84 protein-coding genes and 1 other RNA gene (2 of these 85 only partly in view) are annotated in these 115,343 nt (G+C 58.7%); 46 read left to right on the top strand and 39 right to left on the bottom strand.

Annotated elements, in window-relative coordinates:
* From CFII68_RS03440 to CFII68_RS03390, 12 genes are all read left to right on the top strand, one after another.
* Window positions 1-1,549 carry the 3' portion of a lactate permease LctP family transporter gene (locus tag CFII68_RS03440; RefSeq protein WP_018612900.1) on the top strand. It extends 146 nt beyond the left edge of the window, so 1,549 of the gene's 1,695 nt are visible here — the last part of the coding sequence; its start codon lies off the left edge, out of view; it ends in the stop codon at window positions 1,547-1,549.
* A gap of 150 nt (window positions 1,550-1,699) precedes the next feature.
* Window positions 1,700-2,524: a (Fe-S)-binding protein gene (locus CFII68_RS03435; protein WP_018612901.1), complete on the top strand. Its 825-nt coding sequence runs from the start codon at window positions 1,700-1,702 to the stop codon at window positions 2,522-2,524.
* The gene (locus CFII68_RS03430) at window positions 2,521-3,978 is read left to right on the top strand and encodes a LutB/LldF family L-lactate oxidation iron-sulfur protein (RefSeq protein ID WP_018612903.1); all 1,458 of its coding nucleotides are present in this window, start codon (window positions 2,521-2,523) and stop codon (window positions 3,976-3,978) included. Before CFII68_RS03435 ends, CFII68_RS03430 begins: the two co-directional genes overlap by 4 nt.
* Window positions 3,975-4,646: a lactate utilization protein gene (locus CFII68_RS03425; RefSeq protein ID WP_018612904.1), complete on the top strand. Its 672-nt coding sequence runs from the start codon at window positions 3,975-3,977 to the stop codon at window positions 4,644-4,646. Before CFII68_RS03430 ends, CFII68_RS03425 begins: the two co-directional genes overlap by 4 nt.
* The gene (locus CFII68_RS03420; RefSeq protein WP_018612907.1) at window positions 4,643-7,510 is read left to right on the top strand and encodes an FAD-binding and (Fe-S)-binding domain-containing protein; all 2,868 of its coding nucleotides are present in this window, start codon (window positions 4,643-4,645) and stop codon (window positions 7,508-7,510) included. Before CFII68_RS03425 ends, CFII68_RS03420 begins: the two co-directional genes overlap by 4 nt.
* Window positions 7,511-7,606: 96 nt before the next feature.
* Window positions 7,607-7,897 carry a hypothetical protein gene (locus tag CFII68_RS03415; protein ID WP_018612910.1) on the top strand — a complete coding sequence of 97 codons (291 nt, stop codon included), beginning with the start codon at window positions 7,607-7,609 and terminating at the stop codon, window positions 7,895-7,897.
* 96 nt (window positions 7,898-7,993) lie between these two features.
* Window positions 7,994-8,389: a transfer-messenger RNA gene (gene ssrA / locus CFII68_RS27220) on the top strand.
* Between the two features lie 187 nt (window positions 8,390-8,576).
* Entirely contained in the window at window positions 8,577-9,833 is a 1,257-nt protein-coding gene (locus CFII68_RS03410; protein ID WP_033062892.1) for an integrase domain-containing protein, read from the top strand.
* A 1,027-nt stretch (window positions 9,834-10,860) separates the two neighbouring features.
* Complete coding sequence (locus tag CFII68_RS03405) at window positions 10,861-12,261, top strand: YfjI family protein (RefSeq protein ID WP_018612913.1); 1,401 nt, start codon at window positions 10,861-10,863, stop codon at window positions 12,259-12,261.
* Complete coding sequence (locus CFII68_RS03400; protein ID WP_018612915.1) at window positions 12,245-12,604, top strand: hypothetical protein; 360 nt, start codon at window positions 12,245-12,247, stop codon at window positions 12,602-12,604. The genes CFII68_RS03405 and CFII68_RS03400 overlap by 17 nt, the downstream gene beginning before the upstream one ends.
* Entirely contained in the window at window positions 12,582-13,562 is a 981-nt protein-coding gene (locus CFII68_RS03395; RefSeq protein WP_018612917.1) for an integrase domain-containing protein, read from the top strand. Before CFII68_RS03400 ends, CFII68_RS03395 begins: the two co-directional genes overlap by 23 nt.
* Entirely contained in the window at window positions 13,559-13,867 is a 309-nt protein-coding gene (locus CFII68_RS03390) for a hypothetical protein (RefSeq protein WP_018612918.1), read from the top strand. Before CFII68_RS03395 ends, CFII68_RS03390 begins: the two co-directional genes overlap by 4 nt.
* A gap of 117 nt (window positions 13,868-13,984) precedes the next feature.
* Here the strand turns inward: CFII68_RS03390 and CFII68_RS03385 are convergent, their stop codons facing one another.
* Entirely contained in the window at window positions 13,985-17,176 is a 3,192-nt protein-coding gene (locus tag CFII68_RS03385; RefSeq protein WP_018612920.1) for a glycosyltransferase, read from the bottom strand.
* A 739-nt stretch (window positions 17,177-17,915) separates the two neighbouring features.
* Between CFII68_RS03385 and CFII68_RS26350 the strand changes: the two genes are divergently transcribed.
* Window positions 17,916-18,935: a phospholipase D family protein gene (locus CFII68_RS26350; RefSeq protein WP_018612922.1), complete on the top strand. Its 1,020-nt coding sequence runs from the start codon at window positions 17,916-17,918 to the stop codon at window positions 18,933-18,935.
* A gap of 96 nt (window positions 18,936-19,031) precedes the next feature.
* Complete coding sequence (locus CFII68_RS03380; RefSeq protein WP_018612924.1) at window positions 19,032-20,021, top strand: SIR2 family protein; 990 nt, start codon at window positions 19,032-19,034, stop codon at window positions 20,019-20,021.
* A gap of 513 nt (window positions 20,022-20,534) precedes the next feature.
* Here CFII68_RS03380 and CFII68_RS03375 read toward each other — a convergent pair.
* The 9 genes from CFII68_RS03375 to CFII68_RS03335 all read right to left on the bottom strand — a co-directional run bounded on the left by CFII68_RS03375 (window position 20,535) and on the right by CFII68_RS03335 (window position 30,031).
* A complete protein-coding gene (locus CFII68_RS03375; protein WP_018612926.1) occupies window positions 20,535-21,629 on the bottom strand; it encodes a hypothetical protein in 1,095 nt (364 codons plus the stop codon).
* A gap of 326 nt (window positions 21,630-21,955) precedes the next feature.
* The gene (locus tag CFII68_RS03370; RefSeq protein ID WP_018612928.1) at window positions 21,956-23,095 is read right to left on the bottom strand and encodes a DUF6575 domain-containing protein; all 1,140 of its coding nucleotides are present in this window, start codon (window positions 23,093-23,095) and stop codon (window positions 21,956-21,958) included.
* A gap of 804 nt (window positions 23,096-23,899) precedes the next feature.
* Window positions 23,900-24,268, bottom strand: a complete 369-nt coding sequence (locus tag CFII68_RS03365) for a RidA family protein (protein ID WP_018612932.1) — start codon at window positions 24,266-24,268, stop codon at window positions 23,900-23,902.
* A 26-nt stretch (window positions 24,269-24,294) separates the two neighbouring features.
* Entirely contained in the window at window positions 24,295-25,527 is a 1,233-nt protein-coding gene (locus tag CFII68_RS03360) for a D-amino acid dehydrogenase (protein ID WP_018612934.1), read from the bottom strand.
* A complete protein-coding gene (locus tag CFII68_RS03355; RefSeq protein ID WP_018612936.1) occupies window positions 25,527-26,954 on the bottom strand; it encodes an amidase in 1,428 nt (475 codons plus the stop codon). Before CFII68_RS03355 ends, CFII68_RS03360 begins: the two co-directional genes overlap by 1 nt.
* A gap of 4 nt (window positions 26,955-26,958) precedes the next feature.
* Window positions 26,959-27,642: an amino acid ABC transporter permease gene (locus tag CFII68_RS03350; RefSeq protein WP_014336532.1), complete on the bottom strand. Its 684-nt coding sequence runs from the start codon at window positions 27,640-27,642 to the stop codon at window positions 26,959-26,961.
* The gene (locus tag CFII68_RS03345) at window positions 27,639-28,295 is read right to left on the bottom strand and encodes an amino acid ABC transporter permease (protein ID WP_018612939.1); all 657 of its coding nucleotides are present in this window, start codon (window positions 28,293-28,295) and stop codon (window positions 27,639-27,641) included. The genes CFII68_RS03350 and CFII68_RS03345 overlap by 4 nt, the downstream gene beginning before the upstream one ends.
* Window positions 28,295-29,083, bottom strand: coding sequence for an amino acid ABC transporter ATP-binding protein (locus tag CFII68_RS03340; RefSeq protein WP_018612941.1), 789 nt, complete (start codon window positions 29,081-29,083; stop codon window positions 28,295-28,297). Before CFII68_RS03340 ends, CFII68_RS03345 begins: the two co-directional genes overlap by 1 nt.
* A 78-nt stretch (window positions 29,084-29,161) precedes the next feature.
* Entirely contained in the window at window positions 29,162-30,031 is an 870-nt protein-coding gene (locus CFII68_RS03335; RefSeq protein ID WP_033062894.1) for an ABC transporter substrate-binding protein, read from the bottom strand.
* Between the two features lie 159 nt (window positions 30,032-30,190).
* Here CFII68_RS03335 and CFII68_RS03330 point away from each other — a divergent pair, with 159 nt between their 5' ends.
* The 10 genes from CFII68_RS03330 to bcsC all read left to right on the top strand — a co-directional run bounded on the left by CFII68_RS03330 (window position 30,191) and on the right by bcsC (window position 45,621).
* Window positions 30,191-31,219: a GlxA family transcriptional regulator gene (locus CFII68_RS03330; RefSeq protein ID WP_033062895.1), complete on the top strand. Its 1,029-nt coding sequence runs from the start codon at window positions 30,191-30,193 to the stop codon at window positions 31,217-31,219.
* Window positions 31,220-31,891: 672 nt separating this feature from the next.
* Window positions 31,892-33,433: a BcsE family c-di-GMP-binding protein gene (locus CFII68_RS03325; RefSeq protein ID WP_018612950.1), complete on the top strand. Its 1,542-nt coding sequence runs from the start codon at window positions 31,892-31,894 to the stop codon at window positions 33,431-33,433.
* Entirely contained in the window at window positions 33,430-33,621 is a 192-nt protein-coding gene (gene bcsF / locus CFII68_RS03320; RefSeq protein ID WP_018612952.1) for a cellulose biosynthesis protein BcsF, read from the top strand. The genes CFII68_RS03325 and bcsF overlap by 4 nt, the downstream gene beginning before the upstream one ends.
* Window positions 33,608-35,236 (top strand): cellulose biosynthesis protein BcsG, encoded by a 1,629-nt coding sequence (gene bcsG, locus CFII68_RS03315; protein WP_018612954.1) that lies wholly within the window; start codon window positions 33,608-33,610, stop codon window positions 35,234-35,236. The genes bcsF and bcsG overlap by 14 nt, the downstream gene beginning before the upstream one ends.
* Window positions 35,206-35,448: a cellulose biosynthesis protein BcsR gene (bcsR, locus tag CFII68_RS03310; protein WP_018612956.1), complete on the top strand. Its 243-nt coding sequence runs from the start codon at window positions 35,206-35,208 to the stop codon at window positions 35,446-35,448. Before bcsG ends, bcsR begins: the two co-directional genes overlap by 31 nt.
* Window positions 35,445-36,167, top strand: a complete 723-nt coding sequence (gene bcsQ, locus CFII68_RS03305) for a cellulose biosynthesis protein BcsQ (protein ID WP_018612957.1) — start codon at window positions 35,445-35,447, stop codon at window positions 36,165-36,167. The genes bcsR and bcsQ overlap by 4 nt, the downstream gene beginning before the upstream one ends.
* The gene (gene bcsA, locus CFII68_RS03300; protein ID WP_018612959.1) at window positions 36,164-38,758 is read left to right on the top strand and encodes a UDP-forming cellulose synthase catalytic subunit; all 2,595 of its coding nucleotides are present in this window, start codon (window positions 36,164-36,166) and stop codon (window positions 38,756-38,758) included. The genes bcsQ and bcsA overlap by 4 nt, the downstream gene beginning before the upstream one ends.
* A complete protein-coding gene (gene bcsB, locus CFII68_RS03295; RefSeq protein WP_018612961.1) occupies window positions 38,755-41,037 on the top strand; it encodes a cellulose biosynthesis cyclic di-GMP-binding regulatory protein BcsB in 2,283 nt (760 codons plus the stop codon). Before bcsA ends, bcsB begins: the two co-directional genes overlap by 4 nt.
* 4 nt (window positions 41,038-41,041) lie before the next feature.
* A complete protein-coding gene (gene bcsZ, locus CFII68_RS03290) occupies window positions 41,042-42,157 on the top strand; it encodes a cellulose synthase complex periplasmic endoglucanase BcsZ (protein WP_018612963.1) in 1,116 nt (371 codons plus the stop codon).
* Window positions 42,145-45,621 carry a cellulose synthase complex outer membrane protein BcsC gene (gene bcsC / locus CFII68_RS03285; RefSeq protein WP_018612965.1) on the top strand — a complete coding sequence of 1,159 codons (3,477 nt, stop codon included), beginning with the start codon at window positions 42,145-42,147 and terminating at the stop codon, window positions 45,619-45,621. Before bcsZ ends, bcsC begins: the two co-directional genes overlap by 13 nt.
* Before the next feature lie 40 nt (window positions 45,622-45,661).
* Here the strand turns inward: bcsC and leuA are convergent, their stop codons facing one another.
* From leuA to CFII68_RS0126225, 5 genes are all read right to left on the bottom strand, one after another.
* Complete coding sequence (gene leuA, locus CFII68_RS03280; RefSeq protein ID WP_018612966.1) at window positions 45,662-47,356, bottom strand: 2-isopropylmalate synthase; 1,695 nt, start codon at window positions 47,354-47,356, stop codon at window positions 45,662-45,664.
* Between the two features lie 226 nt (window positions 47,357-47,582).
* Entirely contained in the window at window positions 47,583-48,518 is a 936-nt protein-coding gene (locus tag CFII68_RS03275) for an AraC family transcriptional regulator (protein WP_018612968.1), read from the bottom strand.
* A 21-nt stretch (window positions 48,519-48,539) separates the two neighbouring features.
* The gene (locus CFII68_RS03270; RefSeq protein ID WP_018612970.1) at window positions 48,540-49,373 is read right to left on the bottom strand and encodes an oxidoreductase; all 834 of its coding nucleotides are present in this window, start codon (window positions 49,371-49,373) and stop codon (window positions 48,540-48,542) included.
* A gap of 270 nt (window positions 49,374-49,643) precedes the next feature.
* Window positions 49,644-50,030 carry a nuclear transport factor 2 family protein gene (locus tag CFII68_RS03265; RefSeq protein ID WP_018612973.1) on the bottom strand — a complete coding sequence of 129 codons (387 nt, stop codon included), beginning with the start codon at window positions 50,028-50,030 and terminating at the stop codon, window positions 49,644-49,646.
* Window positions 50,031-50,080: 50 nt separating this feature from the next.
* The gene (locus CFII68_RS0126225; protein WP_033062897.1) at window positions 50,081-51,250 is read right to left on the bottom strand and encodes an NADH:flavin oxidoreductase/NADH oxidase; all 1,170 of its coding nucleotides are present in this window, start codon (window positions 51,248-51,250) and stop codon (window positions 50,081-50,083) included.
* Window positions 51,251-51,390: 140 nt separating this feature from the next.
* Here CFII68_RS0126225 and CFII68_RS03260 point away from each other — a divergent pair, with 140 nt between their 5' ends.
* Window positions 51,391-52,362, top strand: a complete 972-nt coding sequence (locus tag CFII68_RS03260; RefSeq protein WP_033062906.1) for a LysR family transcriptional regulator — start codon at window positions 51,391-51,393, stop codon at window positions 52,360-52,362.
* A 67-nt stretch (window positions 52,363-52,429) separates the two neighbouring features.
* Here CFII68_RS03260 and CFII68_RS03255 read toward each other — a convergent pair whose 3' ends face one another.
* Both CFII68_RS03255 and CFII68_RS03250 read right to left on the bottom strand, forming a co-directional pair.
* Window positions 52,430-53,911, bottom strand: a complete 1,482-nt coding sequence (locus CFII68_RS03255) for a hypothetical protein (RefSeq protein WP_018612983.1) — start codon at window positions 53,909-53,911, stop codon at window positions 52,430-52,432.
* Between the two features lie 50 nt (window positions 53,912-53,961).
* Window positions 53,962-54,825, bottom strand: coding sequence for an NYN domain-containing protein (locus tag CFII68_RS03250; protein ID WP_003197615.1), 864 nt, complete (start codon window positions 54,823-54,825; stop codon window positions 53,962-53,964).
* Between the two features lie 297 nt (window positions 54,826-55,122).
* Here CFII68_RS03250 and CFII68_RS03245 point away from each other — a divergent pair, with 297 nt between their 5' ends.
* Window positions 55,123-55,395 carry a hypothetical protein gene (locus CFII68_RS03245; protein WP_018612987.1) on the top strand — a complete coding sequence of 91 codons (273 nt, stop codon included), beginning with the start codon at window positions 55,123-55,125 and terminating at the stop codon, window positions 55,393-55,395.
* A gap of 183 nt (window positions 55,396-55,578) precedes the next feature.
* Window positions 55,579-56,940 carry a Fic family protein gene (locus CFII68_RS03240; protein WP_018612989.1) on the top strand — a complete coding sequence of 454 codons (1,362 nt, stop codon included), beginning with the start codon at window positions 55,579-55,581 and terminating at the stop codon, window positions 56,938-56,940.
* 129 nt (window positions 56,941-57,069) lie between these two features.
* On the opposite strand, the gene CFII68_RS03235 is transcribed toward CFII68_RS03240, so the two are convergent.
* The 9 genes from CFII68_RS03235 to CFII68_RS03210 form a co-directional block, all read right to left on the bottom strand.
* Window positions 57,070-57,372, bottom strand: a complete 303-nt coding sequence (locus CFII68_RS03235; RefSeq protein ID WP_018612991.1) for an immunity protein YezG family protein — start codon at window positions 57,370-57,372, stop codon at window positions 57,070-57,072.
* 333 nt (window positions 57,373-57,705) lie between these two features.
* Window positions 57,706-58,740 carry a hypothetical protein gene (locus tag CFII68_RS03230; RefSeq protein ID WP_018612993.1) on the bottom strand — a complete coding sequence of 345 codons (1,035 nt, stop codon included), beginning with the start codon at window positions 58,738-58,740 and terminating at the stop codon, window positions 57,706-57,708.
* 586 nt (window positions 58,741-59,326) lie between these two features.
* Window positions 59,327-59,719: a hypothetical protein gene (locus CFII68_RS27230; RefSeq protein WP_084483747.1), complete on the bottom strand. Its 393-nt coding sequence runs from the start codon at window positions 59,717-59,719 to the stop codon at window positions 59,327-59,329.
* Between the two features lie 366 nt (window positions 59,720-60,085).
* Window positions 60,086-60,544, bottom strand: coding sequence for an SMI1/KNR4 family protein (locus tag CFII68_RS27235; RefSeq protein WP_018612998.1), 459 nt, complete (start codon window positions 60,542-60,544; stop codon window positions 60,086-60,088).
* Between the two features lie 362 nt (window positions 60,545-60,906).
* On the bottom strand, window positions 60,907-61,269 hold the full coding sequence (locus CFII68_RS03225) for a hypothetical protein (protein WP_018613000.1): 363 nt from the start codon (window positions 61,267-61,269) through the stop codon (window positions 60,907-60,909).
* Window positions 61,266-69,002, bottom strand: coding sequence for a DUF637 domain-containing protein (locus CFII68_RS0126230; protein ID WP_018613002.1), 7,737 nt, complete (start codon window positions 69,000-69,002; stop codon window positions 61,266-61,268). The genes CFII68_RS03225 and CFII68_RS0126230 overlap by 4 nt, the downstream gene beginning before the upstream one ends.
* Before the next feature lie 24 nt (window positions 69,003-69,026).
* Complete coding sequence (locus tag CFII68_RS03220) at window positions 69,027-70,733, bottom strand: ShlB/FhaC/HecB family hemolysin secretion/activation protein (protein ID WP_033062898.1); 1,707 nt, start codon at window positions 70,731-70,733, stop codon at window positions 69,027-69,029.
* Window positions 70,734-70,910: 177 nt separating this feature from the next.
* Entirely contained in the window at window positions 70,911-71,810 is a 900-nt protein-coding gene (locus CFII68_RS03215) for a proline iminopeptidase-family hydrolase (protein WP_018613006.1), read from the bottom strand.
* A gap of 90 nt (window positions 71,811-71,900) precedes the next feature.
* Complete coding sequence (locus CFII68_RS03210) at window positions 71,901-72,662, bottom strand: LuxR family transcriptional regulator (RefSeq protein WP_018613008.1); 762 nt, start codon at window positions 72,660-72,662, stop codon at window positions 71,901-71,903.
* 163 nt (window positions 72,663-72,825) lie between these two features.
* Here CFII68_RS03210 and CFII68_RS03205 point away from each other — a divergent pair, with 163 nt between their 5' ends.
* Genes CFII68_RS03205 through CFII68_RS03180 form a run of 6 tightly spaced genes read left to right on the top strand, consistent with a single transcriptional unit; the run spans window position 72,826 to window position 79,012 of the window.
* Window positions 72,826-73,713 (top strand): proline iminopeptidase-family hydrolase, encoded by an 888-nt coding sequence (locus CFII68_RS03205; RefSeq protein WP_018613010.1) that lies wholly within the window; start codon window positions 72,826-72,828, stop codon window positions 73,711-73,713.
* Between the two features lie 3 nt (window positions 73,714-73,716).
* Window positions 73,717-74,664 (top strand): ABC transporter permease, encoded by a 948-nt coding sequence (locus CFII68_RS03200; protein WP_018613012.1) that lies wholly within the window; start codon window positions 73,717-73,719, stop codon window positions 74,662-74,664.
* On the top strand, window positions 74,661-75,518 hold the full coding sequence (locus CFII68_RS03195) for an ABC transporter permease (protein WP_018613014.1): 858 nt from the start codon (window positions 74,661-74,663) through the stop codon (window positions 75,516-75,518). Before CFII68_RS03200 ends, CFII68_RS03195 begins: the two co-directional genes overlap by 4 nt.
* Window positions 75,515-76,501 (top strand): ABC transporter ATP-binding protein, encoded by a 987-nt coding sequence (locus CFII68_RS03190; protein WP_018613016.1) that lies wholly within the window; start codon window positions 75,515-75,517, stop codon window positions 76,499-76,501. The genes CFII68_RS03195 and CFII68_RS03190 overlap by 4 nt, the downstream gene beginning before the upstream one ends.
* On the top strand, window positions 76,498-77,469 hold the full coding sequence (locus CFII68_RS03185; RefSeq protein ID WP_018613018.1) for an ABC transporter ATP-binding protein: 972 nt from the start codon (window positions 76,498-76,500) through the stop codon (window positions 77,467-77,469). The genes CFII68_RS03190 and CFII68_RS03185 overlap by 4 nt, the downstream gene beginning before the upstream one ends.
* 28 nt (window positions 77,470-77,497) lie before the next feature.
* Complete coding sequence (locus CFII68_RS03180) at window positions 77,498-79,012, top strand: ABC transporter substrate-binding protein (RefSeq protein WP_018613020.1); 1,515 nt, start codon at window positions 77,498-77,500, stop codon at window positions 79,010-79,012.
* Between the two features lie 50 nt (window positions 79,013-79,062).
* On the opposite strand, the gene CFII68_RS03175 is transcribed toward CFII68_RS03180, so the two are convergent.
* Window positions 79,063-79,653 (bottom strand): hypothetical protein, encoded by a 591-nt coding sequence (locus tag CFII68_RS03175; RefSeq protein WP_018613022.1) that lies wholly within the window; start codon window positions 79,651-79,653, stop codon window positions 79,063-79,065.
* A 370-nt stretch (window positions 79,654-80,023) separates the two neighbouring features.
* On the opposite strand from CFII68_RS03175, the gene katG reads away from it, so the two are divergent.
* The gene (katG, locus tag CFII68_RS03170) at window positions 80,024-82,288 is read left to right on the top strand and encodes a catalase/peroxidase HPI (protein ID WP_018613024.1); all 2,265 of its coding nucleotides are present in this window, start codon (window positions 80,024-80,026) and stop codon (window positions 82,286-82,288) included.
* Window positions 82,289-82,385: 97 nt separating this feature from the next.
* Here katG and CFII68_RS03165 read toward each other — a convergent pair whose 3' ends face one another.
* A complete protein-coding gene (locus tag CFII68_RS03165; protein WP_018613026.1) occupies window positions 82,386-83,219 on the bottom strand; it encodes a phosphatase PAP2 family protein in 834 nt (277 codons plus the stop codon).
* Window positions 83,220-83,227: 8 nt separating this feature from the next.
* Window positions 83,228-83,935, bottom strand: coding sequence for a histidine phosphatase family protein (locus CFII68_RS03160; protein ID WP_018613028.1), 708 nt, complete (start codon window positions 83,933-83,935; stop codon window positions 83,228-83,230).
* Window positions 83,936-84,236: 301 nt separating this feature from the next.
* Here CFII68_RS03160 and CFII68_RS03155 point away from each other — a divergent pair, with 301 nt between their 5' ends.
* From CFII68_RS03155 to CFII68_RS03135, 5 genes are all read left to right on the top strand, one after another.
* The gene (locus CFII68_RS03155; RefSeq protein WP_018613030.1) at window positions 84,237-86,156 is read left to right on the top strand and encodes a methyl-accepting chemotaxis protein; all 1,920 of its coding nucleotides are present in this window, start codon (window positions 84,237-84,239) and stop codon (window positions 86,154-86,156) included.
* Window positions 86,157-86,392: 236 nt separating this feature from the next.
* Window positions 86,393-88,927: a Tc toxin subunit A gene (locus CFII68_RS03150; RefSeq protein WP_018613032.1), complete on the top strand. Its 2,535-nt coding sequence runs from the start codon at window positions 86,393-86,395 to the stop codon at window positions 88,925-88,927.
* A 30-nt stretch (window positions 88,928-88,957) separates the two neighbouring features.
* Window positions 88,958-92,761 (top strand): neuraminidase-like domain-containing protein, encoded by a 3,804-nt coding sequence (locus CFII68_RS03145; RefSeq protein WP_018613034.1) that lies wholly within the window; start codon window positions 88,958-88,960, stop codon window positions 92,759-92,761.
* A complete protein-coding gene (locus tag CFII68_RS03140; protein ID WP_018613035.1) occupies window positions 92,758-97,224 on the top strand; it encodes a SpvB/TcaC N-terminal domain-containing protein in 4,467 nt (1,488 codons plus the stop codon). The genes CFII68_RS03145 and CFII68_RS03140 overlap by 4 nt, the downstream gene beginning before the upstream one ends.
* Window positions 97,221-100,022 (top strand): RHS repeat domain-containing protein, encoded by a 2,802-nt coding sequence (locus CFII68_RS03135; RefSeq protein ID WP_018613037.1) that lies wholly within the window; start codon window positions 97,221-97,223, stop codon window positions 100,020-100,022. Before CFII68_RS03140 ends, CFII68_RS03135 begins: the two co-directional genes overlap by 4 nt.
* Window positions 100,023-100,122: 100 nt before the next feature.
* Here the strand turns inward: CFII68_RS03135 and CFII68_RS03130 are convergent, their stop codons facing one another.
* The 6 genes from CFII68_RS03130 to CFII68_RS03105 all read right to left on the bottom strand — a co-directional run bounded on the left by CFII68_RS03130 (window position 100,123) and on the right by CFII68_RS03105 (window position 105,072).
* Window positions 100,123-100,545, bottom strand: coding sequence for a type II toxin-antitoxin system VapC family toxin (locus tag CFII68_RS03130; RefSeq protein WP_018613039.1), 423 nt, complete (start codon window positions 100,543-100,545; stop codon window positions 100,123-100,125).
* Window positions 100,542-100,787 (bottom strand): hypothetical protein, encoded by a 246-nt coding sequence (locus CFII68_RS03125; RefSeq protein ID WP_018613040.1) that lies wholly within the window; start codon window positions 100,785-100,787, stop codon window positions 100,542-100,544. Before CFII68_RS03125 ends, CFII68_RS03130 begins: the two co-directional genes overlap by 4 nt.
* A gap of 80 nt (window positions 100,788-100,867) precedes the next feature.
* Window positions 100,868-101,236 (bottom strand): glyoxalase superfamily protein, encoded by a 369-nt coding sequence (locus CFII68_RS03120; RefSeq protein ID WP_018613042.1) that lies wholly within the window; start codon window positions 101,234-101,236, stop codon window positions 100,868-100,870.
* A 124-nt stretch (window positions 101,237-101,360) separates the two neighbouring features.
* Window positions 101,361-102,833 (bottom strand): amidohydrolase family protein, encoded by a 1,473-nt coding sequence (locus CFII68_RS03115; protein WP_018613044.1) that lies wholly within the window; start codon window positions 102,831-102,833, stop codon window positions 101,361-101,363.
* Window position 102,834: 1 nt separating this feature from the next.
* The gene (locus CFII68_RS03110) at window positions 102,835-103,695 is read right to left on the bottom strand and encodes a MurR/RpiR family transcriptional regulator (RefSeq protein ID WP_018613046.1); all 861 of its coding nucleotides are present in this window, start codon (window positions 103,693-103,695) and stop codon (window positions 102,835-102,837) included.
* 27 nt (window positions 103,696-103,722) lie between these two features.
* Window positions 103,723-105,072: a gluconate:H+ symporter gene (locus tag CFII68_RS03105; RefSeq protein WP_018613047.1), complete on the bottom strand. Its 1,350-nt coding sequence runs from the start codon at window positions 105,070-105,072 to the stop codon at window positions 103,723-103,725.
* A 367-nt stretch (window positions 105,073-105,439) separates the two neighbouring features.
* Here CFII68_RS03105 and CFII68_RS03100 point away from each other — a divergent pair, with 367 nt between their 5' ends.
* Entirely contained in the window at window positions 105,440-106,885 is a 1,446-nt protein-coding gene (locus CFII68_RS03100; protein WP_018613049.1) for a SulP family inorganic anion transporter, read from the top strand.
* A gap of 62 nt (window positions 106,886-106,947) precedes the next feature.
* On the opposite strand, the gene CFII68_RS03095 is transcribed toward CFII68_RS03100, so the two are convergent.
* Window positions 106,948-107,859 carry a LysR family transcriptional regulator gene (locus CFII68_RS03095; RefSeq protein WP_018613051.1) on the bottom strand — a complete coding sequence of 304 codons (912 nt, stop codon included), beginning with the start codon at window positions 107,857-107,859 and terminating at the stop codon, window positions 106,948-106,950.
* 195 nt (window positions 107,860-108,054) lie between these two features.
* Window positions 108,055-108,645: an NAD(P)H-dependent oxidoreductase gene (locus CFII68_RS03090; RefSeq protein ID WP_018613052.1), complete on the bottom strand. Its 591-nt coding sequence runs from the start codon at window positions 108,643-108,645 to the stop codon at window positions 108,055-108,057.
* Here CFII68_RS03090 and CFII68_RS27595 point away from each other — a divergent pair.
* Window positions 108,644-108,790, top strand: a complete 147-nt coding sequence (locus CFII68_RS27595) for a hypothetical protein (protein WP_018613054.1) — start codon at window positions 108,644-108,646, stop codon at window positions 108,788-108,790. The genes CFII68_RS03090 and CFII68_RS27595 overlap by 2 nt on opposite strands.
* Window positions 108,791-108,845: 55 nt before the next feature.
* Window positions 108,846-109,160, top strand: a complete 315-nt coding sequence (locus CFII68_RS03085; RefSeq protein ID WP_018613056.1) for a putative quinol monooxygenase — start codon at window positions 108,846-108,848, stop codon at window positions 109,158-109,160.
* Here the strand turns inward: CFII68_RS03085 and CFII68_RS03080 are convergent.
* Window positions 109,150-109,914: a sulfite exporter TauE/SafE family protein gene (locus CFII68_RS03080; RefSeq protein ID WP_018613059.1), complete on the bottom strand. Its 765-nt coding sequence runs from the start codon at window positions 109,912-109,914 to the stop codon at window positions 109,150-109,152. The genes CFII68_RS03085 and CFII68_RS03080 overlap by 11 nt on opposite strands.
* Before the next feature lie 213 nt (window positions 109,915-110,127).
* Between CFII68_RS03080 and CFII68_RS03075 the strand changes: the two genes are divergently transcribed.
* Both CFII68_RS03075 and CFII68_RS03070 read left to right on the top strand, forming a co-directional pair.
* On the top strand, window positions 110,128-111,009 hold the full coding sequence (locus CFII68_RS03075) for a LysR substrate-binding domain-containing protein (protein WP_018613061.1): 882 nt from the start codon (window positions 110,128-110,130) through the stop codon (window positions 111,007-111,009).
* Between the two features lie 97 nt (window positions 111,010-111,106).
* Window positions 111,107-111,451 (top strand): cupin domain-containing protein, encoded by a 345-nt coding sequence (locus CFII68_RS03070; RefSeq protein ID WP_003197542.1) that lies wholly within the window; start codon window positions 111,107-111,109, stop codon window positions 111,449-111,451.
* Between the two features lie 217 nt (window positions 111,452-111,668).
* On the opposite strand, the gene CFII68_RS03065 is transcribed toward CFII68_RS03070, so the two are convergent.
* Window positions 111,669-113,285, bottom strand: a complete 1,617-nt coding sequence (locus CFII68_RS03065) for a PvdJ/PvdD/PvdP-like protein (protein WP_074849746.1) — start codon at window positions 113,283-113,285, stop codon at window positions 111,669-111,671.
* Window positions 113,286-113,611: 326 nt separating this feature from the next.
* On the opposite strand from CFII68_RS03065, the gene pvdM reads away from it, so the two are divergent.
* On the top strand, window positions 113,612-114,982 hold the full coding sequence (gene pvdM / locus CFII68_RS03060) for a pyoverdine-tailoring dipeptidase-like protein PvdM (RefSeq protein ID WP_018613065.1): 1,371 nt from the start codon (window positions 113,612-113,614) through the stop codon (window positions 114,980-114,982).
* Window positions 114,979-115,343, top strand: partial view of an aminotransferase class V-fold PLP-dependent enzyme gene (locus CFII68_RS03055; RefSeq protein WP_018613068.1) — the start only. 916 nt of this gene lie beyond the right edge of the window; the window shows 365 of its 1,281 coding nt (coding positions 1-365); the start codon lies at window positions 114,979-114,981; the stop codon falls past the right edge of the window. The genes pvdM and CFII68_RS03055 overlap by 4 nt, the downstream gene beginning before the upstream one ends.

Genomic DNA, 115,343 nt, shown 5'->3' on the forward strand with positions numbered 1-115,343 from the left:
GGCGATTGCCGTGGCGATCTTCGCGTTCCAGATGCCGGCAGACATGGCCTTTGCCGCCGCCGGCTATGGCTTTGCCTATGGCCTGTGGCCCATCGCCTGGATCATCGTCGCCGCCGTATTCCTCTACAAACTGACGGTCAAGAGCGGCCAGTTCGAGGTGATTCGCAGCTCGGTGCTGTCGATTACCGATGACCAGCGTCTGCAAGTGCTGCTGATCGGCTTCTGCTTCGGCGCATTCCTGGAAGGTGCCGCCGGTTTCGGCGCACCGGTGGCGATTACTGCCGCCCTGCTGGTCGGCCTGGGCTTCAACCCCCTGTACGCCGCCGGCCTGTGCCTGATCGCCAACACCGCCCCAGTGGCGTTCGGCGCGCTGGGCATTCCGATTATCGTGGCCGGCCAGGTCACCGGAATCGACGCCTTCAAGATCGGCGCCATGACCGGCCGCCAATTGCCCTTGCTGTCGTTGTTCGTGCCGTTCTGGCTGGTGTTCATGATGGACGGCCTGCGCGGTGTGCGGGAAACCTGGCCAGCTGCACTGGTGGCAGGTTTGAGCTTCGCCATCACCCAATACTTCACGTCCAACTTCATCGGCCCGGAACTGCCGGACATCACCTCGGCCCTGGCCAGCCTGGTTTCCCTGACGTTGTTCCTGAAAGTCTGGCAACCCAAGCGCACCGCAGGCGCCCAGATTGCCGGCGCCACTTCCAGCGCAGCCATCACCGCCAGCGCCGGCGGCTTCGGCCAGCCTCGTAGCACCGTGGCCTCGCCCTACAGCCTGGGGGAAATCATCAAGGCCTGGTCGCCGTTCCTGATTCTTACCGTGCTGGTGACGATCTGGACCCTCAAGCCGTTCAAGGCGATGTTCGCCGCTGGCGGCTCGATGTACGGCTGGGTGTTCAACTTCGCCATCCCGCATCTGGACCAGATGGTGATCAAGGTCGCGCCAATCGTCGTCAACCCGACGGCGATTCCGGCCGTGTTCAAGCTTGACCCGATTTCCGCCACCGGCACGGCGATTTTCTTCTCGGCACTGATCTCGATGCTGGTGCTCAAGATCAACATTAAAACTGGTCTTACCACTTTAAAAGAGACCTTCTACGAACTGCGCTGGCCCATTCTTTCCATTGGCATGGTGCTGGCGTTCGCCTTCGTCACCAATTTCTCCGGCATGTCCTCGACCATGGCCCTGGTCCTGGCGGGCACGGGCGCGGCGTTCCCGTTCTTCTCGCCATTCCTTGGTTGGCTGGGCGTGTTCCTGACCGGTTCCGATACCTCGTCCAACGCGCTGTTCGGCTCGCTGCAAGCCACCACCGCGCATCAGATCGGCGTCAACGACACCCTGCTGGTGGCGGCCAACACCAGCGGCGGCGTGACCGGCAAAATGATTTCGCCGCAATCGATCGCAGTGGCCTGCGCCGCGACCGGGCTGGTGGGCAAAGAATCGGATCTGTTCCGTTTCACCCTCAAACACAGCCTATTCTTTGCAACGATTGTCGGCCTGATCACGTTGGCCCAGGCCTACTGGTTTACCGGCATGCTGGTTCATTAAGTCCTACACGTAATACTGGAAAAACCGACGCCGAACCGTGATTCGGCGTCTGCTATTCACAACCGGGTCTGCAAGGCTGCTGAAAGATTTCCTGGCTATATTCAGCAGCCTCAGCGGACGGATAACCGGGACCACCCGGAGACACGCCTGATGAGCGAGCTTTTTTACAACGCCGTGCCGAACGCGACCCGTGTCGCCCCGCCATTGCCCGAACCTCGGCAGTACCCCAGCGAAAAACCGCAACGGGTCTACCTGTTCGGCACTTGCGTGGTGGACCTGTTCTATCCCGAAGCTGGGATGGATGCGATTCATCTGCTGGAGCGCGAAGGAATCCGGGTGGACTACCCGCAAGGGCAAAGTTGCTGCGGCCAACCGGCCTACACCTCGGGCTACACCGAGCAGGCGCGGACGGTGGCACGGGCGCAGTTGGCCCTGTTTGCCGAAGACTATCCGGTGGTCGTGCCCTCGGGCTCCTGCGCCGGCATGCTGCGCGAGCATTACGCCGACCTGTTCAAGGACGAGCCGCAAACCCTCAAGCAGGTCCAGGCCCTGGCGGCCCGGACCTATGAGCTGGCTGAATTCCTGCTGTTTGTCTGCAAGGTGCAGTTGAATGACAGCGGTGAGCCAGTGAAGGTCGCGCTGCACACGTCCTGCTCGGCACGGCGTGAAATGAACACCCACCTGCACGGCCGCGCGTTGTTGGCGCAGTTGCGCAATGTGGAGCGAGTCGAACACAGCCACGAAAGCGAATGCTGTGGTTTTGGTGGGACGTTCAGCGTTCGCATGCCGGATATTTCCGGCGCGATGGTGGCCGACAAGACCCGAGCGCTGAAGGAATCCGGCGCGCACAAGGTCATCAGCGCCGATTGTGGCTGCCTGATGAACATCAACGGCGCACTGGAAAAACAGCAGGAGGCGCTACGCGGCCAGCACCTGGCGAGCTTCCTCTGGCAGCGTAGCGGAGGTGTCGCATGAGCACGCCGACGCTGATTCCGACCGTTGAGGTGCAGGAAGATTTTCGCGCCCGAGCCCACAAGGCCCTGGGCGACACGCAACTGCGAAACAACTTTCGCAGCGCGATGGATTCACTGATGACCAAACGGGCAACGTCCTTCAGCGATGCCCACGAAAGAGAACACCTGCGTGTGCTGGGCAATGCCGTCCGCGCCCGTGCGTTATCGAAGCTGCCCGACCTGCTCGAGCAACTTGAAAGCAACCTGACCCGCAACGGTGTGAACGTGCACTGGGCGGAAACGGTGGACGAAGCCAACGGCATCGTCCTCTCGATCATCCGCGCTCACGAGGCGCGGCAAGTGATCAAGGGCAAATCGATGGTCAGCGAAGAGATGGAGATGAACCATTTCCTCGAGGCTCGGGACATTGAATGTCTTGAGTCCGACATGGGGGAATACATCGTCCAGCTCGACCACGAGAAGCCTTCACACATCATTATGCCGGCGATCCACAAGAATGCCGGTCAGGTCGCGTCCTTGTTCCACGACAAACTCGGCGTGGAGTACACCAAGGACGTTGACCAACTCATTCAGATCGGTCGCAAGGTATTGCGGCAGAAATTTTTCGAGGCCGACATCGGCGTCTCCGGCGTCAACTTCGCCGTCGCCGAAACCGGCACGCTGCTGCTGGTGGAAAACGAAGGCAACGGGCGGATGTCCACCACCGTGCCGCCGGTGCACATTGCCGTGACCGGCATCGAAAAAGTCGTCGAGAACCTGCGCGACGTCGTGCCACTGCTGTCGCTGCTGACCCGTTCGGCCCTCGGCCAGCCCATCACCACCTACGTCAACATGATCTCCGGCCCGCGCAAGGCCGACGAACTGGACGGCCCCCAGGAAGTCCACCTGGTCCTGCTCGACAACGGTCGCAGCCAGGCGTTTGCCGACAGCGAACTGCGCCAGACCCTGAACTGCATTCGCTGCGGCGCGTGTATGAATCATTGCCCGGTCTATACACGAATCGGCGGTCATGCCTACGGCGAGGTTTACCCGGGACCCATCGGAAAAATCATCACGCCGCACATGGTCGGCCTGGCCAAGGTGCCGGACCACCCGAGCGCGTCTTCACTGTGCGGTGCCTGCGGTGAAGTGTGTCCGGTGAAGATTCCGATTCCGGCTTTGCTCCGGCGGCTGCGGGAAGAAAACGTCAAGGCGCCGGACAGCCCCCATCAGGTGATGCGCGGCCAGGGCAGCAAATACTCGCCCAAGGAACGCTTCATCTGGAATGCCTGGGCTCGGCTCAACAGTTCGCCACGGTTGTATCGGCTGTTCGGGTTCCTCGCCACGCGCCTGCGCGCCCTGACGCCCAACAACATCGGCCCATGGACCCAGAACCACAGCGCCCCCAAACCCGCCGCCCGCTCATTGCATGACCTGGCCCGCGAACACCTGAACCAGCAGGGAGACCGCCGATGAGCGCCAAGGACAATATCCTCGCCAAGCTGCGTAAAAGCCTGACCGGCGCCACGCCCGTTGCCGACAACTTCGACGTCGAGCTGGTGACGCAAACCTATCGCTATGCGCCCGAGGAGCGTATCCCGCAATTGCGCAAGCTGATGGAGGCGGTGCACACCGAAATCCATCTGACGTCCGACGAAGGCTGGCCGGCCCTGCTCGCGCAATTGCTGCGCGACCGTCAATTGCCGAGCCTGCTCATCGCCCCGACCACCGCGCACGGGGAAAAAATCACACAGTTCTGGGCGAACCATCCGGACCTGCCAACCCTCAAGGCCTACGACCGCCCGGTAGAAGAGTGGAAGGCCGAGTTGTTCAACGACACCCCCGCCAGCCTCACCGGAACCCTTGGCGCCATCGCCGCCACCGGCAGCCTGATTCTCTGGCCAACCCGGGAAGAGCCGCGACTGATGAGCCTGGTGCCACCGGTGCATTTCGCCCTGCTCAAGGCCAGCGAGATCCGTGACAACTTCTATGAAGTGCAGCAGGAATTCGAGTGGGCCCAAGGCATGCCCACCAACGCCCTGCTGGTATCGGGCCCGTCGAAAACCGCCGACATCGAGCAAATCCTGGCCTATGGCGCTCATGGTCCGAAGGATCTGGTGGTTTTGATTCTGGAGGACCAATGACCCTTCCGGCCCCTTTCCTACACGACGTCCAACAACTGATCCCGCAGAAACGCCGTTTCGACGATCCGCTGTCGACCTTGGCCTTCGGCACCGACGCCAGTTTCTACCGGTTGATTCCGAAACTGGTGGTGCGCGTCGAATCCGAAGATGAAGTGATTGCGCTGCTGAAACTGGCCCAACGCGACCAGGTCCCGGTCACGTTCCGCGCCGCCGGCACCAGCCTGTCCGGGCAAGCCATCAGCGACTCGGTGCTGATTGTGCTGGGGGATAACTGGAACGGGCGCGAGGTTCGCGAGCAAGGCCTGCAGATTCGTTTGCAGCCCGGCGTGATCGGCGCCCAGGCCAACGCCTGGCTGGCGCCGTTCGGGCGCAAGATCGGCCCAGATCCGGCGTCGATCAATGCCTGCAAAATCGGCGGCATCGTCGCCAACAACGCCAGCGGCATGTGCTGCGGCACGGCGCAGAACACCTATCACACCCTGGCCGGCATCCGCCTGGTGCTGGCCGATGGCACGCGCCTGGATACCGAAGACGACAGCAGCGTGGCGGCTTTTCGTACGAGCCATGGCGAACTGCTGGAACGCCTGGCGACTTTGGGCCGCGAGACCCGCGCCAACACTGAACTGGCTGCGCGAATCCGGCATAAATACCGTCTGAAAAATACCACCGGCCTGTCACTCAATGCCCTGGTGGATTTCGATGAGCCTGTGGATATCTTGAGCCACCTGCTGGTCGGCTCCGAAGGCACCCTCGGCTTCATCAGCGCGGTGACCTACAACACCGTTATCGACCATCCGAACAAGGCTTCGGCCCTGATTGTGTTCCCCGATGTGGAGACCTGCTGCAACGCCGTCACCGTGCTGAAAAGCCAGCCAGTCTCGGCCGTGGAGCTGCTGGATCGCCGCAGCCTGCGCTCGGTGCAGGACAAACCGGGCATGCCGGATTTCGTACAGCATCTGTCGACCAATGCCTGCGCCTTGCTGATCGAATCCCGCGCCGCTTCCTCGTCCTTACTGCAAGAACAACTGGCCCGGATCATGGCCTCCCTGGCCGGTTTCCCGGTGGAAAAACAGGTCGACTTTACCGAAGACCCGCGGGAAAACGCCCGGCTCTGGGCGATCCGCAAAGACACCTTTCCAGCCGTCGGGGCAGTACGCAAAACCGGAACCACGGTAATCATCGAAGACGTGACCTTTCCGGTGGAACAACTGGCCATTGGCGTGAACCGCCTGATCGAGCTGTTCGACAAACATCACTACGACGAAGCGATCCTTTTCGGACACGCGCTGGAAGGCAATCTGCACTTTGTCTTCACCCAAGGCTTCAACAACCCTGAAGAAGTCGCACGCTACCAGGCGTTCATGGACGACGTGGCGCAGTTGGTGGCAGTGGAATTCGGCGGCTCGCTGAAAGCCGAACACGGCACCGGACGCAACATGGCGCCGTTCGTCGAACTGGAATGGGGCAGTGACGCCTATCAGTTGATGTGGCAGCTCAAACGCCTGCTCGATCCCAACGGCATCCTCAACCCGGACGTGGTGCTCAGCGAAGACCCGCAGATCCACCTCAAGCACCTCAAACCGCTGCCGGCCGCCGATGAAATTGTGGATAAGTGCATCGAGTGCGGTTTTTGCGAGCCGGTGTGCCCGTCCAAGGACCTGACCTTGAGCCCGCGCCAGCGCATCGTGATCTGGCGGGATATCCAAGCCAAAAAACGCGCCGGCACGGACACCACCGAACTGGAACGTGCCTACCAATACCAGGGCATCGATACCTGCGCCGCCACGGGCCTGTGTGCACAACGTTGCCCGGTAGGCATCAATACCGGCGAGCTGGTGAAAAAACTGCGCAGCCGTGACGCGACGAAGACGAAAACCGCCAACTGGATTGAAGGAAATTTCGCCACCACATTGCAAGGCGCGCGCTTCGTCCTGCACGTCGCCAACGGTGCGCGCATGCTGCTGGGCGCGCCTCGCCTGGCGAGACTGTCGGCCTCATTGACGCGCCTGTCCAAGGGCCAGGTGCCACAGTGGACCAACGCCATGCCCCAGCCGGAAAAGGCCATCCGTTTCAGCCCCGCCGTGTCGGACGAACGTCCGAGAGTCGTGTACCTGGCGGCATGCGTGTCGCGGGTCATGGGCCCGGCAGCAGCGGACAAGGAGCAGATGTCGCTGTACGACAAGACCCGCAGCCTGCTGGAAAAGGCCGGTTATCAGGTGGTCTTTCCAGACAATGTGGACAGCCTCTGCTGCGGCCAACCCTTTGCGTCCAAAGGCTACACGGAACAGGCCGAGCATAAACGCCAGGAACTGATCGGCGCCTTGCTGCACGCCAGTCGCGGCGGGCTCGACCCAATCTACTGTGACACCAGCCCCTGCACATTGCGGCTGGTCCAGGACCTTGGCGACGTGCGCCTGGACCTGTATGACCCGGTGCGCTTCATCCGCACCCATCTGATGGATCGTCTCGACTTCACCCCCCAAGAAGCGCCCATCGCCGTGCACGTCACGTGCAGCACGCAGCACCTTGGCGAAAGCCAGGCGCTGATCGACCTGGCGCGCCAGTGCAGTAAAAACGTGGTCATCCCCGAAGGCATCCATTGTTGCGGTTTCGCCGGCGACAAGGGCTTCTCCACGCCAGAGCTCAATGCCCACTCGCTGCGCTCACTGAAGGACGCGGTACAGCATTGCAACGAAGGGATTTCCACCAGCCGCACCTGTGAGATCGGTCTTACCCAACACGGCGCAATTGACTACCACGGGCTGGTGTATCTGGTAGACCGTGTCACCCGTCCCAAACCCGCCAACGGTGAGGGCCCGACGATGGGACTCGAAGAAAAATCGAATTCCTGCGCGTCGCTGTAGTCACTTGAATAGGCCCGGCTGCGCTGGGCCATCCACCGACTCGGCCTGGCCGCGACTGTCCAGCGGCACCGAGACCCTACGTTCAAGGAGATACACATGAAGCGCACCGCACTTGCTGGCTTGTTCATTTCCGCTGCGATGTTGGCCTCTCCGGTGTTTGCAAATAGCCAGGCAGACCTTTGCCAGATCAATCTGCAAAAAATCAGGGATGCGAAAGTCAGCACCGAGCAGATGAGCGAAAGCATGAAAACCGATATCGACGCCACCGTCGGGCAGGCAACGGCCGAACAAGCCAAAGGCACCGAGGAAGGCAGCAAGAATTGCATCTCGCTGACCACCCAAGCTCTTCAGAAATTGCAGAACAACACCAAAGGCGATCAGCAGTAATGTCGCGTGCGGCCAACCTTCGGGTTGGCCTCAGACGCGGATTGGCGTACACTGCAAATGCCTGCCACTCCTCCAGCTTCATGGAGTGACAGGTTCGGGGCCGTTTAGGATTCGACGCCGGTTGCGAAACTTTAGGTGCATGCCGAGTTGGTAACAGAACTCGTAAATCCACTGTTGCAACTTCTATAGTTGCCAATGACGAAAACTACGGCCAGGAATTCGCTATCGCTGCGTAAGCAGCCTTAGACCTGAGCTTCTGGTACCTTCGGGTCCAGCAATCATTAGGGGATGTCCGTAAACCCAAAGTGATTGTCATATAGAACGGAATCGCCGTGCAGTACGTTGTGGACGAATCGGCTAAAACTTACACAACTCGCCCAAAGCACCCTGCCCGTCGGGTCGCTGAGGGTTAACTTAATAGACACGGCTACGCATGTAGTACCGACAGCGGAGTACTGGCGGACGGGGGTTCAAATCCCCCCGGCTCCACCACTTCATCATCTAAAGACGTCCACGGACGTCTTTTTTTGTGCCTTAAAACCAGCAAAATCAAGGGTTTAAGCGCTACTGGGCGCTGGAGAGGTTTTTTGAGTTCCAGCCGTTTGGGTATTCCAAATGGTATTCCAAGCCATCCGGTGCTATTTTTTGGAATACCAAAACGGTGTCAGAGGTAGCTCTCATGCCCGCTCCAGCCCTTCGCCTTTCCGACCGCCAGCTCAAGGCAGTCAAGGCAAAAGACAAGGATTACGTCCTCAGCGATGGTGACGGCCTTCAGCTCCGAGTCAGGAGCAATGGCTCGATGCTGTGGAACTTCAACTACCGCGAGCCGGTAACCAAAAATCGTATCAATATGGGGCTGGGCACATACCCAGAGCTCTCGCTAGCGAACGCCAGGAAGAAAGTGGTGGAAGCACGCGAGCTGCTTGCACAAGGCATTGATCCCAAGGTGCAACGCAATGCACAGGACGAAGCCAAACGAGCGGAGACGGAACATACGTTCGAGAACGTGGCCACCGCCTGGTTCGAGCTGAAGAAGGACGCCGTCACGCCGGCGTACGCCGAAGACATTTGGCGATCGCTCACGCTGCATGTATTTCCAGACCTGAAAACAACGCCGCTCTCGAAAATTACCGCCCCGATGGTCATCGAACTGCTTCGCCCAATCGAGGCCAAAGGCAGCCTCGAGACAGTGAAGCGATTGAGCCAACGGCTCAACGAGATCATGACCTACGGGGTGAACTCCGGGTTGATTTTCGCTAACCCCCTCAGTGGCATTCGGGCGGTATTCAAGAAACCCAAGAAACAGAACATGGCCGCGCTACGACCCGATGAGCTTTCCGAGCTCATGATCGAAATCGCGAACGCCAGCATCAAGCGGATCACCCGCTGCCTGATCGAATGGCAACTGCACACTATGACCCGTCCTGCCGAAGCGGCTACCGCCCGATGGGTAGACATCGACTTTGACAAACGCATCTGGACCATCCCGCCGGAGCGCATGAAAAAGCGTCGCCCGCATACCATCCCGCTGACCGAACAGGCACTCGCGTTACTGGAGGCGCTCAAGCCCCACAGTGGTCACAGGGAATACGTGTTCCCGGCAGATAGAAATCCGCGCACCCACGCCAATAGCCAGACCGCCAACATGGCGTTGAAACGCATGGGCTTCCAGGACCGCTTGGTCAGCCACGGCATGCGCTCCATGGCCAGCACCATCCTGAACGAGCATGGCTGGGATCCGGAGCTGATCGAAGTCGCGCTGGCGCATGTCGACAAGGATGAAGTCCGAAGCGCTTACAACCGAGCTGACTACATCGAACGCCGGCGTCCGATGATGGCCTGGTGGAGTGAGCACATCCAGAAAGCGGCCACTGGCAACCTGTCGGCATCTGCGATCAATCAAACCAGGGACCACAACAACGTGCCGATACGGTGAGCGCTCACCGGACGCCGCCAGTAACCGAGAATGACTCCCCAGATGGAGTGATGGTTGATTTGGCGACAGCGGCGACACCGGCGACAACCCGCGTAATACCTGGCCTGCTGCATGGCGACAGAAGTGGCGACTGTCGCCGTTACAAGTCTCGCTCGTGGGGCTTTCTCGGCCAAGCCCACGCGAGCGGGAAGGCTCCGCATTCCCACTCGCATGGGCTCACATTAAAAACCGACGAACGACCACCCGGCCATGGAAAACCACCGGTTTCCAAGGTCTTCCACCGTTACCGATTGGCGCAACAACCGCCCCCAAAATACGGTTGACCGCGAGCAGAACGAGCGCTAAACCAGAACCGTACCAGCGCTGTCCTCGACAGCACCCAGGTAGCCAGAACCTTTGAGGCTACGCCACATCATGGTGGTTCACCCCAAGTGCGATTAGCGTCCGGCGGCTCGCACAGTCACAGCGATGTGATGGATGCCACTTCTTCCAGAATGCCCACTGCGGCAACTCATGCCCCCTCCTGGCTGCTCTGCAGCAACTTATCCGCTTGGCTATTCTTGCGCCAACCTTTTGCCCGTCTCTTTGCCCCCTAAAGAGACGGGCGCATATCACACTTCTGCAGCCCTGATCGCACGGGCCTTTGCGGCTTTCCCCCTCGTGACAATCGGCGTGACAAACACCGAATGCTCACTCGCCACAGCGATGCCGATGATGGTGCCGCAGCCCATGAAATGGACTGCACCTGACTGACAGTCAGGCATGCCCCAGTCATCGCATCACTGCCTTCACCCGACTCAGGATCTCGCGATACCGGTCTCGTCAGCCAGTGCAGCCTCCACCCGCCCACCGCTATCGGTGTTCAGGAGGCCAGATCATGAGATGCCCAAGCTCCCGGTCGTAAAGAGCCGCCAGTCCCGCGTTAGTGGACAACCCTCACAGGTCGCAGGGGCCTTGATCCCTGATAACACTCAACAACCGTGGCGGGATGAGTGAGGACGAAGTCGATAATCTCAGGAGAATTGTGATGCAACAGTGCGAAGCGTTCGAGCCACCACAACCATTGCTGGAATACCAGCAGGCGCCACTGCCCTACCCGGTCGAAGCATTGGGGGATCTGTTGAGCCCTGCGGTCGAGCGACTGGCCCAGGTGATCGGCGTGCCCTGCGCAATGGCGGCACAATCGGTGCTGGCCAGCGCAGCCCTGGTGAGTCAGGGTCATGCCAATGTCGAACTCGATGGCCGAACCTATCCATTGTCCCTCTACCTACTGACGGTGGCGTCCTCGGGTGATCGCAAAAGCGCGGTGGATCATTTGGCACTGAAGGCGGCGCGCGACTGGGAACGACAGCAGTGGACCCTTTATGCGGAAAAGCTCAAAGCCTATCGCGCCGCTACCAGCATCATGGCCAAACCCAAAACCTCAACGGAGCGTGCAGAGGCGAAAGGCGGTGAGCTGTCCGAGCCCGTACCGCCGAGACTGATCATTGCCGAGCCCACCATTGAGGCCCTGGTCAAAAGTCTGTGCAATGGCTTGCCCAGCATGGGCTTGTTCAATGATGAAGGTGGCCAGTTCTTGGGCAGCAGCACCATGAGCAAAGAGAATCTGCTCAAGGCGATCACCACCTTGTCGACACTGTGGGATGGCAGCCCGATCGACCGGGCGCGCTCCATGGCCGGAGAAAGCCTGCGCGCCTATGACCGCCGCCTCAGCCTGCACCTGATGCTGCAACCCTACCTGGCCAACCAGCTGTTCAAAGACCCGGTGATCAATGGCCAAGGCATCCTGGGCCGTTGCCTGATCAGTTGGCCCGAGCGCCTGGCCGGCCAGCGACTCTACAAGGCGATCGACCTGACCCGAGATGCCAAAGTCCAGCGCTACCAACAGCGGATCACCGCCCTGCTGCAACAGCCCTGGTCGCTTCACCAGGATGGCTCACTCAATCCCGCCACGCTGGAACTGACAGCCCGTGCCCGTCGGGCCTGGATTGATATTCACGACACCATCGAGTGCCAGTCTGGCGAGTTCGGCGAGCTGGCCGGCGTCCAGCCTGTCGCGAGCAAGGCCGCGGCGAATGTACTGCGTATCGCAGGCGTGCTGGCCATGGTTGAAGAGGCTAGTGCCTTGGACGAAGCACACATCCAGCGCGCCTCCACGCTGATGGATTACTACCTGGCCGAGATTCAGCGCTTGACCGAACAAGAGCCGGTCAATAGCCGACGCGAGGAAGCGGATCGGCTGCTGCGCTGGCTGGTACAGAAAGGCTGGACCCACTTCACCGTCCGTGACGTCAATCGCAACGGTCCTCGTTTTGCCCGCAAGAGCGCTGACCATACCGCTTCTTTATTCGTCGAGCTGATCACTCATAGCTGGCTGAACAGCCGCGATGGAAGAACCTTCGAGGTCCGCCATGTTTCGCCTCAATGACGCGGTGCGCCGCTACCAAGCGCAACATCAACCACAACCTGAATCACGGCGTGTCGCCGCCGCTGTCGCCACCCTGTCGCCACGCGCCAGGCCAGAAACGACACGGGTTGTCGCCACTGTCGCCGCTGTCGCCACACCCCCCATGGAGCCTGCCAACCTCGCCCTGCTGATCGAGCAACTGCGCGAAGAAGGGGCACTGCTGCAACACCAGGAGAACGCCCTCCTGATCCGCCCGACACACTGGCAGCAAGTCGACAGGCTCAGCCCCCACTGGAAAGCCGTGCTGCTCTTTCTGCAAACAAACGAAAACGGTGATGACAATGGCACTGGTCGGTCGGCGTGATGGTCGCAACTTTGGCTACGGTCGTCAGCTGAGCTACGCTGGCCCACAAGCGCTCAAGGATCTGTTTGCCGGTGGCCACTTCGCCACGGTCAAAGCGCATAGTGATCGCTGGCAAGCGTTCGTGCGTTGGTGTCGGTCAGAGGACGGCCCCGGTTACAACGATGCGCGCCAGATCGATCGAAGGACACTGCAAGACTACGCCGCTTACCTGCGCCAGCAGATCCAGCAAGGTGAACTCTGCATTGCTACCGCACAGAACCGCCTGAGCAGCGTTAATCGCACCCTCGCCGCGCTGCGCGGTGATCAGAACCTGAGGATCGCCAGCCCAAGTCAGGCGTTGGGACAGAAGCGTTCGACCGTACGCACCCGCGCGCCAGATGGGCAAGACCACCAACAGGTGCGGCGAGTGATTGAGGCGCTTGGCGAACAGCAACACGAGCGGGTGGCAACGATTGTCCTTTTGGCCCGAACAACCGGCATGCGCCTGCGCGAAGCGATCCTGGCTGACCTGCCACGACTGCAACGCGAAGCCGAACACTTAGGCCGCATCAACATCCAGGACGGCACCAAAGGCGGCCGTTCAGGGGCATCAGCGCCGCGATGGGTTGTGGCTAATGAAGAGGTGAAGGCGGCGCTGCAGTTGGCTCGTCATGCGTCGCCGCCCCATAGCCGCAACTTGCTGGCCCGAGACGAAAGCTACGCCGCGTTCCTGCAACAGACCGTGCTCCCCGCACGCAACATGCTGCATGAACAAGGGCTGAAGGGTTTCCATGAACTGCGAGCGGCCTACGCCTGCGAGCGTTACGAACAGCTCACGGGCCACGCCGCCCCGGTCAACGGCGGCCATTGCTATCGCATTGACCGCGACCTTGATCAGCAGGCGCGCCAACAGATCAGCGTTGAGCTCGGGCATAACCGGATCGATGTGGTTTCGGCCTACATTGGAGGTCGAGCGTGACCAAGCCCTTTGATATGACGCTGTTCCTGAGCGGTGTACTGACCGGCTCGAAGGCCACTCAGCGACGCCACCTTCGCCAGGCCCGAATCATGCAAGCGACCATTCAACAGCGATGGCAGCGAGACAATCCCTGGACCTGGCGGCTCAAGCATGTGCGCTGGTTTCTCACTCAGCACCTGAAAGATCACTCCGACGCCACCCGGTATTACTATCGACTCACCGCTCTGCTGATCTGGAAGCGATTGGGCAACAGCCAAAGATTGCCTATGGGCCAAACGAATAATACTGATCAGCCTTTGCCTTGAGACACTGCGCCCGGTCGGCTTGTCTGCGGCCCAAAGCGGACCTTCGCCCAGTCCGTTTTGGGTCACTGTTGTCAGAGCAAAGCTATCTGCTCTGAACAGGAATCTTGCCAGTGAGGGTCAGAGGCCAGCCCCAGCGAAAAGCGCAGAAAGCAATTCTGCTGATGCGGCCTCCCAAGTATGGCCGTCCATTATTTTTTGCAGATCGACTGTCCGCTTAAAAGCCGCGTTGCGATCTCGGAGTACGAAATCAAGCGCTTTGCACCACTCGTCGGCAGATTCTTCGCAGTCGTCCACCGTTCTTACAACGTACTGCTGAAATTGACTTGCGCTCGTGATCTTAGTCTTGAGAAATTCCGCAAAGCCACTTTTATTGCTAACTAGGATTGGCGTTCCGACTTGAAGAGCTTCCAGCGACACCAGGCCGAAACCTTCTCGCCGAGATGGCATGAGTAGAACCGATGCACGCCGTAGATCCTGCTCAATGGCATCGACGTCTGCAGAATACTCTTTGACACGGATGGAGAGATCGCTCGGATAGACAAGCTTCCGAAGCGTATCTCTTAGACTCGTCCCCGTCCCCAAGGGAGCGCCCCGGACAACGAGCTCAGGCGGGGACTCGAACTCGGACCCTGAATCCAATAGTTTGGCCATGGCTAGTGCGGCAATATCCAGTCCCTTCAGCTCCATATCCTCGGCTCGGCCTAAGACTAGGCAGAGAATGCCCGGAGGGGGACTCCTAGAAACGATATCGTGTAAGCCTGGGGTATATTGGTGCAGTTTCGGGGACGGTTCGAGGGCGGCTAACAGATTGCCGCACTCCAGATGAAGGCGCGGTCCAACGGCCGCAACTAAGTCTGCCTCTTTACAGAGATTTAGCTCAATTGCTTCACGTTGCTCTGCCGTCTGGGCTGCATCCTCCTTCCCCTTGTACCACTCGATTTCGCCAGGAGCCATATGAACGAAATGTACTCGCTTAGCGTCCGGAAATGAGTCTTCCTGCTGAACCTTAGCCGCATATCCTGTGATACGACCATGTCCCACTACAACATCAGGAACAAAATCATCCAACGGCAGCTTACGCATCAAACCACTGAAAGCATCTGCGCCTGTCACCCTTGATGCCGCCTTAAGTCGAACATTCTTGCGACCGGCAGCCTCCACCTCACTTGGTTGGGCTTCAGGTACGATACAAATAACTTCGTGCCCTAGATTCGCCAATGAAGTGCAGAGTTCTCTATTGAACGTGGAAAGTCCCCCCTGCTTTGCAGTCCACTCCGTAGCCATCACTAGAATTCGCTTATTCGAATATTCTTTCTCAGCTGCAGAACTTACAGAGCCATTCTCCCGCGCATGCAGGGTCGGTTCAATCCTCTGAGCTTGGCGTCCCAGCGGGGGAGTCGCCTTATTCGCCGGGATAGTCTTTTGTAGCTCCCAGATCGCCTCCAAATCAACACCATCGAAGGTTTGATTGGCAATTGCTTGATGCAGTAGATCATTGGCATCCGGGACTCGATCTTCTTTGAGGAACGCTTGAGTCAGCCCTCGGTAGAGCCAAATTAAGTTGTGCTTCGCAGGGACTCGTCGGATGCCTTCTTGCAATAATCCGATCGCCATTTCCGCTCTGTCCTGTTCCATGTACAGATCAGCAGCTTTTGCGTATAGGTTCGCAACATTTTTCTCGGCCGGAACATTGAGTATTCCTTCCTGCAGTAAAATCAGTGCATCTGATGATCTGTTGTCGCTCGCGAGAAGTGCTGCTCCGTAGTGATATAGAGAAAATCTTTTGTCTTGCATTGGAACGGAGTCCAGAGCTTTGTAAATGGTATCAATCGCCCTTGGCTTATCGCCACTTTGCTCTAGAAGTTGCGCCAACAGCACCCAGTTATCTGCGGGAGCCCTGCGACCAGATGTCGATATACGCGCGTGCGTGATCGCGCTCTGAAGATCACCCGTTTTATTACGGGCCCGCAAACACCTAGCCATGTAATAGTGCAAGCCACCCGGAGCGTCATTTTCGAGTAAAATAGTGAGTATTCCGATGCGTTCATTTAGAACATCCGGATGCCCCGGAACGGGCGAAAAACTGGACATTTCCGCGAGGGCAACATCCATCATTTGGACGAGCAATTGCCTTAATTCTTCGTTCCGGCCTGCGTGGTAAAGATGATAACGAGCCTCAGCAAATGAGTTAACAAGGCGAGAATTGAAACCACTTACATCGCGAGATTTTAGAGGTCTAACGTAATACTCGGCTGCTCGCGCGTGCGCCTGCTTAAAGTCGGACTCATGATCTTTGAGGTGCGCGAGCCCGATTTCCCGTACGACTGCTTGAACGGAGTACCAACCTGCAACATGCTTCAAGAGGAAGTGAGCCACAAGCGCGTGAGCCAACTGCCTACTCTCCTCACGCTTTCCGTCGCACAGCAATTGGAACACAGCTTGCTCAAAGTTCTTCCTGTGCACACTGAGCAGCAACAGTCGCCTGTAGTGTTCAGGGCTCAGCCTTAAAATAGAGCGCTCTAGTAAATCCTTTTCTAGCTTAAGCAAAAAACCACGGGAGACGCTGCGGTCTTCTACAGACCAGAATCCAGGGTGGCGACCGATTACGTCATCCAACGACTCAAAGGCAAGCGTTGAAACCAGTGTTTCGATGGCTCTCGGATTTCTTCCTAACGCTTGGACGAGGTCTGTCTTACGTTCGCCTTCGACGGCGTCAGGGATTTTTGCATCCGACAGGCGATCCTCAAGTAGTCCGACGGCGTCATCGACCTCCAGTTCGTCAAGCTTCTTGATTGGTATATCAGTCGACCAGCGTCCTTGCTCCAGTAAACGGTCACTCAGCAGCAGCAGCCGGCCTTGGTGTCCACGAATAGATCCTATTGAAGACAAAACCGCTGCGACCTCTTCGATTGGCTCTCCGGTGTCGTTCTTGAAAAGTCGCTGAATGTCATCAATGACGATGAGCACCTTATTCCGAAGCGCACGATCAAGCGCGCGGGGAAGGTTCATTTCGCGACCTGTCAGCAGAGCCGCTTCCATATCGGGCAGATGGCAATGACTGCTTAAGTTGGCAGCTAGGTCAATGAAGAGATCAGTCAGCGAAGGATCGGGCCGACTCGTAACCTCTTCGAAACAGGTTAAAAATGTGCCCTCCCTCTTGGCGACTTCGCACAAATCGGCGGCAAGCGCAGTCTTTCCGACTCCTGGAGATCCTTGGATGAAGCATATGGGTGGGCCTTCGCTAAGCCAGTGTGTCGCCAGCCAGTCAAGTAGCTGTTGTCGCTGCGCCCCGAAAACCTTCTTATGCATTTACCACTCCGATCCTTGTTCCGTAGCAGTGTCCAAGTGCCACATCATAACCGGAGACCGCACAGCTTCGCACTCGGATCTACGCCGTTAGGACGGATGCATCCCCCCAACGAAATTGCAGCCCTTCAGCACCGAGAGCCTGTGATTGTCCAGAACCAGAGCAAGGCAACCGCATCGCAAGTCCATTCAGCGCATGAGCGCTGCTTTCCCACCATCTGCAGCCAGCTTAATGCGCTGTTGGGAGCCGCCGACATGGCGAACGATAGATGATTAGCGAGAGCAGACTCGCATAATGTCATCGGGCAGGCATTCCTAGCTTGGCTGACTAATAGCCTGCGAAGGTCCGCTTAGGTCGACTACGGCCTGCCACCAACGACGGCAGCTGATAGGCAACCCTCCAGGCTTGCTTGCCCGCCTTCATCTATCTCAGCGTGGATATTCTCTTGCGGATGAACCTGCTCGAAAAACACCGCAGCAATGGCAAAAAACAACCCAAGCCGGTTAGTCGTGGCAGGCCGAAAACGGCCCAAAAGCGGTCATTTTAGAGAACGCCACCGTTCGAGCTGCCCAGCGTTTTTTTAAGCTGCCTTCACCCTCGTAACAACCAGCCGTCGTCGCCCAGGCAGCGAACATACCTGAACACGACGAAGGGACCCTGTATCGCTTTCCATCGCGGATCATCACAGCTCCCTCACCTTCAGATAAGCTGGTAGGTTCTAAATCTTCTCCGGGGCAACTGATGTTCCTGTCGTCAAAAAAATACCTAGAACAATTTCGCAGCCTGATCGAAAGCAGCGGGGATTTATCAATAGCGGTTGCTTTCTGGGGCGAAGGTGCTCAAACGCTTATTGCCAAAGCATGGAAGGGCCGGTCCTTGCGAATAATTTGCAACCTTGGTAGTGGCGGGACCAACCCACAGGTCATCCGTGAGCTGATCGAGCTAGCCAAGGAAAAGCCCGGCATTCGGATCCTGACGCTGGACAACCTCCATGCAAAGGTCGCGATTAGTGAAACTGCCGCAATAGTGGGGTCTGCCAATCTATCTGTGAATGGATTGGGCTTTGAAGGAGTGGAATGTGCAGGTTGGCATGAAGCCGGAATGCTGGTCCACGAGCAATCACAATTGACACAGATGCAGGAATGGTTTGAGCACCTGTGGCAGCAAGGTGCGGCCGTATCAGAAGATCGTTTGATCAAAGCTCATATTCAGTGGGTAAAGAACCGTACAAGCCGCCCGTTCAGTGTCAACAAGCTCTTAGATGCACCCTCCAACACTTTAAAAAATCGAAACATATACATTGCAATCTATCGACTGGAAGCAAGCGACCAAGCCAAAGCCGAAGCCGTCCAAGCAGAGAAAGACGCAAGACGATCAGATCTTCCCAATGTGCGGAATACCAAGCTGGACTTCTTTGAAGACTGGCCTGACGACAGCGAGGAGCCATTACCTATCGATGCTCCGATCATTGCTATGCGCTATGGTCCCACCAAGCGTCTGACAAGCGTGAGTGCTTGGGTACGTATCCCTCAGCTCGACAGGACCTTCGTAAGTACTGAAAGAGCAAGCACTGTGCCGTTAACCATGACAGGGCAGCTGAAACGGGTGTCGGGTATGACCTTCTCGAAGGAAGACGGCCCAGTCTTGGCAAAACGGCTCAAACCTTGGGTTGATGAGTTGTTCCTCGGGGCCGAGCCGGGCACAGCCCGATGCATTCCTTTGGACAACTTCATTGAGTGGGAGGCAGACCAGATTGGCTAGTGATACTGACTGTTGTTCTCGGGATATCCAATCCTATGACGGAAACAACCCGCTGTGCACCACTGCCCTCTGATTCCCAAATCATATTGGAAACCTATGCATAGTCTTCTTCTTGGAAACGGTATCAACCGCGTAGCATTGCAGAGAGGCTGGAACGAAATACTGCGGGAATTGGCGACGACATTTGGTGGCATAGACTTGGTGCCACATATTGAATCTAAACCCCTGTCCATGTTTATCGAGGAGCTATGCGCCCGCTCCTCAATGCCATTCCAGAAAGCGGAGCATACGGTAAAGGTTGAGTTCGCTAAATTACTCAAACAGATCGAGTCGGTCGAAGCTCACAAGAGGATCTGTGGTCAATTCAACGTGATCATGACCACGAATTATGACTTCACGATCGAGGAGGCATTTGCGGGGCCACTTCACTCACCTACGTTTCTTGCTCCCGAATCGAGATACAGCCTCTTTCGCCGGCACACCGCTGGCAAGAAGGAAATTTGGCATGTTCATGGCGATGTAGCCCGGCCAGGTTCAATGGTGCTGGGCTTCGATCACTACGCTGGATACCTGCAAAAGATCCGCAACTATGTGACGGATTCGGTCGAGCTCAAAGGTCACCCCCATGGGCGTGTCGGTAGCCCGGTGAAAAACGGAATTCTCGAATTCACGGAGAACCGTAGCATCTACTCCTGGGTGGATTATTTTTTACGCGACCACATCCACATTGTCGGGCTTGGTTTGGACTTTACGGAGATCGATCTTTGGTGGCTATTGCTGCACAAACGGCGGCGGCGGCACCAGACAGGGCAGGTTTTTTACTACCACGTATCGCTCGATAGGGAGGCAGATGAAACACCCGTCACGTCGCTGCTGCGGTCGTTGAATGTAAAGGTGGTACCAGTGGTCGCGGGAAACTATCACGACTGCTACCTCCAAGCCGCAGACCTCATAGAAAAGAAGATCGCATCCTTGCCAGAACTGTACCCTACTCCACCACGGCTCGATGAAAGCTTGCACTGTGGGTCGCAAATCTATAAGTCGCCCGCCAAGCAGAGGGCGTTTAAGTTTCCGAGGCAGAAATAGTGTTCAGAGCAACGGATGAAGCAGCATGATGAATACGGAAATGCTTAGCTGGGCGGCCACTAGTGGACTGCTTGTTTAATTAATCTATCTATTTAAATTGTTTCGTCGCCTGTTTCTGGGCGATTTAGATTAATAAACTACCCGTACAGGTCAGTAGCAAAGAACAATAGACTCAGTTTCATCAAGACTCCTTTCCGCTACAGAATCCTGCTGTTTTCTTCGGCAGCTGAGAATAAGCAAGCTAGCCCGGAATAACACCCTTGACCAAGAGTTGCCAATGGCGAGAGGCAATTATCGGCCAGACATTGGCTAAGTGAGTTTATTATATACACAATGAAGCTGCTGCTGTCGCGGCACTGAATTAGTATGTGTCGGAGACAATTGATGACCAAGGCTAGCCGTGTAACCGGAGAGTAATGCTATACCCAGCCACCAGGCTGGGGGTAGAGAAGCGCTACCTCGGAGAAAGCACGTTGATCACTATCAGCTTAACCCCGAGCGAGCGTGTATGTATTAGACATGGTTAATCTCCGGGAAGACCCCTGACGACCAGTCAAATTTTATTAGATGCCCCCCAAAGAAAACACCTGACGCATTCCAGTGATTGTTAGGCGACAAGAGAAACTGAAGCACATATGAATCCCAAAACTCCTCAACGGTATTGACATTATCATTGAACGCCATACCACCAAGCGTAACTAAGCGGTCACACAAAAAATCCGCTACTTTCGCGTACCAATCCGCCTTTAGAGGCTCGATGGTGTCAGATGTGAAATCGGTACCGCCTTCATGAAAAATTTCACAGCGGTATCGATACATTTCCCCTATTGCGTCCTTCCAATTCTTCGCATCAGGATTCGAATTAATTGCGAGAAAATTTCGTAAAATTTCATTTTCATTAATTTTCTTTGAGTAGTATTTTCCTGGAACTCCAATGAGAATTGGAAAGCGCTTCCCTGCGCCGGTGCCGTCCTTCTCATTCGGTGGCAGCATTGCTTCCAAACCAATCCACGAGAAAGCGAACCTATGGGAAATGTTGGCTGTCTGCTGCGACTCCCTATCCCAAGACATGCATTTACTTAAAGCTTTACCTAAAGGCGTAAGCTTACCTGCAATGTGATCGTGGAGGAATTTATCCCAGTAGCTGATGCCCGGGTCAAACCGGAGGCCGGGCCCCATGGCCGTATTTCTAGTCTTTAATGAGCACCATTTTCCGTGCTCGAATATCGCACCAACGGCCACACCGTCTCTTCTATGCCAGTTTATAAGTCGCGCTCGCGCCATGGCAATTTTTTTGTTAAACACAGAAAGCGCCAAGTCAGCCACCATCAATCCGACTTTTATACCGTTCTCCGTTACATCCTTCATCGGAATTAAAAGTACTTTTATAAAACCTAAAGTTAGAGGAGTAGGATCAGTAACACCAAACTCATGAAAAGACTCTTCAACTGCGGAGAAAAGCTCAGAGGTGCCAGAACCGGGATTTTTTTGATCTTGGATAAGGTACATATCGGGCCCCAAGCCAAGGCCGATAGGAGGTACGGAGAGCACGCCGGTGACAGCGAATGCGACCCATTTTTCAGATCTATTTATATCAATCTTAAGCATTTACCAATCTTCCATACGGTTAATGACTGCTGTCGGTAATCTACCCTGAGCGCGTTCATTTCGGGAAGATCAATTGCGATAGACCTGGTCGCTGGCTTTATTCGTAAGCGCCCTCGCCGCGAACTAGCCGCCAAACCATAGGTCCGAGTCGGTGGCCGCAGAAGCCACTCACCGTCCGTACTTGGTCGATAGCCGCCCTTTGTGACCAGCAACAATGTGCCATAAAGCGGTCATTTCAATCGATACGATGGGAACTGACAGAACCAAAAGCTCGCTAAATGCGAGCTTTTTGATACTATCACTTTGAACTTCGCCAAACTGCGTAGTTAGTCCTTCGGACTCGAAGGGGCGAATGACACCAAGCTTAGTTTCTTCACCTCGCGACCAGTGCCAAGAACCATTTCAATTTTCTCTTCACAGCGGAAGATGTACCTGTTGCTGAGTACAATTCCCGCCAAATTAATCTCTGAACCCTCCTTGACGCTGCCACTATGAGCAATGCCATCGACAAGAATTTTCCAGGTTTTGGCAGTAACATCTGCTGAGTCGACTATTCCGACGAGGTCAACTCTCTCCAAGCTCAGATCTTCGCGATAACGGCATCTCTGAATGATATTTTGAGCAGTTGCCACACGAATCCGGCCCTGACTTGAGCTATTCATGCCTGGGGTAGACCATCGGTTGGTTAGCTGACAGTCATTCTCAGAAATAAAGTTTAGTAACCCGATTAAAGAAGAGGCAGTGTGGCCTTTTACTGACTGTAGAAATTTAACCGCCTGATCAGTATCAGCTGCGACGTCTAGAAAATCATTCAATTTGGCAAATGCTGCTATCAAAGCCTTGTTTTCGCCGAGCATATCGCACGCTTCAGCGCTCCGGACTTGAACTGTAAATGATCCATGACAAAACCCAAATACGTGTGACTCAGAGGGATCCTCCCCTTTAGGTATTGGCCTTCCGGCAAACTTAGCAGTAAATCTTGCCAGATTTCTCAAAACACTTTCGTAAATAGCAAGAAACTCCGATAGTTTGCGAGTCCTGATGCGAGGCTCGCTCACGGACTCGGGCATCGATAGCGAAGCGTAAGCAACCGTTGAGTTCAGCTCTTGGGCCTTATTTAACACCTCGTCATCATGGTGAAAAATCAGCCCTTCATCGGGCAGAAGGGACATCGGAACTACCCTTAACTCTGCACCAACCAATTCGAACGGCTGTGTTAGATCAGAAGGTTTCGCGTTGTAAAACTCACTAATCTCAGGATGCTCATAGATAGCTCTCAGGTCGATCTTGGCGCTACACAAATCTGCCGCTCGACGCTCAGAAACAGGAACGCACAAGAATGTCGGCTCGTGATCAATGATCTCGGAAACCATGCAAACGTAACGAACTCCGATCGCGTCGCGAGCAATGAAAACCTGCGGGTAATCATATTCGAGCAATATGTGCATAAGCTGTATAGCTTTCATGCGACATCCTCTATTGCCCTGGCCACTTCAAATCCCGCTGATCTCCACCACGAATAATGGCTGGAACCGCTTGTTTTCATCGCTGCACCGTCGCACGAATCTAGAGTGATCCGTACAATTTTCTTATGACGATGAGCAGCCAGTTTCAAGACGCCGCCTAGGTCTTCTGAATTTTGGAAGACTGATATGGCTCGAGCTTGACACTCGGGGACGCTGAATTTTTTGTGTGGGGTGAGGTGTCTATGAGAAAGAAAATCTACATCCGAAGGCGATTCGCCCTCGCATAGACGGTAGCACACGAAGCCTCTTGGGATGAAAGCCTCTGCTGGCGGGCACTGTTCAGGCAGCTCCTCGTACCACTTGTTACTAACGTCCATGTCACAACGCCCCATCTATAAAGGCTTTATGCTATCCCGAAACTGCGCCTCAGTCACTGCTGACTCTCCCCCCATCACTCCCAGCGATTCCTGCTCCCAGGTGTCGAGCATGCGCACGCCTCATTCATCACCCGACAGTGAATGCCGATTTCTGCCTGTCGCCACCGGCAGCTATGGCCAGTTCACTGCCAATCATGGTTACGAAGCGTGCTGATCAGATCGAATGCAAGTGGGTGGTCAAGGGGAGTGCAGTATTCCAGTTGGTATTCCAACTAAAAATAAAACCCAATATTAATCTTATCAATCAATATGTTACTGAACGGATTCAAATTACCCCGGCCCACCAAATAAGCTAAACAAATCAGGCACTTAGCGATTATCGCAAGTGCCTTTTTTGTGCCCGAAAGAATGAGTCGCCCCGCCCCTCTCAAACACCAGAAGCAGATCTCACTGCTACAACCATAATCTCCACCAGCACCTCAGGCCGCGCCAGACGTGCCTGAACAGTGGCCCGTGCCGGAGCACTGTCCGCTGGCAGCCAGGCGTCCCACACCGAATTCATCAGCGCGAAATCACGATCAATATCCTTGAGCCAGATCTGTGCGCTCAAAAGCTGGCCCTTGTCGCTGCCCGCCAGCGACAACAAGGCTTCGATCTTGGCCAGTACCTGCTGCGTCTGTTCTTCAATGCCAACCTGCAGATCAGTGGGCACTTGGCCGGAGAGGTAAAGCAGGTCGCCGTGACTGACCACTCCGGACATCCGCACGCTGCTCTGAAAACGTTGAATCGTTGCCATCGGGTTTACTCCCTGAATTGAGAACGTTAAGGCGCTGCGCTACCGATCAACCGGACCAGACGCTGGGCACTACCAAATGCCAAGGTCATGCCCAGCGCACCCTGGCCGCTATTGACGTACAGGTTGTCACAACCACTGACCGCCAGAATCGGCCGCCCGGTGGGGGTCGCCGGACGCCAACCGGTCCAGGGCTGACAATCATCGGTGTTCCACCCCGAACCGAACAATGCCTGCGTCGAGGCTTTCAGTTGTTCGATACGCTTAACGGGAATCGACGCGTCCAACCCACACAACTCGACCATCCCTGCGACGCGTAAGCGATCACCGATCCGGGCGAACACTGTTTTACGCCGCATGTCAGTGACGCTGACCGTCGGTGCATTCATCGAATCAGTGATCGGCAACGTAATGCTGTACCCCTTGAGCGGGTAGACCGGCATGCGCACACCGAACGCTGATAATAGCCCCGCACTGTAAGCACCAGCCGCCAGCACGACCGCCTGCGTTCCTAAAAGCGCTGGGCCTTCGATGGCGTGGTGGATCTCCAACGCGGTGATGCGCCCGCGTTCACGTCGGAAAGCGGCAACCTCACTGTCGAACAGAAAACGCACACCCTGCTTGCTCAATAATCTCGCAAGCTCCTGACAAAGCTTGCGCCCATCGACCGCGCATTCGCTGTCGGTATGGATCGCGCCGTGAAACGCCTTTTTATAGCCCTCAAGTGCAGGCTCGATCGACAAGGCTTCGGCGGGGCTGACGATTTTTTGTTGCTTGGCGCCTTGGGCGGCCTGGAATTTCACCTGATCGCCGGCCTTGCGCAGGCTTTCAGCATCGGGGTAGAGAACCAGTTTTCCGGTACGGGCGAAATCGCACTGCACCTTTTCCTGACTGATGAAGGCGTCCAGCGCCAGCCGACTTTCCTGCGCCAGTTCCAGCAGCTCGACAGTGGTCTGGCGCGAAATGGACGTACGGCAGGCCGCGAGAAACGCCACACACCAGCGCCATTGTTCCACGCTCCATTGCGGCGAAAACTTCAGCGGTCCGTTGCGCGCCAACAGCATTTTCGGAATGCCCGGCAACAGAGAGGGATCAGCCAGCGGTTGCACATAGCTGTAACTCAATTGCGCTCCATTGGCAGCGCTGGCTCCCATGCCTGCCTCCCCCGCACGATCGATGACGGTGACGTTATGACCGGCCTTGTGTAAAAACCAGGCACTGCTCAAGCCAACGATTCCAGCGCCGACGACACAGATTTCCATTACGCCACCACCCTGTCCGAGAGGTCCCAACCCACAGGCCGTCGTTGGTGCCAATCACTGACTTGCTGGTAAGCGTGGGCGATCCGCAGGGCCAATGGTTCGGCGAAAGCACGCCCGACGATCTGCATCGAGACCGGCATACGTTGTTCGTCGAAGCCCACCGGCAGCGCCACTGAACAGAGATTGAGCAGGTTGGCGAAACGGCCGAGCAAGGCCAGCGGCGTACCGTACTCATCGACCTGATTCAACGGCACACTGCCAATGGCGTTGGTCGGGAATGCACAAGCATCGACATTGGACATGGCCTCGTCCATGGCTTGACGGGCAACACGTCGCTGGTTGTGCAAATCGATATAAGCCGCCGCGTCGATGGCGCGCCCGCTCAGCACCCGACGCTGCACATGAGGATCGAAGCGCAGATCATCGCGCTCGAACAGGCTACCAAGGCTGGCGTAGCCTTCGGCACTCATGAGGCCACCGGCGACACGCATGCACTGCTCCAGCGAAGTCGGTAGCGGCTGTTCGACCAGATGCATGCCCAGTGCGGCCAATTGCTCAAGCCCCTGGTCATAGGCTGCCAATACGCCAGGCGCGATGTGTACGCGTTCGGCCTGTGGCAGCACCCAGATGCGCAGTCCGGCCACCGGAAGATTCAAGCCTGCCGCGGCGCTGAACACTGGTGACTTGGCCGAGACCGGATCCAGCGGGTCCGGCCCCAGCAGCGCGTCAAGCATCCACGCGGCGTCTTCGACGGTGTGGGTAATCGGCCCCACCGAATCCAGCGATGGACACAATTCAATCAAACCGTGACGGCTAATCAACCCACGCGTGGTTTTCAAGCCAACCAGACCACACATACCCGCGGGAATTCGCACCGAGCCACCGGTGTCGGTGCCCAATGCCGCGCTTGCCAACCCGCCGGCCACCGCCACCGCCGAACCGCTGCTGGAACCACCAGGAGCACGATGCACGTCGGCGTCCCATGGGTTCCACGGCGTGCCCATCACGGCATTTGTGCCCCACCCCCCAAAAGCGAATTCAACGGTGTGGGTCTTGCCCATGATGATCGCCCCAGCGCGCTCCAGTCGCTGGACTGCCGTGGCGGTGAGCCGCGAGATACGCGGCTCCTGCGCCAGCGAACCACCGGTTATGGCCTTGCCGTCGATCTCGAACAAATCCTTGATCGCAATTGGAATGCCATGCAATGGCCCCAGGTTGACACCGGCAGCCCGCTGCCGATCGGCCGCGATGGCGGCACCAAGCGCGCGCTGGGGATAGGCCTCGACATAAGCATTGAGTTGACCGTTGAAGCGCTCGATCCGCTCCAGTTGCGCGCAAACCAGGGACTCGCTCGTGAGCGTTCCGGACTCCAGCGCTTGCCGCAACTGGCCAATGCTGTGGGAAGCGGTTCGATCCTTGATGTTCATGTGTTCAACCTCGAATGGTTTTGCGTCCGCGAGAAAATCGTACTTCCAGCACTCGCGATAACAGAGAAAGAGGGAAAGCGATGACGAAATAGAACAACCCCACCAGCAGGAAAATATGCATTGGCAAAAAGGATTCGGACGCGATGGCCCGGGCCGCCAGCATCAACTCATCGGTGGCGATCAGGGCGCACAGGGAGCTGTCCTTCAGAATCGACACGTAGGCATTGAGCAACGGCGGCAACATGCCGCGAATGGCTTGCGGAAAGATCACGGCGGTGAAGGCTTGCAATGGCGTCAGGCCGGTGGCGATGGCCGCCTCACGCTGGCCTCGATGCAAGGAGTCCAGTCCACCGCGCAGGATTTCCGCGACGTAGGCCGAGCCCTGCAAGCCCAGACCGATGGCGCCGGCCCAGTAACCCGATAGCGTCAGTCCGAGGCTGGGCAAGGTGAAATACAGTGCCAGCAGCAACGCCAGGAGCGGCACCGCACGCATCCCCTGGATGAAGAACACCGCCAGACGCTTGAGCAGTACGCTGGGACTTTTCATCGCCCAGGCCAGTAACGCGCCCAACAGCGCCGCCAGGGCGAAGCCTGTCAGGGACAGCTCGGCGCTGACCCGTGCGCCGAGTAGCAGGCGCGCGATCCAGTCGCTCCAGTATTCCGGGTATTGCTGGAAAAAACTGATCATCGCGCCGCCCCCAGATGACGTTCAAGTCGGATGAAGCCCACGCCAATTGGCAGGATCATCGCCGCATAGATGCACATCACCGCCAGATAAATCAGCGAGGTCTGGAACGTGGATGTCACCAGATTGCGTGCCAGGAACATGATTTCCGGCACGGCAATGGCCGAGGCGATGGACGTGTCCTTGATCAGTTGGGTGACGTAGTTGGCATAGGCCGGCAACGCAACGCGCAGGGCCTGGGGCAAGAGGATGTAGCGCAGAATTTGCAGACGGTGCAGGCCGATGGCCTGCCCGGCTTCATGCTGGCCGACGTGCAGCGATTGCAGGCCAACTCGGAAAGTATCGGCCAACACGGCGCTGCCTACCAGACTCAAACCGACGATGGCCGCCAGCCACGCGGGCAGATTGATTCCCAGATAGGACAGCCCAAAGTAGATCAGAAACAGATGCGCCAGCGCAGGCACATTGCGCATCCATTCGATGAAACAGGCGATGGCTCCGTGTACCAGTCGCGATCGGCTGAACGTCAGTAAAACCGCCAGCACCAGACCGCCCGCGCTGGCCAGCACCAAGGTGCAGAGGGCGATTTCCAGCGCGTTCATTGCGCCTTTCAACAGCAAGGGCAGCAGCCCGAGGAAAGTTTCCAGATTCGCCATCAAGCGCTCTCCACAGCCATGCGCCCAAGAAAACTGCGGGTACGTTCGTGACAAGGGTTGTCGATCACTTGCGCCGACGGCCCCTGTTCGACAATGCGCCCGCCGTCCATGAAGATCACCCGATCCGCCACATCGCGGGCAAACCTCACTTCGTGGGTGACCATGATCATGCTGCGGCCCTCTTCCGCCAGCTCGCGAATCACGGCCAACACTTCGCCGACCAACTCGGGATCCAACGCCGAGGTCGGTTCATCAAACAGAATCACTTTCGGTTGCTGGGCCAAAGCCCGGGCGATGGCGACCCGCTGCTGCTGACCACCCGACAATTGCTCGGGATAAGACTCGGCCTTGTGCCGCAGATGGACTTTTTCCAACATCGCGTCGGCCAACTCATACGCCTGCTTGCGCGGCATGCCTTGGGCCTTGATGGGACCGAGCGCGACGTTATCGCGCACGTTCAAGTGCGGCCAGAGATAGAACAACTGGAACACCATGGCGATCTCGCGGCGCTGCGCAGCCATCTCCCGGTCACTCATCAGGCGCAAACGCTGACCGTCCTTGACCTGCCCGATCAGCTCGTTCCCCAGCCAGATCTCGCCACTGGTCGGTTTTTCCAGGTAATTGATGCAACGCAGGCAGGTGGACTTTCCAGATCCGCTTGGGCCAATCAGCGACAGGGTCTCACCGGGCTTCAACTCCAGGCTGATGCCCTTGAGCACTTCCAGATCGCCATAGTTCTTGTGTAATTCGTGCACGCGCAGCAACGCGGCGTCAGACGGGCTCGACATCTTGGCTAACCTCTTTTTGTTATAGGCATGGCGATGAGTCGGTGCATCCGCAGGAGTCCGCCCCATCGCCGCACACACTTATTTGCAGCCGGGCAGCGTCCAGTCCGCCGGGCGGTCGACGCCCAGGCGCAGGTCCTTGCCTTCGGGCATGAACCAGACATCCTGAGTCAGGCCGTAGCGAGCACCGATCTTGCGCATCTCACAGTTTTTCCAGAGCGTCTGAATCTGTGCGTTGACCGCCGTCACCAGTTCCGGACTGGCCTTGTTGAAGCCGAACACCACCTGACCCAAGCCAGTCAGCAGTGGGAAATTCGGATCGTTGTCGACGAAGGCGTTGAAATGCAGGTGCCATTGCTCATTGCGGGAAATGGCGTATTGCATGACCGGTGGGTCGCCGATCACCGCATCGATGCGTCCGGCGAGCAGATCGCGAACGGCCGCATCGGACGTGTCGTACAGGGCGACTTGCAGGCCATCGATCTTGCGCATCTCAGGGATGAACGAAAAACCGGTGATGGTGCCGACTTTTTTGCCTTGCAGATCCTTGAGGCTGTTCCAGTTGGTCTTGTCTGTCTGAGTGATACCGTTCTTGAAGTAGTGGATCGGGTCGCTCAAGGCCATGATTTTCGAGCGTTGTTCGGTCCAGCCCATGGTGCCTGCCATGACATCCACGCGCTTGGACTGCACCGAGGCAATCGTCCCTGACCACTCCATTAATGCCGGTTTGACCTTAAGGCCCAGTTTTTCAGAAATTTGTTGAAGGATTTCACCGTCATAGCCGACCATCCGACTATCTTGATACCCTGTTCCTGGCATATCACCACTGAAGGCGATGGTCAGGCTTCCCGGCGCTACTGTCTCCAATGCGAACACCGGTGCCGCAGCCAGCACGGACACCATAAAACCGGCACAAATAGCGGAAAAACGCTGAACTTTGGACGTCTTCATCGGATGCTCCTCGATCGTTTTTTATGGTGGCAGCAGAACGTTTCGCATCGGCCCATCGTAGTGGGAGCGGCGGTATAACTTGTTGGATGCTTTGCACGAATGATTGAACATTTGCGACATTCTGGCGGCACAGAGCCTGTGGCCCCCCAGGAAAGCCTCGTGGCCGGGCTCGATCATGGGCAGGCGCGTCATCCACCCATGCGCCGCGGCACCGCCGAGTTGTCTATTGGCATCATGTTGTGGCCACGCTTCCCCTTGCTGTCGCTGTCAGGGCTGACCGATGCGTTGCGGCATGCCGCCGATACGGGTGATCAAAGCCGCCCCATCCGCTGCCAATGGAAAGTACTCGGCACGCCCGGGCAAAGAGTCATTTCCAGTAGCGGACTGGACGTACCGATCGACAGTGAACTCGCTGACCCGGAGCGTTTCGACTACATCGTGGTGATTGGTGGATTGCTCGATTCCATCGAGGCGGTGCCGAAAACCTATCCCGCGTTCCTCCACCAGGCCGCGGCCGCACAGGTGCCGTTGATCGGCCTGTGCACCGGCAGCTTCGTGCTCGCGCAACATGGCCTGATGGAGGGGCGAACGGCGTGTGTCCACGCCTACCATGGCGACGACTGGAAGCACCGCTTTCCCACGTTGCGCTTTGTCATCAACAGGGACTTTCTGATCGACGGGGACCGGATTACCTGCGCGGGCGGTGTTTCAGTCATCGAGTTGGCGCTTCATCTGATCGGCCTGCATTGCGGGCCGGATCGTGCGGGCAAAGTTGTGCATCAGATGACGGTGGCAAAGAACACGTCCAACAGTTTCGTCGACCGACGCAAGGCGCTCGGATACGCCAGTTCATCCAATCGTCGATTGCACGAAGCCGTGATGTTGATGGAAAAACACATGGCCCACCCCCTGGATATCGAGGCCATTGCGCATCTGGTCGGCACCAGTAAACGGCAATTGGAGCGCCTGTTTGTCGCTGAAACCAACAACAGCCCAGCCCAGTTCTACCGCCAGGTCCGACTCAGGTTCGGCAGATGGCTGCTGGTGAGTTCCGATCGCCAGATCGGCGAGATCGCCTTTGAATGTGGCTTCGCGGATGCGCCGCATTTTATTCGGCACTTTCAGAGCATGTTCGGCATGTCGCCAGGGAAATTACGCAAGGCCCTGATGCAACAAGATGGGAAATAACGCGGCAAGTAATCGACACCGACGTAGACCTCGCCTTGGCGACCCAGGAATAAAAAGACCACGGTGGCAGTGAACAGCGTGAACGTCGCCAGCAGGTGCAACAAGGTGTTGAACCCGGCGGTATAGGCCGAGCGCCGTATCGTCAGCGGGATTTGGCTGGTGTCGATGCTCGACGGTCACAGCGAAGATCAGGGCAGTTCTGGGCATTGTGGCCGTCCAGTCGCCATCTTTCACCGAAAATCCGCGTATCAATCAGCGTGTTGAAATTAGGCTGCCTGGCCAAATCGCCAATAAAATGGCGAAACAATCACCTCGACCGTTTATGCTCAATATTTGAGCTAATTTATTACAATTTATTGACACTATCAGTCCGACGTCATCACAATTGCGCGCCATCACCGAGGCATAAGAGAGTCTGGCAATGGTGATCGGCGGAGAATGCGATGTTTCGTCCTCTTCCAGCCGCTCGATACTGTTTTGAAAGCTCGCGTCCTGAACATCATGGGGGCTGCTTGGCAGTGCAACATCCTATTCATGCTGACAAAGTCTGACACTGAGCCCGGCTCGGAGAGCTTGTGCTAGTCGTCAGAAACGTGACGCATTTGAAAAACTGTAACGCCAGGGAAGGTGCTGATCGCGCCGCATCCGATTTAAAGGAAAAGGGAGTTTCATTTGAGTCAGGTCACCTTAGACATCCGCCATCTGCGCGATGAGCAGATATTGTTACGTGACGGCGGGCTCTATTGGGTGGCAGTGGATCAGGCGAGCGACTCTGCCGCGCTGGCGGTCCAGTGCCTGGCAGCGATGCCGGCCCATGCGCAAGGGATGTTAGTGTGCTGCGGACATTCAAGTCAGGACCTGGCCCAGGAACTGGCGGCCGATACCGGTCCTGGTCAGCTGAAGCTGTTTGACATCAACAAAGACGACATTGGCCTGACCCTCAAATCGCTGGTCGGCGAGCTGACCCGCGCTGCTCCGGTTGCCGGCACTACCATTGTGTTGATGCTGCCGGGGAGCGCATGGCAGGACGACGTCGCGCCGCAGCTGCGGCATTGCTGTCTGTCCCTGAGGCAATGGCTGGGCGCACGCCAATGCTCCCTGTTGGTGATCAGCCATGGCCAGACACCTCAACTGCATGACGGTTTGTTGCGGCTCAACGATACGATCTCCGGGCTCGCTCAGCTCTATCGCCGTGATGGTGGTATTCGCTATCAATTGCACTACTGGCGCAGCGAACTGGGCGTGTGCAGCGGGCAGGAGTTCGAGCTCGAGTTGCTGGTGGACGGTTTTGCGCTGTCGGTCAATGAGCAGGCCAATGTGCAAGTGCCTCATACCGACGACCAGCGGATCTACCTGACCCAGCGTTCTGTGCTTGAAGGCTCGCCGCCGTTGTCGGATCAGTGGAGGCTGTTCGAGAGCCGCGAGGACTTGCTCCAGCAAGCCAGTCACGCGCGTGCTGCCAGTATCATCGTGGCCATCGACAGCAACCTGCACGTCGAAGCGTTGGCTCGTCAGATTCACGCCCTGCGCGAGCGCTGCGGTATCGCACTGAAGATCATCATCCGCGAGATGGAGCCCTGCCTGCGTTATCGGGACGAGCGTTTGCTGGTGTCCTGCGGTGCCAACATCACCGTGCCCTATGGGACGACGCTGGCGCACTTCTTCAGCATCATCGACAGAGCCCAGGGCCAGACCTGGCGCCAGAGCCGCACCACCAACTTCCAGTCTCTGTTCGAACGTCTGCGGCCGCCCCCCGAGCGCGGTCTGTTAACGCCCCAGGAATTCATCGGCATGGTGGAGCGCGTCTATAACGGCGCCTCTGGAGAAATCAGCCACCAACTGCTCAAGCTGATGCCGCGCGGTGGTCTGGAAATCGAGCAGTACTTTAGTCAAATCGGCTTGCGTCGTTTTGGTGACGTCGCCTGCGTGGTCAATGGTGCCTTTTATCTGTTCCTGTTTGGCTGTCGCGCGGACGGACTGGAACCGGCATTGGGGAATATCTGTCGGCTCGCCTGGCGCGATCTTTTCAGCAGTTTCCAGATTCTCCAAAGCGTTGAAGCGTTGCCGCGCGAGGACTTCCTTGCGGCGCCCTTGCAGCCTCCCACGTTCGCTCTGGCAGAAGAACGCACAGCCAGTAGCGCCGCCGAAGCTGCCGGCCGTGTTGCCTATTCGCCTCGACGCACCACACTGCCCATTACGGACCCTTGTTCATGAGTTATTCCCAGCTGATCCAGGTGATTGGCCTCAGCAGCCTGCTGACCCTGGCACTGATCGTGGTACTGATCAGGTTCGGTCGCCATTTTCTATCTGTCGTGCAGGGTCTCTTGCCCCCGCGTTACCTGAAGTCCCGTGGTGTGCGTCGTCGTGCCCCAGCCCAGAGCGAGCCCAATGAGCCAGTTTGAAGTCATTAACCCGGCGTCAGTGCGCGTCTGGCCGGGCCTGGGCCCCTGGAATCTGTATTTCATCCTCAAGTTCGTATTGCTGTGGGCGGGTTACCTGAACTTGCAGGTATTGCCCAACCTGGTATTCGCGGCGGCGTTGCTGCTGCCGTTGCCGCATCGTTATCTGCGTATCCTGCGCACAGTCATCGCGATCCCCGTGGGTGTTGCGTTGTTTTACCAGGACACCTGGCTGCCGCCCTTCAGCCGCCTGCTGAGCCAACCAGGCGTGCTGGATTTCAGCGGTGCATACATCGTCGAACTGATGGGTCGCTTCATTGACTGGAACCTGTGTGCGCTGCTGGCGCTGTTGGTGGTGGTCTACGCCTTCGTCCGGCACTGGCTGCGCCTGACCACTCTGAGTGTGCTGGGTTTAGCCTGGCTGGCCAGCGCGAATGTGCTAGCCCTGAGCCCCAGCAACGAGCCGGTCGCGGCGGCGGCCAGTGGCGCTGCCATTGCAGCGGTGAGCACGGCCCCCCCGGACAGCGCGACACTGGAAGCCTACCTGCAGAAGTTCTATAGCACCGAGGCTGGACGGCAGGTGGAGTTCAAGCCTGCGACCTCTGCAGCGCAGCCTTTCGACCTGTTGCTGATCAATATCTGCTCCATGGCCTGGGATGACCTGGAAACCGTGGGGCTGCGTGATAACACGCTGTTCCAGCAGATGGACGTTATTTTCGACAACTTCAACTCGGCCACTTCCTACAGCGGCCCGGCGGCGATCCGCCTGTTGCGCGCCAGTTGTGGACAGGTTCCGCACAAGCAGCTCTATGGCACCGCCCCGGAGCAGTGCAGGTTGATGGACGACCTGAGCAAGCTGGGCTTTTCCAGCGAAGTCATGCTCAACCACACGGGGCAGTTCGAAGGCTTCCTTGACGAAGTCCGCGCCCAAGGGGCATTGCCGAGTCCCGCGATCAGTACCAGCAAATTACCGCGTGCCTTGGTGGGTTTCGACGGTTCACCGATCCTGAGCGATGCCCAGGTACTGGACGCCTGGTGGAAGCACCGCGAAGCAGAAAAGAACGATCGCGTGGCGCTGTTCTACAACACCACCACACTGCATGACGGCAACCGTGTGCTGACCGCTGATGGCGGCACCAGCAGCAGCGATTACAAACAGCTGGCCCAAGGGCTGATCGATGACCTCAATGGCTTCATCAAACAACTGGAACTCAGTGGCCGTCGGGTAGTGGTGGTGATCGTGCCGGAGCATGGTGCGGCGCTGCATGGCGACCGTATGCAGATCGCCGGCATGCGCGAGATCCCGAGCCAGGCCATTACCCTCGTGCCGGTCGGCATCAAGTTGGTGGGCATGGGGCATAACCCCGGTTCTGCCCCCCTGCACATCACCGATCCGAGCAGTTTCCTGGCCCTGTCGGAAATCATCAGCCGCTTGTATAGCGCCCAGCCCCAGGGGGATGGCCAGGGGCTCAACTGGTCGGCCCTGCTGAGCAATCTGCCGCAGACAGCGGCGGTCTCCGAAAACGCTGGCACGGTGGTCGTTGACTACGCCGGGAAACCTTACATACGAATCAAGGAGAAAGCAGAATGGCTGCCTTACCCACAGCGCTTCAAGTGAAAGCCAGGGTGCAGTCGCGTGCGGATCGTGCCGATGACATCGCCCGCCTGAAACTGACGCTTGAGCTGCCCGAACTGGACTACGTGGACACCTCCGCACAGATCGAGTTGCAAAAGGCCCTGCATCGCTGGCCGCTGCTGGCAGAGATGGAACGCCAGCAGCCGGCGGCCCTGCCGATGATACGTGAGTGCGGACTGGAGATGCTGTCGTGACCGCACTGAGCCTGCGTGGTCTGCGCGGCGGTGTCGGCACCAGCTCGCTGCTGGCGGCCACAGGCTATGCATTGCATAGCCTGGGCGAGCGCGTGCTGCTGGTCGACATGTGCCCGGAAAACCTGCTTCGCCTGCACTTCAGTGTCAGCTTCGGCGAGCGCGGTGGCTGGGCGCGCGCCATGATCGAAGGTAAGGGCTGGAACACCCAGGCCTGGACCGTGGAACCGGGATTGAGCGTGTTGCCTTACGGCCGGCTGAAACGGGAAGAGCAGGACCACATCGAACAGCGCCTGCTAAACGAGCCGAATCTATGGCGCCGCCGACAGGCCACCCTTGCCGAACACTTTGACTGGATTCTGTTCGATGTGCCCTTGCGACTGCCCGGTCATGCTTGTGTCGGACCCTGTGCGTTGCGCCTGCAGATTGTCGAGGCGGATGCTGCCTGTCACGTGCTGTTGCAGCAGGAGGAAGACCCCCGCGAGCATCTGCTGATCAACCGCTTCGACCCGGTCAGCCAATTGCAGCGCGACCTGCTGCTGATCTGGCGCAAACAATATGGTGCCCGCCTGCTGCCTCTCAACGTGCATCAGGATGAAGCGATGCGCGAAGCCCAGGCGTTCAAGATGCCGGTGGGGGCTTATGCCCAGGCCAGTCTGGTTGCCCAGGATGTGCTGAGCCTGGCCACCTGGTGCCTGACCCAACGCATGGGGACGGCATGATCGCTCGCATTTTCCCTTACGCTCACCTGCGTCGGCGCTATGACCGTACTCCGCCAGTTGCGTTGCTGCTGGCGACAATGAACGCCCTGGCATGGCTGTTGTTGCGTCTGGAGTCACCGAGCTGGCGCGCAGTGCTCAATCAGCCAAAGCGCTGGTATCCACAACTGAGCAACAAGGCGCCGAGCCTGGGCGATCCGTTGCGCTATGCGGTACAAAGCCTCTGGCTACTGCTGGTTCGCCCGGCCAGGCCGCGGGTGTGGACGCTGTCGACCCCTGCCTGGCTCAAACGCGTCGGAGCGCTGTACCTGCGGCAGTGGACGCGGATTGGCAAGGTGCTGGAAGCGTTGCCCCAGCGCGCCGAGTCCAGCCAGCACATTCGTCAGAGCAGCCATTGGTGGAAAGGCCTGGACCGTCACAGCCAACGATTGATCAACGCGGCCATCGGTGTCGTCGCCTTCGTTTTTACGTTGCTGTGCATCACCGAGCCCTTCGGTTACGTCTCCCAGTTGGTATTCGTCTTGCTGCTGTGGGGCTTGGCCCTGCTGGTGCGGCGGGTTCCGGGCCGCTTTGCGACGTTGTTGATGGTAGTACTGTCGACCATCGTCTCGTGCCGTTACCTGTGGTGGCGCTACACCTCGACCCTGAACTGGAACCAGCCCCTGGACCTGATATGCGGGATGATCCTGCTGGTGGCCGAAACTTATTCCTGGGTAGTGCTGATCCTGGGGTACATCCAGACGTGCTGGCCCTTGGGCCGAAAACCGGCGCCGCTGCCGCGCGACACGCGCCTGTGGCCGAGCGTCGACCTGTTGATCCCGACCTACAACGAAGACCTGTCGATCGTGCGAGGTACGGTGTACGCGGCCATGGGCATCGACTGGCCGGCCGACAAACTGAACATCTACATTCTCGATGACGGCAAACGCGAGAGTTTCCGCCAGTTCGCCGCCGAAGTGGGGGTGGGCTACATCACTCGCAGCGACAATCGTCATGCCAAGGCCGGTAACCTCAACCACGCGCTGAAGCAACTGAACGGCGAACTGGTCGCCATTTTCGACTGTGACCATATACCTGTGCGCTCTTTCCTGCAGATGACCACCGGGGGCTTTTTGCGTGATCCGAAACTCGCGCTGGTGCAGACCCCGCACCATTTCCTGTCACCGGACCCCTTCGAGCGAAACCTCAATGTATTCCGCGAGCACCCCAACGAGGGCGAGTTGTTCTACGGGTTGATTCAGGACGGCAACGACATGTGGAACGCGGCGTTTTTCTGCGGCTCGTGCGCGGTGCTGCGGCGCTCCGCGCTGGATGCGATTGGCGGCTTTGCCGTCGAGACGGTTACCGAAGACGCCCACACGGCGCTACGCCTGCACCGCAACGGCTGGAACTCGGCCTATATCAAATTGCCGCAAGCGGCTGGCCTGGCGACCGAAAGCCTGTCAGCGCATATCGGCCAGCGCATTCGCTGGGCCCGTGGCATGGCGCAGATCTTCCGCACCGACAACCCCTTGCTCGGAAAAGGCCTGACCCTCTTCCAGCGCATCTGTTACGCCAACGCGATGATGCACTTCTTGGCCGGCCTGCCGCGCTTGGTGTTTCTGATGGCGCCGCTCGCGTTTTTGTTCCTGCATGCCTACATCATCTACGCCCCGGCGCTGATGATCCTGCTGTACGTGCTACCACACATGATCCACGCAAGCCTCACCAACTCGCGGCTGCAGGGCGACTATCGTCGGACTTTCTGGGGGGAGGTGTACGAGACCGTCCTGGCTTGGTACATCGCGCGCCCTACCACCGTGGCACTGTTTAACCCCAGCAAAGGCAAGTTCAATGTCACCGCCAAGGGCGGCCTGATGGAGCAGAACCAGTTTGACTGGAAAATCGCCCAGCCGTACCTGCTACTGGCGTTGCTGAACATTACCGGCCTGGGTTTTGCCGTCTGGCGCCTGATCTGCGGCCCCCGCGACGAGATTGTCACCGTTGCGGTGAGTATTCTCTGGGTGATCTACAACCTGCTGATCATCGGGGGCGCCATGGCGGTCGCCGCTGAAGTACGCCAGGTTCGCCAGACCCACCGGGTATACGTCAAGTTGCCCGCTGCAGTGCGCCTTGAGAATGGTCACTGTTATCCAGGCATGTTGCAGGACTATTGCGACGGTGGCGCAGGCATCCAGCTCGACACCCCACAGTCGCTGGCGGTGGGTGGGAGCATCTCGCTGATGATGCAGCGCGGCACCCGTGAATTCGTGTTCCCGGGCTACATCAGCCGCAGCCACAAGCACTTCATCGGTATCAGCTTCACCGGCCTCAATGCACAACAGAATGTCGACTTTGTGCAGTGCACGTTTGCCCGCGCCGACGCGTGGCTCAACTGGGGCGAGAAATTCACCCCGGATCGCCCGCTGCACAGTTTTGTGGACGTTCTCAAACTGGGCGGTACCGGTTACTACCGCCTCTACGAATACCTGCCTGCCTGGATCCGCCGCATCGCCGGCCCGCCGTTGCGAATATCGCGCTGGCTGGCCAGTTTTCTGCCGCGCATGCCGGCAGTTGCCCCAACTCTCAACTCTCGATCAGTGAGCGCACCATGAGCCGCTACTTCAGCAAAACCCTTGTTGCCAGTCTGGCGCTCCTGGCCACCGTTTGTGCCCAGGCCGCCACCGCACTAGCGCCGGCCGCGCCAGCCGCGGTCAGCAACGTACCAAGCTGGAACACCGCGTACAGCTTCGAACAGCTGGGCCGTCCCGCCGACAGCCTATTGCTGGGCATCCACAATAGCGACCAGATCGAGTTCAGCCTGCGTCGTGATCGTATTGCCAGTGACGCGAAACTGCAGCTGGAGTACACGCCGTCGCCTTCGCTGCAGCCACAGATCTCGCATTTACGTGTGTATCTCAACGACGTGCTGATGAGCGTTGTACCGATCGAAAAGGACCAATTGGGTAAGAGGGTCAACCAATCGGTAGCCCTGGACCCGCGACTGATTTCGGACTTCAACCGCGTACGCTTGGAGTTCGTCGGCCACTACACCGATGTCTGCGAAGATCCGGCCAACAGCACGCTATGGCTGAACGTTGCGCGCAGCAGCCAGATCCAATTGCAGGAGCAGGCACTCACACTCAAGAACGACCTGGCCTATTTTCCGATGCCTTTCTTCGACACTCGGGGCCAGGACAAGCCGGTCCTGAATGTGGTCTTGGCCGATGCGCCGACCTTGGGCGAGCAGCGTGCAGCCGGAATCCTGGTGTCCTATTTCGGCAGTCTGGCCGCTTGGCGTGGTGCGCAGTTCCCGGTTCTGTTCGACCAGCTGCCGCCCGCTGATGAACACCATCGCGCCAAGTCGGCCATTGTCTTTGCCACCAACGATCATCGTCCGTCCTTTCTGGCTGACACAGACAAGTTCCCGGCCGTGGATGCCCCCGTTGTACAGATGATCGACAACCCGCAGGATCCCTACAGCAAAGTGTTGCTGGTATTGGGTCGCAATGAAGATGACCTGGCTGTAGCGGCCCGCGCCCTGGCCTTGGGCGCAGGCGCGTTCCGAGGCTCGAGCGTAACGGTCAACAAGGTCGAGCAGCTCAAGCCTCGGGTGCCTTATGACGCGCCGAACTGGATGCGCACGGACCGCTCGGTACGTTTCGCCGAGTTGATCAAGTACCCCGAGCAGCTTCAGGCCAACGGGCTGCAGCCACGGCCCATCACGGTGGACGTGAATCTGCCGCCTGACCTGTTCGTCTGGCGTAACCAAGGGATTGGGCTGCAAACCAAGTTCCGTTACACACCACCGTCGGTCAACGACGAATCGCGCTTGAGCATCAGCCTGAACAACCAGTTCATCACCAGCCTGGCGCTGCAAAGCAAGACCGACAGCCGTCTGGAGGAGCTGCGCCTGGCGGTGTTGTCCAACGAGTCGGCTAACCACAGCGACAAGTTGCTGGTGCCAGCGCTGAAGATTGGCGACCGTAACACCCTGCGTTTCGACTTCAACTTCGCCAGCACCTTTGGCAGTGCCCAGCGCGACCGTTGCCAGACTTCACTGCCGGTGAACAACCAGGCCGTGATTGATGAAGAGTCGACCATCGACCTGTCTGGTTACTATCACTACATCGCCATGCCCGACCTGCGCGCCCTTGCCCGAAGCGGTTTTCCATACAGCCGTATGGCTGACCTGTCGCAAACCCTGGTGATGGTGCCGACCCACAGCAGTGCTGTGCAACTGAGTACGGTGTTCGAGACCATCGCCGGAATCTCTGCGCGCTCAGGCCTGCCAGCGTTTGGCCTGCGGCTGTCGGACAACTGGGACGACGCCAAGGCGGATGTCGATCTGCTGGTGTTCGGCGCCATGGCGCCGGGCGTGGGCGATGGTGCCGATGCCAATCTGGTGCTGGACAAGACGCGTGCCTGGCTACTCAAACCGTCCCACGAACAGAGCGGCAAGTCGACCCGCGCCGGTCAGTTCAGCGATGAACGCGACCTGGGTGCCAACCGCATCGACGTCAGCGCCCAGGCACCGATCGCCGCCATCGTTGGCTTGCAGTCGCCGTATCACCCACAGCGCAGCATCGTGGCCTTGCTGGCGAGCGATGACGCCGATTACCAACTGCTGCGCGACACCCTGGGCGACGTGGGAAAAATGGACGCCGTTGCCGGTTCCGTGGCGCTGATCCGCAGCAGTGGCGTAGATAGCAGTTGGGTGGGCCAGCAGTACTTCGTCGGCCACCTTCCGTGGTGGCTGCTGCTCTGGTACCAATTGTCCGAGCACCCGATCCTGCTAGCGGTCATGGCCACCATCAGTGTGCTGCTGACGGCATTCCTGCTGTGGCGCGCACTCCGTTGGGCTGCCCGTCGTCGCCTGGCTGGTCAGGAGTAGTCGGGTGAAAGCTTTCTTCGCGCTGGCCTTGGCCGCGTTGATCGTAGCGCCTGGCTTTGCCGGTGCTACTGAATGCGCTTGGCCGGCCTGGCAGAATTTTCGTCAGGCGATGCTCAGCTCGGACGGACGGGTCATTGACCACTCCTCGGAGCAGTTGATCTCCACGTCCGAAGGACAGAGCTACGGGCTGTTTTTCGCGCTGCTGGGCAATGACCGCGATAGCTTCGCCAAAGTGCTGCGCTGGACTCAGGACAACCTGGCCGGCGGAGACCTTAACCGGCAGCTTCCGGCATGGCAGTGGGGCCGCGACAACGCTGGCCGCTGGCAGGTACTGGATAGCAACAACGCCACCGATGCCGACTTGTGGATCGCCTATAGCCTGCTGGAAGCCGGGCGTCTGTGGCACCAACCGGATTACCTGGCCTTGGGCCGCAGCCTGCTCTGGCGCAGTGCGGCACAAAGCCTGCGCAAGCTACCAGGCCTGGGCCTGATGCTGTTGCCCGGCGACTCCGGATTCGAAAACGCCGAGGGTTGGCGCCTGAATGCCAGCTATCTGCCGCCGCAATTGCTGGCACGCTTCGCCCTCGAAGCACCGATCTGGGCGGAGCTGGCCAGCAACACCGAGCGTCTGCTGATCGAAAGTTCACCCAAGGGCCTGGTACCCGACTGGCAACTGTGGAAACCCGGGCAGGGTTGGGCCGTGGACAGTCAGAAAGGCAGCGTTGGTAGCTATGACGCCATTCGTGTCTACCTCTGGCTGGGCATGCTGGACAAGGATACCCCCGGGCGCACCCGGTTGATCGAACACTTCAAACCCATGCTGGACCTGACTGCGCGGCGGGGCCACGTTCCGGAAAAAGTCGACACACTCACCGGTCTTGACAATGGCGCCGGCCCGGTTGGTTTCAGTGCTGCATTGCTGCCCTTGCTGGCTGCCAGCCCGGACAGCGTGGCGGCCCTCAAGACCCAACGCCAACGCCTGCAACAACAGCCGCCCTTGGCAGATGCCTATTACAACCAATCGCTGATGCTGTTCGGGCAGGGCTGGGACCAACAACGTTATCGCTTCGATAAGAACGGACGCCTCGTGCCAAACTGGATTGCCGCATGCAAAAAATGATCGGTTTCGGGCTGCTGCTGAGCAGCGTTTATGGGGTCGCCCTGGGCGAGCCTCTCAGCCCGCCCGACCAGCAGCAATGGCTGCTGGAGCAGGTCCGCATTGGTGAGGCGCTGTACCGCGAAGACCTGGTCCATGACTCGCTGGCTCGTCTGGAGCTGATCGCCCCGGACAATGCGCAGGTGAAAGTTGTCGAAGTCCGCCAGGCACTGCTGCAAAAAAATCAACCGGAAGCCGAACGCCTGGTCGCCCAACTGCGCCAACAGGCGCCAGGTACGGCGGCCCTGCGTCAGGCCGAGAGCTTGCTGAAAATGCACGGTGCCGACGGTCAACGGGCCCTGCAGGAGGCGCGCCTGCTGGCCGTCGCCGGCCGCTTTGAAGACGCTATCAAGGCCTATCGACAGTTGTTCGGCGATGACATGCCGGACTTTGCCACGGCTCTGGAATATCTGAATGTGCGTAGCGGCATCAAGGCCGAGCGCCCTGTCGTGATCGAGCAGTTGCGCGAACTGGACCGGCAGTACCCCGGCAATGCCTCGCTGCGCCAAACCTTGGCCGGCCTGCTGTTTGCCGAAAAGCGTGATCCTGAGGCGCTGGACGTCCTGCATCAATTGGCTGGCGATCCGAACGCCAGCGACAACGCTGCCGAGCGCGAATACAACTATTGGCTCGAACAACCGGTAGGGCCCGAAACCGCGCAGGGCTGGCGTGTGTTTCTGAAGCTCTATCCCAATACCAGCTTGCGCCCTGACGCGACTAAACAGTTGCAAGAGCAGGAGCAATACCTGGCTGATCCGGCCTGGCAGGCCGGAGTCAAAGGCAAGGCATTGCTTGAGGCCGGCAACCACGTCGGCGCTGAAGCCAGTTTGCGTCGGGCGATCAAGCGTTACCCGCAAGACTCAAGCCTGCTCGGCTCGCTGGGTGTTTCGCTGATGCGCCAGAACAGGCACGAAGCGGCATACCACGCTTTCATCAAAGCCTCGTCCATCGAGCAGGACACCTTCTGGATGACCAAATGGCAGGATCTCAAGGCCGCCAACCATCAGTGGATGCTGCTGCAAAAGGGTGATGAAGCCCTTGAGCGAAAGGATTATCCCGTTGCAAAAAAATGGTACCGGCAGGCGAACCAAGCCAAGCCAAACGACCCTGCGCCGCTGATCGGCTTGTCCTACGTTGCCCAGGGCGAATCCGATGACATCACCGCAGAAGCCTTGCTGGTGCGCGCGCGCAAGCTCGATCCGAGCAATGCAAGCACGGTGCGTGCGATGGTCCGCCTGTACCAGTCGCAATCACCGGAAAAGGCCGAGCACTACCTCGACAGCCTGACGCCCAAAGAACAGCGAGAGTTCCAAAGCGTGCGTCGGGAACTGACGCTGGATCGCCTCAATGCGCAGGCCGATGGCGCTACCCGGCGCAGCGATTGGGCGCAGGTGACGGTAGCCTTGAGCAAGGCTCGCGTGCTGGACCCGGACAATCCCTGGTTGGTGTACCGCTTGGCCAATGCCCAACGCGAACGTGGTCTCAATGCCGAGGCCGATCAAAGCTTCCACTGGCTGTTACAACGTCGCGGCCAGAACGCCGACGCGCGCTATGCCCACGGCCTGTTTCTGGCCAATGCCGAGCGTGACGGCGATGCCATGGGCACGCTGCAACAGATCCCCCGTGCCGCCTGGAGCGACAACATGAACGCGCTGTGGGCTCGTCTGCAGCGTCGCCAGTTGCTCGCGAAGGCCCGAGCGCTACGCGACGGCGGCCATGAGGCCCAGGCCGAAGCGCTGCTGATGCGCGCGCCGACCACTGACGACTACCTGACCCTGGCCGACTGGGCGCAGCAGCGCGGCGACCTGGTACAGGCCGAAAGCCGCTATCGCAAGGTGCTGACCAGCGTGCCGAAAAATACCGAGGCCCAACTCGGCCTGAGCGAAGTGCTGATCGCCAGCGGTCAACCGAACGCCGCCAAGGTCAGTCTTATGGCCGTGTCGGCGCCGGTACCGGCGGATGTGTCGTTTCAGCGCCGGCTGGCCAATGCCTGGGCGTCGCTGGGCGACAAGACGCGTGCGAACGCGCTGTTCGCGCAGTTGCTCAAGACCCCGCAAAGTGATCCGTTGGTCTATCGGGATGCGGCGCGTCTGCTGTCCCGGGAAGAGCCGCAGCGGGCCCTGGATGACTATGCGCGCAGCATGGGCGCGGCAAGGATGATCGAACCGCCACAGGCCCAACCGCGCGACAACCGCGCCATGACCTTGGCCAGCCGTGCCAGCGACAGCGATGACTGGTTGAAGCGCAGCATCCGCAGCGACGTCGACGAGCTGTACCAAAAGCAGAATCCGACGGTGAACCTGTACCACGACCTCGCCTGGCGCACCGACAACAGTTCCTCGGGGGTCTCGGACCTGACCACCCAAACCACCATCCTGCGCATCGACGCACCGGTGGCGCAAGGGCAGGGCTTTGTCCAGGCTGAAGACATAAATCTGGATGTCAGCAATTTTTCCAGCAGCGACCGGTTCGGTTTGTGCGCGGTGGTGGTGAATGGCTGCACCAGCGCTTCGCAGAGCGTGCGCGGCACCCAGCTGGGCATGGGCTGGCACGATGATCGATGGGCCTTCGACCTTGGCCATACGCCACAAGAATTCACCGTGTCGAACTGGGTGGGCGGTGTCACCTACAGCGGCGACTGGAGCAGCCTGGACTACCGCCTCACGGCATCGCGACGCCCCCTGACCAACTCACTGGTGTCGTATGCCGGTGCGGTCGATCCGGTCACCGGAACCCAGTGGGGCGGCGTCACCGCCAACGGCTTCACCTTGGGCCTGAGCCATGACCGAGGCGCCAAGGATGGCGTGTGGGCAAGCCTGAGCAGTCATTGGTTAGTGGGGCAGAACGTTGAGAACAACCAACGGCGCACAGCCATGGGCGGTTACTACTATCGCCTGGTGGAACGTGCCGACGAACGTCTGCGCACTGGCCTGACCCTGATGTACATGGGCTTCGACAAGGACTTGAGCGAAGACACACTCGGCCAGGGCGGCTACTACAGCCCACAGCAGTACTACTCGGTCAGCGTGCCGGTGAACTACGCCTGGCGTAACGCTGACTGGTCGGCCCTGCTCGAAAGCTCAGTGGGTTGGTCGTTCGCGAAAATCGACGGCTCTGATTTCTACCCCAAAGACAATCGCGAAGCTGATCTGCAGAGCCTGCTGGCGCAATCGAACAAGACGCTGGTGGACAACCCGTCCCTGACCAAGAGTGGCAGTAGCAGCAACGGCTACAATTTACGTGTCCAGGGCCTCGTGGAGCGTCGCCTTTCCGATAACCTGGTCCTGGGCGCCGGCATCACCTGGCAGCACAGCGAAGGCTACGCCCCGAGTCGGGCCTTGCTTTACTTGCGCTACACATTTGACCCTTGGCAAGGCAACCTGCCGCTACCGGTGGAGCCGATCTCGCCTTATGCGGATATGCGCTAGAGCGCCACAGCAGCGGCGCCGGGCTGTACACGCAACCCTGTCAGCAAGGCACCGCAGCGCGCATCACGCTGAGCAGCCCCAGGCGCGATGCGTGATTGACGGCGCTTGTCACCGCCTTGAGCGACGCCAGCAAACTACTGCCGTCGCGCGCGGCACCGAATAGCAGCCGGTTATTCACCCGAATCTCGACATAGGCCAGTGCTTCGGCCTGAGCCCCATCGCGAGCAGCGTGCTCATGATAATCGGCGATATCGAAGTGAACGCCACGCTGGGCAAATGCATCGACCAGCGCCGCCAGCGGACCGTTGCCCTCACCGCTGAGGTCGAACTGGGTGCCGCCCATGTCGAGCACGCCCTCCAGGTAAGTCACAGCGCCTTCGCTGACCAATTTAGGCGGCAACAACGTGTAGGGCTTGCCCTCCTCCAGATAATGCCGGGTAAAGCACGCAAGGATCATCTCGCTACTGATCTCCTGGCCCGACCCATCCGCCTCTTGCTGGACCAGGTTGCTGAACTCCATCTGCAACCGGCGCGGCATCACGACCCCATGCTGTTCCAGCAGATAGGCCACGCCGCCTTTGCCGGATTGGCTATTGACGCGAATGACCGCCTCATAACTGCGCCCCATATCCGCCGGATCAATAGGCAGATAAGGCACTTCCCAGAAGCCATCGGGGTTGGCCTGGCGCACGGCAAAGCCTTTCTTGATCGCGTCCTGATGCGACCCTGAAAAGGCCGTGAACACCAGCTCGCCCGCGTAAGGATGGCGAGGATGCGTGGGCAGCTGATTACAGTATTCCACCTCGCGCTGGACGTGGAGGATGTCCGAGAAATCCAGCTGCGGATCGATACCGCTGGTGTAGAGATTCATGGCCAGGGTGAGGATATCGACATTGCCGGTTCGCTCGCCGTTACCGAACAGCGTGCCCTCGACCCGTTCGGCACCGGCCAGGCAGGCTTGCTCGGCGGTGGAAACCCCAGTGCCCCGGTCATTGTGCGGATGGACGCTGATGATCACGCTGTCACGACGGCTGAAATGCCGGCAAAACCATTCGATCTGATCGGCGAAGACATTGGCCGTGGAGACTTCGACGGTCGTCGGCAGGTTCAGGATCATCTTGTTGGAAGGCGTTGGTGCGAAGACGTCCGTCACCGCCTCGCAGACTTGCAATGCAAAATCCAACTCGGTGAAACAAAAGGTCTCGGGGGAATACTGGAAGGTCCACTGCGTCTCGGGATTGTTGTCCATGTGCTGTTTGATTTCGCGAGTGGCCTGGGTGGCAATCTCGATGCACCCGGCGCGGTCAACACCGAATACCACGTCTCGAAACACCGGTGCGGTCGCGTTGTACACATGCACGATAGCGCGGGGAGCACCCTTCAATGCCTCAAACGTGCGCTCGATGAGATGGCTGCGGGCTTGAGTCATGACCTGAATCGTCACGTCATCGGGAATCGCCCCCGTTTCGATAAGTTCGCGCACGTAATCAAAGTCGGTCTGCGAAGCGGCTGGAAAGCCTACTTCGATTTCCTTGAAACCGACCTTGACCAACAGGTCGAAGAAACGACGCTTGCGCTCGGCATTCATCGGCTCGATCAAGGCCTGATTGCCATCGCGCATATCGACGCTGCACCAGCTAGGCGCAACGGACTGGACCTGGCCGGGCCATGTGCGGTCCGGCAGATCCACGGTGGTGAAATGTCGATATTTGCTGGAAGGATCCTTCAGCATCATGGCGTTTATCCTTTTTGATACGTCCATAGGTGGGCCGGTTCGGCATCTGACGCCACCGAACATTGGATCCAATCATAAATGAACATAACTTGAGGCAAATTGCGTAGTCACATCAACAGAATGAGAAAACAACAATAAATAACCAATAAGATTTAATACTGCGGTTACTTATGCTCAATCTATAAATTTTTGAACAATTTCATCCCCGGCAGGATCCAGCCCACCGCTAATGCGACGAAACATAAACAGACGGCTCAGCAGGCGCCGGCAACGCATAAGTCGCCTTCATCCATTCAATCTCCGCCTGAGGTGTTCGCCCGAACATCCGCTTGAACTCGCGGCTGAATTGCGAGGCGCTTTCGTAGCCGACGTTGAACGCCGCCGTCGAGGCGCTCATGGTGCTGCGCAGCATCAGTAATCGCGCCTGGTGCAGGCGTGTCGATTTCAAGTACTGCATGGGCGTGGAGTCCGTCACGCTGCGAAAGTGCAGGTGAAAGTTGGGGATGCTCATGTTGGCTTCGTGGGCGAGCGTTTCGACGTCCAGGTGCTCGTGGTAGCAGCTGTGGATCTTGCGGATCGCCCGGGTGATCTTGCCGAAGTGCCCCTGGCGACTGAGCGCGGCGCGCATCGAGCCGCCCTGCTCGCCGGTCAGGATCCGGTAGTAGATTTCCCGTACCAGTGACGGCCCGAGTATTTGCGCTTCGCCCGGGCGACTCATGGCTTCCAGCAAACGCAGCGTCGAGCTGCGCAGCAAATCGTCCATGGGCGAGGCGTACATACCTTTGGGTTGGGCATCGCTGGGGCCGAGGGTCTCGTCCACTTGCAGCATCAACTCGCTGGCCAGTTGTAAGTCGAGGCGCATGTAGACCGCCAGCATGGGCTCAGCTTCGGTGGCGTCGGTCTCCATGGTGAACGGAACCGGGACAGACACCACCAGGTAGTGCTGGGCGTCATACACGTAGACGTCCTCACCCAGATAACCGCGCTTGCGCCCCTGGCACAGGATCACGATACCGGGCTCATACAACACCGGCGTGCGCGTCAGCGGCCGGTTCGAACGCAGAAAACGGATGTCCTCCAGCGCGCTGAGGTTGTAGCCCTCGACCGGCGCAAGCTGTTCCATCAACTGCACCATGCGCGAGGTGATTGAGGCCTGAGTCATTGATGCCCCTTTGCTGGCCGCTCAACCGTCGGTCGAACGGGTCAGCGCTTCCCATTGATCGATCTCACTGGTCGCACGACTGAGTTTGTCGCGCACCAGGTTCAGTGCATCGCTGCCCAACAACACATGCGCAGGAGGCGTCGGGCTGGCAATGATCTGCAACATCGCTTGCGCCGCTTTCCGAGGATCGCCCAGTTGCTTGCCGCTTTTTTCCACGCGCGCTTTACGTATCGGATCGAAACTGGCGTCGTAGTCGGCAATGCTCCGTGCCGTACGCTGCATCGAACGCCCCGCCCAGTCGGTGCGAAACGAACCAGGCGCCACCGCGGTCACGAAGATGTTGAACGGTAGCAGCTCCTTGCTCAGCGTATCGGAGAGGCCTTCGAGGGCAAACTTGCTCGCGCAGTAATAGGAAATGCCCGGCATGGTAATCGTGCCGCCCATGGAGGTGATATTGAGAATATGACCGGCACGGCGCTGGCGAAAATACGGCACGAAGGCCTTGGTCACCGCCACCGCGCCAAACACGTTGACGTCGAACTGGCGACGCATCTCCTCCAGCGGCGATTCTTCGAAAATGCCTTCATGGCCGTAGCCGGCATTGTTGACCAGGACATCGACCGGGCCGTAAGTGGTTTCTATCTCCGCCACCGCGCTATCGACTCGATCGAACTCGGTGACATCCAGGATCACGCCATGGGCACGCTCCGTGGAGAGCGCTTCGAAGGCCTGCAACGCCGCCTCACTGCGCACGGTGCCGATGACACGGTGGCCCGCTGCAAGTGCTTCTTGCGCCAGGGCGTTGCCCAGGCCACTGCTCACGCCGGTGATGAAGAGGTTTTTTCTGTTGTGCATGGTGAACTCCAATGGATAAACAGGAGGCCATGGTAACGATCGAAAAATGACCCACCTATGCCGGTTTGCCTTGGGGCATTGCCTATTCCTATCAGCGCGTCAGATGCCCGGACCTGTCACGTGGGCTGGCAATCTGGCCAAGCGGTCCCAACCTTCCGTGGAAAAAAGGACAGACTAGCGTTTGCATCGATGAAACCACATACAAAACGTGGTCTGTCCCGGTTCCCTTGCCGCTGGAAACCCGAGCGCGAGGATCCAGCAGCCTTAGTGTCAGGGTGTGACGTGGGTGTGGTAGATCTTGCTGACCACGGTCCACTTGCCCTCGATCTTCAGCAGGTTGAAGAAGTCGGTGAAGGAGAAGCCCGAGACGTCGTTGGTGTCGATGCGTGCACTGGCGGCGGTGCTCACGATATCGATGCTGACGAATACACTCTGAGCTTCGGGTGACGGGCGAAAAGGCGGGTTGTCTATAGCATCAAACAGCCCTTGGATCGGACCGCCAACCAACTTGCCCTCGACATCGACGCCGAAGATGGTCGCCTGCTCGCTGAAAGCGGGTTTCATGATGCCGCTTTTTGCCTGTTTGCAGCCTTCGTTGTATTTGTTCAGTACCTCGACGATGGCTTGATAGTCGTGCACGTAGGTAGGCTTGCTCATGTTTCACTCCTGGTCGTTGTAAGTACCAGCCGCTTTGGCCGGCATGGGAATCAATTCATGCGGCCACTCGCCGCGGCGTCAACCGTTGGGGCCCATGGGCCCAATTGGAGAAGTTTGCTTTCGCGATGGTCGAGCCACCAGCCGACCTGAACATTCCAGTTGGCATACGAGGCCCCTGGGCTAACGGCCCCTAGCGTCTGTTGTGCGTGCAATGGAAAGTGTGGATTGCGCAGAGCTGCATGGCCAAGCGCTACCAAGTCGGCCTGGCCAGACGCGATCACCGCTTCGGCTTGCCACGGATCGTTGATGAGTCCCACGGCCATGGTGCCGATTTTTGCCTCGCGACGAATCTGCGCGGCGAACGGCACCTGGAATCCATAGCCGTTGGGGTATTCGTAGACGCCGAAGCCACCGGACGAGCAATCAACGACGTCGACGCCGATCTTCTTCAACGCCGCGGCCAAAGCGACACTGTCGTCGATTGTCCAACCGCTGCTGCTGCCATCGACTGCCGATAAGCGTACGAACAGCGGCTTGTCCTGCGGCCAGACCTCACGCACCTCGCGAGCGATCTCCAGAGGCAGGCGAATGCGGTTCTCGAAGCCGCCACCGTATTCATCGGTGCGGTCGTTGGTCAGCGGTGACAAGAACGCGTTAAGCAGGAAGCCATGTGCGTAGTGCAGCTCCAGCACATCGAAACCTGCCCGCAAGGCGCGTCGTGCCGACGCGACAAAATCTGAACGTACTTTGGCGATGCCGTTTGCATCCAACGCGTCAGGCACCAGCCAGCCCTCAGCGGCTGGGCGTGCGCTCGGTGACACCACTACCCAAGGGTGTTCTCCGCGTGCTGCATCGCGTTCATCCAGTGGACCGTTCCCTTCAAAGGCTCGTTGGATGCTGGCTTTAGGTCCAGCATGTCCAATCTGAATTCCGGGCGTTGCGCCATAGGCCTTGGCAAAAGCGGTGATGCGTGACAGGCCTTGTATATGAGCGTCATCACACAGGCCCAGATCGCCGTGTGTGATCCGTCCTTCGGGAGAGACCGCCGTAGCCTCGACCATCAGCAGGCCGAAGCCACCGAGAGCGAAACGTCCGTAGTGGACGGCGTGGTAATCGCTGGCATGACCCTCTGTCGCCGTGTACTGACACATCGGACTAAGGACGAAGCGGTTGCGCAGGGTGACGCCGCGTAAAGTCAACGGTTCAAAAATCTTGCTCATTGTTCTGCTCTGGAATGATGGGCCGAGTAACCGGATTGAAGAACAGCTTTGCGCTGTCGCGATCCGTGATGAAGTTACTTGCTGTAACCAGTATGGAGATCGGCAATAATGACGTGAATGATCACAAGTGGACATACAGTATGAGCAATAAGATCATAATCGAGCAGCCACCTCTCGCTGAACGCATAGAGGGCGCGATCCCTCCTCCACAGGTGCATCTTCCAGGTCTTTTAACCTTCGAGGCCGTTGCCAGGCATTTGAACTTCGCTCGCGCCGCCGCGGAAATGGGCATCACGCCAACTGCGGCATCACGCACGATCAAGAATGTGGAAGCGCAACTGAATGTGCGACTGTTCAATCGCACAACACGTAGTGTCAGTTTGACTGAGGCTGGCGCGTCATTGAACGCAGCATTAGCACCTGCGCTTGCTCAGATCAGAAATTCCTTGTCACAAGCATTACTCGCGGCAGATCAACCGTCGGGCACCGTACGCGTTAATTCTTCATACGTTGCGTACCGTATCCTGATTGAGCCGCACCTGGCTTCGTTCCTTGAAAAATTCCCGCTGATCAATGTCGAGATATCACTGGACAATCAACTTAGCGATATCGTCAACGCCGGATTTGATATCGGCATACGGATGGGGAAAAAAGTACAAAATGACATGATCGCCGTGCAGCTGGGGCCATTACAAAAACGAATCGTGGTGGCGGTGCCGGATTATTTCCGCGAGAGAAGTGAACCGCAAACCATCGATGACTTGCTAAACCACAACTGCATTCGCCAGCGCTATTCCGTTGGCGGCAGGCTGTACGAGTGGAAGTTTGAAGATCAAGGTCAAATGGTTCAAGTCGACGTTCAAGGACGCTTTATCTTCGACGAAATGAGATCTGTCCTTGATGCTGCAATACAAGGCCACGGCATTGCATTCGTTCTGGAAGACTTTGCGAAACAAGAGCTGGCAAACGGCATGTTGCGGCAGATATTGAGACAGCACAGCGTACTGGACGATGCTTTTCATCTCTATTATCCACACCGCAAGTACATGCCCGGAAAGTTGCGTGCGTTCGTAGACTTTATGCGTGCTGCCAATAAAACGGACAACACTTGATTTAATGGTTCTCCTTGCTGCAACGAAAGAGATTGGCCCCTGGGCACAGCCTATTCCTATCAGCGCGTCAGATGCCCGGACCTGTCACGTGGGCTGGCAACCTGGCCAAGCGATCCCAACCGTTTGCATCGATCCCAGCGCAGTTGGGCAACCACAGTGTTTGCAGCGGCAGTTGCTCCAACACGGGCACCACGGCCGACGTGATCCGCGATTCCCCTGGATCCGCCCCAAGCGTCAGGTCCCGCAGCGGCATGCCGGCAAGATGGGCCACCCCGGCGTCAGTCAGCCAAGGGCTGTCATACAAACCCAGGCGCTGCAGGGGCAGCCCCCGCAAACAAGCCAGGTCGGCATCGCGCAGGTTCAGGCCGCTTATTTCAAGTTGCTCCAGCGGTAGTTCCAACTCGGTGAGCTTGCGCAAAACCTTACCGTCGACGCCCTGGCAAAAGCTCAGATTGAGCCGCTTAAGTGGCAGGCCAGCCAGTTGTTTCAGCTCCTTCCAAGTGATGTCGTTCAAGGACAGCTCCAGGGACTCCAACGCCAACCCGCGCAGATCACTCAACGTACTGGCGCAGACGCCCTGCACATCGGAGAGTCCCAATCGCTTGAGCGGAAACTCGTGCAGCACGTCGAGCCGCTCGATCACTTGGCGTAGGCACTTGAGGTCCAGCTCCATGAGCGGCATTCCCTCCAGCACTTCAAGATCGTCTTCGCAGATGAACGCAGATTGGAGCGAAAGCTTTTCCAGGGGCAGCCCCCTAATCGCCTGCAGCACGTTCTCGCTTGCATAACAGTCATCCAGACTCAACGAGCGCAACCCCGTCAGCTCGCCAAGCCAGGACGGATCGTCGAGGATCGCGCCGCTGCCACTGAGGGACAACTGTTCGAGGGGATGACTTGCCAAGTGCGCCATGCCACGGGACGTCAGCTCGCCCACGCGTTGCAAGGTCAGGGAGCGCAGCTTGAGGCGCGACAGTGCGCGAAGGCCCTCGTCGGTCATCTCATCGCAACGGTTCAACGACAGTTCCTGCAACGGGCTGTCGCTCAGTTGACGGAGGAAACTGTCATCGAAGTCCTCGCCGTAGGTTTGCAACTTCAGCCGACGCAAGCGTGCGGGCGACGGGAGGCAATTGGCGTTATCGTCGCGGGAAAAATTACTGACCGCCAAGGTTTCGAGAGCATTGGCGGGCAAACGTTGCCATGTCTCCGGGCCGCAGATAAACCTCGGACTGTTGAGCACCAACGTGCGCAAGGGCAGCCCGGCCAGGGCGTCACACCACTGCGGCTCGGCGTCGTTCAACTCCAGATGGTCGACCGGCAGGCCATGCAGTTGCGACAGCCATGGCCCGGGGCGATTTGCATGGGCGGTGGTGTTCAGTTGCGCCATTACCACCTTAGCCGCCGGATCGCCCAGGCCCGCCGCGACGCGTAAACCTTCCAGTGACGCCTCCCCGCTGTCGAGCAGATCGCGATAGAGCGAAGCGCGTCCGGCGATGTCATCGGGGTTGGCGGCGAGTTGGGTGATAAGAGCGTTGCGGTTGGGGGTTGCCACGGTTTACTAGTCCGAATTGAGCGGGCGCAGGGTGTGCTGCGAAACGGGGTTCATCTGCCTGTTGTTTGTGGGTGCACAGCGCCCTGAGATATCAATCCAGGATCAGGCTCCAGATCACCAGCAACGGCAATCTCAACATTCTCATATAGCTGCGCCGCACTCTTCGTCCGAGCATCCCACCAGTCGGGCCGAGTGGTAACCGATTGGCCGGTGACATCTCTAATGAGACGGACGATATCGAAAGAGCGAAGGCCATCTACGTGCTCGCTTAAGCTCCCAGTCGTATTGGCCCACATCGGATCAAGTACGAAATCGATTCCCTTCATCCTCGCCAGTTTCGCAGCCGGCACAAAATCTGAATCACCAGCGACCAAAACGATGACATCAGTGAGCTTTTCAAGGGCGAGAGTCGTGATGTCCATGCCTAACTTGGTATCGACAGTCTTCTGTTCGACTTTGTAATGGAAATCGTCATTCGTGAGCTCTGCCCAGACCTTCTCACCACGCAACAGGGCCTTAAGGGAATGAGAATTGAGTTGCCAGTCACCGCTTTTGGCCAGTTCGCCCAGTCGAAGCGCCGTTTTTCGGCTCGATCGAAGCTGATCGTGAAGGTCTCTTCGCAATCTATAGGGAGGATGAGCCTTGAAATCCATATGCCCTGCAGATTTATGACCGTCAGGGATTATGGGTAATCGAACCTGATTGGAGGGGGGCGGGCAGTCGTAGTAGTAGATTCGATAAAGCTCGCGACTCGCTGAGCGTTCGTCTTCGATGTGAAGCTTCACGAGCTTTTTTATGATTTGGGATATCTGGTCGGCGGATAACAGCAGTTCCTTGCTGAAATATTTGCGGCCGAAAAACATAACCCTCTGGAAGAAAAATCCTCCATCAATGAGAACGGCGGTTCGCTTCACTGGCTTTTCCTTGGGCAAAAAAAAGCCCAGGACTGCTGGGCAGGTTCTAACAATTGCCTGCGCGCTGTACTGAGCTGCTGGGCGAAAATCTATTCGCCTATGCGGCCTATGTCAAGGTCGAAAGTGACGCAGAAAAATACAACCACTGATGTGCCAAAAATCCTACATGAAGCTCGGAAAGTGACGTCTTGTAGCGCTCGGACAGAGGGGGCTATAGTCCCTCGTCGTTCCAATGGCGACTCGGGTTTGGCGACCCGGCAACGAGGTAGCTCCTTTCAACTGAATGAGGTCCTACCGATGAACCGATACATGCCCATCACCGGCGTCGACTGCACCCCCGCTACCCTGCTGATCGACACCGAAGCCCCGCTTGATGTCCTCTTCGAAACCGCTGACTACCGCATCCGCACCGTGACTCAACTGCTGGAAAACATCGCGTTCCGCTCGGAGATCAGTTCCGACACGCTGGTGCTTTCCGACTTTTGCAAAATGCTGACGATCGCGCTGCGCGACGGGTGTGATGTGATGGATGTGATTGGCAGGCGATTGCGGGCGCAGGCGGCGGAGTAAGTGAAGACGGGCGACTATGGCCATAACGTAGCCCCCACCGTCGGGAGCAACTACATCTATCTACTCCGATGAGCTGTGGCGCAGTTCGTCAAGAACTGCGCCACATTTTCAATCCAAAATGGCGCGATTCTGAGAACTGCGCCATAATCGCGCCAAATCTTCTCTAACAGCGCCAACATAACCATGCCTTCGACCACCGACATACTGAACAGTATCCTGGCATCCAGGAGCGGGGCGAGCCTCTCAGAGCTTTTGACCAAGCACCCGGAAATCGCCCGGCGAACGGCGCAGCGCATCCTTGCAAACCTGGTCGAAAGCAGCCAAATCACTGCACAGGGAGAAGGCAGGGCACGACGTTATTTCGCAATAGAACACCAGGCCGAAACCCACGCCCTGAATACTGACACCGATGCCTTCCCTGCCTTCATTCCATTATCTGCAGACAGCCGGGACATACTCGCCTATATCAACCAGCCCACAGAAGCGCGCAAGCCGGTGGGCTACCAGCGTGACTTTCTGGACGCCTATCGTCCTAACGAGACAGGGTACTTACCTGAGTCGTTGCGGCGCCAATTGCACAGGATGGGCAAAACCGCAGATGCGACGGAGCCAGCAGGCACTTATAGCCGGGCGGTCCTGAATCGCTTGTTGATTGATCTGTCGTGGGCATCAAGCCATCTGGAAGGGAACACCTACTCACGGCTCGACACACGACAACTCATTGAGCAAGGTAAGGCAGCACAGGGCAAGGCCGCTATAGAAACGCAGATGATCTTGAACCATAAGACAGCTATCGAGCTTTTGGTCGAGAACATCGAGAGTGCCGAGTTCAACCGCTACACATTGATGAACCTGCATAGCGCCTTGGCCGAAAACCTGCTGCCCAACCCAGCAGACGAGGGCCGAATTCGCCAGCACGCCGTCGACATCGGGAAAAGTACCTATCGCCCGCTCTCAACGCCACAGCAAATTGAAGATGCAATGGACGTCCTGCTTGGCAAAGCCAATCAGATCGCTGATCCGTTCGAGCAGTCTTTCTTCATGATGGTGCACCTGCCCTATTTGCAGCCTTTTGCCGACATCAATAAACGCACCTCCCGACTGGCAGCGAATCTCCCTTTGTTCCGGGCCAACCTTTGTCCGCTGACCTTTCTGGATGTACCGGAGCAGGCGTACAGCCGAGCCACATTGGGTGTGTACGAAATGACCCGTGTAGAGCTGCTTCGCGACCTGTATATCTGGGCCTACGAACGCTCAACACAGGAATATCTGGCAATCAAGCAAGACCTTGCGGAGCCGGACCCTTTACGCCTGGCATGGCGAGACGTCATCAAGAAGACCATTCGGGAAATCATCACTCACCCAGAACTTGACCCATTGTCATGTATTCAACGCTCGGTAGCGGAATATGTTTCGGAAAGAGAGCAGCCGGAGGTGCAAGCACTGATCATCGAAGAACTCCGTCGCCTGCACGAAGGGGTGCTCGCGCGCTACGGGTTACGACCATCGGAGTTCATGTCCTGGAAGTCGCTCCATGGCCACTGATGGATGATCACTGCGCAAAAATGGGGACACCCATTTATTTATCAACGTACAAACCAACAGACCTGCTCACCTCATAAAATAAATCTGTCCCCTTTCGATCCCTTTTTGCTGGTATCGTGTATTTAAGCGTCAGTAATTAAATTTTGTTTTCACCTCACCCTCACGGCGATAGGATATTGCGAAAGAAAGCCATTCCTCACCTCGCGCCTTGCCCTCTGCCCTCAACTCCTTTATTAGCCTATACAGCTTGGCACTATTAAAATCTGTATCAGCATCGGTTATTTCAATGCCATTTTTCTCAACAGTCAGCACCGACTCCATGTACCCTTCACCCACCTCAACCTCATAACAGAAATAGTCATAACCAAAAACTATTCCAGATTCAATCAAAGAAAATATCTCCTTCACAATTTCTAAATCTTTAGTAACCATTACTCATCTCTGGAATTTTGCCAGCTTCATTTTCAAAGGATACCGTTCGACTTTTACCATCGACAGTATAGGTCAACTCCATAGTACCCGGCCTTTTCGAATCTGGATTTTCACGCTTAAATTTTATAATTGTTGGCCCTATAGTTTTCGACGGATCACTCAAGGTGAAAAAGGGGACGAATTTATTTAATAGCTGAGCAAGCAAATAAATCCGCCCCCTTTTTCCTATATGAATTACTACTCCTTAGGTATATAGATACAGAATTAGCAATGAAGATAAACGAAATATTATGGAGGAGCACATCCTCATATAAACGCATCTCAAATCTTAAGTCAGAAACTGAAACGATCCTCAAATACTGTCTGCTCCCCTATTCTGACGACACATTGCCGTGCCACCTCGACGGGTACTACCTTGCCAAAAACCGGCATCATGGCCTTGTAGAACACCTTGTCACAGGCTTCATCTTTACTAAACGGTTGGGCTCTGCCCTCAGCGTCCGCAGTAATGTGGCAGCCCGCTACTAAATCAGCTGGCAGGTCTTTAAAGGCGACAGGCTTTTGAGTAGTGCCCGCCTGCGCCTCGATCATTTCATTGCAACCACCGGTTACGGCCCCTTCCTTAACGGTTTTTACGAAAGCAACGCGCTCGTAATCGGTACCGCTGAAAACAGTCTGGTCGTTGACGCTAACGCGATACTGCGAAGGCTGGAGCATGATGGACTTGATGCAAAACTGTGTTGTGACCGGCTGATTATTCACCGAGTCCGTTGCCGACTTGCAGCCCGGGACTGCGTTGGCGAAGCCACCGTTTTGCGCGCTACCTACGACAGGAATACGCTCCTGAGGCTGCGTGATGTCATAGGCGTTCAGTTCACAGCCCCCACCCACAAACTGGAGTTCCACCAGATAAACCTTGCCTTTCTCCGGCGTGAAAATGGTGCTGATCGGACCGCAACGATAACCGCGGTTGATACTTTCGCCAGTGGCGTAACCCGATACCTCGAATGGCTGATCGGGATCAGCTTGCACTTCCAACTGAGGAAAATGCTTCAAGGTCGCGCTGTGGGCCGTTTCGTTGAGCTTGGCAATCCAGCCGAACACTTTGCCGCGACCGGAATCCACCACTGTCCCCTGCACATCCATACGCCGGTCTGGGTCCGTCGCTCGCCTGATTGCAAATTCCACAGGGACGACATTGCCCGTCGCTTTCATGATCACCTTGGCGTGCTGGGCGTCTACGGTCACTTTGTTTTGGTGCAGTTGGATGCCGTCGTTGAGCACGGTGGGGGAAGAGTCTCTGACGTTGGATTTACAGCCTGGCAACGTCAGGATCAGGCTCAACATTAGTAGTGATGCTTTCTTCATGAGTAACTCCAAGTACATCCTAAAAAATTATAGATCTGGAGAAAAGTGGACAGTTTTTTTAAAACCGAGAGAATTCAATAAACTCGCCCCTCAGCACCTTATAAAATAAATCCGTCCCCTTTTTCCTTTTTCTCTCACTCCCCCCGCCCGGAGATAAAAGACTTAACGTAGTCCCAACGAGTAACAACCCAGTACAATGCAAATATCCATGACAGAGGGAACCCGAGCCAAATAAAAACCCAACTTGAATCAGTCTGAAACAACAGTGAAATTAACACTGCAACTATCATCGCAAGAAAAGTACTCACCCCCCACACGATAGCCAACAATGAAAAAGCCAGCACCACCACACTAATAAATCTGTTTCCTCTCATTGGAACGCAGCACAATTAAAGTAGCAATTGAAAAAATGGACAGATTTATTTATCAACGTACAAACCAACTGGCCTGCTCACCTCATAAAATAAATCTGTCCCCTTTCGATCCCTCCATTAAAAAAAGGGCAGATCTATTTATAAACCGAGAGAAGCAATGAGCCTGCCTCCTCAGCGCCTCACAAAATAAACTTGCCCTCTTTTTTCCTCCTCTATGAAACCCCTATAACAAAGTCGTGAATAATTCGTCTATCTGAATCATTTTTTGCAGAACGATTTAACACTGGAACTAAATAATAGAGTAATAATTCGCGCCTAGCCGTATCTTCCGGCAAGGCATTCTTAACACAGCCGACCATCGAAGCTACGGACATAATAGATGCGAAGGCCTCGTATCCCCGATAACCTGAAAAAGGCAGCTTTTTAAAAAAATAACTTGCCAAGCGCTGCTGTTCAGCTTTTTTCCAAGACCGATGCGGCAGAAGCAATATTGCCTCGCCCCATTCATCAGAATCTACTGGGTATGTATCAATCAACCAGTCGGCAGCTTGATCGGAGCTCATTTTTACAAGCTGTTTACAAAGTGCCATCTGTCGCGCGTTCATACCAAGCCTATTTAGGGTTAAACAAGTTTTTTGGCAAGCCAGAATTATCTTTCAAAGAAGCAGGAGGCTTGTAATGCCCCGAGCTGTCATCCCACTTCTTTATAGTGCCACGTTCTGGCCCTTCATTATTCCCGAAGCGAATAGATCCAGCATACTTAACTTCCTCACCACCGCTAAGCCCAAGATGAGTTGAAAACCCTTCATTAGTGTTCAGAAGGAAAGGGGACAGATTTATTTAAGTACTTAGCAAAAAAATAAATCCGCCCCCTTTTTCTCGATAAGTAGGGCTAATTACGTCAGGTATATTCTGGCCTGTCGCTTTTGGACCTAGCCTTTCTCAACCATTTTTAAACGCATAATCATTATTCAACTGAAAGAAATTATTCTTTTTTCTAAGAAATCGATAAAGTTTTTCGCATACAAACTAGAAGCTTGATTAGAAAGATCAAGCCTATAAACAGGATACTCCCCATCATTAAGACCATCGTCCGTGGCAAAATAAAATGATTCCCCTGCACCCGGCGGTTCACAGATAAATAGCCTCTCTTTCCCACACAACCCATTTCGACCGTTAACGATTGACATATAAACGATATCACCACCCCTTACACTATCAAAATCCATTTCGTAGATACTATAAATCTCCTCCCCAGATATTTCCCCGCCAGAATAACACTTCAGCCACCATTTATAGCTATCAGGCAACTTCAACCCAAGACGAGTTTCAGCTTTATAAATCCACTCATCAGCAATCCCGTCACCATAATCAGCAAACTCAACGAAATCCGACTCTTTAATAAGATTAATTATTCTCGAGTAATCCACGTCTAATTACTCCCCGCTCCGAGCCCGCAACTTCCAAAAAGGAAAGGGGACAGATCTATTTACAAACCGAGCAAAACCAACAAATCTGCCCTCTGCGTTTCAAAAAATAAACCTGTCCCCTTTTTGCTGGCGCATACGGTGCTGTTGATGTCGGACGATTTGGCGCCTACGATTCACTCGGGCTGTGTCCTTGCTTGATCGGTGTGTGTTCGCAACTATCACCGTAGACCAAGGCCAGCCTTTTTTTCATTTTTTGCAGGTGTATCAGCTAGTTAGCCGTTAAGTAAGAGCCATTCAAATCTGTCCCCTTTTTACTCTTGCTTCACCAGACGGCAAGCCGCTCGCAGGTCCTTTTGCACAAACTAACTCATGCTGTAGTACTGATAAATGTCCGCATCGGGCCAAAACTCGTCATATGCAGTCAATACACTTCGCAGAGCCTCACTACGAGGATCTTGTGAAGGATTCATCTTTGAAATCACAAATTCTTTAATTTCGGGCCATTGAAGCTCTCGCATGCAAAATGCCACAGCCTCGAATGGTGAGTTATTAGACATTAATATCAGTTTAAATCCACCTACAAAATCATCCTTATATTCTGGATTACTTTTCACAAACTCTAAAATATTCAACAAAGACATTTCATAGGAAATCTCTAACTCTTCACCAAAAGCAGCCATAGCCACATCGCAAAGCATGTCAAATTGCTTAATTACGTCACTCATTTCGGCACCCACGCACCTGTTCTCGGATTGTTCGGGCTTGGAACCCAGACTTTTTCTATGTATTTACCTGCCACATCAAACCCTTTTTGAGAAAATGCATTTTCTGCTGCGGCCTGAGCAGCGTGGCCAGAGGGCTCATAGTGCCCAGAGGTATTATCAATATATTTAACTTTCCCGCTCAAAACCTTCACCTCTCCCGCCGCAATAACGGGTTTGCCATTTGCAAGGTCAATATGGCCACCACCCACATCGTTAAATTTTCGTCCGATTACTAACTGGCCATCCTCAAGAACAACATAGTTATATTTTCCTGCACCTTGGGCCAATTTTGTATCTGAGATAAGAGTTGGAACACCTGTTGGGTGATCAGGGAATTGATTTGGAAAACTAGGCGCCGCTTGAGCTTTTACAGAACCTGCAGTCGCTTTTGCCCCGCTTAGAAGCTCATCTGCTGTACCACCCAGATTAGGAGTAGCGCCACCTTTCAAAGCAGAGGAGAGTTCTCCGGATAGTGCCTTACCCCCAACGTGCGCGGCTAGCAGTTCTGCCAGCGACTGAGCAGCCTTATAGCCGAGATCCCCGGTCGGGCTCGCTTCTCCGGGATACTGAGCAGGATCAAATGAAGCGAGAACTCGCTCACCCTCTGCTGAGATATAAGGGGCATTGGTCTGGTCGAAAGATTCAGCTGCGCTTGCAAACGCGATAGTTCCCATCGATCCCAAGGCGAATGGTGCCGCGCAACCTACAACGCTTACGCAGGCAGGGGCGGAGCCGACCATACCAATATATGAGAGCGTGCCCGCTCCCGCCTCCATGGCCGCACTCCCCGTCCACCCTAGGTCGTTAATTAACTCATCATGAGCACTGAGGGTGTCGTCTATCCGATCTCCAACGCCATAATCAAACTGTCCTGTGCTTTTAAGTAACGCGAGTTCCTCAGTAAACCCTTGCCCTAGCGTTTCCAGTTTCACGAGGTCATCGTAGCGTTTATCACTTGACGGAACGGACTTACTGCAGTGGGTCAATGCACATGCAGCTGCATTGAGGCGGGCCTTGTTATCGGGGTTGCGTCGACGTTGCTCATCCAATGCAACGGTTTGCATTTCATGCAATGAATGGTTGTACTGCGTAGCGTTCCTCGCCACCCAGGCACCTTTCTCTAGCTTGCTGGCATCTCCATCCGCCTGCGAAGCCGCCGCAAGCAACCCAACCATCTGGGAGCTCATGCTCAGCAGGTTTTGATCACCTTTAACCAGATCGTAGAGATGCCCAACTAGCGCCTCGTTAGCCCCCGCTGCCAAGGCGCCGATTTTGAAATCACCGCCAGTAGCTTCGGCGAGAAGCCCGCCCACCATTGCTTGAATCACAATTTTCTGTGGCGTACCGGTGGCGAACACACCCTTCGTGTAGTCGCCCACCGCGTTGAAGCTTGCTGCCGCCAAGGTGTTGAACAGCGCGCTTTTCAACGCATCGCTGGCACTGCCACCCTGCCCGAGCGCCTTGCTCAGCAACATGGAGGTTCCGTTCTGCAACGCTTGATTGGCGGCAAATTGACCGACGCCGCTCCAAGTGCTCAGTGAGCTCGTCGTGCTTACGTTGTCGATTGCCGTATTCGTTTCAGTGCCAGTCCACCCATCAAAATATGCAGCCGTCAGCCCTGCTGTAACGCCAGCGATGGCATACCCCTTCATGGCATCTGAAGAAGTCACGTCCTTGAACACGGCGCCAAGATTGCCGCGATTATTGACAACGCTGACGGTCGCGTTAGTTGCAGCTCCCGCTGCAACGGCGCCTGCCGCGGCTGAAATACCAGCAGCCGTCTCCGCCGTAATTGTACCGGCGGCAACCATCCCTCCAGTCGCGGTTCCCATTGCGCCTGCCGCTAACGGTCCAACGACCGCTGCCATCACAATCGCAATGATGATCTGCGAAGCCGGCCCCAAGCCGGAGTTGCTGTACTTGAAGCTGTCGTGGATCTCTTTGACTTGACGCCAGTCCACATCACCGCGTTTTTCCGCGTCCTTGAGCCATGCCAATTGCGGATCAGCCTTGACCATCGCATCGATGGATTGGCTGACGGTTTGCTGATTGACCTGGTTGATATCGATCTTCAAACCGTTGACGGCTTTGATCGCAACACTGCCCTCTGCAATAAACTGGCTTTGACGCAAGGTTTCGTCGGTCTTGCCCTTACCCTTGGACGAGACCCAGAACGCGTTGTTGTCAGTCTTCTCGTGGCTCTCCTGATGTAGATCCTTCACGCCTTCGAAGGTAATGGAACCGCTACTGTCCAGCGTGATGTCCTTGCCGCTCTGCAGTTTCGCCACCTGATACAGCTGGTCGCCGCCGCTGACCAATCGCAGGTCGCCCCCGGTAGTGATTTCACTGCCGATGTTTTTCACATCGGTCACTTCATCCCGCTGAGTCTTCTTACTCCCCCAACCACCTTTCTTCTTCATGTCATACAGCGAATAGTCGCGGTTCTGCGCAGCCAGCAGCTCAAGCTTGCCACCCGCCACGAAGTAGGCCTGGTTTGCAGCGTTGACCTTGCTGGCGATCATCGCCAAATCCTGCCCCGCGCTCATTACAACGTTGCGCCCCGCATTAACCGTCGAGGCCACCTGACTGACGTGGTCCTCTTGGCGGGTGACCTTCTTGCTCTTGCCGTAGGAATGCTGCTCATCCGCCGCCGAGGCGAAGGTCAAGTTTCCTTGGGCGGCCATGGCAACGTCGCGCTTGGCATCGATCTGAGTGCCGACAACGGTGAGGTTGCGACCAGCGTTGACGGTCAGGTCGCGGCCGCTGTCGAGGCTGGAGCCGTATTGCTTGATGTCTTGGTCGCGATGCCTGCCGCGAGTGCCGCTGGTGATGCGTTCGGCGGCGATGAGATTGACATCGCGCGTGGCGTTTAGGGTGGTGTCGGCGCCACTTTTCAGCACGCCGCCGACGCTGTTGATGTCACGCCCTGCACTGATGATCAGGTTGTTGCCGGCTTCGATACGTGCGGCGCTGTCGATGAAGTCGGTGCGTTCGCTGCGGTAGCCGCTGTCGCTTTCGTGGGTGGTAACGGTACGCTCGTTAGTCACGTCGCCAGTCAGAGCAACAACACTGACATCCCGCCCAGCAATAACCCCACCCGCCCTGTTAGTCAGGTTATTACTCGCCAACGCATCCAGCCGACCACCCGCTTCCATCAACCCACTGTTGACCAAGCTGTCGCCCGCCGTCGCCCTCAGGTTGCTGGACGCACGCAAGGTGCCCGCATTGTTCAGGTTCTTACCCGCAATCAGGCTGACGTCTGAGCCCTGAATCAGCGCACCATTCGGCGCCAGACGATGGTTGGCCTGGGCCAGATAAAGCACCGGCACCAGCACCTGTTGATTATTCACCGTCCGGTTTTCCATCCAGACGATGTCATGGGTCAGGGCCGCAACCTGTTCGGCGGTCAAGCTGACGCCCAGGGACAGGTTGAGACTGTCCTTGCTGGCGATGGCGTTGTTCATCAGGTACTTGAACATGCCGTCGTCGGAGTTCTGGCCGTCGAGGAAGCGTTGGCCGGTGCGGGCGATCACCGCCTGTTGGATCAAGCGTTGTTCGTAGAAGCCGTCGCCCAGGCGCTTGGCGGCGGTGTCCGGGTCGTAGCCCAGGTTTGTCAGCAGGTAATCGGAGCTCATGAACCGGCGCATGTCGGTCAGCGCCGGGTTGGTCTCGATCAGGTATTTTTGCGGGTTGGCCTGGAACGAACGGTCCGGCAGGCCACGCACTTGCGTCAGGCCCGTGCTCTGGGTCGGCGTGGTGGAGCCGTCGCCGCTCATGCGGAACAGGCCGTTTTGCCCGGTGGGCAAGTCAAACCCCGGCAAGGACAGCGGATCGACTTGTTGCTGGGTCAGGCTCGGGGGTAGCTGCCGATTGACGCTGATGCGGGTCGAGAAGGCGTTGTCGGCCTGGGTGTCGGTGCGCGGGCCGGCGCCAACGTAGTTGTAGCCGCCACGCACGACGCCGCTGTTGAGGTCGCCCTGGGTTGGAATGTCGACGCCACCACCGGCCTGGATAATCGCGGCATAGGTTTGGCTGTCGGTGGTGGTTGTCTGAGTACGGAACTGCGGCAACTCATGGTCCGTTCTGCCGATAAATCGGCTCATCGCCGCTTCAAGACCGCTCAGGTCATTGGCGTCGTAGCCTGGGCTCTGCAACCAGTATTTGTTGGTGAAGTTATTGGCGGCGGTGCGCCAGCTACCCGGACGGCGCGTGCGTTGGGACCTGAAGGTGCGCGAGGTTTCAATCTCGCCGGGCTCGATGCCGATGTTGTTCAAGCTGACGAGGTTGGCGGTCAATGCACCGCCGACGCCGATGCTGCTGCTCCGGTTGGTCAGCGTGTCGCCCTGGATATTCAGGTTGCCGCCGGTGGTGATGCTGGAGGCAGCGCTGGCCGCGGTGACTTCGAACTTGTCGCGCTGGACGATCTGCCAGACGTGGTTTTCCTTGCCACCGCTGCAATCACCGGCGTTGACCCCTTCGATGCAGGCCACTTCCCTGATCGAGGCGGTGTAAATGCCTGCATCGTTAGTGGTCAAGACCTCGCGGACGTTGTCGATCGTGCTGGCCGCCAGGCGCATGCTGCCGCCGCTTTGCAGCGTGCCGGAGCTGTTGAGGATGCGGCCGGCACGCGTGCCGAGGCCGTCGCGATCGATGCTCAGATCACCCAGGCTGTAGATATCGGCATAGCGGTTGGTCAGGCTATTGACGCGCAGGCTGGTATTGCCGCCGCTGAAGATCAAACCGTGCTCGTTGAGCAGGTCGCCGGTCGATACGCCGAGCGCGCCGGCACTGCCCAACGTGCCGTAGTTGTTGATCGTGGCGGCCGTGACGCTCAGGTCCGCCGCCGAGGTCAGCCGACCGTAGCTGTTGAGGACGCCATCGACCACGACGGTTGTGTTGCCACCGCCAGCGATACTGCCATTTTGCTCCAGACTGATCAGCGCGGCCTTGAGGCCCAAGGTACCGAGACTGCTCAAGCGACCGTTGCCTGTATAGGCGCCGGTCAGTTGCAGGTCGATCGCCCCATCGCTGCCGATCAGGCCGTCGACGCGCCAGTTGCTGCCGCGGCCTTCCATGCTATTGGCGCTGAGCAACTGGCCGGTGGCCGTCTGGGTCAGCTGATCGACATGAACCACCAGATGGCCGGCCTGGATCGCGGTGCTGTTGGTCCAGCGGTCAGCGGTCACAGTCAGGTCACCGTAGGTCACCAGTTGCCCACCCGCCTGGCCCAGGTTGGCCTGGCTGATGCCAAACAGGCCCAGGCCGGTGTGCAGCAGCTTGCCACCCACGTTCTGGACGCTGCCGGTGTTGAAGCCCACATCATTACTGGCGGTTTCCAGGGTGCCGTCGTTGTTATCGAACAGGCCACCGATCTTGAACACCGTGGTGCTGTTCTGGCCCAGGGTGCGCAGTTGGCCTTTCTGGTTGCTCAAGCTGGCGGCCAGAATGTCCAGGCTGTCCTGGCTTTCGATGATGCCGGCGTTGTTGTTCAGCGCACCCGAAAGGTCAAAGTCGATACCACTGGCGCTGACCTGCCCGCCGCCGCTGTTGTCCATGTCCCGGCCAGTGATCCAGACCTTGCCCGTGGCGTATATCCCGCCGTTGCGATTGTTGATATCCGCCGTCGCGTTGGTGACCACGACATCGCCGGCTTGCGCAGCGATGCGTCCGCCGTCGTTGAACAGCCCAGCCAAGGCTCGGATGTTGAGTCCTTGAGCCTGGATCGTGCCGCCCTGGCGGTTCACGTCATAGCCATTTTTCAGCACGCCGGTGGTGCGCGCCTCCAGCGCGGCCTTGACGCTGGACAGCACGCCGCCACGGTTGTCCAGGTTGGTGGCGAAGACACTCAGCTTGGCGTCCTTGGCGATGATGCTGCCGCCCTGGTTATCGATGTCGCCGGATACATCCACGGTGACCAGGCCCTCGCCTTGCAGCGTGCCCTTGGCGTTATTCAGACTGGCAGCATCGAGCTCGACCTCGGCAGCACGGCTGGCGAGCAGGCCTTTTTCGGCGTTGTTGACCGCGCCGGTGGCGCTGACCAGCAGCTTGCCATTGGCGGCGACGGTGCCTTTGTTGCTGTTGTCCAGGCTGGCGGTGCGCACGGTCATGACGCCTTGGCTGGATAGCTCGCCACCCCGGTTATTGATCGCGCCGGTGTTAGTGATGTCGAGGTTCTTGCCGGCCATGACCAGGCCGGTCAGGTTGTCCAGGCTGTCGAGGACCAGGGTCGCGCTGTTCAGGCTCGACAGTTCACCTGCATTGTTTTCCAGATGGCCCAGGTTGGCCGTCAGCAGGCCCTGGCTATTGATCAGGCCGCCCTGGCTGTTGAGGACTTGATCGGCGCTCAGGTGCAGTTCGGTGTTACCCAGGATCCGGCCTTTATTGCGGTTATCCACAACGTTGCCGGTGACGGTGGTCTTGCCCTGCCCACTGAGCGTGCCGCCCTGGTTGTTCAGCGCTGCGGTAGTCGTGATATTCAGGTCGCGACTGGCGATGACGGTTTTGCCGGCGTTGTTCAACTGCTTGGCGGTGAGGGTGACATCACCCGTGGTATTGCGGCTGTTATCGGCGTTGACCCCGGCTTCGATAATGCCGTTGTTGCTCAGTGTGCCACCGCTGTCCAGATGAACGTTGTCGCGGGCTACCAGGTTGCTCTGGCTGGTCAGGTCGCCCTGGGTCTTCACGTCCAGGCGGCTACCGGCGTACACCTGGCCACGGGTTTCCAGGCTTTTGGCGTCGATGACGATGGCGCCGGCAGCAGCCGTCTGCGCCATGCTCAAATGACCATTGGCATCCAGCTGAATATCCCCCCCACTGGCAACCATCTTGCCGTCCAGCTTCACACCAACCCCGGCCTCGGTGCCCACCAGCTTGATCGCGCCGGCGTACATACCACCCAACGCCGACGAGTCGATAGCCAGTTCTGGTTTCGCACTGCCGTCATCGGCACGGGCAGTGGCGTTCAGGGTATTGGCGTTGACGTCATTGCGCCCAGCCACGATGGTCAGGTTCTTGGCCTGGATCTCGGCATTGATCTTGGCGCTGCGAGTGATGATTTCGAAGCGGTCGACGTTGTTCGCGTTCAGGCCCGCGCCTTCAATCGCAACGCTGCCCTGGTCCACCTGATAGCGGCCCACCTGGCCGTTTTCGATGATCGGCTTGCCCGTGGTCAGGGTCGCCTTCGGGGTATTGATAAACCCGCAGCCATTGCAGGTGATGCCGTAGGGGTTGGCGACGATGACGTGGGCCGACTGCCCCGCCACTTCGGTGTAGCCGCGCAACTGGCTGGGGTTGCCGCCGTTGACTTCGTTGAGGATGACTTTCGCGGCGGTGCCCTTGAGGTTCGGGTTGCCAAGGATGATCCCGCCCAGTTGGGTGGACTGGGCGGGTTTGGTGGCGTTGTTGAGGATCACGCCGTTACTGCCGACGTTGTAGTCCTTGAACCGGTTGTGGGACAGGCCGCTGCCGTTGGGCTTGGCGATGTTGACCACCGGCACGCCGTTGCCGGCCTTGCCGAGGCTGGTGCCTGGCGCGCTGACCACGATGCCGTCCGCCTGGGCCCACATCGGCTGCCAGAACATGACGTTTGCCAATAGGAACGCCAGGCCACGCTTGGGCATGCCCCAGAAGGCGTCGCGGGTTTGCAGGGCAGTGGAAGGCTGGCGGGCCAGGAAGGCGTATTGGCGGTCGTCCATGATCAGGTCTCGTTGCAGCAGAAATTAGATAGATACATCCACGCGGAAGTAGATCGGCGCTTCGCGCTCGGTCAGGGCATCCGGACGTTCCAGGGAGTGGGCGAAGGTCACGCTGGCGCTCAGGTGCTCACCGCGGGCGAACAACTCCAACGAGTTGCTCGACATGCGCCCGTGCTCGCTACCGTTGTAGCGATTGCCACGAATCACGCCCTGGTCATAACCGAGGCTGGTGCCGTATTCAGCGAACACCGGGCGCATCCACTCCAGTGTCACCGGACGACTCCAGCGCAAGTCGTTGCGCCAGTAGCCGCCGCTGTCGCCGGACAATGTCTGGTCCTTGTAGCCACGAATCGACGACAGGCCGCCCAGGCTCATGCGCTGCGAGCTGAACAACGCATCCTCGCTGCGCTGGCCGGTCATCAGGCTGCTGAAGCTGAAGGATTCGCCACCCAGTTCAAAGGGTTGCAGGTAGCTGAGGGTGGCGGTGTATTTGCGATAGCGCGCATCCGGCAGCCCGGGGCCAGGGTCGTCATCGCCCTGGGCATCGAGGGCGCCGATGCCCTCTTGCATGCCCAGGTCGAGGTTGACGAAGGCATTGCCAACCCGCCGTCCATGGTTGATGCCGAACTGCGCCTCGCTGATGCGATTGCTACTCCCGGCGATCTTGCTGTCTGAGACGAAGTTGTTGGTACGCAGATAGGCCAGGCCGGTGTTGAGTGAGGTCTTGCTCACCGCGTCGCGATGGACCACCCGCTCCAGGAGCACTTGATGGTTCTGGCTATCGCCGCTCTGCTTGAAATTGAAGCCGTTGGCCTGGCCCAGCGTGCGGTACTCACTTTGGCTGTAGGTGTAACTCAGGTTCCACCAGCCAAACGGCAGGTTGTAATAGAGCATGGCGTTGCGCGAGGTTTTCTGGTGATCGCTGACGGCATCGTGGCCGCCGCGCAAGGCCAGTTGGTCAGCCAGGCCCAGGGGACTGTCCCAGTCCAGGGAGGCGCCCCATTGCTGCTCGCCGGTGCTTTTTTGGCCGTCGTTATGCCGTGACAGGCCGGCGCGCCAAGGTTTTTGCGGGGTGTTATTGACCAACACTTCACTGCCGCCGATGTTCTGTCCCGGCGTCAGTTCCATTCGGGCACTGTTGGACGGCAAACGGTTCAGTTGATCGACCATCTGCTCGATCTCACGCAGGTTGAGCAGCTCACCCGGCTTGCCAGGAAAGCTCATTGCCAGTTCCCGCTCGGAGAGGCCGCTGCCTTCGGCACCTTTCAGGCCTTCCAGGCGACCCTCGACGACCAGCACTTGCAGGTGACCGCTGGACAGGTCCTGTTGCGGCAAGTAGGCGCGACTGGTGACCAGGCCCTTTTCCAAGTAGTAATCGGTGATGACCTTGAGCAACTGGTTAAGCTGCGGCACGCCCAAGCATTGGTTGAGGAAGGGCTTGAGCAGGCGCTGGCGCTCGCCCTCGGACAAGGCATCGGCGCCCTTGAGCTCGATGGTCTTGATCGGGAAACAACGGGTATCGACAGGTGCCGTGGGCTGGGCCGGCTTCGCTTCCTTGCCGGGCAGGTCCTTGAGCTCTTCAAGGCGTCGGCGCTGCTCTTGGAGCAGGCGATCCTGACGCTCACGGATCAGGTCCGTATCGCCGGGGGTTGGCGCGGCGACAGCAATGTTCATCGCCAGAAAACACAGCGACGCAACGACTAGCCTAGTCCCTAAGGCAAATACGGACATGTTCGATCCCTCGATACAGAAATGACAGCAGGCATGCACAGCAATGCTGCGCACACCAGACCCTGCATATCGCTTTCGGTTCAAGAGAGCGGGAAATTTCCACTCAAAAAAGAGACGCGTCTCACAGGACGCGTCGAAAAACACAACACAAAACGACGGCTCGGATTGCGCAGATGCCTACAAACACTCATCCAGGAAACTCACCACCGTTCCCATGCAAGCCATCCGCTCCTCGACATGGGGCATATGGCTGGAGTGTTCGAACAACGCCCAGCGAATGTCGGGAACATGATCCACATAGGGTTTGACCACCAACGGCGTCGCTTCATCGTATCGGCCTGAAACCAGCAGGGTCGGCACCTTGATCCGAGGCAAGCGATCGGTGATGGACCAGTCCTTCATGCTGCCGATCACATGGAATTCGGTGGGGCCATTCATGGCGTGATAAACCGTAGGATCGGCATCGATCTGGGCAAAGGTACGGGCGACGTCATCGGGCCAGGGCGTGACACGGCAGACATGACGGTCGTAGAAAACCCGAGCGGCCTCCAAATACTCGGTAGACGTCAAGGTTCCAGCCCGCTCGTGCTTGAGCAGTGTTTGCTGCACCTCAATGGGTAGAAGCTGGCGCAAGCGATTGACTTCAAGGAGCCAGGTGGACATGTCCGCCGGGGAGTTGGCGATAATCAACGCGCGCAAGCCCGCCGGCTGGAGCACCGCATGTTCGCTGGCCAACATGCCGCCCCAGGATTGCCCCAACAGTGCATAGTTGTCGCCAATGCCCAGATGATCCAGCAGGTTCTCCAACTCATCGAGAAAGAGCGCCACGTTCCAGAACGAGGGGTCTTTTTCCGGAAGATGAGTGGAACGCCCATTGCCCAGTTGGTCGTAATGAATCACCGGATAGCCACTGTTGGCAACATCCTTGAAAGCATCGACATAATCGTGTGTACAGCCCGGGCCGCCATGCAGGATCAGCAGCGGCGTACGGCCACTGCTGAAATCGCCAGTGATGCGATACCAGGTCTGATACGGACCAAAAGGCGCAAAGCCTTCGTGCGTTACGGGAAAATCCATTTCGTGCCGCTCCCTAGGAATCCTGCGGCACACGATACCGGGGACTGGCCGGCGGAATAACTAGAGGAACAGATAGGTTTTTGCCCGATTTCAGCTATCGAGCAACCGATAATGCACCGCCCTGACCACGGCCTGGACCCGATTCCTGGCGCCGAGCTTGTGCATTGCAGACGTCAGGTGGAGGGTGATGGTGGCCAAGGAGCGATTCAGTTGCCTGGCGATGTCCGCCGCCGTCAACCCGTCAGCGGCCAATCTCAAGCACTCACGCTCGCGTTTGGTCAGGCGAACCGGGCATGCGCGGGCTTCCTTGCCGAGCAGCGGAAAAGCCGCCTCTTGCAGGGCATGGGAAATCAGGCTGAAGTCGCCCAGGGTTTGCCGGACATCCTGCAGGGTGCTCCCCTTCGTATCGGCGCGCAGCCCGGTCAATGTCGCAAAGCCACCTTTGGGCAAATGCATCGGCACCGTCACGCCACAGGTCATGCGCGAGTCCTGCAGGTAGCTCACGACCGGCGCATGACTCTGGCCGATGAACGGCTGCAGCACCGTGTCGGCCTCCGGTCGATAGGACCAGACAAAAGGAGATATGGTATTGATTGCCAGATGCTGGACAGGGTCGATCTGGTAATAACCTTCTTCACACCAGAGCGAGTGCCAATCACGGGGGGTATTGCGCACCTTCAGCACAGTCGGGGTGATCAGTGCCCCATCATGATCCAGCGGCACCGGACTGTAGTCGTACACCAAGGCTTCAAAGCCTAACGCCTGGACCATCCGCAAGGTGTTGTCCATCTGTTCGTCCAGGCTCCTGCCAGACAAAAGACGGGTATTGAAGTCAGACAGCTTGGCCTGCATCCATTCAGCTCCCTTATTAATTTCAATCCTGAAATCGTGCAAGTAGAATGCCACGCCTGAGCGAGGGAGTGCCAGATCAAACCTATAAGAATTGCTAGCTTATGGGCGCATAGCTTCCTCGGTAAGGTTTAGCCAACGGGCGCACCTGAGCAGGAGAGCAACGATGTGGCGTGAGATCGAGCCAGACCAGCGGTACGACGTGGAAGTCGATGGTCATCGTCTGGTGGCCTATGGCTTTGGCGACGGCGACGAAGTGCTGTTGTGCCTCAATGGCGGCCCGGGATTGCCTTGCGATTATCTGCGTGACAGCCATGGCTGGCTCAAGGAAAAGGGCTTGCGGGTCATCGCTTTCGATCAGTTGGGTACCGGTGCCTCGGCCAGGCCGACTGATGAATCCCTGTGGGACATCACCCGTTATGTGGCGGAGGTAGAGACCGTCCGCCAAGCCCTCGACCTGGGCAAAGTGCACCTGCTGGGGCACTCCTGGGGTGGCTGGCTGGCGATCGAGTACGCCATTCATCACCCCCAAGCGCTGAAAACCCTGATCCTGGAAAATACCGTCGGCGATATCCCTCACCTGTCCCTGGAGCTCGAGCGTCTGCGGGCTGCCCTGGGCAGTGAGACCGTCGCGATGATGCAGCGCCATGAAGCCTTGGGCACCCTGGATCATCCGCAATACCAGGCGGCCATCACCCTGCTCAACTATCGCCATGTCTGCCGTCTGGACGAGTGGCCAGCGCCGGTGACACGTTCCCTGGGCGACTGGAACATGGGGCCCTACATGACCATGCAGGGCCCCAACGAATTTCTCTATACCGGCAATCTCAAGGACTGGAATCGCATCGAGCAGATGGCCGGCTTCGAAATGCCTGTGCTGATCACCACCGGTCAACATGATGAACTGACGCCCGCCTGTGCTATGCGCATGAAAATGGCGCTCAAGGATGTACAACTGAATGTGTTCCCCAACAGCAGCCACATGCCGTTCTACGAAGAGCCCCACGCCTACTTCCCAGTCCTGCTGGATTTTCTGCACCGCCATCGGAACTAGCCCATGAACCTGGCGCGCTACCGTTTCATACTGTCGCGCCCGCTACAGCTATTGCCGGTGCTGTTTGGCATCAGCATGATCACCTTTGTGCTCGTGCGCTCAATCCCCGGGGACCCCGCCCGGGCGCTGCTGGGCTCGCGCAGCACGCCGGAGGCGCTGATCAGGATTCGTGCCCAGTACGGTCTCGACCAGCCGTTGTGGATGCAGTACTTCTACTTTCTCAAGAACCTGCTCAAAGGCGATCTCGGCCAATCGCTGCTCTACAAAGTCGATGCCTTGAAGCTGATCAGTACCCGCATTGAACCAACCCTGTTCCTGGTGCTCGGCAGCGTACTGCTGGCGCTGCTGATCGCCGTGCCACTGGCAACGGTGGCGGCGCGCAACAAGGGCGGTTGGCAGGATCATCTGATTCGCCTGTTCACCACGGCAGGGCTCGGCATGCCGGCGTTTTGGCTAGGCATCATGTTGATCCTGCTGCTCAGTGTGCAGTTGGGGCTGTTCCCGGTCTCAGGCTATGGACGTACAGGGTGGGACAAACTGCATCACATGGTTTTGCCGTGCCTGACCATTGCCTTGGCACTTTCCGCCGTGCTGGTGCGCAATCTGCGCGCCAGCATGCTCATGGAGCTACAAGCCGATCATGCCACCGCCGCACGGGCCCGGGGCTTGTCCGAGCGGGCGATATTTCGTCGGCATGTGCTGCCCAACTCCCTGGTACCGGCGATCAACCTGCTGGCGGTAAATATCGGCTGGTTGATCAGCGGCACAGTGGTCATCGAAAGTCTGTTTGCCATTCCCGGCATCGGCCAATTGTTGGTACGCGGCATCTTTACCCGCGACTACATGGTGGTCCAAGGCGTGGCCATGGTGCTGGCCCTCGCCACCGTCACGGTCAATTTCCTCGCCGATGTGCTGACCGTGATGATTGATCCGCGGGTGAACATGCGATGAGCGGCCAGACCCTCAATCCCGCCTGGCGTCTTGCGCTGCGTTTGGGCTTGCGCAACCGTCGCCTGGCCACCGTGCTGGGCCTGGCGATTCTGTTTGGCTGGCTGTTGCTCGCACTCTTCGCACCCTGGGTCGCACCCTTCGATCCGATTGCCCAGAACACCGATATCCGCCTGCTGGGGCCGAGCCTGGCCCATCCGTTCGGCACGGATAATTTCGGTCGCGACGTTCTTTCCCGAGTGATCTGGGGCGCACGCATCGACTTGCAGATTTCCGTGATCGGGGTGGTTTTCCCGTTCTTGATCGGCACTTGCGTCGGCGCCTTGGCCGGCTATATCGGTGGCCGGTTCGACACGATCTGCATGCGCCTGATCGATATTATTCTGGCCTTCCCCTTCCTGGTGCTGATGTTGGCAATCATGGCCATCCTCGGCCCCGGCCTGGGCAGCTTTTATATCGCGATGGCCCTGGTGGGTTGGGTGTCCTATGCACGGCTGATCCGTTCGCAGATCCTGGTGCTCAAGCAAAGCGATTTCGCCCTGGCGGCGAAAAGCCTGGGCTTCGGTCATGGACGCATTCTGTTTCGGCACCTGTTGCCCAATGCCATGTTCGGTTCGATCGTGTTTTCCATGTCCGACGCGGTGCTGGTACTGCTCAATGGGGCGGCGGTCAGCTACCTCGGCCTGGGGGTTCAGCCACCCACCGCCGAGTGGGGCACGATGGTCGCCGAGGGCCAGAGTTTTATCACCAACGCCTGGTGGATCTGCACCTTCCCGGGACTGGCGATCGTCACCCTGGCCATGGGCTTCAGTCTGCTGGCCGACGGTGTCGCCGAGCACCTCGGAGAACGCCCATGAGCACACCGGTGTTGCACGTCGAGGACCTCAGCGTGATCGCTGGCCACGGTGAGGGCGAAGTCACGCTGGTGGATCGCGTGTCATTTGACCTGGCCGAAGGTGAAATCCTCGGTCTGGTGGGTGAAAGCGGCTCAGGCAAGACGATGGCCTGCCGGGCCTTGATGCGCTTGCTGCCCTCTGCAAACCTGCGGGTCCAGGGCAAGGCCGTGCGCCTTGCCGGTGAGGACCTGCTGTCGCTGGACGAAGCCGACATGCGGGGCATACGGGGTCGGCGGCTGGGGATGATTTTTCAGAATCCCGGCAGTCATCTTGACCCGTTGATGCGTATCGGCGAACAGATCGGCGAGGGCATACGCCTGCATCAGGGGGCGTCCAAACGTGAAGCACGGGCGAAGGCCATTGATGTGTTACGCCAGGTGGGCATTCCCGATCCGCTAACGCGCGTCGACAGTTATCCCCATGAGTTTTCCGGTGGCATGCGTCAACGCGCGATGATCGCCGTGGCCTTGGGTTGCAACCCCCAGGTGCTGATCGCCGATGAGCCGACCACCGCCCTGGATGTCACCGTACAGGCACAGATCCTGCGCCTGCTCCTGGATTTGCGCGACCAGCGTGGGCTGTCGATCATCATGATCACCCACGACCTGGGGGTCGTCGCCCAGACCTGTGATTCCATCGCGGTGATGTACGCCGGTCGGCTCTGCGAGCACGGCAACAAGCTTGATCTGCTGGCTCACCCACGACATCCCTATACGGCGGCCCTGATCGACTGCCAACCGGCGACCAGTGCCGGCCATGCCCTGCTCAAGACCATCGCCGGCCAGCCTCCTCTGCTGGATGCGCTGCCCACCGGTTGCCGCTTCAACCCACGCTGCCTTCAGCAGGGCAGCCAGTGCACGCGGCTGTTGCCACAGATGCAAGTCACGACAGAGGCACACCGAGTGGCCTGCCATTACCCGCTGCCGGTGGGAGCCTCGTCATGACCCTGTTGCACGTGAAAGATCTGCAGGTGCGCTTCGCCGCCCCTGGCAGGGGTCCGTTCGGGATCAACAGGCAATGGGTGAAAGCCGTCAATGGTGTGTCGCTGAGTCTGGCCACCGGGGAGGTGCTTGGGTTGGTGGGTGAGTCGGGCAGTGGCAAGAGCACCCTGGGTCGGGCCCTCTTGCGCCTCACGGAGGTCAGCGCCGGACAAATCCTGTTCGATGGCGTGGATATGGCTCAAGGCAAGCGGATCGACATCGAGCGACTGCGCCACGAAACCGCGATGATTTTCCAGGATCCCTATACCGCCCTCAATCCGCGAATGAGCATCGGCGACACCCTGGCTGAAGTGCTGCGAGTGCGCTGTGCGATCCCTGCATCACTGATTCGCCAGCGGGTCGATGAATTGCTGACCCTGGTCGGCCTGCGGCCAGAGCTGGCCAACCGCAAGCCGGGTTCGTTGAGTGGCGGTCAATGCCAACGTGTGGGGATCGCTCGGGCACTGGCCATCGAGCCACGGTTGATCATCGCCGATGAATGCGTGGCCGCGCTGGACGTTTCCATCCAGGGACAGATCATCAACCTGCTGCTGGAGCTGCGACAGCGCATGAACCTGGCGATTCTGTTCATTGCCCACGACCTGGCGATCGTTCGGCGGCTATGCGATCGGGTCGCCGTGATGTACCTCGGCGAGATCGTCGAGCAAGGCCCCACGGAGGCCGTGTTCAGCAGCCCGCGGCATCCTTATACCGTCGCGCTGATCCAATCCATTCCACACATCGACCCGACTCGACCGTTGCTGAGCGCCCCCCTGCCTGGCGAGCCACCCAGCCCCCTGAACCTTCCATCCGGCTGCGCTTTTCACCCGCGCTGCCGGTATGCACAACCCATCTGCGCGAAAACGCCGCCCCCCATCCATGACATCAATGGACATCGTTATAGCTGTGTGCTCGGAGAGCCATTGCTCTAAAAAACATTCATCAATAGGGAGTTTGACCATGCGATCGAAACATTTGAAGTTGCTGACCGCCGCGACGTTGACCGTTTGCACACTGGCAGCCGGTGTCGCCCAGGCGGCAGGCGTGCTGACCATCGGTTGCCGTGAAGAAAGTACGACGTTCGACCCGATCAAAAGCGCGCAGAACCGTGATAACTGGGTGTTCTCCAATGTCTACGACGTATTGGTGCGCGTCGACAACACCGGTACCAAGCTGGTGCCGGGGCTGGCCGAAAGCTGGCAGGTTTCCGACGATGGCCTGACTTACACCTTCAAACTACGCTCGGCCAAGTTCTCCGACGGCTCACCGATTACCGCCAGCGATGCAGCGTTCAGTCTGTTGCGCATTCGCGACAACAAAGGGTCCCTGTGGAGCGACTCCTACAAGATTATCGACAAGGCCCAAGCACCCGACCCGCAGACACTGGTGGTGACACTCACGAGCCCTTCAGTGCCCTTCCTCGCGCAGCTGGCGTTGCCCAACGTCTCCATCCTGTCGCAAAAGGCCATGGAAAAAATGGGTGAGGAAGCCTATGCCCAGGACCCCGTTGCCTCTGGCGCCTTTATCGTCAAGGAGTGGCTACGCGGTGATCGCGTGGTGCTGGAGAAGAACCCCAACTTCTGGCAAGCCGACAAGGTGAGCCTGGATGGCGTGGAATGGATCTCCATCCCGGATGACAATACGCGGATGTTGAAGGTACAGGCCGGGGAACTGGATTCGGCGATCTTCGTGCCCTTCTCGCGCGTCGAAACCCTGAAGAAAGACCCCAACCTGGTCGTACACATGGATCCCTCCACCCGCGAGGATCATCTGCTGATCAACCATGCGCACGGACTGCTGGGCAAGCCTGAAGTACGCCAGGCCCTGGACCTTGCGATCAACAAAAAATCCCTGGTCGATACTGTGACGTTCGGCCATGGCCAGGTGGCTTATTCCTACATTCCTAAAGGCGCGCTTTATCACAATGCCGATAATCTGCAGCGCCCGTACGACCCGGAAAAAGCCAGGAAAATGCTGGCGGATGCAGGCGCTTCAGGCCTGAAGCTCAACTATGTGGTCAATGCGGGCAATGAAGCCGACGAGCAGATCGCCGTGCTGGTCCAGCAACAGCTCGCAGCAGTCGGCGTGACAGCCACCTTGCAGAAAGTCGACCCAACCCAGAGTTGGCAAATGCTGATCGACGGCGATTACGATCTGTCCGTGATGTACTGGACCAACGACATCCTCGACCCGGACCAGAAGACCACCTTCGTGCTGGGACATGACACCAACATGAATTACATGACCCGCTACAAGAACGACAAGGTCAAGGATCTGGTCGCGGCGGCGCGGGTAGAAGTGGACCCGACCAAGCGCAAGCAGATGTATACCGACCTTCAGGCGATTGCCAAGCAGGACGTCAACTGGATCGATCTCTACTACAGCCCCTACATCAATATTTCGCGCAAGAACATCGAGCACTTCCAACAAAACCCACTGGGACGCTTCTCTCTTGAGGAAACGGTGAAGCGCTAGCGAGTAGTGGCTTTTATCCGAGTCGGATAAGGCCAGTGGCAACGCCTTGATCACGAATCGAGGCTTGCCACTTGATGGCCAAGCAACATCGGCCACTCCCCGGTCATCTCGCACAGCAGCGCTGTGACAGCATTGCCCTCAACCGTGCCGTGCTCTTGCAGAAAGCCCGCCACGGCGCTGACAGCCGGCCAGTAACGGTGCACCAGGCAACTGCAACGAGTGATGGCCTGGGATTGGGCATCGAGCAGTTTGCGCGGTGGTAGCAGGCTGATCAATTCCTGCCCCCGGTCCAGGTCACCCCGACCACTGCCCCTGATCAGCCGATCGGATCGGCGGTGCCGGTAGACTGCTTCGGCCACCGGCCCCGCGAAGCAATGGAGCAGGTCCCGCTCAATGGCATCGACCATCGAGGGCAAGTATTCAGCGATCCCCGGGGCTTCGAAGGCCGGACGCGCGACAAGGTAGTCAGCTTCCACCAACCCTTCTGCGTATTGCGGGTTGCCGCGCAGGTCGAACAGAGGTCCCGTGCAGGCTTCAGCCTTGGTACGCACGGTGATGCGTTTTATCGGTTGGCCGTTCCACCAAAAGGCCAGGGCATGACCCGCTTCGTGGAAGGCCGTGCTGCGCGGGCATTTGTTCATTATTGGGTCCGTCACGGCAGGCGCTGTTCATATCATCTGCCTCACTGCGGGGCCCCGGTAAAAGATTATCCCTATCGACCGTTAATACTGCGCCTATTAGCTATCTGGCAAAGGGGGACTAGCCTGAATTCAGGCTGGTGTAATCCGGCCCGTGAAACCTGACAAAGAGATACGAAGCGTTCAGAAACGTACTGGGCTTGCCGTGGGCCACCGAATGGGTAACCAGACCTCTCGTGTGTTGCCGTGTGGCCGCACACGATCAGTTGAGCGAACTGTGAGCCCTGCGCCCTGAGTCATTTATTTCGCCTGTCGCTATTCGAAGCCCGGCCGGGCTCGATAGCTGGATGAATACGACCAAAGGTAGCTTCTCATGGGAAACGAATCGAAATGCCCGTTCAATCACGCCGCTGGCGGTGGTACGACGAACCGCGACTGGTGGCCGAACCAGCTGAATCTGAAGATCCTGCACCAGCACTCCTCGCTGTCCGATCCCATGGGCGAGGATTTCAACTATGCCCAAGCGTTCAAGCGCCTGGACTTCCAGGCCTTGAAACAAGACCTGAATGCACTGATGACCGACTCGCAAGACTGGTGGCCGGCAGACTTCGGCCACTATGGTCCGCTGTTTGTCCGCATGGCCTGGCACAGCGCAGGCACCTACCGCACCGGTGACGGGCGCGGTGGGGCGGGTTCCGGCCAGCAGCGGTTTGCACCGCTCAACAGTTGGCCAGACAACGTCAGCCTCGACAAGGCACGTCGGCTGCTGTGGCCGATCAAGCAGAAGTATGGTCGCAATATTTCCTGGGCTGACCTGATCGTCCTCACCGGCAACGTCGCGCTGGAGTCCATGGGCTTCAAGACCTTCGGTTTTTCCGGAGGCCGCGCCGATGTCTGGGAGCCGGATGAAGACGTCTACTGGGGGTCGGAAAACAAATGGCTGGGGGGCGATGTTCGCTACGGCAAGCCCGACAAAGCCGCCATGCAAGATCCTGGCGAAGGCCAATTGGTGGCCGAGCCTGGCAACGAAGAAAGTCGCACTGACGAGGGCCGCAACCTGGAAAACCCGCTGGCCGCCGTGCAGATGGGGCTGATCTACGTCAACCCGGAAGGCCCCGAGGGCCAGCCGGACCCGGTCGCCGCCGGGGTGGACATCCGCGAAACCTTCGCCCGCATGGCGATGAACGACGAGGAAACCGTGGCATTGATTGCTGGCGGCCACGCCTTCGGCAAGACCCACGGCGCAGGCCCTGCGGACAACGTCGGTGCCGAGCCCGAAGCCGCTGGCCTGGAGCTGCAAGGCCTGGGCTGGAAGAGCACCTTCGGCACCGGTAAAGGCGCCGACACCATCACCAGTGGCCTGGAAGTCACCTGGACCACCACCCCCACCCGCTGGAGCAATAACTACCTGGAGAACCTGTTCGGCTTCGAGTGGGAACTGACCAAGAGCCCGGCAGGTGCGCACCAATGGACGCCGAAAAACGCTGCAGGCGCGGGCATCATCCCCGATGCCCATGACCCGTCCAAACGGCGCAACCCAACGATGCTGACCACCGACCTGGCTCTGCGCTTCGACCCGATCTACGAAAAAATCTCCCGGCGCTTCCTGGCCAACCCCGACCAGTTGTCCGACGCCTTCGCCCGCGCCTGGTTCAAGCTGATCCACCGCGACATGGGCCCGCTCTCACGCTACCTCGGCCCGGAACTGCCCAACGAAGAACTGCTGTGGCAAGACCCTATCCCGGCGGTCGACCATCCGCTGGTCAACGACAGCGACATCGCCGCCCTCAAAGGCAAGCTACTGGCCTCGGGCCTGTCGGTTTCACAGCTTGTGTCTACGGCGTGGGCCGCGGCTTCCACCTTCCGTGGTTCCGACAAACGCGGCGGCGCCAACGGTGGCCGCCTGCGCCTGGCCCCACAAAAGGATTGGGCAGCCAACCAGCCAGAGCAACTGGCCAAGGTGCTGGCGACCCTCGAAGGGGTCCGGAATGAGTTCAACGCCGCCCAGTCCGGCGGCAAAAAAATCTCCCTGGCAGACCTGGTCGTGCTGGCCGGCAGCGCCGGTATTGAACAAGCCGCGAAAAATGCCGGGCTCAGCGTGACGGTACCGTTCGCGCCGGGACGCATGGACGCGAGCCAGGAGCAGACGGACGTCGAGTCGTTCGGTTTTCTCGAGCCCATCGCCGATGGCTTTCGCAACTACCTCAAGGGCCGGTACCGCGTGTCCGCCGAGGCACTGCTGATCGACAAGGCCCAACTGCTGACCCTCAGCGCCCCACAAATGACGGCGCTGATCGGCGGTCTGCGGGTGCTGGACACCAACGCCGGCCACACCGCGCACGGTGTCTTTACCCAACGGCCCGGGACGTTGACCAATGACTTCTTCGTCAACCTGCTCGACATGGGCGTGGAATGGAAAGCCCTTTCCGATACCCAGGAAACCTTCGAGGCCCGCGACCGCAAGACCGGCCAGGTCAAATGGACCGGCACCCGTGTCGACCTGGTCTTCGGCTCCAACGCCCAGCTACGGGCCTTGGCCGAAGTCTATGCCAGCCCGGATGCCCAGGAGCAGTTCGTCAAGGACTTCATCGCGGCATGGGTCAAGGTGATGAACCTGGATCGGTTTGATCTCAGGTGAGAAGAACCCGCGGGCATGAGGTCGTGCAAGAAGGCGACCTCATGAACTTTTCTTCACCCCACGCCCCCGCGTGATTGGGTACAGTCGCCTCGCTCATTCAAGAAACTAAGGTTTTAGCCCGCTCTCCCAGCGGGCTTTTTTTTGCCTGGCATTCAGGTTGCTCCAAAGCCGCCCGCCCATAAAACAGCAACGCCATCAGCCAACAACTCAACCAGACAAAAATCCCCGCCCAGAACGTGTGGGACATGTAATGCCAGCCCTGCAGGACCCGCGTCGTGCCGTAGACAAACCCCAAGGCCAGCGCCCCGTGCATCAAGGCTTTCGAATGACGCCAGCGGTAGCGGCGAGCGACGAAATACAACGCCAGCATCGTAAAGCCGCCGGACGCATGACCGCCGGGCCAGCAGCGACCGTCACCGGCGACTTTCAGCAGGTCGAAATTCTGGAACCATTCCTTGTGCTCGATCTTGCCGGCGTATTGGGTGGTTTCCACCGGGCAGTACACGCTGGTGTGGCCCTTGAGGTAATGGATCACCCCGCTGCTGAGGGAAAAGGCGAAGACCACGTAGAGAAAGTCGCGCCGATGCTTGTGGGCAAAACGCAACGGCGCGGCCAACCGGGTTTTCTCCAACAGGCGAAGCAATCCGGGGCGCTTTTGCGGCTTGAAGATCGGCCAGACAAACGACAACAGCGCCCCGATAATCGCCGCCTCGCCGGTCCAGTTCGGGATGATCCTGGCCCACTTATGGGTGATTTTCTCGAACAGCCGCACGTGCTCCAACGCAAAGACCTGGTGCAGCGGGTCGTAGAATAAATTGCTGAAGGCGATGTCGATGCGAGTCATGTCGAACAGCAAAAACACCACCACGGCGCAGACCAGGGGAATTCCAAGATTGAGCCCGTAGAAACGGGCGCGAGCAGACATCAGCATGGGCGGTCCTAATCGTGGGAAAGGTTACTGAAAGCCGCCGAACGCCAGTCAGAGGCTTCGATAAAACCGAGCAACTGCGGTGCTTGTGGCTGGGCGGTGGAGACGAACAGCGAAGCGCCGTAGCCAAACGTCGAGGTGGGCCGCTGGAGCGCGATTTCCAATGCCTGCATGCATTCGCTGTGGGTGACCAGGATCAGGTTGCGCCCGGCGACTTTGTGGGCCAGGGCATTGCGCAGCAGGTCATGGCGGCAATTGATCAGCCAGTCGTCGCCAGCACTCACCTTGTTGAACATGTAGCCCGCCGTCTGGGCCGCACGGACCAGAGGGCTGTTGTAGAGGTCGGCGTTGTCCAGGCCCAGTTGCTCGAACCGCGCCCCCAACCCCACCGCAACGGCACGGGCCCGGTCAGTGATGCCTTCGCGATCATTCAGGCACGCGGCCTTGGCGTGATCGCAGCGCTCGACATGACGCACCAGCACGATCATCTCGCCCTTGGCCCAGCCATCGGCCAAGGCCCGGGCGCCGGCAACATTGCCATGGGCCAGGTCCGGTATCGCCGCCGGGCTGAGCAGCCAGAGGGTCAATGGAATGACCAGCAGCGCCGAAGCCAGCACGACCACAGCGTTTTGGTAACGGGCAAAGCGGCGCGTATCGATCGAGCGCCTCAGGCCGAAAAGGCTCAGTCTCAGTTCCACATCAAGCCGCCCCGACGGCATCCACCCAGTCATTCGATGGCGCGACAGTAGAGAGGCTGACGTAGGCAGGCAGTGAAAGCGATGTGAAAAAAAACTTGGTGTGGGAGCAAAGCTTGCTCGCGAAACAGACACCTCGATTCTGTGGCAGACCGCATCGCCTTCATCGCGGGCAAGCCTTGCTCCCACAGATACTCGGAAAAAAACTTTCAGATCCAGGACCAGCGGCCGATACAGCCCTGTTACATGCTCTTGCTGGCTCTTAACAACAACAATCTTCCAGCGTACCGACGATCAAGCAGCACAACGTTCCTGGAGGAATTTGATGAACAGCTGGTTTGGCAACATTAGCGTCAACATGAAATTGGGCCTGGGCTTCGGTCTGGTGCTGGTACTGACCTGCCTGCTGGCCCTGACCAGTTGGACCAGCCTGGGCGGGCTGATCGACCGTAGCAACTGGATGAGCGACATCACCCAGCTCAACGCCGGCCTGACCAAGCTTCGGGTCACGCGCCTGCAATACATGCTGACCAACGGTGACGAGACCGCCGCCCAAAACGTGCAGACCACTCTCGATAGTTTTGTGACACAACAGAACGCCCTGCTCAGCAGCTTCAAGAGCCCGGAAAACGTCAAGTTGCTCAAGGAGCAGAGCGCAGTCATCAGCGCCTACCAGGTGTCCCTGAACAAAATGCGCAGCGCCTACCGCACGGGCAACACCGCCCGCGATGCCATGGGTGCGAACGCCGAGATCGCCTACAAGCTGATCGAGACCCTGGATTCGGACGTGCGGAAAATGGCCCCCGGCGATGAGCGTTTCGCCCAGTTCCAGGCCATCACCCAGGCCAAGCAGGACTTCATGCTGGCCCGCTATGAAGTGCGCGGCTACACCGCCAATAGCAATGCCGACACCGAACGCAAGGCCGTCACCCAGCTGGACGCCGCCATCGCGTCGCTCAAGCCGCTGAACGAGCACTTCTCCAGCACCCGCCAGGATGAACTGCGCCAACTGGAAAACGCCCTCACCCAATACCGCAGCGCCGTGCAGGCCTTCAAGCTGGCCACCGCCGACGCGGTACAGGCACGCAAGGAAATGACTGAACAGGGCGCGTCAATCGTGACGTTGAGCGAGCAGCTGTACCAGATCCAACTCGACCGCCGCGACGCCGAAAGCGCCGAGGCCCGCACCCTGCAACTGATCAGCACCCTGCTGGCGTTGCTGGTCGGCGTCATTGCCGCCGTGATCATCACGCGCCAGATCACCGGCCCGCTGCGCGAAACCCTGGCCGTGGTCGAACGCATTGCCAGTGGCGACCTGTCGCACACGGTCATCGTCACTCGCCGCGATGAACTGGGCGTGCTGCAACAAGGCATCGCGCGCATGGGCGTAACCCTGCGCGACCTGATCAGCGGCATCCGTGACGGCGTGACCCAGATCGCCAGCGCCGCCGAAGAACTGTCCGCCGTGACCGAGCAGACCAGCGCCGGGGTCAACAGCCAGAAAATCGAGACCGATCAGGTCGCGACCGCCATGCACGAAATGACCGCAACGGTGCAGGAAGTCGCGCGCAACGCCGAAGAAGCCTCCCAGGCCGCGGCCGCCGCCGACGGCGAAGCCCGTGCCGGTGACAAGGTGGTCAGCGAAGCCATCGCCCAGATCGAGCGCCTGGCCAGCGAAGTGGCGCGCTCCACCGACGCCATGACCGTGCTGCAACAGGAAAGCGACAAGATCGGCAGCGTCATGGACGTGATCAAGGCCGTGGCCGAGCAGACCAACCTGCTGGCGCTCAACGCGGCGATCGAAGCGGCACGCGCCGGTGAAGCCGGACGTGGTTTTGCCGTGGTGGCCGACGAAGTCCGTGGCCTGGCCCAGCGCACGCAGAAATCCACCGAAGAAATCGAAGGCCTGGTGGCCGGCCTGCAGAACGGTACCCAGCAAGTGGCGGCCGTGATGAACAACAGCCGCAACCTCACCGACAGCAGCGTGGCCCTGACCCGCAAGGCCGGCGCGTCACTGGGGAACATCACCCGCACGGTGTCGAACATCCAGTCGATGAACCAGCAGATCGCCGCGGCCGCCGAGCAGCAAAGCGCCGTGGCCGAGGAAATCAGCCGCAGCATCATCAACGTGCGCGACGTGTCCGAACAGACCGCCGCCGCCAGCGAAGAAACCGCCGCCTCCAGCGTCGAACTGGCACGGTTGGGGAATCAGTTGCAGATGATGGTCAGCCACTTCCGCGTCTAACGCCCTACGCACTGTGGGAGCGAGCTTGCTCGCGAAGGCGGTGGTTCAGTCAACTTCAATGCTGACTGATCCGACGCCATCGCGAGCAAGCTCGCACACAGGGTTTGCATCAGCGCAGCCCCACGAATCGCTCTTTCGTACACATCTCCCGCCCACGTCCTACCGTCTTTTTTTGCGTACTGCTGTACGGTTTTCTCCTGACAAGAACATTCCGTTCGAACAGGAGAGGCACCTACATGGACGCAGACAACGGCTCTCTGTTGCACACGCTCGTTGCCTCGCCAATTGGCGAGGACGCTGCAAAAACCGATTTCAAGACCGCCCTGCAGCGAATGGGGCTGACATCGGTATTCGACATCCTGCGCCTGGGCAAGACGCAGTTCGCCCAGGCGCTCGCCAGGCACTGCGATGCAGATGCCGGACAGGCCTACGACAATGCGTCGAGCCACGCTCGACAGATCAGCCGCTTGTACCTGGAGCATCAACTCTGCTCCAGCGACACCAAGCCCCGTGTGCGACGCAGCCTGGGCTCAGACCCGACATCCGGGCCGATCAGCTATCAAGCACTGTTCCAGGAAAACTGGGATCAGTTTTGCAAGGACGGTGACATCGCCGCGATCGACTCGCCCGTGGCCTACCTGCGTGCGCTGTACCTGTTTGCCAGGCAGTTGGAAAACAGCTCCACCCACGCCCGCAAGATCCCCCTGGAGAAACGTCGACCGGACCTCGACACGCTGATGCTCGACCCACACAGTGCCTTGGTTGCACGCCCGATGCTCAACATCGTCAACGACACGTTGCGCAGCCATATCGAGGCCGGTCTCGATGACGGCACAACCGTCCATCAGGCCTTGGCCGACGCACACTATCCCTTTTCACTGCCCTATGATCTTCACCATCACCAATGCCTGCTTGGCTTGGGCGCAGGTAAACCCGCCCTGGGTGAAGTCAATTATCGGATCAGCCTGAAACTGCCGTTTTGCCAGGACGGCTCAACGTATGGACACGTTTCGCAATCGCCTGTCGAGGCGCAAAAACTGCTTTCAGGGCTCAGTCCGGCGCAGCAGGCACTCTTGCTCGCACCGCTCGCCTCGGGTTCCGATTTCGAGGCCTTGAAAAAAGCCTACGGCACTGAACATGTCGGGCGCCTGCGTGATTTCACATTCTTCAAGGAGCGCACCGGGCTGACAACGGAACAGGTCGAGCAGCTACTGGGACATGGCAGATACAGGCCTCGCTCCTCGACCCATATCCCGCCCTCAACTCGTAACCGCCAGAGTCCTACTTACATCAATGGTCCCGACACTTCATCCCCCGCCCTGGTGCTTGAAACCCAAACGACCCGGCAAGGGTTCAGTCACAAGTCCTACGAGCGCTTCGACCGCATGCAGCGAATGGTCCGATTGCAGCAATGGACCGGCATTCCCTTTGCCGAACTGGATACGCTGATCGTCAATGCCCTGCATTCGGAAGGCAACACCGCAATGACGCTCAGCACTAATACCTTGCGGGCGCTTGGGGTCTATCAGTACATGAAGCGGCGCCATGGCATCACCCCTGAGGAGTTTGCCTCGCTGTTGTACGACATGCCGACCGGCGCTTGCGCAGAACGGGTTCCGTTGTTTGACCAGGTATTCAATCGCACCCGCTTGCTCGAACGCCCTGCGTGGAAGCAGGCGACGGACCTCGATACCACAGACCTCAAAACACTCAGCTATCTCGGTGCGGGTCTGGGGCTTGCTCTCATAGAAGACGCGCTGTTGCTGCTTGTGAAACAGACTAAAAAGTACCTGCCGCTGAAAAACGATTTGCCGACGATCTCTTCGCTCTACCGCCAGGCCCGTATCGCACGGATGTTTGGCCTGTCGCCTCTTGAGTGCACGGAACTGGCTCGGCTACTGGGTGGGGATACGTTCTGCCGGGCATTGGTGACGGGAGCACTGGACACCACGCACCCCGACATTCTCGACGTATTGATGGCGATGGATTGGGCGGCGGACTGGCTCAAGCAAAACCATCTCGATGTGCTGCAGTGGTGTCGCCTGTTCGAGACTGTCGGGCCCGATTTGCCGTTGAATCAGAAACTGGAAGAGCGATTAGCCGTACTGCGAGAGCACGCCCAGTCCAGCAGCGACTATCAACGCCTGGTAGAAGCACTGCTGCACGATACGGCTGACGTGTCCGCCGAATCGTGTAGCAGCGTGATGAAAATGGCCGGCACGAATGCCACAGACATGGTCGAGGCCATCATCGCCACTGTCGGCAAAACTCCGCCATTGCTGGCACACGTGCTTCGTACCGCGCAAGCCTGCCAGAAATTGCATCTGGGCAGCAGCACGCTACAGGTGTTAATGGACCATCCCACGTGGTTAGCCTCGAACAGTTCAGGGACGCTTACACCTCAAACGCTGTATTTGCTCGAACGGTTCAATCATTGCGCGCGCCATCAGGCGCAGTCAGAAGAAAACCTGTTGCATTACTTGCAGCTCGCCAACCAAGACCTACCGCAACATTCAGCAGGGGCAGTCAACGGCCTGCTGGCCCACCTGCTGGGCTGGAGCACCGAGCAAGTGAGCTGCCTGACAGCGCTGCTGACGCCCAAACGCGCCACCACGATGCAAGCCGTGGATTGGGTCATGCGTTGCCAGGCGTGTTGCTTGAGCACGGGCCTGTCGGCAAGCCAACTGCTCATGGCCGCCACACTCAATAACGACAGCCTGACGCAGGACTGGAAAATCGTCGGTGAAGGGCTGATCGCTGCGTGCCATTGAGGTGAACATTTTTTTATTCAAGGATTGAATATGACCGTTGCCATGAAGAAGCAGCTGGATGAAAGCCTGCGCGATGCGCAGTTGGCGTTCTACCTGGACAAAGTCGTGCCCGACAATGGCCTGACCGGGACGGCTCGGCTCAAGACGGCCCAGGACCTCTACGAATATTGGCTGCTGGACGTGCTGGTCAGCCAGGATGTGCCCACCACGCCTGTGGCGTGCGCCATTGCCAGTCTTCAGCAATACATCAACCGTATCCTGATGAATATGGAGCCCGGCTACGATCGGGCAAGCATCACGCCGGAGCACCTGCAAACGTGGCGCAACGAGATGCATCAATACGCTATCTGGGCGGCTCATCAAAAGCTGCTTTATTTTCCCGCAAGTTATCTGGACCCCATCCTGAGGAACAACAAGAGCGACAATTTCCAGCAGTTGGAAAACGCCCTCAACCAGAACCGGATCCAGGCCGACGCCGTTCAATCGGCGGTCATGGCCTACCTGACCCGATTCGAAGAAATGGCCAACCTGAATATTCTCAACGGCTACATCGATGGCGAGGACTTCGCCAACAGCACCTACTATTTCATTGCCAAGTCACGCACCGAAAACACCTACTTCTGGCGCTCGTTGGACATGGGGCAACGTCCGGTCGCCGACACGCCCCCTCTACCACCCGCTACCGCGTCCAAACTCGACGGGCCGGCTCCGTTCGCCTGGTCGGATTGGGAAAAAGCCGATGTGCCTATTCCCGAAACCGCAGTTGAACATTCGATCCGGCCCGTGCGCTTCAACAACCGTCTGTTTATCGTATGGGCAGAATGCATACACCAAGATCCGACGGCCTCTAGCACTGATTCCGCACATGCCTCCGCCGAGCAAGCAGGTACGAGCCATCCACTATTGCGCTTGAGCTTCTGTTTCAAAAAACAGAATGGAAACTGGAGCGCACCGCGAATTGGCCTGCAGGGTTATTGCGAGGACAAGGCGTTTGCCGGCAAGAACATTAACGCTATCAAACCATTACTGTGCACCGTCGCAGAGCATCATATTACTGTCTGGCAGGACCTGCTTTTTCTATCCTTGGGGGCCAAGGCCGATAAGCAGCCTGCGTCCGGCGACAATTGTATTTTCCTTCGAACCGCTTGCATCAATAAGGACCTTAGCGTCCAGCCTTACTTGTCGGACCCGCCCCCCCAAAAAACGGAATTAGATCTAAAGCAGCTCAACGAAATGCTCCGAAAAAAACTCCTGGACGCTAACGATAGACGTATTCAAACCAATGCCGCTCTCAGGCGCCTTCCGATTACCCATGAAAACAACGAGATCAACGCCTTTCTGCCTGCGACCCTGTACTTCCTTCCTCTGGAGAGCGTCCCCCAAATCACTGAAAAGTCGCTAGGCGGCCAAGGAACGGTCCAGTACTTGGATTTTTCCCTATCCGCTTTTCGTGGCAGACCGAGCCAGCCGATCAGGTTGAACACCACGTTCGCCGCAGAACTGATCCGCCGTACAGAGAACGGTCTGGATGAGCTGTTCGACTGGACGACACAACACTTGTCTGAGCCCGTCATACCCGACGCCCCCAACAACAATATGGATTTCCATGGTCCCTACGGCCGTTACTTCACCGAGCTGTTCCTCTACTTGCCTTGGTTGGTCGCCCATCGCTTGAACGCCGAACAACGTTATGAAGAAGCCGAACGCTGGTTGCGCCGCCTCTTCGATCCAGGTCGCGGCAAAGAAAACTGCTGGAGGGCCCTTCCCCTACTCGATAGCAGCACGCCTTCGTATGCCGACCAGGCGCCCCACGACCCTCATCAGATCGCGCTCAGTCATCCGGCGCACTTTCGCAAGGCGCTGTACTTCCTGTACCTCGACATCCTGATCAATCGAGGTGACGCCGCCTACCGCGAGCTGACCCCCGACGGCCTCAGCGAGGCAAAGCTGTGGTACGTGCGGGTACTGGATCTGTTGGGGCCACGCCCGACCGTTCAATCAGTCGATCACTGGGTAAACATCAACCTGAAAACGTTGGGCGAAACGACCAGTGACGACTTACGCACATTTGAACGATCACTCGCCCGCTCCCAGCCCTCATTGCCCGCTCGCGGGGGCAGTCTGCACGCGTCCTGGCCAGCCATCGACAGCCCGCACTTGCGCCTGCCGTTCAACCCGCAGTTGCTCCAGTGCTGGGACATTGCTGAAAGCCGCCTGTACAACTTGCGGCACAACCTCGACATCGCCGGCAAGCCGCTGCATCTGCCGGTATTTGCCGTGCCGCTGGACCCTCGCGTATTGCTCAGCCCCGCTGTATTGAATACTTCGAGCAATACGGTTCAAGGATTGCCAACCACATCTGTCCCGCACTATCGGTTCTCGGTCATGCACAGCCAGGCCTTGAGCGCAGTGGAAAGCCTCAGCCAATTTGGCGCCACGCTGCTGTCGCTGGTCGAGCGCAAGGAGCAGGCACAGTTACAAGAGCTACAGCAGCAGCAAGCCTGGAACCTGGCGAAGATCTCGGTCGACCTGCAACGCCAGGCCTTGAATATCGATCGTCAGAACCGCCAGGCGCTGCTCGCAAGCCAAGCCATTGCGCAAAACCGCTCAACCCATTACAAAAAACTGTTGGACGATGGCCTAAGCAACAAGGAAATAAGCGTCAGTTGGTTCAACGTATCCAGCGGCACGATGGAGGCCGCTGCAATGGCCTTCCAAGTCGCAGCTGCTGGGCTGATGCTGGTTCCAAACGTCGCGGGCTTCAGCTTTGGCGGCAGCCGTTGGGAGGGGCCGGCGCTCGCGGCCTCTGCGGCCGCCCATAGCAGCGCGATCATAACCCGCACGATAGCGGCCGACCTCGACCGTCAGGCCATATTCGATCGCCGCCGGGAAGATTGGCAACACGCCTATGATCAATCACAGCTCGAGCTGACCCAGATTGACGCACAACTGGCGCAATCCACCGAGCAGGAAACCGCCACTCGCCTGCAACTGCGCCTGGCCGAATCAACCCTGAGCCAAACCAAGACCTATTACGACTTTCTCAGCAAGCGCTTTACCAAAGCACAGCTGTACCAATGGCTGAACAGCCAGTTTGCCGCACTCTATCGCCAGGCCTACGACACTACGCTCTCCCTGTGTTTGGCCGCCGAGCACTGTTGGCAATACGAAATTGGCGATTGCGACACGCGATTCATTCAGCCAGGCGTATGGAATACCACTTATCGAGGGCTCGGAGCAGGCGAGCAATTGAAACTCAGCCTGTTGAACATGCAGGCCGGATATCTACGCCGTAGCGAGCGAGAACTGGAGATCCGCAAGACGATTTCATTGCGTCAATTGAAGGACCAGACCGCAACCTCGACGATCAACGAGCCATGGCTGGACATGCATGCCGCACTGAAGAAAGGTCAATGCGACTTCGAGCTGCCCCACGACCTGTTCGAGAATGATTACAAGGGTCAGAAGCACTACTTGCGGCGGATCAAAACCATCAGCGTTTCCTTGCCGGCCATTGTTGGTCCTTACGAAAACATCCGGGCCACGCTGACCCAGACCTCTAGCAAGGTGTACATGTCCGCCGATGCCAAGGGGCGGGTCATGGAGAACCTGCGCGCCAACCAACAGATCGCCCTGTCCACCGGCGTCGACGACAACGGTCTGTTCACCCTGACCTTCAACGATGAGCGCTACCTGCCATTTGAATACACCGGTGCGGTTTCCAAATGGCAACTGACATTCCCGAACCCCGAGGCACAAAGGGACATGCTCGAGTCGCTGACCGACATCATCGTACACGTGAGCTATACCGCCAGGGTCGGGGGTGCGCAATGAACGAGCAACCCGCATTGCCGGTTACCGCGCCGGCCCTGCCCAAAGGCGGCGGTGCCATCCAGAGCATTGGTAAGGGGTGGGGAAACGTCGGCGCCCACGGCACAGCTTCCTATGAAGTTGCATTGCCGATTTCCCCCGGACGCGGCTTTGCTCCGGCCTTGTCCCTGAGCTACAGCAGCTCAGCCGGCAACGGCGTGTTCGGTATCGGCTGGGGGCTGTCGTTGCCTTGTGTGGCGCGACGCACCAGCAAGGGCGTGCCCGCCTATAACGACGACGATGAAATCGTCGGCCCCAGCGGCGTGGTCTGGTTGCCCGAACACGGCACTCGTCCAACCCGAGTCAATCGCTACAACGGCCTGGACCTGGGCACGACCTACACGGTGACGCGTCACCTGCCAAGAATCGAAAGCAGCTTCGACCGGATTGAACATTGGTCGTCGGATGGAGATACACCGGGTTTCTGGCTCGTGCACGGGGCCGATGGCAGCCTGCATGTCTACGGGAAAAATCCCGAGTCGCGACGAACCGATCCCCAGGACGCAAGCCGCGTAGGTGAGTGGCTGCTGGAGGAAAGCCTGAATGCACATGGTGAGCACATTCAATATGTGTACGCGGGAAATGGCGGAGCCCAACGCTATTTGAGCCATGTGCGTTACGGCAATGTGAAGGCCGACACCCGCCTTTACGCTTGGAAAACAGATCCGCCCACACAGGGCCAATGGCACTTCGAGTTGCTGTTCGACTACGGTGAGCGAAGCACCGAATACGAGAAAAAACCACGCTATGAAGCACTGCAACCGCAAAAACGTAGCGATGGGTTTTCCACCTTTGCCTACGGTTTCGAACTGCGTACCGATCGCCTATGTCGCCAGGTGTTGATGTTCCATCGCTTTCCCGAAGCGCTGGGCGCCGATCCTGTTCTCGTGCGACGTCTGCTGCTTGATTACCGCCAGACGCTCCTGGGCTATAACTTCTTGAGCGCAGCGCATGACCAAGCGTTCGGCGACGGAACAGTTCCCCAAAGCCGTCCCCCCATGGAGTTTTACTACAGCGGATTCAAAGGCCTGTTCGATAAGCCCGCCTGGAAACACGTTGAGAACATGGCAGGGTTCAGCGACGAACAAGGTTTCCAATGGGTGGATTTGTACGGCGAAGGTTTGCCCGGCCTGCTCCATCGAAGCGATGCAGGCTGGCGTTACCGTGAGCCCATGCGCGCTGAAGCCAAGACGGATGAAGTGGCTTACGACCAGGGGAAAGCGCTGCCTGAGATTCCCGTCGCCGACACCGCGAAGACACTGCACCAAACGCTCAGTGATCTCACAGGTGACGGTCGACTGGACTGGATCATCGCCCAACCGGGGCTTAGCGGCTTTTTTTCCCTGGGCGCTGATAGGAAATGGTCGGACTTCGCGACATTCCAGGCGTTTCCGGCAGAGTTCTTCAACTCAAAAGGGCATCTGGCCGACTTGATGGGCGAAGGCCTCAGCGACCTTGCCCTGATCGGTCCCCGCAGCGTTCGCTTGTATGCCAATCAGCGCGAGCGGGGGTTCGCTGCCGCCCGAGAAGTTCCTCGCCACGACGATGACGATGCCTTGCCGGTATTCAACGGGTCGCCTTGCGAACTGGTGGCTTTCAGCGATCTGCTCGGTAGCGGCCAGCAGCATCTGGTGCGCATTCGCCACGACGAAGTGAAGTGCTGGCCAAACCTTGGCCACGGGCGATTCGGCAAAGGCATCGTGATGGATTTTCCGGGCCTCGCCTACCCCACCTTCGATGCCTCGCGCATCCGTCTCGCAGACCTGGATGGTTCCGGTGCCACCGACCTGATCTATCTGCAAGCGGATCGAGCGCTGATCTTCATGAACCGCTGCGGCAATGGCTTCGCTCCCGCGATTACGCTGCTCTGGCCAACTGGCCTGCGCTACGACAACTTATGCCAGGTGAGCATCGTCGACCTGCTAGGGCTGGGTTGCTCCAGCCTGGTGTTGAGCGTGCCGCATCTAACCCCGGCGCAACATTGGCGCTACGACTTTGTCGAGGAAAAGCCGTATCTGCTCACCGGCACCAACAACAACATGGGCGCCGCCAGCCGCATTGCTTATCGCAGCTCGGCCCAGGAATGGCTGGACGAGAAAGCGGCAAGGGTCATAACCAAGGAGTCCCTTGCCTGCCACGTACCGTTGCCCCTGCACCTGGTGTCGCGCCAGGTCCAGCGGGATGAGATCACCGGTAATCGCCTGACCCAGTGTTTTTCCTATCGCCAAGGTTATTACGACGGCGTCGAACGGGAATTCCGTGGCTTCGGTTTGCTGATACAAACCGACAATGAAACCTATACCAACGATGCCGATTCGCCAGGCTTCACAGAGCCTTGTTTGAAAAAAACCTGGTTTCATACCGGCCAGGCAGTGGACATGGACCGAAGCGACTATCACGGCACCGATTCGCAAGCCAAGGCGTTGGGTAAAGCCTTGCTGTGCCGATACAAAGATGACAATAGCGAGGACGAGCTGATTGGGGCGACAGACGAAGCGACCAGGCTTGAAATGTGCCGCGTCCTGAGCGGTCATTTACTGCGCAGCGAGACGTACGCAGGGGGCAACGACAAGACGCTGTATTCAGTCCAGGAACACCGTTATCGGATCCGTCTACAACAGGCGCCCCAGGGCCCGCGGCGCTATGCCGCCCTGTTGCCGCTGCCGCTGGAATCCATCAGCTACCAATACGAAGGCCAGGACGACGACCCCCGGTGCCAGCACACGATCAACTTGCAGCATGATCGGTACGGTGCCGTGATCCACAGCGTGATCATCCATTACGCCCGACGCAAAACGCCAGAAGATACCGCACCGTTCAGCGATCCAGACCCACAACAATGGTGGCGGGATGCTCATGACCCAGCGCAACAGTTCTACTACCTGACGCAAACTCGCGCCGAATTCATCAACCTGCAAACGCCTCAAGAATGGCGCCTGGGTTTACCTTATCGCCAACGGACCAACGCGTTGAAACGACCCAAGGCGCCTGAAGACGGAGGGCTGGCACCGGAGGGTATTAATTATGAAAAGCTCACCGAACGCGTCGGAAAACCCAGTTGGGCGACCCAAGCCGTTCTCACCGACCTTTCTATAACACGCTACAAAAAAGCTTCTGCCAACGAAACGCTGCCGGACGGCAACGCCAGCTTCGAAGCCCTGGTCGACCATCTGGAAACCGCCGAGCTGGACGAAACCGCCCTGCAAGCCTTCCATCTATTGCCATCGGCCTCTCAACCCGACGACAACATGCTCACGGAGCTTGGCTATCACTCCATGGCTGAGTTCCTGGCCACAGGCACGCCAGCCGGCAAGCTCTGGTCAGTCAAGAGTGGCTTCGCGACCTACGCCGGTTTGGAAGGTTTCTACAAAACCAAGACCGTGCAGCCGAGCGACAGCCAAGGCGTGACCAAGATCAGCTACGACCCATACACGTGCTTCGTTACCGGGTTCGAACTGCCCGATGGCGCTATGACCAAGGCGCAATACGATTACCGTAGCTTCCTGCCCCAATGGGTCAAAGACCCCAACGGTAACGTGCAGGAAGGTCTTGCCGATGCCTTCGGCCAGGTACTGGCCAGCACCTTTTACGGCGACGAGAACAACAACCCTGTCGGTTTCAAACCGATCGCAGCGTTCAACCCATCGCCTAAAAGTCCGGCAGAAGCGATCGCACAGGGCAAGGATGCTTTGCAGGACGCCGCCACCGCGACCTATTACGCGCCATTCAGTTGGATGGGAAACGTATCGGCGGCGGCCTTGCAGGACACCGACTGGCTAGAGCGCTGTGTGAGCAACGGTGACGTACTGCCAACCGGGCCTATTCGCGCTTCGGCTCGCGCCCGGCTGTCGAAACTCGAGGTAGTTCCTGCCGACGATAGAAAACTGAAACGCGAAATTCGTACGTCTAAACGTGAGCCGATACACATCGCCACACTGGTCGCCGATCGTTACCCCGATGACGAGCAGAAACAAATCCGTATCGCCATGACGTGCTTCGATGGCTTTGGTCGCCAGTTGCAAAGTAAGCAGCAGGTCGAATCAGGCAGGGCTTACATCGTGGATGCCAAGGGTGAACTGACACTCGAGGGCGACAAGCCGCAGGAACAGATCACCGCAACGCGCTGGCGTGTCAGCGAACGGGTGGAATACAACAGCAAGGGATTGGCGATCCGGATCTACCGCCCCTATTTTGCCGATCAACACCGCTACATCAACGATAAATCCTTTCGGCGGTTCGGCCATTGCGACCAGCAGTTTTACGATGCCTTGGGCCGTCCCACCCACGCCCTTCTCGCCAAACAGAATGGACTTTCCTGGATGCGTCGGCAGACCCGTCATCCTTGGTACACCGTGGAGGAGGACGAAAACGATACGCTGGAAGAAGTCATGGCCGAACATGCCACGACAGCGGGAGGTGAGGCATGAGCGCGCGCCTTCATCACAAGACTCCCACCCTCAACGTCGTCGACGGCCGCGGCCTGCCGGTGCGCCAGGTGGCTTACTGCCGAGGCAAGGAAGGCGAAAAAGCCCAGACGCGCGCCAACCGGCAAGAGCACAACGTCGCCGGACGGTTGATCGCCCAGCGCGACCCTCGGTTCGCCAACGCAACTGACGCCAATCTTGCGAGCGTCTACAGCCTGTCCGGCAAACCATTGCGAGTAAAAAGCGTCGATGCCGGATGGCGCCTGAACCTGCCTGGCGACGCCGGACAGATCCTGCACAGTTGGGATCAACGAGGAAATCACTGGCAATCGACCTACGACAACCAACTGAGACTGACCACCGTCGAGGAACAAGCCGCAGGCCAAGCACTGCGCAAAGTAGAGTGCCTGGGCTACGGCGACAGTTCGCAGGAATCGACGAGGCTCAATCGTTGCGGCGCGCTCATCCGCCACGATGACAGCGCGGGCACGCTGATCGTTGACGAATATGCGTTATGCGGTAAACCGCGCAGCCAGACAAGGCACTTTCTGAGCGAGACGGCACAACCTGACTGGCCAACCGACGTGAAAGATCGCAATGGTCTGTTTGAAGAGGGAGAAGGCTACAAAACGAGTTGGTCCTACGACGCTCTAGGGCAAATTATCCAGCAGACCGACGCCGCCCGACACGAACAGCACCACGCCTTCGATGTCGCGGGCCAACTCAAATCCGTGAGCCTGAAAATCAAAGGCACCGAGGCAAAAAAAACCATCGTCAAAGACCTCGTCTACAACGCATTCGGCCAGGTCGAGTCGCAAACCGCCGGCAATGGCGTGACGAGTCGCGCGGTGTTCGATCCGGCCAGCGGGCGGCTGACCTCGCTCAGCGCATCGGCGCCTGGCAAAACCTTGCAAGACCTCCACTACACCTACGACGCCGTGGGGAACGTGACTCAACTTAGCGACAACGTCCAACCTGAGCGATTCAACAGCAATCAACGGGTTAAACCCGTCAGCACCTTCACCTACGACAGCCTCTACCAGTTGACCAGCGCCACGGGGCGTGAGGCCGCCGGGCTGGCGGCGCCCCCCGGCCTTCCCACCGCCGGTACGATTTCATTCGACCCCACGCAACTATTCAACTTTACCGAGCAATACACGTACGACGACGGCGGCAACCTGACCGAACTGCGTCATGTACGCGAAGGGAATAACTACACCCGCACCTTGAATGTCGCCGCAGCCAGCAATCGCCTCGTGTCTTGGAGCCAGGGCGACGACACCACGACCAGAATAACAATGAGCTTCGATGCCAACGGCAACCTTCAGGCCCTATGCCCGGGCCAGGCACTGGAATGGAATAGCCGCAACCAGCTCGACAGTGTGGTGCAGGTCAAGCGTGAAGGCAGTTCCGACGACATTGAACGCTATAGCTACGACAGCAGCGGTCAACGCGTGCGCAAGGTCAAGACGACCCATACCGCGGCGATGACCCTCACTGGCGAAGTCCGCTACTTGCCAGGCCTCGAAATCCGCACCCGTCATAACGAGCACCTGGAGGTCATCACCCTGCAAGCCGGACGCTGCAGCGTGCGTTATCTGCATTGGACCAAAGGTCGACCCTCCAAGATCGCGACCAACCAACTGCGCTACAGCCTCGATGACCATTTGGGCTCCAGCTCACTGGAGCTCGACGATCAGGCCGACCTGATCAGCCAGGAAAGTTACCTGCCCTACGGAGGAACCGCGTGGGTGGCATCCCGTTCGGCCGTGGAAGCCGACTACCGGACCATTCGCTACTCCGGCAAAGAACGCGATGCCAGCGGGTTGTATTACTACGGACATCGGTATTACGCACCGTGGTTGCAACGCTGGATCAGTCCCGACCCGGCGGGGGCGGTTGATGGGTTGAACTTGTATTGCATGGTCGGGAACAACCCGATGAGGTATGTCGATCACCAAGGGTTGGTACTCACCGATGCTCAGGGGAAGGAAATCGACCCTGTCGAATGGACGAAACAGGATGGGGAGGAACGCTCGAAAAAAATGCTGACGCCACCATCTCCAGCGAAGAAGGGCAAACAAGGCCCTGAAGAAGACCCCGATGCCAGCCCCGGCTTTAGCAAGACAAAACGCAACAACGTTATTGTTGTTCACGCCTATGGCGTTATTAAAGATCACGCGGGCGACAACGATATGGCCATCATGGAGCATTACAATCTTCCCAAGCCAAAATCCGGCGCAACGGGATATCGCGGGGTAGACCCGTATTATGATGGCTCCGCTACCAGCGAGGATTTCTACCTGAATTTCGGAAGCTACAAAATCAGTAATACGGCTGATTACATGGAAAACTTGGCCGAGAATTACCGAGACAGGAAAAAAGACCCGCACTATCAGTTTAAAGTAGATACCGATGCGCTGAGGCTCGACCCAACGCTAAGCAGAACAATTGACGACCTGTACGAACTTCAACAGCCAACCCGAGAATTTATCGAGAGCCATATCGAGGCTTCCAATGGAATCATTCCAATACTAACCGGAGGACCAGGGGCTCATGGAGAAGTTGGAGCGCTTAACACCATTATTGCGCTCTATCCGGGAAAGCGTGAAAGAGTACTTGCGGATACGACGCTGTTCACCGAAAAATTACAGAACGTGACGCAACCGGAACCATTTATCGCCTGTTTCAACTGCAGCGCAATCATTCCACCAAACGTTAGTATCCCAACAGGCCGCCAACTGAGGACGCCACGTTTATATAATCTCCACGTAGCGTCGATCAATGAGTATCGTCAGTAAAGCTCAGCGCGGGTAAAGACCAACCGATTGCCAAACGGATCGACCACCGCCATGTCCTGGCTACCCCAGGGCATGGCCTGCGTGAACGATCAGATCAAACCTAATTGGCCTGCCAGGGATCGATCACCTCGACCCCAGAAAACTCAAAATCCCGAACATTTCGAGTCGCAATCGAAGTGCCGCGAACTCGGCAAATAGCGGCGATCTGCGCATCGGCCATCGACACCGCCCGTCCCCTTGCCTCGCAGTTCGCCACCAGCGTCGCGTATTCAACGGCGGCATGAGCGTCAAACGGAAATATTCGCCCAACGAAGTCTTCTTCGAACATCGCCATCGCATGGGATTCAAGTTTCTGTTTGCGCTTACCGGATGGGAGTCGGGCAATGCCATGGAGGATTTCCGCCACGGTCACCGCAGTGATCGCAAGATCCATCGCTGGCAGCACGTCGACCCAAGCCAACACTCTAGCGTCAGGCTCAGACCGCATGAACTCTGACAGGACATTGGTATCGAGCACGATCATTCGGAAAGATCCACCGCCTTTGCCTTCTCCTGTCGCGAAGGCAAATCGAGCTCAACCCCACCGCTTGCGCTGAATCTGCTGCGGATCCGGCTGCCAAGACCTCCTGCTTGACTGACAGAGGCCAATGCCTTTCCCAAGATCAACCGGGCCTCTTCTTCCATCGAATGCCCATTATGGGCCGCGGCTATCCGCAGTTGTTCTTTGATCTGGTCGTCAAGGTTTCGAATGGTGATGCTGGCCATGATGCCTCCTGCAATCAATGAAATCATTGATTGAGGCTAACACACCTTGCGTCGGCAGGATCCGGGAGTCGCTAAACGGTTCACACGCTAATCGCATTGGTAAACACCAACCGATTCCCAAATGGATCACTGATCGCCATGTCCTGGCTTCCCCAGGGCATGGCCTGGATCTGGGGGTGGGCGTAGCGGTATTGCTTGGCCAGTAATTGCTGCTGGAAGGCTTCCAGCTCATCGGTCTCGATCCGCAACGCCGAGCCCGGCGTGCAGTCGCCATGGTGTTCGGACAGGTGCAGCACGCAGTCGCCGCGGGAGACTTGCAGGTACAGCGGGAAGTCGTCACCGAAGCGATGTTGCCAATCGACGGTAAAGCCCAGGAAGTCGACATAGAACGCCAACGCCTTGGCTTCATCGAAGATCCGTAGGATTGGGGTGGTTTTACCGAAGCTCATGGGTTGCTCCCTGGCTGAAAAGACCCAGTTTAGATGGGTTGACCCCATTGCTTCGGCCTTGAACCGGGGTTCTTTAGTGTCGCAGTGCCGTTGTTGTGACGCCAATTAACACAATATCAGCCACTTACACGTCATTCGATAGACCAAATCCCTGGCGCAGATCGCCCTCGCGCGCCAGGAATCGACCTTCCCGTCGCCCGTTTGCCTGTCCTTCGCGATAGCTCAAGACACCATTGACCCACACGCCATCGATACCGTCAGCAGCTCGTTGAGGTTCGTTGAAATCGGCCACGTCGCGAATGGTTTGGGGATTGAACAACACCAGGTCCGCCCAATGGCCTTCACGAATTTCGCCCCGTTGCTTGAGGCCGAAGCGCGCCGCCGAAAGGCCGGTCATTTTGTGCACGGCGGTGTGCAACGGAAAAAGCCCGACGTCACGACTGAAATGTCCCAGTACCCGTGGGAAAGCCCCCCACAAGCGCGGATGGGGAAACGGGTCTTCGGGCAAACCGTCGGAGCCGACCATGGACAACGGATGGGCGAGGATCCGTCGTACGTCGCCCTCATCCATGCCGTAGTACACCGCGCCGGCCGGTTGCAGGCGCCGGGCCGCCTCCAGCAGCGACACGTCCCAATCGTTGGCGATGTCGGTCAGGTCGCGACCGCCCATGTGCGGATGCGGTGTCGACCAGGTGATGGTGATGCGATGGGCATCAGTCACTTGCTTGAGATCCAGGGTCGAAGAGCTGGCCGCATAGGGATAGCAATCACAGCCGACCGGGTGGGTCTGCGCCGCGTTCTCCAACGCCGCGAGCACCTGCGGGCTTCGCCCCCAATTACCGGCGCCCGCGCATTTGAGGTGGGAAATGATCACCGGGCTTTGGGCGTGTCGGCCAATCTGGAAGGCCTCGTCCATGGCTTCGAGCACCGGTTCGAATTCGCTGCGCAGGTGGGTGGTGTAGACCGCACCGAACGCGGCCAACTCTTCGCTCAGTTGCATGACTTCGTCGGTGGACGCCGAAAACGCGTTGGCGTAGGCCAGGCCGGTGGACAACCCCAGGGCACCGGCCTCCAGGCTTTCGCGCAATTGCCGACGCATGGCGGCGATTTCTCCCACCGAGGCGGTGCGCAACAAATCGTCCATGTGATTGCTGCGCAACGCCGTGTGCCCGACCAACGCAGCCACGTTGACCGCCGGTGTGGCGGCCTCTACGGCTGCGCGATAATCCGTAAAGCGCGGGTAGGCGAACGCCTGGGCCGTGCCGAGCAGGTTCATCGGATCCGGTGGATCGCCCCGCAGGCTCACCGGCGAAGCGCTGATGCCGCAGTTGCCGACGATGACGGTGGTCACGCCCTGGCTGAGCTTGGGCAGCATCTGCGGTTGGCGAATGACCACCGTGTCGTCGTGGGTGTGCACGTCGATGAAGCCAGGCGCGAGCACGCGGCCGGCGGCGTCGATGTCTTCAACCGCCCGGGCATCGCGCAAGTCGCCAATGCGTTCGATGCGACCGGAGCGAATGGCGACGTCGGCGCGGTAGCCAGGCGCGTCGCTGCCATCGATGACCAGCGCATTGCGGATAAGCGTGTCGTACAGCATGTCAGTCTCCCAGCGGCAAGTGATCGTCGCCGCCGCGGTAATCGTCCAGGGCGAGTTTGACCCGCCGCAGGCGCTCTTGATTGTCTTCAGGGTGGGCCAGCGCCAGCTCGGTGGCGAGCACGTCGATGGCCAGCAGCATGCCGTAGCGCGCCGCCGTGGGTTTGTAGATGAACGAGGTTTCAGCGCCTTGCAGGGGCAGCACGCAGTCGGCCAGTTGGGCCAGTGGCGAGTCGGCACGGGTGATGGCCAGGATCGCCGCGCCATAGCTGCGGGCCAATTCAACGGCACTCAACAGCTCCGGCGTGATACCGGTCAGCGAACAGGCAATGACCAGATGTTGGTCGCTCAACGAGGTGGCGGTGATGCGCATCATCACCGGGTCGCGACAGGCGGCAATCGGGTAGCCAAAACGCACCAGCCGCACCTGCAACTCCTCGCCGCACAGCGCCGACCAGCCCCCGAGGCCGAACGCATGGATCATCCGCGCCTTGCCGATCATCCGCACGGCATCGCCGAACCGCGACTCTTCGAACGCCGACAAATGCTGGCGCAGGGTCGCTTCGATATCGCCGACGATCTGTCCATAAAACGCCGATTGCTCAGGCGCGCCAGCCGGGTCAAGGAAACGGCTGCCGACACCGCTGGCCTGGGCCAGTTGCAGGCGCAAGTCCCGCAGGTCGCGGCACCCGACCGTGCGAGCGAACCGCGACAGCGTAGCGCTGCTGACTTCCGCCCGTTGGGCCAGTTCATCGAGGCTGGCGGAGGCGGCAAAGCCCACGTCGTCGAGCATCAGCCGAGCGATTCGGCCTTCGCCGGCGCTGAAGGAATCCTGCCGGGAGCGGATCTGGTAGAGGATGTCCATGGCGGCTCCTGTTGGGTGGCGTTGCGCTCAAAGCAAGCGTGAAAGCCCGAGGGTCAAGGCGAACGCGACCACGGAGATCAGCGTTTCGAGCACGGTCCAGGTCTTGAAGGTTTGGGTGACGGTCATATTGAAGTATTCCTTGATCAGCCAGAAGCCGCCGTCGTTGACGTGGGAAAAGATAACCGACCCGGCGCCGGTCGCCAGCACCAGCAACTCGGGGTGTGGATAACCCAGGCCAATCGCCACGGGCGCGACGATGCCCGAGGCGGTGGTCATTGCCACGGTGGCCGACCCTGTGGCGACGCGCATCAGTGCGGCGAACAGCCAGCCCATGACCAGCGGTGACAGCTGGAATTCCTGGGCCAGGCCGACGATCTGTTGCGTGACCCCGGCGTCCACCAAGATCCGGTTCAAACCGCCGCCGGCGCCCACCAGCAAGGTGATGCTGGCGGTCGGTGCCAGGCATTCGTTGGTGAACTTGAGGATCGATTCACGGTTGAAGCCCTGGGCCAGGCCGAGGGTCCAAAAGCTGAGGATGGTCGCCAGCAGCAAGGCGATCACCGAGTTGCCGATGAACAACAGGAACTGGTTGAAACCGCTGCCCGGCGTGGAAATCAGGTTGGCCCAACCGCCGATCAGCATCAGGATCACCGGCAGGAGAATGGTCCCCAGGGTCACGCCGAAGCCCGGCAGATTCGCGCGCGGCTCACGGTCGAGGAATTGTCGCTCCAACGGGTTTTCAGCCGGTAGCTGGATGCGCGGCACGATGAATTTGGCGTACAGCGGGCCGGCGATGATCGCGGTGGGAATGCCGATCAGGATCGCGTACAGCAAGGTCTGCCCCACCGAAGCCTGGAAGGCCTGCACCGCCAGCATCGCCGCCGGATGCGGCGGCACCAGCGCATGCACCACCGACAGCCCGGCGACCATCGGCAGCCCCACCATCAGGATCGACACGCCCACACGCCGGGCAATGGTGAAGGCGATGGGCACCAGCAGCACAAACCCGACTTCGAAGAACAACGGCAGCCCGACCAGGAAGGCAATGCACACCATCGCCCAGTGGGCGTTGCGCTCGCCGAAACGCTCGATCAGCGTCTGCGCCATGCGCTCGGCCCCGCCGGACTCGGCCATCATCTTGCCGAGCATGGTGCCCAAGGCCACCACCAGCGCAATGTGCCCCAGCGTCTTGCCGACACCCGCCTCGTACGCCCCCACCACACCCGAGGGCGGCATCCCGGCCAGCAACGCCAGGCCAATGGACACCAGGGTAATCACAATGAACGGATTGAGCCGATAACGGGCGATCAGAACGATCAACGCAATGATCGCGATGGCCGCGTAGACCAGGAGCCAATAACCGAAAGCAGGGGCCATGCGTTACTCCTCGAATGGGGTCACGTCGATGTGTTGTGAAACTCATAAATCATTTCGACGGAGAATCTTCAAACCCACTGAAAGTAATTTTCGCGCACAGATAAAATTTGTCGCTGACGGACATCGCGACACGGCGTTGATGAAAATTCAGCGCAAGACTTTCATCGCTCCCTGTGGCGAGGGGATTTATCCCCGCTGGGCTGCGAAGCAGCCCCAAAAGCAATAGGGCCGCTGCGCGCCCCAGCGGGGATAAATCCCCTCGCCACAGACGGCTGGCCGCCCCGCACTCAATTCCGTACCATCCGCCCCTGTTTTTTGCACCACTCCCCGGCAGCCGACTCTCCACCGGCGCCCAGTCAGGTAAATCATGAAATCAGCACGTCTTCGCGCCGACGCCCTCGCCGGCCTCACCACTTCTTTCGCCTTGCTCCCCGAATGCATCGCCTTCGCCCTGGTGGCCCACCTCAACCCGCTGATGGGGCTCTACGGCGCGTTCATCCTCTGCACGCTGACCGCCCTGTTCGGCGGCCGGCCAGGCATGGTGTCGGGGGCGGCGGGGTCAATGGCCGTGGTCATCATCGCGCTGGTGGTGCAGCACGGCGTGCAATACCTGTTGGCCACCGTGCTGCTGGGCGGGCTGTTCATGATGGCCTTCGGGCTGTTGCGGTTGGGCAAGCTGGTGCGCATGGTCCCGCACCCGGTGATGCTCGGCTTCGTCAACGGCCTGGCGATTGTCATTGCGCTGGCCCAACTGGAGCATTTCAAGCAGGGTGAAACCTGGCTCAGCGGCAGCCCGCTGTATCTGATGGCCGGCCTGGTAGCACTGACCATGGCCATCGTCTACCTGCTGCCGCGGCTGACCCGCAGCGTGCCGCCGGCCCTGGTGGCGATCCTCGGTATCGGCCTGGCGGTCTACCTGCTCGGCCTGCCCACCCGAACGCTGGGCGACATGGCCCATATCGCCGGCGGCTTGCCCGCCTTCGCCTGGCCCGATCTTCCCTGGAACCTGGAGACCCTGCAGATCGTCATGCCCTACGCGGTGATCATGGCAATGGTCGGTTTGCTGGAAACCCTGCTGACCCTGAACCTGACCGACGAAATCACCCAGAGCCGCGGTTATCCGGACCGTGAATGCGTGGCGCTGGGCGCAGCCAACATCGCCTCCGGGCTGTTCGGCGGCATGGGCGGCTGCGCCATGATCGGCCAGACGGTGATCAACCTCAGCTCGGGTGGGCGCGGACGGTTATCGGGCGTGGTGGCCGGGGTGATGGTGTTGCTGTTCGTGTTGTTCCTGTCGCCGCTGATCGAGCGCATCCCGCTGGCTGCGTTGGTGGGCGTGATGTTCGTGGTTGCGCAGCAGACCTTCGCCTGGGCCTCGCTGCGGGTGATCAACAAGGTGCCGAAGAGTGATGTGTTGGCGATCATCGCGGTGACCATCATTACGGTGTTCACCGACCTGGCGGTGGCCGTGCTCTGCGGTATCGTCATCGCGGCGCTCAACTTCGCCTGGCAACAGGCCCGGGAGCTGTACGCCGATACGCACCAGGAAGCCGACGGCAGCAAACTCTATCGCCTGCACGGCACGCTGTTCTTCGCCTCGACGACACCGTTCCTCAACCAGTTCGACCCGGCCAACGACCCGGCCCTGGTGACCCTCGATTGCCGTCACTTGCGCTTCGTCGACTACTCGGCCGTCGCCGCACTCAAGACCCTGCGCGAACGCTACAGCAAAGCCGGCAAGCACCTGCGTGTGTTCCACCTGTCCGAGCGTTGCAAGCAAATGCTCAAGCGCGCCGGCGTGCAGCACGACTGACAACATGCCAACACACACCCTGTGGGAGCGAGCAAGCTCGCTCCCACAGGGATAGGGGGTTATCAGCCCTTGAACTCCCGCGAGGCGTAGCCGGCGAGCTTGCCCTGGATGAAGTCCAGGAAGCACTGGATGCGCAGGGCCAGTTGCGAGTTGCGGTAATACACCGCGTTGATCGGCTGGCGATAGCCGCTGTTGGCGTCGGCCAGCAGCACCTTCAGCCGACCGGCACGGATGTCTTCGCGGGTCATGAAGTCCGACAGGCAGGCAATGCCCTGCCCCTGCAGCGCCAAGTGGCGCACGGTCTCGCCGCTGGACGCGCTGATGGCGGGTTGGATCGGCCAACGATCACCGTGTACGTGGCGCAGCGGCCACTGGTTGAGGCCCTCGTTCTGGGCAAACCCCAGCAGCGCATGGCCTGCCAGTTCGGCGACGCTTGACGGCGTGCCGTGCTGCTTCAGATAAGCGGGGCTGGCCAGGATGTGCAACGGGCTGCAACCCAGGGCGCGGGCGTGGAGCGTCGAGTCGGTGAGGGTGCCGATGCGGATGGCGATGTCGGTGCTTTGCTCCAGCAGGTCGATGATCAGGTCGTTGCTGTTGAGTTCGAGCTGGATGTCCGGGTAGAGCCTGCGGAACTCTTCGATGTGCGGGACGATGGCATGCAGCATGAACGGCGAGGCCGCGTTGATGCGCAACCGGCCTGCAGGGTTCTTCTGGCGGGATGACAGGCGCTCCTCCAGCTCATCCATCTGGTCGAGGATGCCTTTGGCCTGCTCGAAGAAATACTTGCCCTCCTCGGTCAGGTCCATGCGCCGCGTGGTGCGGTTGATCAGCGTGGTGTCGAGCTTGGCCTCCAGCCGCGACAACGTGCGGCTGACCGCCGACGGCGTCTGCCCGACCTGCTCGGCGGCGGCGGAGATGGATCCGCACTCGATCACGCAGATGAAAATCTGCAATTCGTCGGATCTGGCTTTCACGTATCCCCCTGTCGACTGATCTCTCTTGTGGCGAGGGGATTTATCCTCGCGATGTGGGAGCAAAGCTTGCTCGCGATGAAGGCGCCGCGGTCTTTCGGGGATCGAGGGGTCTGTTTCGCGAGCAAGCTTTGCTCCCACAGCGCAGGTTTACCCACCCGCCACAGGATAGTATCGGGATGTGAGGTAAAAGACAGGTCACGCCTTCAGACCGAACGCCTCGCGCAAATGCTGTTCATACCGCGCCACATCCCCTTCGATGTTCGGGCGCTTCATCACGTCCACGCACAGGAAGGTTGGCAGGCCGGTCATGCCGAGGAACTGGTTGGCCTTGTGGAACGGGAAGTACACCGCATCCACGCCCTTGGCCTCGAAGAAGTCGGTCGGGTCGTCGAAGGCTTGCTGCGGGGCGTTCCAGGTCAGCGACAACATGTACTGCTTGCCCTGGATCAGGCCACCGCTGCCGTATTTCTGCGAGGCATCGGAACGGGTCCGACCGTCGCTGGCGTAGAGGCTGCCGTGGCCTTCGGTGAAGACTTCGTCGATGTATTTCTTCACGGTCCAGGGCGCGCCCATCCACCAACCTGGCATCTGGTAAATGATCACGTCGGCCCAAAGGAACTTGGCGACTTCCTCCTTGATGTCGTAGCCGCCGTCGATGAAGGTGGTTTGCACATCAAAACCGCCACGGTCCAACACACTGACCGCCGTGTCGTGGAGGGTGGCGTTGTAGCGACCGTCGGAGTGAGCGAATTGTTTGCCGCCGTTGAGCAATAGGACTTTTTTCATGGGGAGCCTCATCGGGTTCCACGGCATGGCCGTCGAAGGGCCGCTGCATGGAAAGGTTGAAAATGATGGCGGCAGAATAACGATGAGCTTCATGGGGAATAAGCAGCCCAACGGCAAAACTGATTTGACCTATACGCACGAATGAACGACCGATTGTTGCCTTAGACTTCGAGACCTCTTTTATCTCAGGAGCCACCTCGATGAGCGAACTGCAAGGTTTCATCCTGCACGCCAAGACCCGTCCGGAAAAAGCCGAAGCCTTCGAAGCGCTGTTCCGCGCCTACGTCGAACCAAGCCGCGCCGAACCCGGCTGCATCGAATATCACATGCTGCGGGACCAGCAGGATCCGACGCTGTTTATCTTCTATGAGATCTGGGCATCCCAGGCGCACCTGGAGGTGCACTCGAACCTGCCGCACATGCAGCAGTTCTTCGAGCAACGCATGGATTATCTGGAGCGCGACTTCGACATCCGCCGCGTCGACATGCTCAGCCCGTCCTCGGCTAGCCGCTGATCAGCAGATGGCCGCCGAGCACGCCGAGGCCGACAAAAAACACCCGCTTGAACAACACGGCGCTGATCCGCTGGCGCAACCATTGCCCCAGCCACATCCCCAGCAGCGCCGGTGCCAGCGCCAGCAACGAAGCGCTCAATTCGCCCCCTCCCAGTGCGCCGCGCCACAACAGGCCGGCGGCCAGGGCCAGGGTAGAAACGGTGAATGACAGACCCAAGGCCTGTACCAGTTCGTCCTTGCTCAGGCCCAGCGCTTGCAGATAGGGCACCGCCGGAATGACGAATACGCCAGTGGCGGAAGTGATGAGGCCGGTGAGCAACCCGCAGAGCGGAGCGATCCACGGCTCGGCACGGGCGCCGACCCGCAACGTTGGCAGCAACAGCCCGCTCAGCGCATACAGCACGAGCGCCCCGCCCAAGGCCCGCACCACCCAGGCCCCACCCGTCATGCCGAGCCACAGCGTACCGAGCCCGGCGCCAATGAAAATCGCCAGCAGCAGCGGCCACAGGCGCCGGAGCAGGGCTTGCAGATGACCGCCAAACGCCAATTGCCAGAGATTGGTCAGGGTCGCCGGGATGATGAGCAGCGCCGCAGCCTGCGCCGGGGCCATAGCCAGTCCAAGCAAGCCCATGGAGATGGTCGGCAAGCCGAGGCCAATCACACCCTTGATGGTGCCGGCCAGCAGGAAGGTGCCGATAACCAGCAGGGAAAGGGCCAGGCCGAGGTTTTGATAAAAAGCGATGAGTGTGTTCATGGGGGTATCGTGCGCCCCGGGGCTTGGCTTGAAAATCTGCCATATACTGAGGGTGCCTCTCTTTTAGCAAGAGGCTAACAATGTTTTTGGTGCTACTGGCGCCTTCGCGAGCAAGCCCGCTCCCACAGGGGATTGCATTTCAAACTGTGGGAGCGGGCTTGCTCGCGAAGACGGCATACCCAACACCGCAGAATTTGAGAGAGGACCCCTTCCATGCACTTCGACCTCACCGACCTGCGCCTCTACCTGAACATCCTCGACACCGGCAACATCACCGCCGGCGCCGCTCGCAGCCATTTGTCCCTGGCCGCGGCCAGCGCACGAGTGCGGGCCATGGAAGCGTCCCTGGGCATCGACCTGCTTGAACGCGGGCGGCGTGGCGTAACGCCTACGCCCGCGGGCAAAGCCCTGGCCGAGCACGCCCGGATCCTGCTGCAACAGGCCGAACGCCTGCGACAGGACCTGGCCGAATACGCCAAAGGCGTCAAAGGCCGGGTGCGGCTGCTGTGCAACACCAGCGCCATGACCGAATACCTGCCCGAGCTGCTGGCCGGCTTTCTCCAGGCCCATCCCAACCTCGACATTGACCTGCAGGAATTGCCCAGCTCACGGATCACCCATGCGCTGCGCCAAGGCGCGGCAGACCTCGGGATCGTTTCCGACGCAGTGGACACCGATGGCCTTCAGACCTGGCCTTTTCGCGACGATCCGCTGGTATTGATCCTACCGACCGGACACTCCCTGGCTGACGGTCGCGCCGTACGTTTCAGCGAGACCCTCAGCCACGATTATGTCGGCCTGAACGCCTCCAGCGCCCTGGCGATCCACCTGGAAGAGCAGGCCCTGCACATCGGCTCACGCATGCAAGTGCGCATTCGCGCCGATGGTTTCGACGGGATGATTCGCATGGTGGCCCATGGTGCAGGCATTGCCATCGTGCCGAAGGCTGCCATCGACCGGCGCCCACCCGAGCCTTCGTATCAATGCGTCCCACTGCAAGAGGCTTGGGCACACCGGGCGTTGCTGCTGTGCGCCCGCAACTTCGACGGTTTGCCGGCCTACGCCATGGCCCTGGCTCGGCATCTGGCCGATTGATGCGCGCTTCTGGATAGCCCGGTGTCGACCACAGACATCTACCCGCTCATGCCGCGCGTTAGGGTGCCTGTTCTCTTTTGCCCCTTTCGGAGCTCACATGACCGCACCCATCACCGTCCTGCGCGACACCCATCCGCTGCCCGTACTCGACGCCTGCAAATGGGAAAAACTCGAAGGCGACCCGCACACCGTCAACCTCAACGCCTACACCAGCGAAGACGGCAGCAAGATCATGGGCACCTGGATCTGCACACCCGGCAAATGGCGTGTGGATTATGTGAAGTGGGAGTACTGCCATTTCCAGGAAGGCTACTGCATCATCACCCCGGACGGCATGGCGCCGATCCATCTGCGGGCCGGTGACATCTTCGTCGTCGAGCCAGGCATGAAAGGCACCTGGGAAGTGGTCGAGACCGTGCGCAAATATTTCGTCTTTGCCTGAAACAAAAAACCGAGAGCCCACCCGACATGGTCTCTCGGAAAACAACTTTGTAGATTGCGCAGCCTCTGTGGCGACGGAGCAATCTGTAGGAGCAAGGCTTGCCCGCGATTACAGGCACCTCGTTCTCTCAGAGACCGCATCGCCTGTCATCGCGGGCAAGCCTTGCTCCCACAAATAAATCCCCTCGCCACAATGATGTTCATCCAGCTAGGAAGGGTTACACCGGCTTGGACTTGAGATTGCGCGCATACCACGGCCGCTGCGGCACGCGGCGGAACAGTTCGGAGAGCTTTTTGTCATCGCTGCCGAAAGTGATGCGCAGCGCCAGTTTCATGGTTTCCGGGTCCATCTCCACCGAACGTCCAACCTGCAGCCCCGGCGTGGTGCTGCAACCGTGGGTGTCCGGGCCCAGCCAGGGGTCGCCGATTTCGACCCAGCGGCCCGGGGCGTACCAGGGCACGCCGTTGACGTCGAGCCGGCTCACTTCGCCCGGGTGGAAACGTTCGTGGGCGCGGAACCAGTCTTCGAGGCGGTCGTCGATCCAGCCGTGGAACGCCCAGAACACCGGGCTCACGTGGGAGGAAAACGGATCACCGAGGAAGTCGTTTTCCGCGGCGTACCAGCGCGCGGCGAAGTCGTCCGGGTCACGGGCGAACGGCACCGGGTGACCGTTGGAAGGGTCACGCGGCACCGAGGCCCAGCGCATGTGCAGCCAGTCGTGCAGGCCCAATTCCACTTCCGAACCGAACTGGCCCAAGGTCAATTTCGACAGGTAGCGCGGGTCGCGGTAGCGCGATTCCCAGACCTGGAAATTGCTGTGGTAGGTCTCGGCGGTCTTGATGTCGCTGACCCACTGGGCGTACTGCTCGTCGCCATCGGCCAACCAGGTCGGCGGCAAGGCCGTGCCATCGTGGTTATCGAGGTAGCGGGCAAACCCAAGGCGATCGCGTTCCAGCTCCGGTTGCGGCAAGGGAAAGCGCGGCCACGATGGCAGCGGCTGGAACGAACGGGCCGTGCCGAGCATGTGTCGGTGCATGAAAAAGAAGTCCACGCCCGAGCCATTGCGATCCTTGCGCGGGCCGCGGGCATCACGCTCCTGGTCCCGCGGGCCGGGCTGCCAGCCGATGCCGCGCAGGGCATTGCGTTTGTCCTCGTCCAGGGTGTGCCATTTGTCCCGCGTGGCGTGCCAGAGCTGGTGGAACAGCCGATGCTCGGGCGACACCAGCCAGGCCAGCAACGGCGGGCTCAGCGGTGTGCGCTCCCGGGCCTCGGGGAAACGCTGCTTGAGGGCGATGAAATGATTGTCCTGTTCAGGCAGTGCCATGGGACGGTCCAGGCGCAACACACGACCGCTGAGGGTGGCGCTGCCGGCATTGCCGAAACCGGCCCAGACTTCGTCCAGGGTCATGATGAATTCGTAGTCCGGCGCGTCCTGGCGAGCACTCATCAGCCGCCAGCTCAGTTGCTTCGGGTCGGTGCCGGCCAGGTCGCCCAACACCCGATAACGCGGCTCATCGGTAGCGCGCAAGCCTTCGGCGCTGTCGAGGTAGCCCACCAGGCCACGGCCCCTTTGGCCGATATCGAGCAATAGTTGCAGACCGTCCTGGGGCAAGCCTTCGAGACCGGCGTCGCGGCCGGTGAAACGGATCGTCCAGATGCCCCGCAACGTATCGGCCCGGCGCTGGCCCTCTACGTCAGCCACGTCGAACGAGGCCTCGCCGGGGGTAATGGTCGGGTCCGGCCGGGTCAGTTCGCGATGCCCGTAATACACCGCAGGCACGGCGGCACCGGTCAGCGCCAGGCCTGCCATGAACCATCGTCGAGAAATCGTCATTGCCTTACCTGTGTCCAGCCCTGGAGCGGGCTTTATCCAAGCTAGAACGATGGGTGGGCTGACAAATTTATAGGCAGATGTGAGGGCCTCATCGCGAGCAAGCTTTGCTCCCACAGGGGATCTGAATACATTCGCAAGAAATGGGTTGGTTTCAAGCAAGCTTTGCTCCCACAGGTGGAGCCCATTGCAGTTGCACTGTGGGAGCAAAGCTTGCTCGCGATGGCGGCCTCGAGAACACCTAAATTTCCCCGCCGATCACTCGTTCTCCCCAGATAGCAAAGGCCCCCGTGCCTGTCCTTCCAAGGCGAACCTGACTGAGATCGGCAATGACAACACCTCGTTCGAAAAAGGCTCTTTTCATCGGCCTGCCCCTGGCCCTGGCGTTGGCCGTCGGTGCTGGCGTCGCGGCTTGGGATCACTGGTGGCGGGACAATCCCGGCTACCCGGTCAAAGTCATGAACGAAGCCAGGGAGCTGCACGAACGCCTGCTGTCCTTCGACAGCCACATCACCGTACCGCTGGATTTCGGCACCGCGGGCAATGAAGCCGACAAGGACGGCAGCGGCCAGTTCGACCTGGTGAAAGCCAACCGCGGGCAGTTGTCCGGCGCGGCCCTGACGGTGTTTGGCTGGCCGGAGTTGTGGAACGGCCCCAACGCGCCGCACAAGCCCACCGCCGGCTTCGTCGAGGAAGCGCGCAACCAGCAGGAAGTGCGCTACAAGATCATCACCGGCCTGGTCCGCGACTTCCCCAACCAGGTCGCCATCGCCTACACCCCGGATGATTTCCGCCGCCTGCACGGCGAAGGCAAGTTCGCGATCTTCATCAGCATGCTCAACGCCTATCCCCTCGGCCACGACCTGAGCCTGCTGGATCTGTGGACCGCGCGAGGCATGCGCATGTTCGGCTTCAGCTACATCGGCAACAACGACTGGGCCGACTCCTCGCGCCCGCTGCCGTTCTTCAACGACTCGCCCGACGCCCTCGGCGGCCTGTCGGACATCGGCAAGCAAGCGGTGACGCGCCTGAACGACCTAGGCGTGATCATCGACGTGTCGCAGATGTCGACCCAGGCCCTGGAACAAGTCGCGCAACTGAGCCGCACGCCGCTGGTGGCCTCCCATTCGGCGCCACGGGCGATGGTCGACATTCCACGCAACCTCAGCGACAAGGAAATGCAACTGATCAAGGCCAGCGGCGGCGTGGTGCAGGTCGTCGGTTTCTCCCAATACCTGCGGCCGCTGACGCAAAAGACCCAGGACAAGCTCAACGCCCTGCGCGAACGCTTCGACCTGCCGCCGCTGCCCAACCTGGCGATGGCGCTGATGCCCGGCGACCCGATCATCGCCGCCTGGCCGGAACAGAAATTCGGCGAATACGCCGGCCAGCTCTACGGCATCCTCGAAGAAGAGCCCAAGGCCAGCCTCAAGGACCTGGGCGATGCCATCGACTACACCGTGCGCAAGATCGGCATCGACCACGTCGGCATCAGCTCGGACTTCAACGAAGGCGGCGGTGTGGAAGGCTGGGAGAACGTCGGCGACATCCGCAACGTCACCGCCGAACTGCTGACCCGCGGCTACTCCGAAGCCGACATCGCCAAACTGTGGGGCGGCAATTTCCTGCGGGTCTGGGACCAGGTCCAGAAAGCCGCCCGCCCCGCCCTCGCCTCGACCCAAAAGGCCGTCCAGCCATGAACGAGCGTCGCACCTTCCTGAAGCAGGCCGGGATCCTCGCCGCCGGCCTGCCGCTCGCTGCCAGCCTGCCCGTCACGGCCAGCGCCGATCCACTGCCACCGCTGTCCAAGGACAAATGGGTACAGTTGCGCTCGCTGTTCAACCAGGACCCGGACTATCTGCACTTCTCCAATTTCCTGGTCACCACCCACCCGCGCCCGGTGCGCGAGGCCATCGACCGGCACCGCGCCGCCCTGGATAAAAACCCGGGGCTGTTGATGGACTGGGACCTGGGTGTCACCGAAGAACGCGAGGAAAACGTCCGCACCTGGGCCGGCCGTTACCTGCAAGCGAGCCCGAAGCAGATCGCCCTCACCGGCAG

This window comes from Pseudomonas sp. CFII68, from assembly GCF_000416195.1.
Classification (GTDB): Bacteria; Pseudomonadota; Gammaproteobacteria; order Pseudomonadales; family Pseudomonadaceae; genus Aquipseudomonas; species Aquipseudomonas kilonensis.

What these genes read in the sequence shown, in the direction of transcription:
- CFII68_RS03340 (WP_018612941.1), bottom strand. Translation starts at nt 29,083, where the DNA reads ATGTCGAGCCCGTCTGACGCCGCGTTGCTGCGCGTGCACGAATTACAC.
- CFII68_RS03135 (WP_018613037.1), top strand. Translation starts at nt 97,221, where the DNA reads ATGAGCGCGCGCCTTCATCACAAGACTCCCACCCTCAACGTCGTCGAC.
- CFII68_RS03380 (WP_018612924.1), top strand. Translation starts at nt 19,032, where the DNA reads ATGCATAGTCTTCTTCTTGGAAACGGTATCAACCGCGTAGCATTGCAG.
- CFII68_RS03215 (WP_018613006.1), bottom strand. Translation starts at nt 71,810, where the DNA reads ATGGATTTTCCCGTAACGCACGAAGGCTTTGCGCCTTTTGGTCCGTAT.
- CFII68_RS03075 (WP_018613061.1), top strand. Translation starts at nt 110,128, where the DNA reads ATGCACTTCGACCTCACCGACCTGCGCCTCTACCTGAACATCCTCGAC.
- CFII68_RS03345 (WP_018612939.1), bottom strand. Translation starts at nt 28,295, where the DNA reads ATGGCGAATCTGGAAACTTTCCTCGGGCTGCTGCCCTTGCTGTTGAAA.
- CFII68_RS03195 (WP_018613014.1), top strand. Translation starts at nt 74,661, where the DNA reads ATGAGCGGCCAGACCCTCAATCCCGCCTGGCGTCTTGCGCTGCGTTTG.
- bcsG (WP_018612954.1), top strand. Translation starts at nt 33,608, where the DNA reads ATGAGCCAGTTTGAAGTCATTAACCCGGCGTCAGTGCGCGTCTGGCCG.
- CFII68_RS03375 (WP_018612926.1), bottom strand. Translation starts at nt 21,629, where the DNA reads ATGCTTAAGATTGATATAAATAGATCTGAAAAATGGGTCGCATTCGCT.
- CFII68_RS03085 (WP_018613056.1), top strand. Translation starts at nt 108,846, where the DNA reads ATGAGCGAACTGCAAGGTTTCATCCTGCACGCCAAGACCCGTCCGGAA.
- CFII68_RS03220 (WP_033062898.1), bottom strand. Translation starts at nt 70,733, where the DNA reads ATGTCCGTATTTGCCTTAGGGACTAGGCTAGTCGTTGCGTCGCTGTGT.
- CFII68_RS03125 (WP_018613040.1), bottom strand. Translation starts at nt 100,787, where the DNA reads ATGGCCAGCATCACCATTCGAAACCTTGACGACCAGATCAAAGAACAA.
- CFII68_RS03175 (WP_018613022.1), bottom strand. Translation starts at nt 79,653, where the DNA reads ATGAACAAATGCCCGCGCAGCACGGCCTTCCACGAAGCGGGTCATGCC.
- CFII68_RS03265 (WP_018612973.1), bottom strand. Translation starts at nt 50,030, where the DNA reads ATGAGCAAGCCTACCTACGTGCACGACTATCAAGCCATCGTCGAGGTA.
- CFII68_RS03065 (WP_074849746.1), bottom strand. Translation starts at nt 113,285, where the DNA reads ATGACGATTTCTCGACGATGGTTCATGGCAGGCCTGGCGCTGACCGGT.
- katG (WP_018613024.1), top strand. Translation starts at nt 80,024, where the DNA reads ATGGGAAACGAATCGAAATGCCCGTTCAATCACGCCGCTGGCGGTGGT.
- bcsC (WP_018612965.1), top strand. Translation starts at nt 42,145, where the DNA reads ATGCAAAAAATGATCGGTTTCGGGCTGCTGCTGAGCAGCGTTTATGGG.
- CFII68_RS03270 (WP_018612970.1), bottom strand. Translation starts at nt 49,373, where the DNA reads ATGCACAACAGAAAAAACCTCTTCATCACCGGCGTGAGCAGTGGCCTG.
- CFII68_RS03100 (WP_018613049.1), top strand. Translation starts at nt 105,440, where the DNA reads ATGAAATCAGCACGTCTTCGCGCCGACGCCCTCGCCGGCCTCACCACT.
- CFII68_RS03235 (WP_018612991.1), bottom strand. Translation starts at nt 57,372, where the DNA reads ATGGTTACTAAAGATTTAGAAATTGTGAAGGAGATATTTTCTTTGATT.
- CFII68_RS03370 (WP_018612928.1), bottom strand. Translation starts at nt 23,095, where the DNA reads ATGAAAGCTATACAGCTTATGCACATATTGCTCGAATATGATTACCCG.
- CFII68_RS03140 (WP_018613035.1), top strand. Translation starts at nt 92,758, where the DNA reads ATGAACGAGCAACCCGCATTGCCGGTTACCGCGCCGGCCCTGCCCAAA.
- CFII68_RS03180 (WP_018613020.1), top strand. Translation starts at nt 77,498, where the DNA reads ATGCGATCGAAACATTTGAAGTTGCTGACCGCCGCGACGTTGACCGTT.
- bcsF (WP_018612952.1), top strand. Translation starts at nt 33,430, where the DNA reads ATGAGTTATTCCCAGCTGATCCAGGTGATTGGCCTCAGCAGCCTGCTG.
- CFII68_RS03225 (WP_018613000.1), bottom strand. Translation starts at nt 61,269, where the DNA reads ATGAGTGACGTAATTAAGCAATTTGACATGCTTTGCGATGTGGCTATG.
- bcsR (WP_018612956.1), top strand. Translation starts at nt 35,206, where the DNA reads ATGGCTGCCTTACCCACAGCGCTTCAAGTGAAAGCCAGGGTGCAGTCG.
- CFII68_RS03400 (WP_018612915.1), top strand. Translation starts at nt 12,245, where the DNA reads ATGTTTCGCCTCAATGACGCGGTGCGCCGCTACCAAGCGCAACATCAA.
- CFII68_RS03425 (WP_018612904.1), top strand. Translation starts at nt 3,975, where the DNA reads ATGAGCGCCAAGGACAATATCCTCGCCAAGCTGCGTAAAAGCCTGACC.
- CFII68_RS03410 (WP_033062892.1), top strand. Translation starts at nt 8,577, where the DNA reads ATGCCCGCTCCAGCCCTTCGCCTTTCCGACCGCCAGCTCAAGGCAGTC.
- CFII68_RS03165 (WP_018613026.1), bottom strand. Translation starts at nt 83,219, where the DNA reads ATGCTGATGTCTGCTCGCGCCCGTTTCTACGGGCTCAATCTTGGAATT.
- CFII68_RS03090 (WP_018613052.1), bottom strand. Translation starts at nt 108,645, where the DNA reads ATGAAAAAAGTCCTATTGCTCAACGGCGGCAAACAATTCGCTCACTCC.
- CFII68_RS03230 (WP_018612993.1), bottom strand. Translation starts at nt 58,740, where the DNA reads ATGAAGAAAGCATCACTACTAATGTTGAGCCTGATCCTGACGTTGCCA.
- CFII68_RS03105 (WP_018613047.1), bottom strand. Translation starts at nt 105,072, where the DNA reads ATGGCCCCTGCTTTCGGTTATTGGCTCCTGGTCTACGCGGCCATCGCG.
- CFII68_RS03360 (WP_018612934.1), bottom strand. Translation starts at nt 25,527, where the DNA reads ATGGAAATCTGTGTCGTCGGCGCTGGAATCGTTGGCTTGAGCAGTGCC.
- CFII68_RS03350 (WP_014336532.1), bottom strand. Translation starts at nt 27,642, where the DNA reads ATGATCAGTTTTTTCCAGCAATACCCGGAATACTGGAGCGACTGGATC.
- CFII68_RS03415 (WP_018612910.1), top strand. Translation starts at nt 7,607, where the DNA reads ATGAAGCGCACCGCACTTGCTGGCTTGTTCATTTCCGCTGCGATGTTG.
- CFII68_RS03435 (WP_018612901.1), top strand. Translation starts at nt 1,700, where the DNA reads ATGAGCGAGCTTTTTTACAACGCCGTGCCGAACGCGACCCGTGTCGCC.
- CFII68_RS03150 (WP_018613032.1), top strand. Translation starts at nt 86,393, where the DNA reads ATGGACGCAGACAACGGCTCTCTGTTGCACACGCTCGTTGCCTCGCCA.
- CFII68_RS03080 (WP_018613059.1), bottom strand. Translation starts at nt 109,914, where the DNA reads ATGAACACACTCATCGCTTTTTATCAAAACCTCGGCCTGGCCCTTTCC.
- CFII68_RS03385 (WP_018612920.1), bottom strand. Translation starts at nt 17,176, where the DNA reads ATGCATAAGAAGGTTTTCGGGGCGCAGCGACAACAGCTACTTGACTGG.
- CFII68_RS03160 (WP_018613028.1), bottom strand. Translation starts at nt 83,935, where the DNA reads ATGCCGTCGGGGCGGCTTGATGTGGAACTGAGACTGAGCCTTTTCGGC.
- pvdM (WP_018613065.1), top strand. Translation starts at nt 113,612, where the DNA reads ATGACAACACCTCGTTCGAAAAAGGCTCTTTTCATCGGCCTGCCCCTG.
- leuA (WP_018612966.1), bottom strand. Translation starts at nt 47,356, where the DNA reads ATGATGCTGAAGGATCCTTCCAGCAAATATCGACATTTCACCACCGTG.
- CFII68_RS03260 (WP_033062906.1), top strand. Translation starts at nt 51,391, where the DNA reads ATGAGCAATAAGATCATAATCGAGCAGCCACCTCTCGCTGAACGCATA.
- CFII68_RS03365 (WP_018612932.1), bottom strand. Translation starts at nt 24,268, where the DNA reads ATGGCAACGATTCAACGTTTTCAGAGCAGCGTGCGGATGTCCGGAGTG.
- CFII68_RS03430 (WP_018612903.1), top strand. Translation starts at nt 2,521, where the DNA reads ATGAGCACGCCGACGCTGATTCCGACCGTTGAGGTGCAGGAAGATTTT.
- CFII68_RS27595 (WP_018613054.1), top strand. Translation starts at nt 108,644, where the DNA reads ATGGGGAGCCTCATCGGGTTCCACGGCATGGCCGTCGAAGGGCCGCTG.
- CFII68_RS03205 (WP_018613010.1), top strand. Translation starts at nt 72,826, where the DNA reads ATGTGGCGTGAGATCGAGCCAGACCAGCGGTACGACGTGGAAGTCGAT.
- CFII68_RS03120 (WP_018613042.1), bottom strand. Translation starts at nt 101,236, where the DNA reads ATGAGCTTCGGTAAAACCACCCCAATCCTACGGATCTTCGATGAAGCC.
- CFII68_RS03240 (WP_018612989.1), top strand. Translation starts at nt 55,579, where the DNA reads ATGCCTTCGACCACCGACATACTGAACAGTATCCTGGCATCCAGGAGC.
- bcsB (WP_018612961.1), top strand. Translation starts at nt 38,755, where the DNA reads ATGAGCCGCTACTTCAGCAAAACCCTTGTTGCCAGTCTGGCGCTCCTG.
- CFII68_RS03145 (WP_018613034.1), top strand. Translation starts at nt 88,958, where the DNA reads ATGACCGTTGCCATGAAGAAGCAGCTGGATGAAAGCCTGCGCGATGCG.
- CFII68_RS03185 (WP_018613018.1), top strand. Translation starts at nt 76,498, where the DNA reads ATGACCCTGTTGCACGTGAAAGATCTGCAGGTGCGCTTCGCCGCCCCT.
- CFII68_RS0126225 (WP_033062897.1), bottom strand. Translation starts at nt 51,250, where the DNA reads ATGAGCAAGATTTTTGAACCGTTGACTTTACGCGGCGTCACCCTGCGC.
- CFII68_RS03130 (WP_018613039.1), bottom strand. Translation starts at nt 100,545, where the DNA reads ATGATCGTGCTCGATACCAATGTCCTGTCAGAGTTCATGCGGTCTGAG.
- CFII68_RS0126230 (WP_018613002.1), bottom strand. Translation starts at nt 69,002, where the DNA reads ATGGACGACCGCCAATACGCCTTCCTGGCCCGCCAGCCTTCCACTGCC.
- CFII68_RS03245 (WP_018612987.1), top strand. Translation starts at nt 55,123, where the DNA reads ATGAACCGATACATGCCCATCACCGGCGTCGACTGCACCCCCGCTACC.
- bcsA (WP_018612959.1), top strand. Translation starts at nt 36,164, where the DNA reads ATGATCGCTCGCATTTTCCCTTACGCTCACCTGCGTCGGCGCTATGAC.
- CFII68_RS03110 (WP_018613046.1), bottom strand. Translation starts at nt 103,695, where the DNA reads ATGGACATCCTCTACCAGATCCGCTCCCGGCAGGATTCCTTCAGCGCC.
- CFII68_RS03115 (WP_018613044.1), bottom strand. Translation starts at nt 102,833, where the DNA reads ATGCTGTACGACACGCTTATCCGCAATGCGCTGGTCATCGATGGCAGC.
- CFII68_RS03070 (WP_003197542.1), top strand. Translation starts at nt 111,107, where the DNA reads ATGACCGCACCCATCACCGTCCTGCGCGACACCCATCCGCTGCCCGTA.
- CFII68_RS27230 (WP_084483747.1), bottom strand. Translation starts at nt 59,719, where the DNA reads ATGAACGCGCGACAGATGGCACTTTGTAAACAGCTTGTAAAAATGAGC.
- CFII68_RS03155 (WP_018613030.1), top strand. Translation starts at nt 84,237, where the DNA reads ATGAACAGCTGGTTTGGCAACATTAGCGTCAACATGAAATTGGGCCTG.
- CFII68_RS03355 (WP_018612936.1), bottom strand. Translation starts at nt 26,954, where the DNA reads ATGAACATCAAGGATCGAACCGCTTCCCACAGCATTGGCCAGTTGCGG.
- CFII68_RS26350 (WP_018612922.1), top strand. Translation starts at nt 17,916, where the DNA reads ATGTTCCTGTCGTCAAAAAAATACCTAGAACAATTTCGCAGCCTGATC.
- CFII68_RS03420 (WP_018612907.1), top strand. Translation starts at nt 4,643, where the DNA reads ATGACCCTTCCGGCCCCTTTCCTACACGACGTCCAACAACTGATCCCG.
- CFII68_RS03200 (WP_018613012.1), top strand. Translation starts at nt 73,717, where the DNA reads ATGAACCTGGCGCGCTACCGTTTCATACTGTCGCGCCCGCTACAGCTA.
- CFII68_RS03210 (WP_018613008.1), bottom strand. Translation starts at nt 72,662, where the DNA reads ATGCAGGCCAAGCTGTCTGACTTCAATACCCGTCTTTTGTCTGGCAGG.
- CFII68_RS03335 (WP_033062894.1), bottom strand. Translation starts at nt 30,031, where the DNA reads ATGAAGACGTCCAAAGTTCAGCGTTTTTCCGCTATTTGTGCCGGTTTT.
- CFII68_RS03190 (WP_018613016.1), top strand. Translation starts at nt 75,515, where the DNA reads ATGAGCACACCGGTGTTGCACGTCGAGGACCTCAGCGTGATCGCTGGC.
- CFII68_RS03275 (WP_018612968.1), bottom strand. Translation starts at nt 48,518, where the DNA reads ATGACTCAGGCCTCAATCACCTCGCGCATGGTGCAGTTGATGGAACAG.
- CFII68_RS03405 (WP_018612913.1), top strand. Translation starts at nt 10,861, where the DNA reads ATGCAACAGTGCGAAGCGTTCGAGCCACCACAACCATTGCTGGAATAC.
- CFII68_RS03395 (WP_018612917.1), top strand. Translation starts at nt 12,582, where the DNA reads ATGGCACTGGTCGGTCGGCGTGATGGTCGCAACTTTGGCTACGGTCGT.